Here is a 115,343-nt window from a genome sequence, read left to right on the forward strand (position 1 = left end):
TTCTTCTGGAGCTTCTGACCCGTCAGCGCGACCTTGTCGGCGTTGATGATGATGACGAAGTCGCCGGAGTCCATGTGGTTGGCGAACGTCGGCTTGTGCTTGCCACGCAGCAGCGCGGCAGCGTGCGAGGCGAGGCGGCCGAGGACGACGTCGGTTGCGTCGATGACCAGCCACTCGCGCTGGATCTCGCCAGCCTTGGGGGTGAAAGTGCGCGTCACGATAGTGCTGCTTTCTTGTGTCGAACGGAGGAGTTCGTGAATCCCACTCCGGGGTGGTTCGATTCCGTCGAGGACGTTCGAACACGCCAGTGGAGGGCTCACGTTCGCGGTGCCGGCCAGCAGGCGGCCTGCACCAAAGAGACAGCTTAGCACGTCGGGCCTGCGCGGCCCGGCGGCCACCGGGACCCTACGCGCGCGAGCGCCACCTGGCAACCCTCTCCGCCGGCGACGGCCACGCGGCTAGCGTCGGAGCATCCGATCAGGATCACCCAGGACCCGCGATGGCCCTCACTCGGCCGTCGCCAAGAGGAAGGAGAGCCCATGGCTATCGGAGATGACATGAAGCACAAGGCTGAAGAGCTCAAGGGCAAGGCCAAGGAAGGCATCGGCAAGGCGACCGACGACAAGTCGCTGGAAACCGAAGGCAACGTGGACCAGGCCAAGGCTCACGGCAAGCAGGCTGCCGACGATGTGAAGGACGCCTTCACCGACAAGTAGCAGCGCTGCGTGCACTGGTCGCCCCTGCACCGCGGGGGCGATCGGCATGTGCGGGCCGGCCGCGGGCGCCTGGGCGTCAGCCCGCCAGCGCCCCGGCGAGCGCCAGCGCGATGAACGTCGCGTTGTAGACGGCATGCACGAGCACCGCACCCCAGATGCGTCCGGTGAGCAGCACCAGCAAAGAGCAGGTGAGCCCCACGGCGCAGATCGCGACGCCGACATCGAGGGTGAGCGTGCCGCCGACTGCATGCACGAGGATGAACAGCCCTGTCGACGCCAGTGCCGCGACCAGCCCGGCCGTCGCAGCGCCGATCGGACGCCGCAACGCCGAATACACCGCGATCAGGATCACCGCGCGGAAGAAGAACTCCTCCACGACGGGCGCCACGAGCACAGCCGGCACCGCATCCGTTGCCCACCACCACTCGGGCAGCCGTCCGTCGATGGTCATCACCGTCGGAAAGCTCGGCGATTGCCCCGCCGCCGTCGCGATCGCGCCTTGACCCATGCGCAGCAGTCCGCCCAGTGCCACGCCATAGAGCAGATCGATCGGGCGCAGTCGGAGCAACCCGACCGGCCGTGAGCGACGCATCGCCACTACCACCGGCACCGCCATCGACACCCATAGGATCGCGGTGCTCGCTGCCGACGACCACGGCGCGGTCGGCCAGAACCAGACGACGGTGAAGCCGAGGACCAATCCCGCGCCGAGGCTCAACACCGCCCAGGCCAGCATCATCCCGCGCCAGCGTCGCACCGTCGATCCGCCGAGCCGCCAGTCCGTCCGCCGCTGCCGTCTCGCCCCGGCGCCCGCCGGCCCCGCGGAGCCCCGGCCTCGCGGGGCAGGGATCTCCGCCTCCGAAACCGCCGGGCCGCTGGGCCCACCACCGGCGAAGGGCTCGCCGCGGCGGTCGACGACGTCGCTAGGCTGATCGGGCACGGCCCCACGTTAGCGGGCCGTGTCCCGCCAGAAGCTCTCCCGCAATGTCGCCCTCGCCGAAGGTCGAGCCGTGTTCGAGATCATGACCATCTGCACCGGCAACATCTGCCGGTCCCCGCTCGCGGAGCTGGTGCTGCGCACGCGGCTGGTCGATCTCGGCGGGATGGTCCACAGCGCCGGCATCCGTGGACTGACCGGGGCGCCCATGACCGGCGAGGCCATCGGCCTCGCCCTCGCCCGCGGGGTGGCGGAAGCGGACGCCCGCGCGCATCGCGCGCGCTTCCTCACTGAGCAGCATCTCGTCTCCGCCGACCTCATCCTCACCATGAGTCGCGAGCACCGACGCGCGGTGGCGGAGCTCGCGCCCGGCCGCCTGCGCTCCACCTTCACGGTGCGCGAGTTCGCCCGTCTCGCGCGTGCGCTCTCGGACGAGCGGATCATCGCCGCCGCCGACTCGGCCGACGCGACCGACGCCGCGGCCCGCCTGCGCGCAGCATCCGCCGTCATCGCCGATCAACGTGGCCTGGCGCTGCCTCCGAGCGATCCGACGGTGGATGACGTCACCGACCCGTACCGAAGATCGCAACGTGAGTACGAGCTCTCTGCGGCGCAGCTCGACCCCGCGATCGACGAGGTGGTGCGCGTGGCCCGCCTTTCACGGCCGCGACACACCGCTGTGCCAGACTGAGGTCCCCGCACCACCGGCGGTCCGGGACGATGCTCCGGGAGCACCATGGAACTGAGCGACTACATCCGCGCACTTCGCAAGAACTGGGTGATCATCCTGGTCGCGACGGCGGTCGGTCTCGGCGTGGCCGCGGCGTACTCGCTGACCCGCACCCCGGTGTACGAATCCTCGAGCACGGTCTTCGTCTCGACGCAGACCAGCGGCACCGTCGCCGAGCTCCAGCAGGGCTCGAGTTTCACGCAGGCGCGCATCAACACCTACGTCGGCCTGGTCGAGACGCCGATCGTCATGAACCCGGTCATCGCCGAACTCGGCTTGGGTACGACGGCGGAAGCGCTCGGCGAGTCAGTCGACGCCAGTGCCACACTCAACTCGACGCTCATCACCATCACCGTCCGTGACACCGACGCCGTCGGCGCGGCCGCGATCGCCAATGCGCTGGCGGCCAGCCTCTCCGAGGCGGTCCCTGCCCTCGAGCCCGCCGGGGATTCGGGCGCCAGCGCGGTGAAGCTGTCGCGGGTGCGCGACGCGCAGCCGGCGCTGACCCCGTCGAGCCCCAATGTGCCTCTCAACCTCGTGCTGGGCGCCCTGGTGGGCCTCGTCCTCGGCATCGGCGTGGCGGCACTGCGCACCCTCCTCGATACCCGGGTGCGCAGCGGCCGCGACGTCGAGCAGGTCACCTCCGCCCCGTTGATCGGCGCGATCGCCTACGACCCGAAGGCCAAAGAACGCCCGCTCATCGTGCACGCCGACCCCCTCAGCCCCCGGGCCGAGTCGTTCCGAGCGCTGCGCACCAACCTGCAGTTCCTCGACATGGGAGGACGGGCGAGCTTCGTGATCACCAGCTCGGTGACGAGCGAAGGCAAATCGACCATGACGATCAACCTGGCCATCGCCCTTGCCGATGCCGGCAAACGGGTGGCCCTGCTGGACACCGACCTGCGCAAGCCGAAAGTGGCCGAGTACCTGGGCATCGAGGGCGGCGCAGGCCTGACCGACGTGCTCATCGGCCGCGCACTCGTGAGTGAGACGATGATGCCCTGGGGCGGGCGCAGCCTGTTCGTGCTGCCCGCAGGGAGGATACCCCCGAACCCGAGCGAACTGCTGGGCTCCGCCCAGATGACGCACCTGCTCGAAACGCTCGAGCGCGACTTCGACGTCGTGCTCTGCGATGCTCCGCCCCTGCTGCCGGTGACGGACGCCGCCATCCTCGCCCGAGCCACCAGCGGCGCCATCGTGGCCGTCGCCGCGGGCCGCACGACCCGCCACCAGCTCACCGCCGCCATCGAGGCGCTCCAGACGGTGGGCGCGAAGGTCGCCGGTGTGGTCCTGTCGATGGTGCCCACGCGCGGGCCCGATGCGCGCTACACCGGCTATGGCTACGGCTATGGCGGATACGGGTACGTCGAGAAGAAGACGGCCCGCGGCCGAAAGCGCAGAGCCTCGCCCCCGCCAGCGCCTGCACCCGACTCTCCGCCGGTTCCCGCGCCCGACTCTCCGACGGCGCCCCGGGCGGCGACGCTGCGCGCCGATCAGGGCCGCGGCCAGGCTCAGGATGCGATCACTCGGCAGCCCGCCGCCGAGTAACGGGCTCGCGCCGGTCGGCGGCCATGGCTGCTCCCGCCGGGCGTGATCTGGTAGTAAGGAGGCGCATATCGCCGCGAGCGCGGTATGCGACATGAGGGGGGCTCATGCGACTTTCCGTCATCGGCTGCGGATATCTGGGGGCGGTCCACGCTGCGGCGATGGTCTCGATCGGGCACGAGGTGGTCGGCGTCGATGTCGATGAGGGCAAGATCGAGTCGCTCTCCCGAGGAGAGGCGCCCTTCTTCGAACCCGGGTTGCCGGAGATCCTCACCGAGGCGATCGCGACAGGACGGTTGCGCTTCACGACCGACATCGCCGAAGCGGCGCACGCGGAGGTGCACTTCGTCGCCGTCGGCACGCCGCAGCAGAAGGACGGCTCCGCCGCCGATCTGACGTACGTGGATGCCGCAGTGGACGCACTGCTGCCGCATCTCACCGCGGGTGCCGTCGTGGCGGGCAAGTCCACCGTCCCGGTGGGGACGGCGGCGACGCTGGCCGAGCGGGTGGCGACGGCGGGGGCGACGCTGGTGTGGAATCCGGAGTTCCTGCGCGAAGGCTTCGCGGTCAAGGACACGATCGACCCTGATCGCCTCGTGGTGGGTGTGCCGTTTCACGATGGGTCCGCGACCGCCGAAGGGGAACGCGCGGCGGACATGCTGCGCGAGGTCTATCACCCGTCGGTCGCGCAGGGGACACCCTTCATCGTCACCGACCACGCCACCGCCGAACTGGTGAAGGTCGCAGCGAACGCGTTCCTGGCGACCAAGATCTCGTTCATCAACGCGATGGCCGAGATCGCTGAAGTGACCGGGGCGGATGTCACCACCCTCGCCGATGCCATCGGACACGACGTGCGCATCGGACGTCGCTTCCTGGGGGCGGGCATCGGGTTCGGCGGGGGCTGCCTCCCGAAGGACATCCGAGCGTTCTCCGCCCGCGCCGAGGAGCTCGGCCGCGGCGAGTCCGTGGCCTTCCTCCGAGAAGTGGATGCCATCAACATGCGCCGGCGCGACCGTGCCGTCGATCTCGTGGTCGCCGCGCTCGGCGGCTCGGTCTTCAAGAAGAACGTCACGGTGCTCGGCGCCGCGTTCAAGCCCTTTTCGGACGACACCAGGGACTCCCCCGCGCTCGACGTGGCGGTGCGGCTGTTCGGCCTCGGAGCGTGGGTCACCATCACCGACCCCGAGGCCATTCCCAACGCGCGCGCGCTGCATCCACAGCTCAACTACGTCGACGACAGGGATGAGGCCCTCCGCAGCGCCGATGCCGTCATCGTCGTCACCGAGTGGGACCAGTACCGACGGGAGCTGTCGCCCGAGCACGCCGGATCGCTGGTGAACAGGCGCGTCATCATCGACGGGCGCAACTGCCTCGACGCCGCGGCATGGCGTGCGGACGGCTGGGCGTACTACGGCATGGGGCGGCCGTAGCGGCACCGCATTCGTCCGGCAGCGGCCACCCGAAACACTCGGAAACGGCCGCGAAACAGGCGTCTGAAAGAGTCCCGGACATCCCCCAGGGACGCGCCGGTGCGACACGCACCGGGCGTGTGCGTCGGCAGTCCCCCTCGAAGAAGGACTCCCTCACGCATGCCTGAACCCACCTCGCGAACGCGGCCGCCCCGCGTACGCACCCGCGCCCTCGCATTCGTCACCGCCACCCTCGCGCTTCTCGGCAGCTCGATCGCGCTCGCCCCCGCCGCCGTCGCCGCCACCGGCGTCACCGTCACCGCGCCTGCGACGGTCACCGCGGGCGACCCCGTCGCCGTGACCATCACCGCCGACGCCGGCGCCGATCTGTTCGCCTACGACCTCACCGTCGGCTACGACCCGGCGCTCCTGCGGTACATCGGCGCGAGCGAGACCTACCCCGCCGGCGGTTTCGGCACCGTCGCCGAATCGCCGGGTGTGCTCGGCTTCACGCACACCCGCCTGGGCAGCTCCCCCGGGCTGACCGGCGCGCAGACGCTCGTCACCTTCTCGTTCACGGCGCTGACCTCGGGCCCGGCGACGGTCACCCTCACCGCTGCGACCTTCCTCGATTCGGCCGGTACCGCGCAGGCGCTTCCCGCCCCGGTGGCCGCCCCCGTCGAGATCGCGCCTGCCGCCACGGCACCACCCGTGGCCGCGCCGTCCCCGTCGCCGACAACCCCGGCCCCGGCCGCGGGGCCGGCATCGCCCTCGGCCGGCGATGGTGCAAGCGCCGAATCCGGCGCCGCCGGCTCGCTCGCCGCCACCGGTGCCGACGTGACGGTCTGGATCGTCACCGCGGCCGCAGCGGTCGCGCTGCTCGCCCTTGGTGTCGTGTTCGTCATCCGCCGCCGTACGGCGGTCGCGCCGTGACCGCGGGTCAGGCGTTTCGTCTCGGGCGCCCAGCGCCCTCGCTCAACGACCGGGAGATCCCCATGACCACCCCCACCCGCACCCGCCGCCGCGGCGCGATCGCCGCTGCCGCGATCTTCGGCACGGTCGCCGCCACGGCCGTCAGCCTGCCTGCCGCAGCCCTCCCGGTCGCACCGGTCGCACCGACCACTCCGCTGCTGGCGCCGTACTACACCGAGCTCGACCTCACCGGCGACGATCAGGTGACCACGGCCGATCTGGATGCCGCGGCATCCGCTCTCGGCTCGACGAGCGCCAGCCCGGGCTGGGCCGACGTCGCGGTCATCGACACCGACGCCGACGGCACCATCACCGTGGCCGACATCGCCGCCCTCGCGCAGCGCATGATCTACGACGACGGCCCGTTCGAACTGGTCGAAGCCTCGACGCTCGACATGCAGGCGGCCATGAACGCCGGCGTCACCACGTCGGTGCAGATCACGCAGGCCTACATCGACCGCATCGCCGCCTACGACGACGTGAACGTCGACCCGGCCGCGGGCGGTCGTGCGCTCAACTCGATCATCACGGTCGGCGATGCCGCTCTCGCAGCCGCGGCCGCGGCCGACGCCGAGCGCGCCGAAAACGGCATGACGAGCATGCTGCTGGGCGTGCCCGTCGCGGTGAAGGACAACTACAACACCGTCGACATGGTCACCACCGCCGGCTGCGGCTGCTGGAACGACAACCAGACCACCACCGACGCGTTCATGGTGCAGGGACTGCGCGAGGCGGGCGCCGTGATCCTCGCCAAGGCGAGCCTGGACGAGTTCGCCTACGGCTTCGCGTCGGAGTTCTCGTCGTTCCAGGCCCCGGGCTCTTCCACGCTCGTCGCCAGCCCCTACTCCACCTCCCGCTCCGCGGGCGGCTCGAGCGGCGGCACCGGCGCGGCGATCGCGGCGAACCTCGCCGGAATCGGCTTCGGCACCGACACCGGCGGGTCCATCCGCGTGCCGTCCTCGTACAACCAGCTGGTCGGGGTGCGCCCGACCGTGGGACTGGCGAGCCGTGACGGCATCGTCCCGCTCGCGCTCAGCCAGGACACCGGCGGCCCCATGACCCGCAGCGTGCTCGACGCCGCCGTGGCGCTGGATGCCGTCGTCGGCATCGACGAGGCGGATGCGGTGACCGCCCGACAGGCGGGCCTGGTTCCCGCGTCGTACACGTCGCACCTCGACGCCGGCGCGCTGGACGGCGCTCGCATCGGCTACGTCGCATCGATGATCCCGACCGACGCCACCACCGCACGACTGTGGGCCGAGACGAAGGCCACGCTCGAGTCGCTCGGCGCGACCGTCGTGGAGGTGTCCGGCTCGCCGGAGTTCACCACGGTGCTCAACGAGGGCAGCGGCAGCACCGCCGAGTTCAAGCACGACCTCGACGAGTACATCGCCACGCACCTGTCGCCCGCCGTGTCGGCGCGCAGCATCGACGCGATCCTCGAGGGCGGCAACTACGTGTCCTCGCGCAAGCGCACCTTCGAGCAGCGCAACGCCGTGACCGCCGCGGACTACGAGGCGTGGGCCGGACCCACCGGTACGCACACCACGGTGCTCGCGAACGGAAAGACGCTCGTCACCGCCATGCTCGACGCGCAGGACCTCGACGCCCTCATCTACCCGTCGGGCCGCCCCTACGGCACGCACAGCACCAACCTGCGACTGAGCCCCAACACCGGGATGCCGTCGGTCACCGTGCCGATGGGGCAGGCCACGGACGCCGAGGCGATCCCCGGGGCGAACGTCAACATCGAGTTGCTCGGTCGCGACTTCGCCGAGGGCACGCTGCTGGGCCTCGCCTACGCGTTCGAGCAGGCCACGCACCACCGCACCGCACCGGCGCTGTACCCGGCACTGGGCTGACCGCCCCGTCGCCGAATAGCAGAACCACGGGGTGGATGCAACACTCTGAGGCCGCAGACGCCGCACTTTTAGTGTGGCGTCTGCGGCCCCGGTGGATCGGGGGGTCCTGCCGGGGCCGCATCCACCACCGGCCCCCTGGTGCGGATCGAGCGATCTGGCACAATCAGACCCATCGAGAACGACCGACGGTGTTCGTTCCCGCCATCGCTAGGGGGGCATATGGCGCACATCGATTCACCACGAGCTGTCGTGATAGACGACGACGCCGACGTGCGGCATCTGCTTGCCGAGGTGCTCACCAGCGCCGGGTTCGCGGTGACCGCAGTCGACAACGGCACCGACGGCGTGGCGGCGGTGCTCGCGCACCAGCCGATCGTCACCACCGTCGACGTCAACATGCCCGGCATCGACGGGTTCGAGGTGACCCGGCGCATCCGCGCGGCCGGCAACGACACCTACATCGTGGTGATCACCGCACTGACCGACGAGGCCGACGCCGTTCTCGGGTTCGGTGTCGGCGCCGACGACGTGGTGTTCAAGCCCTTCCGCGTGCGCGAGCTGCGCGCGCGCTTCCTCGCCCTGCTCCGCCGCCCGCGCACCGACGGCGACGGCGACGGCACCCGCGCCGGCGAGCGCGCGGCATCCCCCGGCCGGCCGCCGGTGGGCGCCATGCGCATCGACGGGCTCATGCTCGACCGCGACACCCGCACGGTCTCGGTCGACGCCGCCGACGTCACCCTCACCCGCACCGAGTTCGATCTGCTGGCCACACTTCTGGAGTCCGGGCGTCGCGTGCGCAGCAAGGCCGACCTCGTGCTGACCCTCCACGACGAGACCTACCTCGACCCCGCGAAGGTCAGCGATGCCGACGAGCGGGCGATCGAGGCGCACATGACCAACCTGCGCCGCAAGCTCGGCGACAGCCCCGCGCAGCCACGATTCATCGAGACCGTGCGCGGCTCCGGGTACCGCTCCCTGGCGGGGCACTCCGACGAGCTTCCCGAAGACACCGAACCGTAGCTCCGGGGTCGATACACTGACCCCATGGCGGAGCCCCCGATCCCCGATGCGCCGCCGCGCGACCATTCGGCGCCCAGCAGGTGGGACAACCCTCGCACCCGGTCGATCTGGCAGTGGCAGCTGGTGCTGGGCGTCGCCGTCGCGGCCATCACGGTGGTCGTCGTCCTCCTGACCCCACAGGCGTTCGCGCGGCCGGTGTTCACCTCCGGCGTCGTGCTGATCCTGCTGGTCAGCTCCCTCACGCTCGTGGTGCCGTGGCACCGCCTGAGCCACGCCACGGTCGCCCTCGTCCCCGCCATCGACATCGCCGCGATCGGGCTGCTGGCCTCGGGCAGCGACGGCCTGCTCACGATCCTGTGGATCTTCCCCATCGCCTGGATCTCGACCTACTACACGTTGCCGTGGCTCATCGCCGCGCTGAGCGAGGTCGCCGTCATCCTGATGGTCGATGTGCTGCTCACCTCCCTCACCCCCTCCCGCGCGGTGCACCTCATGGTGGTGCTGCTGGCGCTGGTGTTCATCGGCGTGACCATCACCACCGGCTCCCGGCGCACGCGTGCGTTCAGTCGGCTGCTCGAACGCCAGTTCTCGCAGCTCGAGCGCACCCTCCGCCGTGTCGAGACGCAGGAGAAGCGCGCATTGGCGCTGTTCAACTCCGTCGATACGGGCCTTGCCCGCGTCGACCGACGCGGCGTCATCCGGGCGGCCAACGACGCCTACCGCCGCCTCTACTCGATCGACGACGTCTCGCACGCGCACCCCGCGGCGGCCGTGGAGTACGACGCGTACCGCGGCGAGCCGCTGGCCCCGCACGACACGATGATCACCCGCGCGGCCCGTGGCGAGATCTTCACCGACCACCGCATCTGGCTCTTCGACACGTCGGGGCAGTGGCACGCGCTGGACGTGTCGACCAGCGAAGTGGGCTCCACCCCCGATGAGCCCGACGTGACGCTGCTGACGGTGCGCGACACGACGGCGGCCGTCAAGGCGCAGGAAGAGAAGAAGACGATGACCAGCATCGTCTCCCACGAGCTGCGCAACCCCCTCACCGCCATCGTCGGCCACGTCGATCTGCTGCTGGACCGTGACGACCTGCCGCCGGATGCCATGGAGCGACTGGAGGTGGTGGAGAACGCCGGTCAGCGGATGCAGCGCCTCATCGCGTCGGTGCTGGAGACCAACAAGCCCGCCGCACCCCCCGCGAACATCGTCGACCTGCAGCGGGTCGCCGCGGCATCCGTCGACGCGTTCCGCCCCGCAGCCCAGACGGCCCAGCTCACCGTCGAAGCGGCCCTCGACGGTGAGCTGCTCGTCACCGGCGACGCCTTCCGGCTGCGCCAGGCCGTCGACAACATCCTCGGCAACGCGGTGAAGTACACCCCACGCGGCGGCCACATCAGAGTCGACGCGCGACACGTGGACGGGCAGATCCGCTTCGCCGTCTCCGACACCGGCATCGGCATCGCCGCCGCCGACGTCGACCGTGTCTTCGAGCCGTACTTCCGCGCGCAGACCGCTCGTGACAGCGGCGTGCCGGGCACGGGCCTGGGCATGGTCATCACCCGCGAGATCGTGCAGCAGCACGGCGGGCGCCTCGCACTCACCAGCGCCCTCGGCCGTGGCACGACGGTCGTCGTGCACCTCGCCGCGCACGGCCCGGAAGGAACCGGAGAATGATCAACTCGAGCATCGGCGTGGTGCTGGTCGCCCTGTCGACCGTCAACACCGCCGTCATCATCGGGCTCGGGTTCTTCCACCGTCCCAGCCGCGCCAGCGCCATCTGGGCGTTCGCCTTCACCCTCGCGATGATCACGTCCTACGGGTGGGTCGCCGCCGACGCACGGGGATCGGCCGCGCTGCGCGCCGCGTGCGCGGCGGTCATGCTGGGCTGCACGGTGTTCATCTGGGTGGGGCTGCGCGTGCGCCGCGGCGCCCCGCGGCCGTACACCTGGGTTGCGGCGGTGTTCACGATCGTGTGCGCGGTGGCTATGCCGGTGACCGCGGGCACCGCGGTGTTCCCCCTCCTCTTCCGCGTCGCTTTCGTGGTGACGGGCGTGTTCGCGGCGCTCACCATCACCGAACTGGTGCGTCTCGGGCCGCGCTGGCGCCACGAGACGCTGCCGCTGGCCGTGGCATCCGCCGGCTTCATCGTCTTCAGCGTGATCGCCATCGTCGACGGCATCCTCCAGGGCTTCCGCCCCTACGCGGACGACACCGCCGACGGGCTGGGCCTCATGCGCGACCTCAACTCGATGGCATCCATCGTGTACAGCGCCGCGGCCCTCATCACCCTGCTGCTGCTGGCCCGCGCCGACACCCCGACGTCGGGCGCCACGATCGCGCAGACCCCGTTCCGCGCCGTCGCCGAAGACCGGCTGCGCCGCGCGCAGGCCGCCGGCGACCGCTGGTGGTGCGTGCTGGACATCCGCCTCGACGACCCGGTCGACCTCCGCGAGGCGTTCAGCGCCACCGAGTTCGCGCGCATCTCCGACCGGTTCGCGCGAGACGTCAGCGCCGTGCTGCCGCCCGACGCCGACCTCGAACGGCAGGGCGACGACGCGGTGGTGGTGCTGCTGCCCCGCCCCGAAGGCGCCGTGCGCCCCCTGCTGTCGCGCCTGCTCGACCAGGTCGCCACACCCGACCCGACACAGCCCATCGCCGTACGGGTGTCCGCGAGCATCGGGTGGGCCAGCGTCGACACCGTCGGCTACGACCTCGACGAACTGCTGGATGCCGCCCGGGGCGCAGGGGTGCAGGCGCACCGCAGCGGCGGCGACCGCTGGGAGCGGGTGATGACGCCCGTAAGCTGACCCCGTGAGTGCCGCAGTGCTGCCCCGCTCCGCGCGCGTCGCGGGCATCGTCTTCGCGAGCATGCTCGGCGCCGTACTGCTGGCGTTCATCGTCGCCGGCGTCTGGGTCGGGGTGCGGGCCGCTTCGGCACAAGCGCACCTGCGCACCGCTCAGGCCACCGTGGGCGAGACGGTGGACAGTCTCCACGACCCGGCCCGGGCGGCCGGCCTCGTCGAAGAACTGTCGCGTGAGACCTCCGCCGCGCGTGAGCTGACATCCGATCCGGTGTGGCGGGCGGCCGAGCATCTGCCGTGGGCGGGGCCGCAGCTGGCTGCGGTGTCGACCATCGCGGCCGCCGCAGACGATGTCGTCGGCGGCGCCCTCACCCCGCTCGCCGAGGTCGCCACCGCCTTCTCGCTCGATTCGCTGCGCCCCAGCGGAGGCCGCATCGAGACCGCCGTGTTCGATTCCATCGCCGAGCCCGCCCGTGCCGGTGCCGATCAGGTCGCCGCCGCGGCGGCATCCGTGGGCGCCATCGACGGGGGCGCGCTGCTCGCCCCGGTGCGCGACGCCGTCGCCGAGGTCTCCGAGCTGCTGCGCGCTAGCGCCACCGCGACCGATGCCCTCGCCCGCGCCAGTGTGCTGCTGCCGCCCATGCTCGGCGCCGAGGGCGAGCGCGACTATCTGATCGTCTTCCAGAACAACGCGGAGTGGCGCTCGTTGGGCGGCATCGTCGGCGCGCTCGCCGTCGTGCACACCGTCGACGGCACCATGCAGCTGACCGCACAGGCATCCGCGACCGACTTCCCCCGCTACGAGGATGCCGTGCTGCCGTTGTCGGACGAGCTGCTCGCGCTGTACGGTCCGCGCCCCGGGCGGTGGCTGCAGAACGTCACGCAGGTGCCGGACTTCGCCGTCACGGGCCCGCTGGCCAAGGAGATGTGGCTGCGCGAAACGGGGCAGGAGGTCGATGGCGTCATCGCGATGGATCCCGTCGCGCTGTCGTACCTGCTCGAGGCCACGGGCCCTGTCATGCTGCCCACCGGCGACGAGCTCACGGCGGACAACGCAGTACAGCTGCTCCTTCAGGACGTCTACCAGCGTTACGAGCGACCCCGCGATCAGGACGCCTTCTTCGCCGCCGCCGCGGCGTCCGTCTTCGACACACTCGCTCGCGGTGCCGGCGACCCTGCCGCGATGGTCGCCGCGCTCGGCCGCGCCGGAGACGAGCGGCGGCTGTTGCTGTGGAGCGCCGTCGCGGAGGATCAGGCGGTGCTGGCAGAAACATCCCTCGCGGGCGGGCTGCCGGTGACCGACGCCGAAGCCAGCCGGTTCGGGGTGTATCTCAACGACGGCACCGGCTCGAAGATGGACTACTACGTGAGCGCCGACACCTCGCTGACCTGGGACGCCTGCGTCGCAGGCGAGGACGATCGTGCCACCGGGGGCGCGACCCTCACCCTCACCCTCACCAGTACCGCTCCGCCTGATGCCGCGACCTCGCTCCCCCGCCACGTCACCGGAGGGGGCGTCTACGGTGTGGCCGCGGGAGTGGCGAGGACAGTCGCCTACCTCTACCTGCCGGAGGGGTTCGAGCTCACCCAAGCCATTCTGTCGATCGACCGCGGCTTCGGCGGCGGCTATCACGACGGCCGCCAGGTGCTCACTTTCAGCGCCGACCTCGCACCGGGTGACTCCGTCACGGCGACGGTCTCGGTGCGCACCGTCGCGCCGTCGGCGCGCACGCTCATCGCAGAGATCACGCCCACGATCTCGGCGGATATCCCCGCGACGATTGTCTCCGACTGCGTCAGCCCCTAGAGTCTGTGCTGAGGCACCGTCTGCGACGTATCCGGGTCGCAGCACAGCCTCCGGGGATGCCGGCAGGGGAGTCGGCATGACCCGCACGGCACAGGGGGAGCCATGACGCGTCGATTGACCCAGACCATCGCGATATCCGTACTTGCGGCCGGCGCGGCGCTGGCACTTCCTGCTGCGGCGAGCGCCTCCGCCATCTACCCACCCGCCGATGCCTGCGCGGTCTCCGTCGCGACTGCGGCCGCCGGCGAGACCATCGACTTCCGGTGCGCCGACGGCACGTTCAGCGCCAACGAGACGGTCACGATCACCATCACGGGTGAGAACGGCGTGGGGTCCACATTCGGCCCCGCGTTCGTCAAGTTCGCCCTTTCCACCGGCAGCACCACGCGCACTTCGTCTGCCACGGGCGCCCTCGACCCGGTTGACATCACGTTGCCGATCGACGCCAGCGGCGTGTACAACATCGCCGCCATCTCGGCGTCCTCTCCCGGTGGCGCCGGCAGCACCACCATCCGCTCCGCCAGTGGCGCACTCCCCACCACCGGCGGCGACGCCACCCAGCTGGTCGGACTGTGGCTCGGCGGCGGTGCACTCCTGCTCGCGGGCGCCGCGATCACCGTGGCCTCCGTCGCGCGACGAGCTCGCAGCCACGACTGACCGAACGAATTGGTCCCGGTGCGCCCGCCGGGATATCGTCGCCTGTGCCCGCACCTGCCGTGAACCGTCAGCGCCGCGCCCGCGGTCCCCGGCGCCCGCTCCCCCGACGCCTCGCCGTCGCCCTCCTCGCGATCGCCGGAGTCGTCGCGCTGGCCGCGCTCATCGCGGTCGCCACGCTCATCACCCGCACGGTGCAGACGATGATGCTGCAGCCGCCCGCGGTGGACACGACCCTGGTCGTCGCCTCCGGGTCCACGGCGGCGCGCGCGGCCGCCGACACCGGCGCACCCGACGAGGCCCGCGCCGCCGCCGCCTATCTCGCCGAGCAGCCGACGGCGTACTGGCTGACGCCGGAGCGCGACCCCATAGGAGAGGTGTGGGGCCGCATCGCCCACCTCGCCGTCGAGGCGCGCGAGCAGGACGCGACCCTCGCGGTCGTCGTCTACGGCCTCCCCGGGCGTGATTGCGGCAACTTCTCCGCCGGCGGCCTCGACGAGGCCGACTACGCCACGTGGACCGGCGAGATCGGCAAGGCGCTGGACAACGCGCGCGACGTGCAGCGCATCGTGGTGCTCGAGCCCGACAGCCTCGCCCTCGCGCCCGAGTGCGGCAATCTCGCCGACCGCACCCGCCAGCTGACGACCGCCGTCGACGCGCTGTCGGGGTCGGACGCGTGGATCTACCTCGACGGCGGCCACTCCACGTGGCATGAGCCGGCCACCATGGCCGACATCATCGCCCAGACCGGACTGCTCGATCGCGTGCGCGGCTTCGCCACCAACGTCTCGAACTACAACCACGCGGCATCCGAGTTCGACTACGCCCACGCCGTGGCCGCGGCACTCGGCGGCGGCCACGCGGTCATCGACACATCGCGCAGCGGCGCGGGCGGCAACGGGGTCTGGTGCAACGCCCGCGACCGCCTCATCGGCGAGCCCGGCGGCACCTTCGGCGACGAGGTCGTCGACACCAACCTGTGGATCAAACCCCCGGGTGAGAGCGACGGTCCCTGCAACGGTGGACCGGCCGCGGGCAGCTGGTGGCCGGATGCCGCGATCGAGCTGACCCGCGCCGTGCGTTGACGTGTCTCGGGCGTGTGTAGTCTGAGGACCAGATCACCCCGTCCCCCCGAGGTTTGCGTTCACATGACTGACTCCACCAGCCCCCCGAAGACGGCGGTGATCGTCGAAGACGATCCCGATATCCGCCACCTCCTGTCCGAAGTGCTGGAGGCCATGGGATTCTCGACCGTTTCCGTCGGCAACGGCATCGACGGTGTCCAGGCGGTGCTGTCGTATCAGCCCCTCATCACGACACTCGACGTGACCATGCCCGGCATCGACGGCTTCGAAGCCGCCCGTCGTATCCGGGCCAAGAGCGACACCTACATCATCATGCTCACCGGGCTCGAGGACGAGGCCGACGTGGTGCTGGGCTTCGGCTCGGGTGCCGACGAGTACATCAACAAGCCGTTCCGGCCGCGTGAACTGCGCGCGCGCATCGAAGCGCTGCTGCGGCGCCCGCGCCTGGCATCCGCCTCCCCGGGCACGCCCCGCCAGGACCAGGTGGGCCCGTCGTTCCCGGGCGCCCGGCCCGCGACCGCTGCCATCCCCGTCACACGTCCCGCGACGGAGCCCGCACCGGCGCCGACGCCGGTCGAGTACGTCTCCGGTCCGGTCTCCCCCGCCGACGCGGGCTCGAAGACGATCGTGCTGTCGCCGTCGGCCGTCGTCCCCGCCGAGTCCCCGCTGCTGCCGCACGCCGGTCTCGGCCCGGCCGCGCTCAGCCACCGCGACCTCGAGCTCGACCCCGAGAGCCGCATCGTCGTGGCCGCGGGCGTCGAGCTGGACCTCACCCGCACCGAGTTCGACCTGCTCTCCACCCTCATGGAGTCCAAGCGGCGCGTGCGCAGCAAGGCCGACCTGACGCTCGTGCTGCGCGGCGAGTCCTACGTCACGAGCTACTTCGTCGGCGAGGCCGACAAGCGTGCCATCGAAGCGCACATGACCAACCTCCGCCGCAAGCTCGGCGACAATCCCGCCAACCCCCGCTACATCGAGACGGTGCGCGGGGTCGGCTACCGGATGACGTCCGAGGTCGCGGCCTAGTCAGACCTTGTAGCCCTGGTGGCGACGCAGCAGCTTGAACACCATCGTGAGGGTCTGCAGCACCGTCACGACGCCCACGACAGGCCAGCCGATCCAGAGGATCGTCGACTGCACCACCGGTCCGAGCATCATCCAGATGACGCTCATGGCCACGATCACCACGACCAGCAGCACGAGCGGCATCCAGTGCGCCGACCCGCCGCCGCGCTCGGCCTTGGCCTGCATCGCCCAGTTGTCGACCTTCTTGCGTGAGAGGAACCGGGTCCACGAGCGCAGGAAGTGACTGATGCGGATCCACATGAAGATCTCCGCGGGGGCCATGAGACCGGCGAACGCGATGTCGCGGCTGTTGCGGTTCTGCATCGTGTAGGCGATGCGCAGGTTCAGCAGCACCGCCACGACGGGCGGGATGAGCCACAGCGGCGAGAAGACGAACGCGCCGATCGACAGCGATCCCGCCAGCAATGTGAGGAACGCCACGCGCACGAAGAGGTTCGTGAGCATGCCGAAGTTCTCCCACCAGCGCAGGCGCAGGTTGGGGTGGAACGGCTGCCCCTTGGTGTCACCGCGCTGGCCGGGCCACATCAGCTCGATGGAGCCGTACGTCCACTTGACCTGCTGCGCGTCGTAGCCGCGGAGCGTCGTCATGCCGCCGACGTCGGCGCGCGCGTAAGGGCTGATCTTGGTGAGGTACCCGGCGCTCTTGATCTGCAGCGACAGCAGCGAGTCTTCGACCTCACTGTCCTTCACCCACGGGGTCGACTGCCGGTTCTCCTTCATCACCTCACGCAGCGCGGTGGTGGAGAAGATCGAGAACTGCCCGCCGAGCACGGCCATGTTGCGCCCGCGCAGCAGGTTCTGCAGGTTGAACGCGGCGAACTGGGTGCGCTGACCGGCGATGAGGAACTTGCCGATGAGGCCCTTGATCGGACGGTCGTCGATCGAGTAGATCGCCGAGATGCCGCCGATGCGCGAGTCCGAGACGGCTTCGATCTCGAGGTACTCCACCGCGCGCGGATCGGCGATGGTGTCACCGTCGACGCCCAGCAGGTAGTCGTAGCCCTCGACCAGCGCGTACCCGTAGTTGAGCGCGCCGACCTTCTTGTCGGGGTTCTTGCCGATGTCGTGCACGAACACCTCGGTGAACTGCTCGCCGAGGGCGGTCGTGATCTCGTGCGGCCCGCTGTACTCCGAGGCGATCTTGACGGTGGCATCCGAGGTGTTGTTGACCACCACGTGGATGACATCCGGCACGCGGGTCTGGTCGAGCAGCCCCTGGATGACGGCGCCGATCGACTCCTCCTCGTTGTAGGCGGGGATGACACAGCCGATCGTCGACCGGTGTCCGGTGGAGTTCTCGAGCACCGATGCGAAGTCGTCGGCGAACCCGGGAGCGGGGGCGAGGTCGGTGGATGCCGCGTCGTGCGGGAAGGACGAGGTCACGGTGCCTGCTCCTCGGACTCGGTGCCGGCCTCGTCGGCGTCGGCCTGCGGGAAGATGGCGATCGGCAGCTGGTGGTAGACGGTCTGCTGCCCGAACGACGCGTCGTCGTTGGCGGTGCCCTCGACCCAGATCGTCAGCTGGAACTGCAGGGTCACCCCGAACGTGTCCGGCGGCAGCTGGTGAATCGTCGTCTCGGGCACGTGCAGGCCGCCCTGGAAGCTGTTCAGCAGCAGCCCGCGCTCGGAGCGCAGCGTGTCGGTCGGCACCAGCGTGCGGGGGTCAGCGGCGAACTGGAAGGGCGTGGAGACCTGGCCGCCGGTCTGCGCGGTCTGCGAGGTGATCGCGATCTGCGAGATGTAGACGCGGCGCTTCTGCGTGAGCACGGCCTTCTCGTCCACCCGGCTGTCGTGCACGTTGACGGCGAAGCCGAAGGTCTTCTCCCCCATCGGCATCCACTCGTGGGTGCGCTTGGGGTCGGCTGCCCAGATGTCCAGGCGCACCTCGAGCCCGTCGGCGACCTCGGACGACAGCGAGACCGAGCCGTCGTAGGTGAACTGCGAGTCGAACTCCATCGCCGGTGCGGCGGTCGTCTCCACCGGCTCGGGCACACGCTCGGCGGCGCCGGCGGAGGCGCCGTTGAACGCGTCGAAGAGCTGTGCGCAACCGGTCAGGGGCAGGGTCGCAGCAGCGATGATCGCGGCACCTGCCAGCAGGCGGGCGCGACGGGACGAGCGGGAAACAGACATGGGGCTACCGGGTTTCGCGAGGAGGCGCACGAACGCGCAAACGGAATGCCGCCTCGGCCGGAGGGCGCTTCTGGGATGGCGACGCCTGAAGTCTATGAGCGCGGTACCGGGGTGAACCGGCCGATTCCGGGGGCCTTGGCGGTTCCTTGGGGGTTTCTTGCGGCGACGTTTGCGGGGCCCTCGACGCCCCGCCCCGCGCGTCGCGCAGGGCGTCAGTCGTCGGCTGCCGGGGATGCCGCGATCGCGACCACCAGGGTGTCCGTGGCGGTCTGCTTGGCGAATTCCGTGGAGGTCGGCGTCGTCTGCACGAGGAAGTCGTAGCGGAACTGCACCTCGACGAAAGTGGCCTCGGCGGGGACGGTGCCCACCGTGAAGGTCTGCGAGTAGCTGTACGGGCTCAACACGAGGTACCCGGGGCTCACCGTGGCGGCATCCGTCTGGGTCTCGAGGGGCTCGAAGGTCTCGGTGGCATTGCCGGGCACGGCGAGCATGGTGGCCTTCTGCAGATAGACCTTCTGGCCGTCGTCGGGGGTCACCGTGGTGACCATCGACATGCTGACGGGCTTCAGCGCGTCCGCGGTCCAGCGGTCCATCGACAGGTCCGACCAGTAGTCGACGGTCGCTGCCACGGCGCCCGCCTGCAGCTCGCGCTGCGTGCTGCCTCCGGAGAGGTCGTTGGAGACGGGAGGCGCCACCGGTGCCGCGCTGCTGGCCTTTGGCTCATCTTCAGCTTCGGTCCAGGGGGCGGGGCCGCAGGCGGTGAGCGCGACCAGCGCCAATGCGGCGGATGCCGTCACCGCCATCGCACGAATGCCGACTCGTCGCATGCCATTTCCTCCTGTTGCGGCTCATCGCCAGTCTAGGTGCCCGCCCCACCGTGCCCTGTCGGCGCCGTGTCGCGCGGAAACCGGTAACCGCAGTTCTCCCTCAGGTTTCGCGCAAGACGCGCAAGCGCCCGAAGGCGCCGGATTCAATGACGGAGTGGCGATTGGGGGATTGCCACACGGGGGGTAGCTGTCAGCCGGCCGTGAGCTGGGGGGTCCGGCCGGCTGCAGCACCCGATCCGCGTTCGAACCCGCGACGCCGCTCGAACGCTACGCCGCGCCCTTGGTCGCGCGCATCACCGACGGCTCCGCCGTGACGAGGATCGGCAGGTGGTCGCTCAGCCCCTGCGGGAGGGTCTTGACCCGCTCGATGTCGAAGCCGACCGACGTCGCGAAGTCGTAGTGGCCGCGGAAGAACTTGTAGCGCGTGTAGGTGCGCGCATCGCTCAGCGTCAGCTCGTACCCCTGAGCACGCACCTTCTGCCCGAGGCTCTCCTTGAACACCGGGTAGTTGTAGTCGCCGACCATCAGGATCGGCAGCCCTTCCCCGAGGTCGGCGAGCTCGGTCAGTGCGGTCTTGATCTGGTGGCGGCGGAGGGAGTTGAGCGCCGTGAGCGGGGCCGCGTGGAACGAGGCGACGATCACCTCGCGGTTGTTGTCGATGTCGCGCAGGCGCACGCCCAGCATCCGCTCCTCTGCGGGCTTGAGCACGCGGTCGTGCAGCGACTTCTTCAGCGACATCGCCCGTGCCTCCAGGGCGCGGTAGGTGTTGGCCCGGTAGTAGACCGCCAGGCCCAGCCGATTGCGATGCGTGGCGCCGGCCAGCTGCAGTCCGCCGATCTGATCGGGGATGCCGGCGGTGACGGCCTCCTGCAGGCAGAGGACATCGGCACCGTGCTTCTCGACGAGGTCGGTCAGCTCGCCGGCGGCCCGGTGCTTGCGGAGGTTGTAGGAGATCACCCTCATGGTGACTTCAGCGTATGCCCGCACCCTGGTGTCCGGGTGGAGGTTGCGCGTGCGCCCGCTGGGAGGATATGCGCCGGCGCTACTCGGCGTCGCGGCGGTTGCGGGTCTGCACGGCGCGTGCGGCGAGCAGGTCGTCGGCCGGGTAGCCGACCTCGGTCAGGGTGAGTCCGCGCGCGGCGAGCACCTTGAACTCGCTCGTGCGCACCCCCTCGTCACGCAGGTCGACGACGTCGCGGGGAGCAAGCCGCCCCTCCCCCACGGCGACGCATGCCCCCACGAGGGCGCGCACCATGCTGTGGCAGAACGCGTCGGCGCGGACGTGCGCGACGACGGTGCGCTGCGCGTCGCGCCGCCAGTCGAACTCCAGCAGCGTGCGGATGGTGGTGGCCTCGTCGCGGGGCTTGCAGTAGGCCGCGAAGTCGTGGAGTCCGATGAGCGAGCGGGCGGCGGCATCCATCGCCGCCACATCGAGGCTCGCCCGCACCGTCGTCGTGCGGTGCCGCTCGAGCGGGTCGTAGCCCGTCTCGGTGTCGGCGATGCGGTACTCGTAGCGGCGGCTCGTGGCCGAGAAGCGGGCGTCGAAGCCCTCGGGGGCGGTGCTCGTGCGGCTCACGACGACGTCGGGGTACTGCCCCAGCACGCCCGCGATACGGCCGGCGAGGGCCGCGACGGCGTCACCGGCGTCGGGGGCCGCGTCGGCGGCATCCGGTCCCGCCTCGCGGTCCCGACGACGCGGGCGGCGGGCGCGCAGCCGCGCGACCTGATCGTCGTCGAGGTCGAGGTGGGCCACCTGTCCACTCGCGTGCACACCGGCATCCGTGCGGCCTGCCACCACGAGTCGGGGCGAGCCGCCGAGGATGCGCGTGACGGCATCCTCGATCGTGCCTTGCACCGTGCGCAGACCCGGCTGACGGGCCCAGCCGCGGAAATGCGTACCGTCGTAGGCGATGTCGAGGCGGATGCGCACCCCGCAAGCCTACTCAGCCGGCCGCGGGAATCCGGGTGCGTCGGCGCGGTGTCAGCGCGTGACGACCGTGACGGTCGCGACCCGTTGCAGCACTTCGTGGCTGATCGACCCGAGCAGGAACCGCGCCACGGCATTGCGTCCGTGCGTGCCGATGACGGCGAGCTTGGCGTCGGCGGCGAGCTCGTTGATCACCGTGGAGGGGTAGCCCTTGACGGCGCGCTCGTCGATCACGAGGTCGGGGTACTGCGCGCGCAGCCCCGCCAGCGACAGGGCGAGGTTCTCCTCGGCGGTGCGCTGCATGTTCGTCAGGTACAGCTCGGGGTAGACCATCGCGGAGTTGCGGGGAGCGGTGACCGGCGTCCACACCGACACCGCGATGAGGGGCTCGCGGAGGCGATCGGCTTCGGCCGCGGCGAAGGCGATGGCGCCCTCCGAGACCGGCGACCCGTCGACGCCGACGACGACGCCGGTACGGTCGTGGATGTCGATGTCGGGCACCACGACGACGGGGCAGCCGGCGCCGGCGACGATGCGGATGCCGTGCGCGCCGCGCGCCGGACCGGAGCCGGGGCCGCGGTAGTCGCTGCCGATGACCAGCAGCGCGGCGTGCGCGGAAGCGGCCTGCAGCACCGTCACGGGGTTGCCCGCCTCGACGCGGGTGGTGACGTGCACGCCGGCATCCGAGATGCGGGCGGCTTCCTCGTCGAGCATCCGCTGGGTCTCATCCAGCACGGTCTCCATGACCGAGCCTTCACCGACGGCGCCGATGGCCCCGCCCACCACGCTCACCAGCTCGATCTGCTGGTGGCGGTGTGCCGCGCGGCTGACCGCCCAGTCGATGACCCGCCGCGTCACGGGGGCCTCGGTCACGCCGACAACGATCGTTTCGCTCATGTCATCCTCCGTCGGATCCGTGTGCTCGCCCCCAGCCTATGACGCAGAGTCGGCGCTGTGCAGGTGGCTGCCCGAACCCCGCCACCCCCACCCGTCGCCGGGCGGTGAGGGACCCCCGACGTAGACTGGACGGGTCTTGCCTCGGCGGCGCGATGCGCCCCGCGAGAGCCCCCCCGCCATACTCCTGCGAGCTTGTATTGAACGCACTGACGACGTCGCGCGCCCCGCACTATGCGGGTCTCGACGGTCTCCGCGCGATCGCGGTGACCCTCGTCGTGGTCTATCACCTGTTCCCCGCGTGGGGGCTCACGAGCGGCTTCCTGGGCGTCGACGTCTTCTTCGTCATCTCCGGCTTCCTGATCACGAGCCTGCTGCTGCGCGAGCACGCCGCCGCCGGTCGCATCCGCCTCGCCGACTTCTGGCGCCGGCGCGCCCGGCGCCTGTTGCCGGCGCTAGCGCTGGTGGTCACGGTGTGCGCGACGGCGGCCTGGCTCGTGGGGGCCGACCTGCTGGTCGGGATCGGCGGGCAGCTCGCGGGAGCGGCGACGTTCTCGTACAACTGGGTGTCGATCGCCACGGGCAGCGACTACTTCGCCACGACCGCGCCGGAACTGTTCCGCAACCTCTGGTCGCTGGCGGTGGAGGAGCAGTTCTACCTCCTGTGGCCGCTCGTGCTGCCGCTGTTCCTGCTCCCCCGCCGCCGGGCGGTGCGGGTGGCAGCCGCCCTCGCGCTCGGGGCGGCATCCGCCGGCTGGGCGGTGGCGCTGACCCTCGGCGGGGCGGATGCGACGCGGGTGTACTTCGGCACCGACACGCACGCGTTCGGCCTGCTGCTGGGCGTCGCGCTCGCCTTCGCCGCGCGCGGGGCGGCGCCCCGGTGGCTGACCCGTGGGTCGACGCCTACGGCGACGGGAGTCGTGGGCGCGGTGGCGGTGGCGGGCATCGTCGGATTGGCGTTCCTGCCCCCACTGGCGGGCGCGCTGACGTATCCCGGCGTGCTCGTGGCGGCCTCCCTGCTCACCGTGACGGCGATCGCCTGCGGCATCCGCACCGGCTCGTGGTTCGGGCGCGCGCTCGACGTCGCGCCGCTGCGCTGGGTGGGCGTGCGCTCGTACGGCATCTACCTGTGGCATTGGCCGGTCATGGTGCTGCTCACGCAGGCCGCCACCGGGGGTGCTCCGGATGCCGCGACGCCGCTGTGGCTCGGCGCGCTCACCCTCGTGCTGTCGCTCGTCGCGGCCGCCGCGTCGTACCGCTGGGTGGAGATGCCGATCCGCCGCCACGGATTCGGCGGATCACTGCGGGCGCTGCGCGCGCGACTGTCGGGTTCGCCCCAGCGCCGGTTCGGCGCGGTGACGGCCGTGGTGCTGGGCGTACTGATGCTGGGTGGCACGACGGCTGCGGTGGCATCCGCGCCCGCCGAGACAGCCGCTGAGGCCGCGGTCGAAGCCGGGCAGGCGGCGCTGGAGGCCGCGGCGGCGACCCCCACGCCGACCCCCGCACCCGCGTCGGAATCGGCGGACGGCGCCGCGGGCGAGGCCGCGGAGGTCGCTGACGACGGCCCGCCGCCCATCACGGGCGATCAGATCACGGCGGTGGGCGACTCGGTCATGCTCGCTTCGGCGCCCGCGCTGCTGGCGCGCTACCCCGGCATCGCGATCGACGCGGCCGTGTCGCGCTCGATGTGGTCGGCACCGGACATCCTGCGCGACCTCGCCGAGCACGATTCGCTGCGATCGGTCGTGGTCATCGGCCTCGGTACCAACGGCGCGATCTCGCGGGAGTCGCTGCGGGAGATCACCGGCATCGTCGGCTCCAAGCGGCAGCTGGTGCTCGTGGATGCCCACGCGCCGCGGGACTGGATCGACGACGTCAACGGCGACCTGCGCGACTTCGCCCGCGGGCGCGGAAACGTCGCCGTCGCCGACTGGAGCGGCGCGATCGCCGGGCGCACCGACCTGCTCGCCGGCGACGGCGTGCACCCGGGGCCGACCGCCGCGGAGGTGTATGCCGACGCCGTCGCCGAGACCGTCGATGAGCTCAACGCGGGCCACGACGCGCACCGCGAGCGTGTCGCCACGCGCGAGCACGCCCCCGGCCCGCGCCAGTTCATGTCGCCCGAGTAGCCCGCGCGCGCCGGCCCCGCCGCGCGGTATCCCCGCCCCGGCATCCCATGGCCGAGAAACCACTTTTCGGCCGAGACACCACGCGGTGCGCGGTTTCTCCGCCGGAAAGTGGTTTCTCACGCGATCTGGATGCCACCCGGCGCGGATGCCACGCGGGCACGGATGCCGCGGTGTCAGTACCGGCGCACGAGCGCGCGGTCGCGCTCGGTCGCGACGAAACCGAGCCGCTCGTACAGCGAGTTCGCGCCGGTCGGGCTCTCGGTGTCCACGTCCAGCACGGCGCGCTCGAGACCCGCGTCCGCCATGCGGCCGAGCGAGCGCGAGACGACGAGCGGAGCCAGTCCCCGCCCACGGTGCGAGCGCACGACCCCGATGAGGTCGATGTAGGCATGGGAGGCCCCGAGCGTGGCCCAGTCGTCCTCGTTCACCGAGGCCAGGCAGAATGCCACGATCTCGTCGCCGTCGAGCGCGAGGGTCGACAGATCGGGACGCAGGAACGGCCCGCCGACGAGCTTCTCCCACCGCTCCGGTGTGCTCGGCAGGCTCCCCCAGTGGTCGCGGAAGGCGTCGTTGCGGGCAGCCAGGGAATCCGACGCGCGGTCGGCGGAGTACGGCACCAGGGTGATCCCCTCGGGTGTCGCGCGCTCGGGGACGGGCGCGGCGAGGTCGCGTTCCATCGACGCGAACCACCGGTCCACGTGGAAGCCGCGGCGCTCGGCGATGGCGACGGCGTCGTCCTCGTGCTCACCGGCGTGCAGGCGCACTTCGCCCGGCAGGGCCGATCCCGACTCCGCGAGCTGCTGCAGCGCGCGGGCGTGCTGCCATGCCAGCAGGGCGCTGCCGATGCCGCGGCGGCGCCAGTGCGGGTGGACGCCACCCTGCAGGTCGATCTGGATGCGCACCTCCTGTGACGGGTGCACGAAGGAGCTCCCGACCGCGACCGGCGTCCCGTCTGCCGCGAAGCCCAGCACGGTGTCGCGCGCGTGGTCGATGTGGGACAGCTCGAACGTGTCCGCCACGTCCTGGCGGGGCGTCGTCCACGACGGGTGGTCGACGAGGTCGGCGGCGACGAGGACCGCATGGATCGCGTCGATGTCGTCCGCCGACGCGGGGCGCCAGGTCACGGCATCCGGGTGCTGCGGCAGCTGGGGCTCGGGCGCGTGGCCGATGCGTTCGGCGAGGGTCGTCTGGCTCACCGGTCCACCCTATGCGTGCCCGCTGCGACGCAGCGAGGCGCCCCCGCGACGCAGCGAGGCCCGCCCCCGGCGAACCGGGTGCGGGCCTCGATGTGCGTGTCGAGCGGACTCGACGAAGCGATTACTCCGACTTGGCCTCGGCGGGCGCCTCGACGGCGACCTCGGCTGCTGCCTCGGCGGCGGCGCCCTCTTCCGGCGACTCGGCGCCGGCGTCGGCGGCCTCGTCGGCGGCGGGGGTCTCCTCGACCTCGGCCTCGGCGGTGGGCTCCTCGGCGGGAGCGGCAGCAGGAGCGGCCGCGGCCGACTTCTTCGCCGACTTCGCCTTCGGGGTCACGGGCTCGAGGACGAGCTCGATGACGGCCATGGGGGCGTTGTCGCCCTTGCGGTTGCCGATCTTCGTGATGCGGGTGTAGCCGCCCTCACGCTCAGCGACCTGGGGAGCGATCTCGGTGAAGAGGGTGTGGACGACCGACTTGTCACCGATGACCGACAGCACGCGACGGCGCGCGTGCAGGTCGCCGCGCTTGGCGAAGGTGATGAGGCGCTCGGCCAGCGGGCGAACGCGCTTGGCCTTTGTCACGGTGGTCGTGATCGAGCCGTGCGTGAACAGGGCGGCAGCGAGGTTCGCGAGAAGCAGGCGCTCGTGGGCGGGGCCGCCTCCGAGGCGGGGACCCTTGGTGGGCTTGGGCATGTCTATAACTCCAGTTGAAAAGAAGAACGGTGCGGATGCCGCGACCGGGCGTTACGCCGTGGTCGCGGCATCCGGTGAATCAGATGTTCTCGTCGTCGTATCCGCCGTAGAAGTGCGCACCGTCGAACCCGGGGACCGAGTCCTTCAGCGACAGGCCGAGGGAGACGAGCTTGTCGCGCACCTCGTCGACCGACTTCTGACCGAAGTTGCGGATGTTCATCAGCTGCGTCTCCGACAGGGCGACGAGCTCCGAGACGGTGTTGATGCCCTCGCGCTTGAGGCAGTTGTACGAACGCACCGACAGGTCGAGGTCCTCGATCGGCATCGACAGCTCGTTGGACAGCACGGTCTCGACCGGCGCGGGGCCGATCTCGATGCCCTCGGCCTCGACGTTCAGCTCGCGGGCGAGACCGAACAGCTCGGTGAGGGTGCGGCCGGCCGAAGCGACGGCGTCGCGCGGCAGCATCGAAGCCTTGGTCTCGACGTCCAGCACGAGCTTGTCGAAGTCGGTGCGCTCACCGGCGCGCGTCGCGTCGACGCGGTAGCTGACCTTGAGCACCGGCGAGTAGATCGAGTCGATGGGGACGACCCCGGCCTCGGCGTACTCGTTGCGGTTCTGGGTCGCCGAGACGTAGCCGCGGCCACGCTCGATCGTCAGCTCCAGCTCGAACTTGGCGGTGTCGTTGAGCGTCGCGATGACCAGCTCGGGGTTGTGCACCTCGACACCGGCCGGAGCCGAGATGTCCGCTGCCGTGACCTCGCCGGCACCCGTCTTGCGCAGGTACGCCGTGATGGGCTCATCGCGCTCGCTCGAAACGACGAGCTGCTTGATGTTGAGGATGATCTCGGTGACATCCTCCTTGACACCGGGGATGGTGCTGAACTCGTGCAGCACGCCGTCGATACGGATGCTGGTGACGGCCGCTCCGGGGATCGACGACAGCAGGCTGCGACGCAGCGCGTTGCCGATCGTGTATCCGAAACCGGGCTCCAGCGGCTCGATGATGAACCGGCTGCGGAACTCGCCGATCTTCTCCTCGGTCAGAGTGGGACGCTGTGCAATGAGCACGATGTGTTCCTTTCGATCACGTGACCGCTATATGACACGTGGGTGTGGTGAGGTGTTGAGTTGTATCGACGGATGCCACGCCTCGCGGCATCCGGGAAGCGTGCGCTCGTGGGCGCCGAGACCGGGCCGCGCGTGATGGCGAGGCCCGGTCTCGTGAGCCTGACGGAGCTCAGACGCGGCGGCGCTTGGGCGGACGGCAGCCGTTGTGCGCCTGCGGGGTGACGTCCTGGATGGACCCCACCTCGAGGCCGGCGGCCGTCAGCGAGCGGATCGCGGTCTCGCGGCCCGAACCCGGACCCTTCACGAAGACGTCGACCTTCTTGACGCCGTGCTCCTGAGCCTGGCGTGCAGCCGACTCCGCCGCCATGCCTGCGGCATAGGGGGTCGACTTGCGCGAGCCCTTGAAGCCCACACCACCGGACGAGGCCCAGCTGATGACGGCGCCGGACGGGTCGGTGATCGAGACGATCGTGTTGTTGAACGTCGACTTGATGTGGGCGTGGCCCAGTGCGATGTTCTTCTTTTCCTTGCGACGCGGCTTGCGCGCGGCGCTCTTGGCCTGTGCCATGTTCTGCGTTCTCCCTAAATCCTGGGGCGCCGGCGGAGGCCTAGCGCGCCTTCTTCTTGCCGGCGACCGTGCGCTTGGGACCCTTGCGGGTACGCGCGTTGGTCTTCGTGCGCTGGCCGCGCACCGGGAGGCCGCGGCGGTGACGCACGCCCTCGTACGAGCCGATCTCGATCTTGCGGCGGATGTCGGCGGCCACCTCGCGGCGGAGGTCACCCTCCACCTTGTAGTTGCCCTCGATGTGATCGCGGAGCGTGACGAGCTGGTCGTCGGTGAGGTCCTTGACGCGGATGTCCCCGTCGATGCCGGTGGCGGCGAGGATTTCGTTCGAACGGGTACGGCCAACGCCGTAGATGTAGGTCAGGGCGATGATCACGCGCTTATCGCGCGGGATGTCGACGCCGGCAAGACGTGCCATGCGACTCTCCTAGGAGTGAGTGGAGGTGTGGAACAGGATCGGTGCCCGGGCCTCCGCCCCGAGGTGTCCCCTCTCGCGAGGTTCTGATCCTGCCGTGTGAATTGTTCAGTTGTAGGTCTGGCGAACGGGATGCCGTGGCATCCCGCCGATCAACCCTGGCGCTGCTTGTGGCGCGGGTTGGACTTGCAGATGACCATCACGCGCCCGTGGCGACGGATCACCTTGCAGTGATCGCAGATGGGCTTGACGGAGGGGTTGACCTTCATGATTCTTCCTGTTCGCTGTCTTCACCGGGCAGGATGCGTCGGCATCCCGGGGTGTTACTTCTCGAGCGGTCGTGCGGGAGCGGGTCTAGCGGTAGCGGTAGACAATGCGGCCGCGCGTGAGGTCGTAGGGGCTGAGCTCCACGACAACGCGGTCCTCGGGGATGATACGGATGTAGTTCTGCCGCATCTTGCCCGAGATCGTCGCGAGCACCTTGTGTCCGTTGCTGAGCTCAACGCGGAACATCGCGTTGGGAAGAGCTTCCGACACGACGCCCTCGATCTCGATGACACCGTCTTTTTTCGCCATAGCCTCGCTTACGCTTCTGCTGACCGGTCGGTCTGCGGTGGGTGGATTCGGTGCGGCGACACGCCAAAACAGGCGCAACGCACCAAAGAACAAGCATACGTGGTAGGTCGCCGTGCGGCAACTCGGGCGTGTCGGCGCGCCCCGCCGCCCCCGTCCTCGCCGCCCGGTTGCCGTCATGCCGGGAAGATCTGGAACCGCGCGAGCCGCTCGCCGAGCATCTCAGCCGACGCGAGGTGCGCGTGCCCGGCACGGGCCAACGGGCGTCGGGTGGTCGCGCGGATCCAGTCCTCGCGCTCTTTCTCCGCCAGCAGCACCTGCGGGAGGTCGAGCCGTCCGCGCATCGCCGGGTCGGTGTACTTCCCGGCGCCGTCGAACTCGAACCACGCCGGCACCCCCTCCAGGCCGAGATCCAGCCAGAACCAGCCGCCCTGAGGCGCGGGGACGGGGACCTGGGGAACCAGTCGCGTGAACCCGAGCTCACGCAGGAACAGCCGACACAGGGTCTCGGCGGGCGACTCGGCCCGCCCGTCGGCGAATGCGAGCACACGCCGCGCCTGTCGCACGCCACGGGCGCGCGGGAAGCGCGCGAGATGGGTGGCGACATCGACGCGGAACGCCGCGTCGGCCTCCGCGTCGTAGGTGCGGGTCTTGCCATCCCAGGCCACCAGCCGCAGTGCGGCGTCTGCGACGGCGAGGGCTGCCGGCTCAGGCGCGAGCCGGACGACGTCCGCTACCGTCCGCGAGAGTGAGGTGCAGGGGATGCCGTCGATCACCACCCGATCGCGCTCTGGCACTTCGACCTCGTGGCGGGCCACGAAACGGTCACCGCTGGCCACGAGCCCGTTCGTTCGGGCGCCGCTGAGATGCACGCGCTGCGGGCGCAGCCGGAGCAGCGGTAGCCCGTGAAGCACCGCGGCGGACACGAACGCGAAGACCGCCTCCGTCCCGCGCTGGCGTTCGTGCGTCACGACGACGCGCATGAGGTGCCGCGCCTCGGTGTAGGCCGTGCGCCACACCGCGTCAGGCACGTACCAGCCACGGTGCACACGCTGCAACGTACCGTCCGCGACCGCCGCGGAAAGCTGCCGCGGCGACAGTCCCGAGCGTTCCAGCTGAGCACGCGTGAGCAGATGGCTGCGGGCCTCAGACACGTTCATGCGAACACGGTGACGCATCCTGCGCCGTCTCGGGGCTGCATCCACCGCCATCGGGGACAGCCTGCCCTCCCCGCGTCGTGTGGAGGAGTCGCTGCGCCTCGCCCCTCCCCCGTCACGCCGCCACCTCGCGACACCGCTACCCCGCCACCCCGCCACGCTGCCAACCCACACTCCCGCGCCGAACCCACACACCCCGCGCGCGCAGGTCGTGTGGTCCCGCACGAAAGATGTGGGCTCGCCCCCCCGCGCGCCCCCGCGCGCCCCCGCGCGCCCCGCGCGCCCACTCACGGCACGAGCCCACACTCACGGCACGAGCCCACACTCACGGCACGAGCCCACACAACCCGCGCGTGCGGGTGATGTGGGCTCGTGAGGGATGTGTGGGCTCGCGGACGCCGCGGGGCGGCGATCGCGGACGGCCGCGGGGCGGCGAGCCGCGAGGTTACTGGCCCAGGCGCGAGGTCAGATCGGCGGTGACGTCACCGGTGATCGGGACGATCTCGCCGTTGACCACCAGCGTCGGCGTCCCGGCGGAGCCGTCGGCGTTCTGCGGCAGCTCCTGCGCCTGCGCGAGCACGAAGTCGGCGTAGGTCTCGTCGGCGATGCATTCGGCCGCCTCGGGCGCACCGGCATCCGCCGCGAACTCCGCGAGCTCGTCGTTGGTCAGGCCCTGGCCGGTGGGGTGCGTCGCGAACACCGCCGTCATGAAGTCGTACGCGGCGTCGCCGCTCTCCTCGGCCACGCAGTACATCGCGCTGGCGGAGCGCTCCGAGAACCGCGTTCCGGATGCCGCGTTCAGCGATGCCAGCGCGACCGGCTGCACCCGCAGCGTGATGGCGTCGGACTCGACCAGTTCGGTGATCGTCGGGCCGTAGAGGTCCTCGAAGTCCTGGCAGTGGGGGCAGTAGAAGTCCAGCCACAGCTCGACCTCGTCCGCGCCGTCACCGACGACGATCGCGCCGGTCTCGGCTTCGACGGACGAGCCGGTGGGGGCTGCACCCGGGGACGTGGCGGCGCTGTTCATCCACCACACCAGCGCTCCGACGCCGACGAGTACGACGACGACCGCCGCGCTCACCCACACCGCGAACCAGTTGGTCTTGTTCCCTGCCGCTGCCACGACCTGTCCCCTATCCGATCTCGCGCGGGACGACACCGTACGGTGCCAGTCCCGCAGCTCCGCCATCGGGTGCCGTGAGCACCCAGATACCACCATCATGCATCGCGACGCTGTGCTCCCAGTGAGAGCCCACCGAGCCGTCGACGGTCGAGACGGTCCAGTCGTCGTCCTCCACGAACGTCTCTTCGCTGCCGGCGACCACCATGGGCTCGATCGCCAGGCAGAGGCCCGGCTTCACTTCGGGTCCGAGGTCGGCGACGCGGTAGTTGAACACCGACGGCGACTCGTGCATCTTGCGGCCGATGCCGTGACCGACGTAGTCGCGGAGGATGCCGTAGCCCTCCCCCGACGCCTCGATGTGGCTCTGCACGGCGTCACCGATCTCAGCGATGTGCTTGGCGTTCGCGAGCGCCGCGATCCCCGCCCACAGCGACCCCTCGGTCACCCGCGACAGGCGCTCCCGCGCCGCGACGATGTCGGGCCGCGACGGGTCGGGCACGACGATCGTGATCGCCGAGTCGCCGTTCCAGCCCTGGTACTGCGCGCCGGCATCGATGGACACGATGTCGCCGGGCTGGAGCGCGCGGTCGCTCGGGATGCCGTGCACCACCTGCTCGTTCACCGACGTGCACACCGTGTGGCGGTAGCCGCGGACGAGCTGGAAGTTCGACACGGCCCCGCGCGAGCGAATGACCTCGGAGGCGGCGGCATCCAGTTCGAGCGTCGTCACCCCGGGGGCGACGAGGGCCCGCACGGCATCGAGCGCGGCCGCGGTGATGCGACCGGGTTCGACCATGGCCCGCAGCTGTGCGGGGGTTTTGTAGATCGAGCGGCGCAGCACGGTCTCAGGCGCCGACGAGGTCGCGCGCGGCCAGCGCCGCGCCGATGCGCTCGGCGATCTCGTCCAGCGTGCCCACGCCGTCGATCGTGTCGACGATGCCGCGTTCGCGGTACACGTCGAGGATCGGAGCGGTCTCGCTCTCGTAGATCGCGAGGCGGCGGGCGATCGCCTCTTCGGTGTCGTCGGTGCGCCCCTGCTGCTGTGCGCGCAGCGTCAGGCGCGACATGCTCTCCTCGCGGGGCACGCTCAGCTCGATGACGCCGGTGAGCTCTTCGCCACGGCCGGCCAGGAACTCATCGAGGTCGGCGACCTGACCGAGGTTGCGGGGGTAGCCGTCGAGCAGGAACCCGCCGGCGGCGTCCTCCTGCGCGAGGCGCTCGCGCACGACGGCGCTGGTCAGCTCGTCGGGCACCAGGTGACCGGCCTCGATGAGCGACTGCACCTTCTTGCCGAGCTCCGTGCCGTCCTTGACGGCGGCGCGGAACACGTCGCCGGTGGAGACGGCGGGGATGCCGAGCGACTCGGCGATGCGCACGCCCTGCGTGCCCTTGCCGGAGCCCTGGGGGCCGACGATGAGGAGACGAGCGGTGGTCATCGGAGGAGTCCTTCGTAGTGGCGCTGCTGCAGCTGGGCGTCGATCTGCTTGACCGTCTCGAGACCGACACCGACGATGATCAGGATCGACGCGCCACCGAACGGGAAGTTCTGGTTGGCGCCGACCGTGGCCAGGGCGATGAGCGGGATGAGCGCGATGAGGCCGAGGTAGATGGAACCGGGCAGCGTGATGCGGGTCAGCACGTAGTCGAGGTATTCGGCGGTGGGGCGACCGGCGCGGATGCCGGGGATGAACCCGCCGTACTTCTTCATGTTGTCGGCGACGTCGACCGGGTTGAAGGTGATCGCGACGTAGAAGTACGTGAAGCCGACGATGAGCAGGAAGTAGACCGCCATGTAGACGGGGCTGTCACCGGTGGTGAAGTACTGCTGGATCCACGACACCCAGCCGGGGACGTTGCCCTCGGCATCGGGCGTCTGGTTGAACTGCGCGATGAGGGCGGGGATGTACAGCAGCGACGAGGCGAAGATCACCGGCACGACGCCGGCCATGTTCACCTTGATCGGGATGTAGGTGTTGGTGCCGCCGTAGGTGCGGCGTCCGACCATGCGCTTGGCGTACTGCACCGGGATGCGGCGCTGCGACTGCTCGACGAAGACGACGAGCGCGACGGTCAGGATGCCGACGGCGAGCACCAGCAGGAAGATCTCGAAGCCACGGGCCTGCCAGATCGACCACATGGCCGAGGGGAAGGTCGCCGCGATCGAGGTGAAGATCAGGATCGACATGCCGTTGCCGACGCCACGCTCGGTGACGAGCTCGGCGAACCACATGATGAGGCCGGTGCCGGCGGTCATCGTGATGATCATCAGCAGCTGCGCCCACCAGGCGTCGTTGGTCAGCAGCTGCTCGCAGTCGGCGATGCCGGTGATGCCGAAGAGCTGACCGCTGCGGGCCACGGTGATGAGGGTGGTCGACTGCAGCAGCGCCAGCGCGATGGTGAGGTAGCGCGTGTACTGCGTGAGCTTGCCCTGGCCCGCCTGGCCCTCCTTGTAGAGGGTCTCGAAGTGCGGGATCACCACGCGCAGCAGCTGCACGATGATGGTGGCCGTGATGTACGGCATCACGCCCAGCGCGAAGATCGACAGCTGCAGCAGCGCGCCACCTGAGAACAGGTTGACCAGCGACAGCAGACCTTCGGTGCTGCCGGACTGCGCGAGGCAGGACTGCACGTTCGGGAAATCGACGAAGGGCGTCGGCACGTGCGCGCCGAGGCGATAGATGGCGATGATCGCGAGCGTGAAGCCGATCTTCCGCCGCAAGTCGGGTGTGCGGAAGACCCGCGCAATAGCGCTGAACAAGTCGGATTCCTCCCAGGGATGGCCGGGACCCTGCGGGCGCGGCATCAACCAGCGTACGGCACAGGGGCCGGAGCCTGGCTCCGACCCCTGTGACGTGATTACTTGACTGTGCCGCCTGCGGCGACGATCTTCTGCTCGGCGGAACCCGAGACCTTGTCGACGGTCACGGTGAGCTTGACCGAGATGTCGCCGGTGCCGAGCACCTTGACCTTCTCGTTCTTGCGCACGGCACCCTTGGCGACGAGGTCGCCCACGGTGACGTCGCCACCCTGCGGGTACAGCTCGGCGAGCTTGTCGAGGTTGACCACCTGGTACTCGACGCGGAACGGGTTCTTGAACCCGCGCAGCTTCGGCGTACGCATGTGCAGCGGCATCTGACCGCCCTCGAAGCCTGCCTTGACCTGGTAGCGGGCCTTCTGGCCCTTGGTGCCACGGCCGGCGGTCTTACCCTTCGAGCCCTCACCACGGCCGACGCGAGTCTTGGCGGTGTTGGATCCGGGGACCGGGCGCAGGTGGTGCACCTTGAGCACGCCGGGGCGGGCCGCCGGAGCGGCCTGCTTCGGGGCAGCCTTGGTCGCAGCCGGCTTCTTGGCTGCGGTCTTCTTGGGCGCGGCCTTGACGGCCTCGTCCTTCTTCTCGGCCTTGTCAGCCATTAGTCGATCTCCTCAACCTTCACGAGGTGGGCGACGGTCTTGACGTAGCCGCGCGTCTGCGCGTCGTCCGGACGGACGACCGAGTCGCCGATCCGCTTGAGACCGAGGCTGCGCAGCGTGTCACGCTGGTTCTGCTTCTCGCTCACCTTGGACTTCACCTGCGTGACCTTCAGACGGGCAGCCATCAGGCACCTACCTTCTTCGCCGCAGCGGCCTTCGCCTCGTTGCGGATGATGATCGCCGGAACGACCGCGTCGTAGTCAAGACCACGACGGGCGGCGACGGCACGCGGCTCCTCGAGGCTCTTCAGAGCCGCGACCGTCGCGTGCACGATGTTGATCGTGTTCGACGAGCCGAGCGACTTCGAGAGCACATCGTGGATGCCGGCGCACTCGAGCACGGCGCGCACGGGACCACCGGCGATGACACCGGTACCGGCGGCAGCCGGACGCAGCAGCACGACACCGGCAGCGGCCTCACCCTGCACGGGGTGCGGGATGGTCGAGCCGACGCGGGGCACGCGGAAGAAGTTGCGCTTGGCCTCTTCGACACCCTTCGAGATGGCCAGGGGCACCTCGCGGGCCTTGCCGTAGCCGACGCCCACGAGACCGTTGCCGTCGCCGACCACCACGAGGGCGGTGAAGCTGAAGCGGCGGCCACCCTTGACGACCTTCGACACGCGGTTGATCGTGACGACGCGCTCGAGGAACTGGCTGTCGTTGCGGTCGCGCGAGTTGCGGTCGCGTGTCTGGCTGCGCTCGCGACCACCGCGGCGGGGCTCGCGCTCCGCCGCTGCCGTCTCGGGCGCGGCCTCGGCCGCAGCCGGAGCGGTTTCGGTCACTTCGTTCTCCTTGTTCTCGCTCACAGGTTCAGGCCTCCCTCGCGGGCGCCATCGGCGATCGCGGCGACACGGCCCGCGTAGCGGTTGCCACCACGGTCGAACACGACGTCGACGACACCGGCGGCCTTGGCACGCTCGGCGACGAGCTCGCCGACCTTGCGGGCCTTGGCGGTCTTGTCACCGTCGAAGGTGCGCAGGTCGGTCTCGAGCGTCGAAGCCGACGCCACGGTGTGACCCTTGCTGTCGTCGACCAGCTGGACGAAGACGTGACGGGCCGAACGGGTCACGACGAGGCGCGGACGCGCCTCGGTGCCGACGACCTTCTTGCGCAGACGCGCGTGACGACGCGCGCGTGCGACGGACTTGGAAGTCACAGCCATGGTTACTTACCAGCCTTTCCGGCCTTGCGCCGAACGACCTCGCCGGCGTATCGCACGCCCTTGCCCTTGTACGGCTCGGGCTTGCGGATCTTGCGGATGTTGGCGGCTGCCTCACCGACGGCCTGCTTGTCGATGCCGCTCACGGTGAGCTTGTTGTTGCCCTCGACCGTGAACGTGATTCCTGCCGGCGGGTCGACCAGCACGGGGTGCGAGAAGCCCAGGGCGAACTCGACCGAGCTGCCCTTCTGAGCAACGCGGTAACCGGTGCCGACGACCTCAAGGCCCTTGGTGTAGCCCTGGGTGACGCCGATGATGTTGTTGTGGATGAGCGTGCGGGTCAGGCCGTGAAGCGACCGCGACTCGCGCTCGTCGTCGGGACGGGAGACCAGAACCTGGCCCTCCTGGACGGCGATCTCGATGGGGCGCGAAACGGTGAGCTTGAGCTCGCCCTTGGGGCCCTTGACGGAGACATCCTGGCCGGAGACCTCAACGGTCACGTCGGCGGGGATGTCGATGGGAAGTCGACCGATGCGGGACATTCAGATCACCACACGTAGGCGAGGACTTCCCCGCCAACGCCCTTCGACTCGGCCTGGCGGTCCGTGAGGAGGCCAGAGGAGGTGGACAGGATCGCGACGCCGAGGCCGCCGAGCACCGTGGGGATCTCGGTGGAGCGTGCGTAGACGCGGAGACCCGGCTTCGACACGCGCTTGATGCCGGCGATCGACCGCTCGCGGTTCGGGCCGTACTTGAGCGTCAGCGTGAGGGTCTGGCCGACACGGGCGTCGGAGACCTCCCAACCGGCGATGTAGCCCTCCTGCTGGAGGATCTCGGCGATGTGAGTCTTGAGCTTGGAGCTCGGCATCGACACGGAGTCGTGGTGGGCCGAGTTCGCGTTGCGCAGACGGGTCAGCATGTCTGCGACCGGGTCTGTCATTGTCATGTGTTTGTTCCTTCGTTCACGAGGTTTCCGCAGCCGTTACGCGACAGCGGACCTGCGATGATTCGCAGTATTCAGTTGTACGGGCGTTTGGTCCCGGACCGCAGGGTCCAGGACCAAACGCCCAACTCTATCCGATTACGCCTGGGCGTCGTCGGTACGGAACGGGAAGCCCAGCTGACGCAGCAGCGAACGACCCTCCGCATCGGTGGTGGCCGTGGTGACCACCGTGATGTCGAAGCCGCGAACGCGGTCGATCTTGTCCTGGTTGATCTCGTGGAACACCGACTGCTCCTGGAGACCGAAGGTGTAGTTGCCGTGACCGTCGAACTGCTTGGGCGACAGACCGCGGAAGTCGCGGATGCGCGGCAGGGCGAGGTTCACGAGGCGGTCCAGGAACTCCCACGCACGATCCCCACGGAGGGTGACGTGCGCACCGATGGCCTGACCCTCACGCAGCTTGAACTGCGCGATGGACTTGCGGGCCTTGGTGACAACCGGCTTCTGGCCGGTGATCTTGGTGAGGTCGTCGACCGCACCATCGATCACCTTGCTGTCACGCGCAGCCTCACCGACACCGGTGTTGACGACGACCTTGACGATCCCGGGGATCTGCATGACGTTCGCGTAACCGAACTCTTCCTGCAGAGCCTTCTGGATCTCGTTCTTGTACTTCTGCTTCAGGCGCGGCTGGATCTTGCCAGCCACCGCGGCAGGTGCAGTGCTCATTTTCAGAGGTCCTTGCCTGACTTCTTCGCGTAGCGCACGCGGACCGTGCGCTTGACGCCATCCTTGGTCTGCTCCTCGACGCGGCGGCCGACACGGGTCGGCTTCTTCGTCTCGGGGTCGACCAGGGCGACGTTCGAGATGTGGATGGGGGCTTCGATGGTCTCGATGCCGCCCGTCTTGGTGCCGCGCTGGGTCTGGCCCACGCGGGTGTGCTTCGTGACGTAGTTCACGCCCTCGACGATGACGCGGTTCTGCTCGACGAGGACCTCGAGGACCTTGCCCTGCTTGCCACGGTCGCCGCCACGCTCGGCCTTGGCGCCCGAGATGACCTGAACCAGGTCACCCTTTTTGATCTTCGCCATGATCAGATAACCTCCGGGGCCAGCGAGACGATCTTCATGAACTTCTTGTCACGAAGCTCACGACCGACGGGTCCGAAGATGCGGGTGCCGCGGGGCTCCCCGTCGTTCTTCAGGATCACGGCGGCGTTCTCGTCGAACTTGATGTACGAGCCGTCGGGACGACGGGTCGACTTGACGGTGCGCACGATGACGGCCTTGACGACATCGCCCTTCTTGACGTTGCCGCCAGGAATGGCATCCTTCACCGTCGCCACGATGATGTCGCCCACACCGGCGTACCGGCGGGCGGAACCGCCGAGCACGCGGATGGTGAGCAACTCCTTGGCGCCGGTGTTGTCGGCGACCTTGAGTCGGGATTCGTTCTGAATCACTTCTTACTCTCCTTGGATTCCAAGTAGGCCGAGGCCTTACTTGGCCTTCTCGAGGATCTCGACCAGACGCCAGCGCTTGGTGGCGCTCAGCGGACGGGTCTCGTTGATGAGCACGAGGTCGCCGATGCCGGCAGTGTTGCCCTCGTCGTGCGCCTTGACCTTGGAGGTGCGACGGATGACCTTGCCGTAGAGGGGGTGCTTAACGCGGTCCTCGACCTCGACGACGATCGTCTTGTCCATCTTGTCGCTGACCACGTAGCCACGGCGGGACTTGCGGTACCCGCGGGCGTCCACATCGCGGACATCGTGCGCAGACGACTCGTGGCCCTTGGCCTCGACCACGGGGGTCTCGGCTGCGGCGGCCGCCTTCTTGGCAGGAGCCTTCTTCTGAGTGGTCTCAGCCATTACTCGGCCTCTTCCTTCACGGCCTCGTCAGCGGCATCCGCCTTCTTGGCCTTGGTCTTCTTCGCCTTCGTCGCGGTCTCGACGGGCGCGGGCGTGGCACGGATGCCGAGCTCGCGCTCACGGATCACGGTGTACAGCCGCGCGATGTCGCGCTTGACCGCACGGATGCGGCCGTGGCTGTCGAGCTGGCCGGTGGCCGACTGGAAGCGCAGGTTGAACAGCTCTTCCTTGGCCTTGCGCAGCTCCTCCACGAGGCGCTGGTCTTCGAATGTATCGAGCTCGCTGGGTGCGAGCGTCTTGGTGCCGACAGCCATTACGCGTCGCCCTCCTCGCGCTTGATGATGCGTGCCTTCAGGGGCAGCTTGTGAATGGCACGTGTCAGTGCCTCCCGAGCGAGCTGCTCGTTGACGCCGGCGACCTCGAAGAGGACGCGACCCGGCTTGACGTTGGCGACCCACCACTCGGGCGAACCCTTACCGGAACCCATGCGGGTTTCGGCGGGCTTCTTGGTCAGCGGGCGGTCGGGGTAGATGTTGATCCACACCTTTCCACCACGCTTGATGTGACGGGTCATCGCGATACGAGCGGACTCGATCTGACGGTTCGTCACGTAAGCCGGAGTCAGCGCCTGGATGCCGAACTCGCCGAAGGAGACCTTCGTGCCACCGGTGGCCTGGCCAGAGCGGCCCGGGTGGTGCTGCTTGCGGTACTTGACCTTACGGGGGATAAGCATTACGCCGATGCTCCTTCTGCGACGGGTGCCTCGTTGCGCGGGCCACGACGACGGTCGCCACCACGGTCGTCACGACCGCGGGACTTGGGCGCGTTGGCCTGCTCGCGAGCGAGCTCCTTGTTGGTGAGGTCGCCCTTGTAGATCCAGACCTTCACGCCGATGCGGCCGAAGGTGGTCTTGGCCTCGTAGAAGCCGTAGTCGATGTTCGCGCGGAGCGTGTGCAGGGGCACACGGCCTTCGCGGTAGAACTCCGAACGGCTCATCTCGGCACCGCCGAGGCGGCCGGAGACCTGGATGCGGATGCCCTTGGCACCGGCGCGCTGAGCGCCCTGCAGACCCTTGCGCATCGCGCGGCGGAACGCCACGCGAGCCGAGAGCTGCTCGGCGATGCCCTGCGCCACCAGCTGAGCGTCGGCCTCGGGGTTCTTGACCTCGAGGATGTTCAGCTGGATCTGCTTGCCGGTGAGCTTTTCGAGGTCGGAGCGGATGCGCTCCGCCTCGGCGCCGCGGCGGCCGATCACGATGCCCGGGCGGGCGGTGTGGATGTCGACACGCACACGGTCACGGGTGCGCTCGATCTCGATGTTGCTCACGCCGGCGCGGTCGAGCTGCGTCTGCAGGAGCTTGCGGATCTTGATGTCCTCCGCGACGTAGTCGGCGTAACGCTGACCGGGCTTCGTCGAGTCGGAGAACCAGCGCGACACGTGGTCGGTGGTGATGCCGAGGCGGAAGCCGTACGGGTGAACTTTCTGGCCCATTACTTGCTCGCCTTCTTGCTCGTGGTGGCCGGGGCAGCGGTCTCGACCTCAGGGGTCGCCAGCTCCACCGTGATGTGGCTGGTCCGCTTCTTGATCTGGAAGGCACGACCCTGCGCGCGGGGGCGGAAACGCTTGAGCGTCGTGCCCTCGTCGACGTACGCGTTCTTCACGTACAGGTCCTTGTCATCCAGGAACTCGCCGTCCTTGTCGGCGGCGACGCGAGCGTTCGCCATCGCCGAAGCGACGAGCTTGTAGATCGGCTCGGAAGCACTCTGCGGCGCGAACTTCAGGATGGCCAAGGCCTCCTGAGCCTGCTTGCCCTTGATGAGAGCGACGACACGACGAGCCTTCTGAGGGGTCACGCGGATGTGTCGCACGCGGGCGATGGAATCCACCATCTCTCTCTCCTCTCTGCGCCACCGCGTCAGCGGCGGCGGCCCTTCTTGTCGTCCTTCTCGTGGCCGCGGAAGGTGCGGGTGGGCGCGAACTCGCCCAGCTTGTGGCCGACCATGGTTTCGGTCACGAACACAGGGATGTGCTTGCGACCGTCGTGCACGGCGATGGTGTGACCCAGCATTGCCGGGATGATCATCGAACGGCGCGACCAGGTCTTGATGACGTTCTTGGAACCGGCTTCGTTCTGCGAGACGACCTTGCGAAGCAGGTGCTCGTCGACGAAGGGGCCCTTCTTAAGGCTGCGAGGCATCTTCCTCTACTCCTACTTACGCTTCTTGCCGGCGTTGCGACGACGGACGATGTACTTGTCGCTTTCCTTGTTGGCGTGGCGGGTGCGACCCTCAGCCTGGCCCCAGGGGCTGACCGGGTGACGACCACCGGAGGTCTTACCCTCACCACCACCGTGCGGGTGGTCGACGGGGTTCATCGCGACACCGCGGACGGTCGGGCGGATGCCCTTCCAGCGGTTACGACCGGCCTTGCCCCAGTTGATGTTCGACTGCTCGGCGTTGCCGACCTCGCCGATGGTCGCGCGGCAGCGCGCATCGACGTTGCGGATCTCACCCGAGGGCAGACGAAGCTGCGCGTACGGGCCGTCCTTGGCGACCAGACGCACCGAGGTGCCGGCCGAGCGGGCGAGCTTGGCGCCGCCGCCGGGACGGAGCTCGATCGCGTGGATGACGGTACCGGTGGGGATGTTGCGCAGGGGCAGGTTGTTGCCCGGCTTGATGTCTGCGCCGGCACCCGACTCGACGATGTCACCCTGCTGCAGCTTGTTCGGCGCGATGATGTATCGCTTCTCGCCGTCGAAGTAGTGCAGCAGCGCGATGCGTGCGGTGCGGTTGGGGTCGTACTCGATGTGAGCGACCTTGGCGTTCACGCCGTCCTTGTCGTTACGACGGAAGTCGATGACGCGGTACTGACGCTTGTGGCCACCACCGATGTGACGGGTGGTGATGCGGCCCTGGTTGTTACGGCCACCGGTCTTGGAGAGCGGGCGGAGGAGCGACTTCTCCGGCGTCGATCGGGTGATCTCGGCGAAGTCGGCCACCGACGAGCCGCGGCGACCCGGGGTCGTGGGCTTGTACTTGCGAATAGCCATGTTCTCTAGTCCTCTGTCCCGACCGTCAGCCGACTGCCGTGAAGATGTCGATGGTGCCCGACTTGAGCGTCACGATGGCGCGCTTGGTGTCCTTGCGCTTGCCCATCCCGAAGCGGGTGCGACGTGCCTTGCCGGGGCGGTTGAGCGTGTTCACCGACGCGACCTTGACACCGAAGATCTTCTCGATGGCGAGCTTGATCTCGGTCTTCGAGGCGCGCGGGTCCACGAGGAAGGTGTACTTGCCCTCGTCGATGAGCCCGTAGCTCTTCTCGGAGACGACCGGCTTCAGGATGACGTCGCGCGGGTCCTTGTTCACTGCGATGTTCGCGGTGGTCATGCCGAGACCTCCTCGGTGGCGGCCTTCTTCGACGCGACGAACGCGTCGTAGGCGGCCTTGGTGAAGACGATGTCGTCGGAGACGAGCACGTCGTAGGCGTTGAGCTGGTCGAAGGTCAGCACGTGGACGTACGCGAGGTTGCGGACGCTCTTGACGGTGACCTCGTCGACGCGGTCGATGACCACGAGGACGTTCTTGGTCGCGTTGAACCCGGCGAGCACCGCGGCAGCGGCCTTCGTCGAGGGCGCACCGTCGATCCCGAAGGACTCGACGACGTGCAGACGCTCCCCGCGGGCGCGGTCGCTGAGCGCGCCCAGCAGGGCGGCGGCGACCATCTTCTTGGGGGTGCGCTGCGAGTAGTCGCGCGGCTTCGGACCGTGGACGATGCCACCGCCCTTCATCTGAGGCGCACGGATCGAGCCCTGACGGGCGTTACCCGTGCCCTTCTGCTTGAAGGGCTTGCGGCCGGCACCGGAGACCTCACCACGACGCTTGGTCGAGTGGGTGCCCTGGCGGGCAGCGGCGAGCTGCGCGACGACGACCTGGTGGATCAGCGGGATGTTCGTCTTGACGTCGAACAGTGCGGCGGGCAGCTCCACGGAGCCGGCCTTCTTGCCGTCAGCGGTGCGAACGTCGAGCGCGAGAGTCGAGTCAGCCATGGTCAGGCACCCTTCACTGCGTTGCGGACGTAGACGATGCGGCCACGTGCACCGGGGACGGCGCCCTTGACGAGCAGCAGACCCTTCTCGGCGTCGATGGCGTGCACCTTGAGGTTGAGGACGGTCACGCGCTCGCCACCCATGCGGCCGGCCATGCGCATGCCCTTGAAGACGCGGCTGGGCGTCGAGGAGGCACCGATGGAACCGGGCTTGCGGTGGTTGCGGTGCGCACCGTGGGAAGCGGAGACGCCCTTGAAGTTGTGACGCTTCATGACACCCGCGGTGCCCTTGCCCTTGCTGGTGCCGACGACGTCGACCAGCTGGCCGGCCTCGAAGGTGGCATCCACCGTGAGCTCCTGGCCGAGTGAGTAGTCAGCAGCGTCGGCGGTGCGCACCTCGGTGAGGTGGCGGCGGGGGGTCACGCCTGCGGCCTCGAAGTGGGCCGTGAGGGGCTGGTTGACCTTGCGGGGGTCGATCTGGCCGTACGCGATCTGCACGGCTTTGTAGCCGTCCTTCTCGGGGGTACGAACCTGCGTCACCACGTTGGGTGCGACCTCGATGACGGTGACGGGAACGAGCTTGCCGTTCTCGTCCCAAACCTGGGTCATGCCGAGCTTGGTGCCCAGGAGACCCTTCGAAACCTTGTTGTTGATGTCAGCCATGTCGAACCTCAGAGCTTGATCTCGATGTTGACGTCGGCCGGCAGGTCGAGACGCATCAGCGAGTCGACGGCCTTGGGCGTCGGGTCGATGATGTCGATCAAGCGCTTGTGGGTGCGCATCTCGAAGTGCTCGCGGCTGTCCTTGTACTTGTGGGGCGACCGGATGACGCACACGACGTTCTTCTCGGTCGGCAGGGGCACGGGGCCCACGACCGTCGCGCCCGCACGGGTCACGGTGTCGACGATCTTCCGCGCCGACGTGTCGATGACCTCGTGGTCATACGACTTCAGGCGAATGCGGATCTTCTGTCCCGCCATTGTCTGCTCACTCTCTTTCTCGCGTCTTACGTCTCACCGGTTGTGAGCGCATTGGACGCACGGTGGCGCTTTTGCGCCTGGCACTTCTCCACCGCCGGGGCGGGGGATGCTGCACCGCTGTTCTCATGTCAAACCGCACGCTGCTGCATGCGGCTCCCCCACGCCCCGTGCGCATGACTGCGACCCGTTGCCGGGTTCGGGTGTGTGGGATGTGGTGTTCTGCTGCCCGCGGCCTAGGACCCTGCGCGTTCGCGCCGCCTATGCACTGCCGTGACAGTGATCCGGGGCACGCAGAGCGACCACCGGAATGTGGAACCTCACTAGTGTACGTGCCGCCCGGGCGTGTCGCAAACTCGGGCGTGTCGCGGATCCCGCTCGCGCGCTCAGGCCCGATGGCGTCTGCGGCGAAGGATCATCAGCAGCAGGATGCCGCTGACCAGTGCCGTGCCACCCAGCCAGCCGGCCGCGATGGACGGGGTGCCGCCGGTGCCGGCGAGGCCCGGCACGGGTGCCGGTGCGGGACGGATGACGGGCACCGCACAGCCGCTGTCGGTGACCGCACCGCTGGGTTGCGTGGCGGTGGCGGTGTTGAAGAATCCGCCGCCGTCGGCGGTGCACTCCCGTGCCGTCGCCGGGAGCGGGTTCTGCGACGAAGTGGCATCCACCCGGTAGGTGTATGTGTCCACCCCGCCAGGCGCGATCACGACGTCGGCGACCGGCGGCGATCCCACCCACCCCTGCGCCACGATGGCGAACGCGGTGTCGAGCTGCGGCGCGTCGGTGAGCGTGTACGTCGTCGGGAGCAGACCCGGGTTGGTGACCGTGACCAGGTAATCGATGCGCCACTGCCCCTCGCCGAGGAGCGTCACCGTGCCATCGGACTTCTCCAGCACCACCGGGACCACGACGAGCTCGCTGCAGTCCGTGGCGACGGAATCGGTCACGCCGTTCTCCACCCTGGCGAGGTTCCACACGCCGCCGCCGGTGTCGGGCGAATCACCGCAGACCAGATCGTCGGCAGCCGCATCCACGGCGCTGACCTGCGCGCTCACGGTGTAGGTGTGCACCGCGCCGTCCGGGAGGAGGCCCGTCGCGACCTGCGGTTGCCCACTGCCGTCCCAGCCGGGGGTGAGGGCCGCGGAGCCCGCGCCGGCCGGATCGATCTGTGGCCCGGTCACCGTCCACGCCGTCACGAGCGTGATCGCGCCGGCGAGCGGCTCGGGGACGTCGTCCAGCGTGTACGCGACGGTGACGCCGCTGGTGTTGGACACCAGCACGGCATACGAGACGTTCCAGACTCCACCGCCGAGCGGCGTGGCGGGCTGGGCGATCTTGTCCACGGTCGGCCCGCCTGGTTCGGCGCAGCCATCGTCCTCTGCGGTGCCGCCGGGGAAGGCGACCGTGGCGGTGTTGAAGAATGCTCCGCCCTCACCGGGTTCGCACACCAGCGACGGGTCGTCCGCGGCGTCGACGGTCGCCACGATGCGGTAGGTGTACTCGGCGGTCCCTCCTGCCGCGAGAGGGCTGTTCGGCGCGGGGGCGGTTCCCACCCAACCGCCCGACTCGAGGACGATGCCCTCGCCCATGTCGGGGGCGTCGGTGAGGGTGTAGACCGTCGCGACGGTGTCGCTGGTATTGGCGACCGTCACGACGTAGTCGATCTGCCACCGGCCGTCGGGCAGCTGCTGCGCCGCGCCGTCGCTCTTGTCGACGGTCACCGGGGCGGTCTCCACGCTCACGCAGCCCTCGGCATCCACCAGGATCTCGCCGGAGGTGACACCTGCGGTGTTGACGATTCCGCCGCCGGTGGTGGCGCACGGGCCCGGGTCTGTCGCCTCGACGGTCGGACGCAGCACGCCGCTGACGGTGTACGACAGGGATGCCGCAGGCTGCACCTGCCCGGTCCAGACCTCCGCGGTCTCCCCGGGGCCGGCGGTGGTGGCGGTCGGGGCCGGCGCCTCGCCGACGGGGGCGATGGTCCACGCGCCCCCGACGAGCTCCCAACCGTCCGGAACATCCGGGAGTGTGTCGGTCAGTGCCGCCTGCACCGCCACCGCGCCGGAGTTGCTCAGCGTCAGCGTGTACGAGACGTTCCATGAGGCGTCGGGGTTCTGGGTGGCCGGGTCGACGCCCGTCTTCACCAGTGCCGGGAACGCCGGCTCTCCGCAGCCGAACACGGTCTGGTCGTCTTCGCCGGTCGCCGACAGTGTCGCCGCATTGAGGAAGCCGCCCGCGTCGGGCTCGCCGGGCGACACGTCGCACCGCCAGGTGTCGCCATCCTGGGTTCCGTCCGCGATCGTCGCCGTCACGGTGACGGTATAGGTGTGAGTCGCCCGCGCCCCGGGATCACCGCTGGTCGGCAGTGAGGCATTCGTGGCGAGGGTGGCGGTGCCGGCCGGCAGCGTGAACGTGCCCGAGGTGCCGTTCGGACCGGTCCAGGTGGCCGCGGTCGGCGTGATCCCCTCGCCGTACTGCAGGGCGTCGGCGAGGCTGTAGATGTACGTCGAGGTGTCGGAGTTGTTGGTGACGATGATGTCGTAGGAGATGGTCCACGTGCCGTCGGCGTTCTGCACCGGCGACCCGTCCGTCACCTGCTTGTCGATCGTCCCCTCCGCCCGGATCGCCGTGTTGACGATCTCGCAGGTGACGTCGACGCCGAGGCTGAGCCGCACCACTCCGGCCGAGACGAGCGGATACTCCGCGCCGCCGTCGGTCTCGACGCACGCCCAGTCGCCGGCGGTGTATCCGGAGGGCCCGAACGTCTCCGACAGTGCGTAGTCGACGTCGGCGGCCACCTGGCCGGACACCGCGGCGGTGGTCGCCCCGGTGCGCGTGCCTTCACCTGTGAGCACCGGATCGCTCTCGCCCGCGACGGCGTTGAGGGTCCATTGCTCCGGCGTGGCCGTACCGACGCCGCCCAGGTTGTCGACGTTCTTCACGAGCGTGAGCGTCGGAGCGATCGCCGCGTTGGTGAACGTGCACGTGACGGACTGGCCGTTGGCGACCGTCACGACGGGAGCGTCGCGGGTGACGCCGCCGGTGTCGCACGACAGCGCGGTCCAGGCGTAGTCGGCGATCTGGTCTACCTCGGCCAGCGTGTAGCTGCCGGCGGGCACCGACTGGGTCTGGGCGTGGTCGAAGACGAGCGCCTCGCCCGTGGCGGACTGGGCCGTCAGTCGCTGGTTCCAGTCGGCCGGTACCGCGCTGCCGCCCAGGGTGTTGTCGACGTCCTTCACGAGGGTGAGCGACCCCGGCACGTCGGTGTTGCCGAACGTGCAGGTGACGTCCTCGGCCAGCCCCAGGGTGAGCGACGGGGCCTCGGGCGAGACGGCGGCGCCGTTGTCGCAGACCAGCGAGGTCCACTCGTATCCGGTCGGACCGCCGGATTCGGCGAGGGTGTACTCCGCGCCGGCCGGGACGGCAACGGCGGTGACGGTGGGCGTGCCGGTAACGCCGCTGAGTGCGGGTCCGCCGGGGGTGCTCGCCGCGAGCGTCCACTCGGTGGGCTCCGCAGTGCCGCCGTTGGCGTTGGTGACGGTCTTCACCAGCGTCAGGGTGGGTGCGACGTCGTCGTTGGTGAAGGAGCAGGTGACCGCTTCGCCGTTGGCGACGGTGACGGTGGGCGATTCCAGCGTCGTCGACCCGGTGCTGCAGGTCAGTGCCGTCCACTCGTAGCCTTCCGGGCCACCGGACTCGGCGAGGGTGTACTCACCGGCGGTGACCTGCTGAGACACGTCGTGGTCGAAGGCGATGGCCGTCCCCCCGGCGGGCTGCGCCGTGAGGGCCTGGTTCCAGTCCGCCGGCACGGCGGTGCCGCCGTCGTCGTTGACGACCTGCTTGAGCAGGGTGAGGGTTCCCGGCACGTCGTCGTTGACGAACGTGCAGGTGACGTCCTCGTCCAGCGCCAGGGTCACCGTCGGGTCGGCCACCGAGGCGTCGGCGCCGTTGTCGCACGCGAGCGACGACCAGTCGTAGCCGTCCGGTCCGGTCTCGGCGAGCGTGTACTCGCTGTTGGCCGGGACGGTGACCGCGGTGACGGCGGTCGCGCCGCTTGCACCCGACAGGTCGGGTCCGCCCGGGGTCGTCGCCGACAACGTCCAGTCGGTCGCGGCCGCGGTGCCGCCATTGTCGTTCACGACGGTCTTGACGAGGGTGAGCGTGGGCGCGATGTCGTCGTTGACGAAGGTGCAGGTGACGTTGTCCCCGTTGGGCACCGTGACCGTCGGGGAAGTCAGGGAGGTCTGGCCCGTGGTGCAGGACAGGCCGGTCAACTCGTAGCCCGCGAGCTGGTCGATCTCGGCGAGGGTGTAGGTTCCGCCCGGCACGCCGATCGTCTCGCTGTGGTCGAAGACCAGGGTGTCGCCGGTGGCGGGCTGCGCGGTGAGCCGCTGATTCCAGTCTTCCGGCACGGCTGTGCCCCCGTTGTCGTTGACGATCTCCTTGACCAGGGTGAGACTGCCGGCGAGGTCGGTGTTGCTGAAGGTGCACGTGACGTCCGCGGCGAGCCCGAGGGTCAACGTCGGGCTCTCCGGAGAGATCTCCGCCCCGTTGTCGCACGAGAGCGCAACCCAGTCGTAGCCCGACGGCCCGCCGCTCTCGGCGAGTGTGTAGGTGGCCTCCGCCGTCACGGTCACACCCGTCACGGCGGGCGCTCCGGAGACTCCGGTGAGGTCGGGACCACCGGGAGTCGTGGCAGACAGGGTCCAGTCCGTGGGTCCAGCGGTGCCGCCCTGCGCGTTGGTGACCTCCTTGACCAGGGTGAGGGTCGGGGCGATGTCGTCGTTGCCGAAGGTGCAGGTGACGTCGTCGCCCACCTCCAAGGTCAGCGTCGGGCTCGCCGGCGACACGCTCGCGCCGTTGTCGCACGTGAGCGATGACCAGGTGTAGCCCTCGGGCCCCGTCTCGGCCAGGGTGTACGGCACCCCGCCGAACACGGGAACGGACGTCACGGTTTCGCTGCCCGTCACTCCGTTCAGCCCCGGCTCGCCCGGGCTGGTCGCCGACAGCGTCCAGTCGGTGGGCGCAGCCGTGCCGCCGTTGTCGTTCGTCACCGTCTTGACCAGCGTCAGTTGCGGGGCGATGTCGACGTTGACGAAGCGGTACACGTTCCTGCCGAGCGCCGGCACGCTCACGGTCGGGTCGACCGCTGTCCACACCCCGCCGATCAACTGCTCGAGGGTGAACTGCCGATACCCGGGTCCGCCGCCCGCCTCGGTCAGGGTGTAGTCCTGACCTGGCCGCACTGAGAAGGTGTTCTCGGTCGTCGCACTGGGCGCCCCCGGCACCGTTGTCGGGGTCAGGCCGAATTCCGTCTCGCCCGGATCCGCGGTGAGCTCCCAGGCATCGGCGGTGAGGGTTCCGCCCTCATCGTTGACGACTTCCTTGAGGAGCACGATCGTGGCGGTCTGGTTGACCGCGGTGCACACCGCCTCCTGCCCGAGCGACAGCGTGACGCCACCGTCGGCGCCGTCGAAGTCGGTTCCGTCGGCGACGCAGTCCCAGCTGCCGGTGGCGCCCTCGATGAGGGTGGCGCCTTCTTCGACCGTCTGGACATAGGTTCCGGGCCCGGTCTCCGCCAGGAGGTAGCGCACGCCGGGGGTGACAGGGGCCGACACACCGCTCACACCTGTGGGGCCGGCTAGACCGGTCCCACCGATCGGCGAGGACGTGAGGGTGAACTCGTCCACTGCAGCGTCGCCGTTGGCGACGGTCTTGACCAGTGTCAGCGTGCTCGTGCAGGTGACGGTGTTGGTGACGACCACGACGTCCGGGTCGTCGGCGGTCACGACGTGGTCGCCCGCACCGCTGGACGTACTGGTGCAGCCCGACGGAAGGTCGGTGAGGGTCTCACCGATCACGACGGTCTCCCCCACCGTGTACTGCGGGTAGGCGGTGCCGAAGTTGCGCGGTTCGCCGTCCAGCAGCAGCTCCGCCGTGCCCACCGGCTGCTCGCCGTCGGCATAGGTCACCCCATCGATGACCCACTGTTTGTCCACTCGCAGCGAGACGGTCGGTTCCGGCGCCCGGTTGTAGACGGTGCAACTGACGATGGCGCCCTGGATCGCGTTCGTGGTGAACCCCAGCTCCCCACTGTCGGTGACGGGCACGGCGGCTCCGGTGTTGTCCTGACACACGGCGTTCGCGCCGCCCTGCGGGACCAACTCGAATCCCTCCTGCTGGGTCTCGGTGACCGTCACCGAAGCCGCGCCTCCGGCGGCGATACCGCTGGCGGCGAAGCTGACGCCACCGGTCTCGTTCGTCTGACCGGATGCCGGCTCGACGGTGACACCGGCGGTGTCGGTCGTCGCGTCGAAGGTCCAGCCGGGCGAGGGCTGGGCGTCGGCGATCTCGCCCTCCGCGGGGATCACCAGCTTGGTGACGTTGACCGTGCCCGCGCACTCGCCCAACGCGCGCTCCTCGAGGAACTGCTGCAGCGCCGCATAGTCCTCGACGAGGAAGTAGTCCTCTCCCTCCGTGGGGCCCGAGATCGCCTGCAGGTTCTGCTCCTCCCCCGCGGAGGCCGGGCCGATTCCCACACCCACGACGGTCGTGCCGCGTTCGACCTTGAGTGCGTTGGCGGAGAAGACGGCGTTCTCCATCTCGACGAAGCGAGTGGTGCTGCCGGGTCCCGCGGGTGCGCCGCCGCCGGCCACTCCGGGAGGCCCGTAGTAGGTGGGGCTGCCGTCGGTGAGCACCAGCAGCACGTCCAGCGTGTCAGCGGAACTCTCCTGGCTCACCTGCCACAGTCCCTGATCCCAGTTCGTGCCCTGCTGCCAGTCACCGGTGTTCACCACGGTGAGCCCGCTGACCTTGTCACGGACGGTCGCCGCGCTGGCCGCGGTCGATACCGGGGTGAGTGGAAGGTTGGTGTTGGCGGCGCCGGCCGCGGGTGCCCCGCCGGCGAAGGTCCACACCCCGATCGACGACGGCGTACCCTCGAGCACGTCGACGAACCCCACCGCGGCGTCGCGCAGGTCCTGCTGGGAGCTGGCGAGCGAGTTGGACAGGTCCACGAGCACGCCCACCCGCAGACCGCACGTCTGCGCGAGCGTCGGGTTGATCGCGGCGTTCGCCCACTGCCCGCCGCGCGCCTGAAGGTTGTTGTTCCCGCCTGTCTGCTGCGGGTAGGTCACATTCTCCCCGGCCGCGATCACGCCGGTGCGCAGTCGATACGGCTGTTGCGTCACGGTACCGCCTCCCACATCGAAGCTCTCGATGATGCGATAGCCGGGCGCCGGAGCCGTCTCGATGACCCAATACTGCGCGCCGGGGGGCACCGTCACGCTGCACAAGCCGTCGGCCTCGGTGACGCAGGTGCCGACGAGATTCGCAGGGCTGGTGTCGGGCGTCGTGGCCGTCCCGCCGCTGTAGACCGAGAAGGTCGCGCCGGCAAGCGGACCCACGCTCTGCTCGCCCGTGCGCTCTCCGCCCTTGCTCAGGGTGAGGGTGCCGGGGGCCGTCGAGGTGTGCGTGAACGTGCAGGATGCCACCAGCGACACCGAGCCGGTGCCGATGTACTGCAGCAGCGCATCGGCGGCGGAGAACTGCAGACGGTTGGCGCCGGTGGTGTCGTTGAGGAAGCAGCTGAGGGTCGTCGTGTAGTCGTCGGTGACGCCGGGAGTGCCCGTGGCGGTGAGCGTGTACGAGGCGGGCTTCGTGACGCGACGGGACTGCCCGCTGGCGAAGTCGTACCAGTCGTCGGATCCGACGATGTCGGCGCGCAGCGCCCAGTCGGCGGGGGTCGCCGACCCGCCCTGTACGACGTTGACGATGCTCAAGGTGCCGCAGACGGCGTTCCCGCCGACGCAGTTCTCCACGTTCGCCAAGGGGGTGATGATCCCCGGCTCCTCCACGGCGGCGTCGGGCTCCGCGGGCGGAGCCGGTGCCGGGTCGACGGGTGCCGGGTCGACCGGTGCCGGGTCGACGGGCGCCGGGTCTGTGGGCGCCGGGTCTGTGGGCGCCGGGTCTGTGGGCGCGGCCGGGGCTTCGGAAGGGGAAGCCGGATCCTGCGGGCGGGGTGTGTCGACCGCAGGATCCGGTGGTGCGGGTGGGGACGCGGGGTCGACGGGCGCAACATCCGTCGTGGCATCGGTAGGGGCGGCGACGGCGGGCGGATCGACGGGCGGGGCAGTGGCGGCGACGGCGGGCAGACCGCCCGCGAGCGTCAGGACGGCGGCCAGCAGGGCAGCGAGCACGGCACCCGATCGCCGGATCCCATGCGCCGTCTCCGCGCCTCCGCGCGAAGGCCGAGCAAGCCGTCGTCCTGAATTGCGCGCACGCCGATCACCGATCATGTCCACACCCTCGTCGCACCGTGTACGTCCGGATAACCCGAGCGGGCTTCCAAGTCGCGTGTGTCCTCTGCGGGCGTGTGGCCCCCCAGGACCGCTCACAGCACGTGCTCATCGACAAGTTATAAAGCGCATGTAGGACCGTCAAGGGGGGTGGCGCGCACCTTCGGTGAACGCTAGACGCCCCCGGAGCGGACTCCGGGGGCGTCGTGACGACGGCTCAGGCGCTGCCGCCCGCAGGCGGCGCGGCATCCTTCCCTTCGGCAGGCGCTGCGGTCTCAGCGGGCGTCGCCGCTGATCCGTCGGATGCCGTTTTCGCCCCACCGGCCGACTCCGTGCCGACGGCGCCGTCGACCTTGTCGCGCACCTCGTCGACTTTCGCGTCGGCCGAGTCGGGGGTGATCTTCTTGACGAACTCGGCCGCAGCTCCGAGCACCTTGTCGCTGACTTCCTCGGCCTTGTCGGAGCGGAGCGTCTGCTCGATCTTCTCCTTGTTCTGCTCCAGGAATTCCTTGCTCTTGTTCACCACGTCATCGATACCCATGTCGGCCTTCCCCTCACGTGCACGGACGATCCGCTGGGACCAGCATGACTGCACCGAGGCTCGATGTCAGCGACGCAGGGCCTCGTGGCGCGCGATGACCTTGTCGTCTCGCACGGCGACGATCGCGCGGACCGTCACGGCGAGCAGCACGCCCAGCGTCGAACCGATGGCGTTCGCGACGATGTCGGAGATGGTGGAGTAACGCTCCGACAGCAACAGGTGCTGCGCCACCTCGATCGCGCCGGAGAGCGCAGGGCCGAGAAGCAGAGCGACCACCGTCCAGCGCAGTGGCACGATGAGCCCGAGCACGATGCCGACGGGAACGAACAGCGCCACATTCGCGGTGAACTCGATGAAGGTGTAATTGACGAATGCCGGCACTCCGCGTTCGTGGAGCTCGGCGATCACCCGCTCGAGCATGGCGGCGACCGGACGGTCGATGGGGCTGGGCCAGAAGACGACGAGCGCGAGGAAGATGCCGTAGCCGATCGCGAGCACGGCGACGATCGCGTGGCGCGGACCGCTCGTCGAGGGCAGACGGCTGGGAGCAGTCGTGCGTGCGTGATCAGTAGGCACTGGCACCCGGAGCGACGACCGCTCTGACCGTGCGGAACAGGATCTGAATATCCTGCGTGAACGACCAGTTCTCGACGTAGTAGAGGTCGAGCCGGATCGCGTCGTCCCACGACAGCGCCGACCGGCCACTGACCTGCCAGAGGCCGCTCATGCCGGGCTTGACCAGCAGGCGCCGCTGGGCGGCCTCGTCGTACAACGCCACCTCCGCCTCGCGCTGCGGCCGCGGCCCGACGAGACTCATGGTCCCGAGCAGCACATTGAACAGCTGCGGGAGCTCGTCGATGGAGTACTTGCGGATGACTCGTCCGACGCGCGTGATGCGGGGATCGTCGATGACCTTGTGCAGCGGACGGTCGCTCGTGCCCTGCAGGTCGAGGAGGCTGGCCAGCTGATCGTCCGCGTCGGCGATCATCGACCGGAACTTGAGCATGCCGAACCGCTCACCGCGTCGGCCGATGCGCGTCTGCCGGTAGAGGACGGGGCCTGGGCTCTCCAGCCGCACGGCCATCGCCGTCGCGAGGAGCACGGGCGAGGTGACCACGATGAGCAGCAGAGAACCCACGATGTCGAACGAACGCTTCACGAAGCGCTTCTGGCCCTCCAACGTCGGGAACTCCACGTTCACCAGCGGGAGACCTGCCAGCGGACGGGTGTGGATACGGGGGCCCGCGACGTCGGTGAGGGCAGGAGCGACCACGAGGGACTTGTCCTGATCGGCGATCGCCCAGCCGATGCGGCGCATCGTCGTCGGCTCGAGCGCGTCGGCGCCGGCGATGATCAGCGTGTCGATGTCGGCGCTGTCCATGAGCTGTTCGATGGCGTCATAGTCACCGAGGACGGGTACGCCTTCGATGGCGCCTGATGCGCCCCGCGACGTGACGACCCCCACGATGTCCAGCCCGGTGCCTTCGGTTCGCTGAATGGAACTGATGACGTGCTGTGCCTTGTACGGCTCGCCGGCGACGATGGTGCGGTAGACGTATGTGCGCTTGATCTGCCGCCTGCGAAGCCATTGGCGCCAAAGCCAACGCGAGAACACGAGCAAAGCCATCCCAGTGGGAAGCGCCACGGCGAAGAAAGATCGAGGGAAGTCCATCCGCATGAAGAACGCCGCAGCCACGAGCAGCGCGAAAACGGCCAGCGTCGCATTCACCAGGCGCCGATACTCGACAACTCCGTTTCCGACCACGTGCCGATCGCGCGTATCGAACACCGCGAGCCCGATAAGCCACGTCAGCGCGAATATCGACAGCAAGAGCCAGTACGGCGCAGTGCGCTCGTCGCCCCAGGCGATGTCCAGCCGGACATCCTCGACGGCGATGAAGAAATAGGCGACGATGGTCGCGACGATGACGAGCAGGTCGCTGTAGAAGAGCCTGCTGGCGTACTTCTCAGCCCAGTCGGGGCGGCCCTCGCGAGTACGGACGGTCACCCGTTCACGCGAACGCGATGGGCGACCTCGAGCTCGACGTACGGCGCTCGGTCGCCGTACCCCCCCTGCACTATTCATACCTGTTTCCCCCCAGGTCCCCTCACTTGCGCACTCAGCTATGAGAATGCTTAGAGCCTGCACAGATTATATGCGCCGACAACTTATTGACCACATCTCGCGCTCGTCGTGACAGCCGTCTCCCTGATCATCGGGGTGGTGCGCACATCAAGCGGCCCGAATTCCCCGTCCCCGGAAAAGGTCGCCGTCACTGTCTCAGTTGCTCCGGGCGCAATGTACATCTCGAAGGAGATGACGGGCCGACCCAAATCACGAATGTCGCTGCGAAGCGGGTTCACCGCGACACCGTCGGCTGCCAGACCGGTGGCCACCGTACCCACCGGCCCGTACACGAAGACCTCGGTGCGGAACCGCTCGGAGCCGGCCGTGCCGCTCTTGACGTAAGGGGGGAGGGCGTCGGCATCGGCCTGTGTGATGTCGAGATTGAGCGTCGCAGTCGCTGTGAAAGAAGTGGTGCCCGCTTCGCATGACTGTGAGACGTCGACGGCGGAGTTCATGTAGAAATCGATCTTCGATGCGGAGGTGTTCCTGAAGAAGACGCCGACTGTCGCATGTTCGGCGTCGTCCGCAGGCAGCGCCCCGGAAAGGCGCTCCCCTTCGGTCAGCCCGGCGACGTGGGGATCCTCGCTCCAGAGCATGATGTTGCCGCGCTGGATACTCTCACTCACGGCCCACGCCATGTCTTTCAGGTCGAACTCCCCTGTGGAGAGTTTCGCGAACACCGTTTGGGCGACTCCTGCGAAGAACGCATCCGATGCAGCGGCCTCTGCCACGCTCGCGTAGGGATTCCACCACTCATAGGCGTCGCTGAGGAGCACTTGCAGCGCGTTGTCGCTGGAGATCTCCACGTTGCTCACCGTGATCGGTCCCGTCGCGAGCAGTACCCGGCCGAGCGCGATGGGGTCGATGGAAACCACTCCATCGATGGGCGTGGGGTCGATGTCCCGATTCCAGAACGCGCGCAGGATCTTCGCAGCCGTGGGAAAGTCCGGACGACTCGTGGAGGTGTTCACATGGTCGACCAGATAGCTGCTGTAGAGATCGAGCGCGCTCTGATCGACGGCGACATCGACAGGAACACCGGGAGTGAACGATGCGCTGCTGGCCTGCGCGGTGATGGCGAGGTTGCCACTGTCAGCCGAGACGAGCGTCTGGGATGCGGCACTCCCCCCCAGCGGCAGTGCTTCGGCGTTGTTCTGGAACACAAGGAGGTAGGACTTCGGCGCCTCGACACCCAGCAGCGAGGGGAGTGCACGCACCAGCGGCGCCGCCATCGTGGTCACGCTGCCGACCTGCTCGATTCCGGAGCGCACGGGCCCGATCAGCGTCGTTGCCGACAGCAGGGTGTCCATGTCCGTCGCCAGCCGGTCCAGCGCGGGGGCGTTCGTCTCGAGGATCGGCAGAATCGCCGGGAGCAGCGACGCGGTACTCGGATCGTCCTTGACCGACAGCACCGGCATCGCGATGTCATTCACGATGAGGTCGAGGGCCTCGCTCGCCAGCCGCACGGCCCGGAGATTCTCTCCCGCAACGGGCACGCTCTCAGCCGCAGCCCACAGCGGGTCGTTGGCTGCCCGGACCGCCTGGACCGCGTGGTCACCGACGAGCGACAGCCGCGCGTCCAGCTCCAGCCCGTCGTCCAGATTCGCGATGAGGCTCTTGGCGGCCTCCAGTTCGTTCTTCACCGTGAGCGCTTTGATAGCGAGCCATGTGAGCGCGCTCAGCACGATGATCGTCAGCACGCCGACGGCTATCCACACGCGGGCCCGTCGGCGATGCCGACGTTGCACTTCCGCGCGGGACCGTTGAGTGCGCGCGGCGCGTCGGGACTCGGCTTGCATTAGTTGATTCTAGAGGCGGGCGGGCGACGCCTCTTGTCGCTGGTCGGCCGTCCTCTGAGTCGACGCATTCCTGTCTTGATTCGCGACCGCAGTGCATCCGGCAGGAGAAAACTCGCGCCACCCATCCGGGCCGACCGCGGCGCAGCGGAGAGAAGGCGCACCCTTGCGGCGAATGGAAGATATGGCGCGTCGCGCAACTGCGCCTGCCACACCGGCTCGGAGAGCCCGGAGGCGATCTGGAACCGCACCAGCTCATCGGTGATCCACGACATCGTTGCACGGTCGTTCGCTATCGGAGCCACCGCGTGCGCCTCCGGCGCACCTGCCGCGGCCCGCGGGATCTCATCGAGCAGGCTTGCGACGCGGCGGCTCCATGCGGGCGGCACGTGATCGTGGGCCACCGCAGCACGTCGGGCGGCACCGACCTGTTCGCGGTGGTCAGCCCGGGTGATCAGCTCTTCGAGTTCCCGCAGGTACGGTTCCGGCTCTGCGAACTGCACGCCAGACCCCGCCAAGGAGATATCGTCCGAGCTCAGCACGGTGTGGGTGATCCGCCCTGTCAGCGCGAGGACCGGGAGGCCCCTGAGCGCGGCATCCAGCAAGGACGTCAACGACGCGAACGGCATCGAGTCGATGTAGATGTCCGCCGCCGCGTAAAGGTCGTCCACGTCTGCGATCACGCCCAGCGCCCTCACACGACCGTCTGACTCCGCTGCGAGCTCGGCCCACCTGCCGGTGTCGGTTGGCCCGGCGACCACGATGTGCAGGTTCGGATGCCGGCGTACAACCTCTCGATGCACGTCGACGAAGTGCCGCCCCTCCGGCGCGCCGAACTTGTACGCGGAGGCGATGGAAGTCAGCACGACGGCATCGTCGGGAATCCCGAGCTTGGTCCGCGCCGCAGCCCGCGACGACGCTGGAGGAGGCGTGAGCGGCAGCGGCAGGACCGTCGTCTGCTCCGGCCGCACGCCCCGAGCGGCGAGAGAGAGCCGTTGGCCGGCGGGGCGGATGTCCGCAACCAGGTCGGCCACATCGAAACCGAGGCTGAACACATGATCCGCGTGGTTGAGGAGCACGGTCGGCGGCGCAGCATCCTGCAGTGCGATCGACGGCACGACGTCGTAGGGATGGATGTGCAGCACGATGGCCTGTGGCGCGGATTCGGCAAGCCCACGAAGCTGTCGGGCTCTTTCCATCAGGTCACTCGACCCTCCCAGGTCGATGACGCGGCCGCCGGATGCCGCGACCGCCTCGCTGAGTTCATCCGGCACGGGGACGCCCTGCTGTCCGGTGAGGACGAGCGAGTGCGTGCGAGCGGGGTCGCTCGTCATCCAACGATGGATGAGCCTCGTATGGCCGCCCTGCCGATATGCCTGCGTGGCCACATGAACCAGATGGCCCGCGACGTCGTATGAGGCGCGCCGGCCCGGGGCGAGCGTCGATCCCAGCGCAGCAGTCAGTCTCTCCATGCGCTCGTCCCTGAAGACACCGGGGTGGCTGTACCACGCGTAGCGGGCGGCCGACTGCACCCGCGCGGCCGCCGACCGCAGCCTGCCACGGGAGAGGTCGGCTTCCGCCAGATCGATGAGCTGGTCGACTTCCTGTCGGTGCTGCGCGATCAGCTCCTGTGCGCGCGTGTCCAAGCGTCGCCCTTTCATCCGAGTCGGTCGGCTGTCGACGGCGAGCGTGGTTCCTCGAGCTGAGACTGCTCCTCGCGGCGCTCAGCGACGCGCATCAGCTGCAGCAGACACAGAGCGACAACCGTGCCGACAGCGGCGAGTGCCGTTGCGACGTACACGCCGACGATCGAACCCGTCTCCATCGCCCACGCCGCGCCGAGCGCGAAGACCAGCACCATAGCCAGAAGCAAGGAAGTCCGCACGCTCACACGGAAGCGCGTCTCGCGGAAGGCCAACACCAGGAGTACCGCCACGTAGACGCCGTAGGCGCATCCGTACGCGATTCCGAGTCGGCTGAGCCCTTCCCCCGGGAGCGCGACGACCCCCACCAGGTAGGTCGCATTGAAGACCATCTCGCCGATGAAGAAAGACACGCGCGCCTTACGCGCGAGCAGCAGGAACGCGACCGCCCAACCGACGATCTTCAACACATCGCCCACCAACTGCCACCGGAGAAGTCCCGCGGCGAGGTCGAATTCCGCCGAGTACAACAGTTCCAGGACGAACCGCGCGAGGACGATCAGCCACAGCAGTACCGGCCAGGCGAGAAGCAGTGCGACCCGAACCTGGACATCGACGCTCCTGTTCAGCCGCCGGGTCTCGGTGGCTTCGGCGCTGATACGAGGGAAGTACTCGGCGGCGAGAGCTGACAGCACGAAGCCCATGTAGAGCGTCGTGATGGTCCACACGGCTTGGAACTGGCCGGCTGCCGCGATGCCCTGGCGGTCTTCGATCCACAATCGCACCCCGAGTTGCGTGGCACTGGTGACGATCAGGCCGAGCATCACCATGCCCCCGACGGAGGCCATGCCCCGGAACTCCGGCATCCACATCCGCATGAGCACGCGCTGCGACCGGTCACGGAGACGCAACACGAACCAGGAACTGCAGACAGCGGTGGCCAGTGGTGCCACCGCGAGCGCCGCGACGATCCCCGCCTGGCCGGAGAACTGCAGGGCGGCGATGGTCGCCGCGGTGCCCACGACCGCCCCGACGCTGTTGCACACCGCCAACAGTCCCACCCGGCCCATGCCGTTGAGCAGCGCCAGCTGCGCACCGCTGAGCACCATCGAGGACAAGGTGATCCCGAGCGCGACGGCGATCACCGGATCGAACGCCCCGCCGGGCTGCGCCGCGCTCCACACCAGACCACCCGCGACAGCGAGGATGCCACCGAGGGTCGCAAGCCACATCGACCCACGCAGGAGGCCCGCCCGCACGCGCGCCAGCGCGTCTGGGTCCCGCGCTGCCGCGGCCACCGACTGAACGCCGCTGGTGTTCAGCCCCACGCTGAACAGCACGACGCCGAGGTTCGCCGTCGATGCCAGGATGCCGAGTGCGCCCACGCCTTCGGCACCCACCCCCAGGGCGATGAACTTGTGCCGAAGCGCCCCGAGGGCGACTACGACGAGGGAACTCGTCCCGACGACCAGAGCCGCACGAAGGATGCGTTTCATGAGGTCCAGGGCGACGGCGCCGGAGCTGCCGCGCTCACCTCGCCGCCGATCCCGCCAGCGCCTCGGTCTCCCGCTTCTGCTCGACGATCCGCTTGAACTCGGAGTACACACGGATGTAGTCGGCGTCGTCGTACGGCAGGGACGCGAAGACGGCGAGCACGGCATCCGGGGAGTAAGCGTACTGCGTGCCCCAGGTCAGCGCGGGCATGTGGAGCCCTCTGGTCGGGCCGTCGAGAAGATACTCGGTGCGCGTCTGCCCGTCGTCGACGATCGCTCGCACGGATCCCTGCAGGCAGACGAGAAACTGTTCGCATTCATAGTGCGCGTGCTCACCTCTGACGTCACGGGAAGGAACGTCGAACACGGTGAAGAATCGCTGCGGAGTGAAGGGGATGTCGGAGCGGAACTCCGTCACCATGAGGGATCCCCGCATGTCGCTGACGTTTCGCAACGGGGTGAGTCCTGCGGGCGTCGGGTGGCCTGCTGCGGACTCGGCGACGTCGTCGGCCTGTCCACGGGTGTCGGCATAGCCGACAATGCGCGCCGGGTTTCCGACGACGATCGCGTACGGCGGAACGTCACGCGTCACGACGGCTCCCGCACCCACCATGGCGCTCTCGCCGACCTTGATGCCGGGCAAGATGACGGCGCCGCCACCGATCGACGCCCTGCGCTCCACGATGGTGCGCGCGAACCGCTCCGGCCACTGCTTGCTCCGGGGGAAGGGATCGTTGGTGAAGGTGGCATTCGGCCCGACGAACACGTCGTCCTGCAACTCGATGCCATCCCACAGCTGGACGCCGGACTTCACGGTCACGCGGTCTCCGACCACGACGTCGTTCTCGATGAAGACATGATCATTGATGTTCGCGTCGCGGCCGATGACAGCCCCCGGCAGCACATGCGCGAACGCCCAGATGGTGGTTCCCGCACCGACCGACTCCGTCTCGCAGATCCCCTGCGGATGTACGAATGCATCAGTCATGAGAGCTGGCCTGCCTGTCGAAGTAACGGGACGATGGACGGAGGGCACTCAACGCAGTGCCTTGATCGCATCGCACACCTGCTGGATCTCGTCGTCGCGCAACTCCGGGAAGCACGGCAACGAGAAGATCTGGCCCGCAACGGCATGAGTCGTGGGCAGGCGCGCCTGCGCAGAGCCCAACCCCGGCTGGGCGTAGTCCGGCACGGGGAAATGGACGTCGGTGTGCACGCCGCCTGCTTCCAGACGCGCCCGCACGTCGTCACGGTCGCTCGCCAACGCGACGGCGAGATGCGCGACATGGTGTTCGCCGTCCGCTGCGAGCACGCGCAGCGGCCCATCGGAAGCCGCGACCCTGTAGCGTTCCACGATCTCCCGACGGCGCTGATTGAACCCGTCGAGCAGCGGAAGCCGGGCGAGGAGGATGGCGGCCTGGATCTCGTCGAGGCGCGAGTTGACGCCGCCGGGGATGGCGATGCTGTATTTGGACGACCAACCGTACTGGCGCAACTGCGCCACCTCGCGCGCGATCTGCTCGTCCGACGTGACCACGGCCCCACCGTCACCGATCGCACCCAGGTTCTTGGTCGGATAGAAACTGATCGCGGCGACGTCACCGAACGAACCCGCCGAACGGCCGTCGAGCCGAGCCCCGATCGCCTGAGCGCAATCCTCGACGACCCGCACTCCGCGAGCGTGGCAGTGCTCTACGAGGCCGCGGATATCGGTGAGTCGCCCGTAGAGGTGCGTGATCACCACCACACCAACCTCGCTGTCGAGCGCCGCTTCGAGCGTGTCGAGACTGATGCAGAGCGTCTCAGCGTCGACGTCCGCATACCGGACGTCGAACCCCGCGCGACGCGCCGCCACCGAGGTGTACCCGCCGGCGTTGGCGGCGGTGAGCACGACGGACTTGCCCGCAGGCATCACCGTCTTGATCGCGAGTTCAAGCGCATCGGTGCCGGAAGCCACACCGAGAGCGTGTTCGACCCCCAGGTATTCCGCCAGGGCACCTTCGAACGCTTTGTGACGTGGGCCCATGACCACATAACCCGAGTCGAGGACGTCTCTTATCGATTCCTCCAGCAACAATCGGTCGCGGGAAATCCCCCTTGAGAGATCGTTCATCGGAATCATGCGCACCCCAGCATCATCAATCAGAGACGCCATCGCGAGGACGCCTGCCATCGCCTGATCCTACCGGCTGCGCCGTCACCGACTCGCGGCGGCGTCGTCGGCGACCGGCGAATCGTCGCAAGCGAGGTTCGACGCTAATGGTCGCGCACGCCCCCAGTAGCACATACCACAACGGACTCATGGAATCCCAGCCGTGAAGCGCGATGATGAATCCGAGCGACGTGAGAACGAGTGCCGACAGTCCGAGCGAGTAGTCGCGGCGAAGTGTGGAAATGGAAAGGAGCAGGGCCCCGATGAAGAAAGCGAGCCCCACCCATCCGAGCCCGAAGACCGCGAAGACGATCTCCGAGTCGAGCGAACGCACGATGTCGAAATCTCCGTGCAGCTCGGATCCCACTATCCACCGACCCGGGGGCGGCGACGCGAGCAGATAGCCGAGCGGGTGTTCCCACAGCACCTGAGGCACGAGGGCGTACAGCGCGGACCGATAGTTCGAGCTGTAATCGACCCCTGTAGCCCCGGGAATGTATGTGCTCCACAGGAACACCGAAGCGTATGCGAGGCCTAGGATCACCGCACCGGCGAGGATGTAGACCCAGAGGATGAAACGCTGCACGAGCGAGCGCACCAACGGGATGAACTGCACGATCGCAACGCCCGTCGCGATGATCGCGGGCGCGCGACTGCCGGAGGCCCACACCCCCGCGATGAGGAGGGCGGTCAGGAGGGCCCTTGACCAGACCGGTCGAAGCTTCAGCGTCAGCGGCACGAGCGCAGCGAGAGTCACGCCCAGCACGAGTGGGTTGTCGGACCCGACCAGCGCGCGAGTGGGCCCTTCCCGCTGACTCGTGAGGAACTCGTACTCTCGACCCAGCAGCGACAGCCCCAGCACCGATTCGAGCACGGCGAGGACAGCGACGACGGATGCGACGGCCATCAGCACGCGCAGATAGATGCGCGCAGCAGCCGAGCGATAGACGGTTGTCCCGAGTGCCGCGAACAATGGCAGCATCACGAACAGATGCTGCGCGTTCACGGCGAACATCCGATCCTGCAGCATGCGGGAGATGAGCTCCGTCAGCACCACCACGACGCCGATATAGCCGGCAGTGCCGACCGCAAGAACGAGCTTCCGCCTCGGAGCATGCGCACTGAGCAGCACTTCGAGCAGGAAGGCGACGAAGCCTGCGGCCACGACGAACAGTCGCAGCCCGCCGATCTCGTCGAAGATGCTCGGAAGGAAAAGACCGACCGAGACAAGAGCGGCCGCCGCTGCTCTGAGCCACACGTGCGTCGCGGACATGGTCATCCGCGTGCTGCGCTCTCGCTGGGGTAGGGGTGGCGTGGCGCGCGCCCTGTGACGAGTCGCTCCGCGTCCCACCAGCCGGCGACGATCTGTCGGGCGTCGGACCATCGTCCGCGCCGCGCCAACAGCACGCGAGCCTGCGACCTGGCCGCTTCGTAGAGCACGGCGCAGCGTCCACGTCGGCGGGAGAAGAGCTTGCTGTGGAACAGGAAGAGATTGCGCCCGAGCAGGCGCGGCGGGATGCCACTGGATGTCTGCGACACTGTGGCCGCGGGGACCCATACGACCCGCTTCCCCGCTGCACGCATGCGCGTGTGGAGGTCGGTCTCTTCGAAGTAGAGGAAGTAGAGCTCGTCGAGCGTATGCGCACGCAACTCCGCTGTCCGGTAGAGCGTGAACGCACCGTCCAGCCAATCACGGTCCCGCACGCGACCACTCGCGTCGTCGGCGAGATGGTGTCTGGGCAGTTTGAGCCATGGTGAAAGGTAGCCACCGGTCGACCACGTCCGGTCGGTCTGTCCGGCGACCACCAGCGTCGGACCCGCCACTGCGATCGCGTCGTCGGAGCGCATCGCTGCGAGCAACTCGCTCACCGCAGTCTGCTCCGCGAGGGATTCGTGCGTAGCCACCAGCGTGTACTCGCGTATCCCAGACGAACGATCCAGCGCAGCCAGCCCGTCGTTGATGGCCGCGGCATACCCCCGGTTTCGCGTCTGCAGAAGCCCGATGCCTCGAGGACGCAACTCCGTGGCCAGCGTTGCTTCCGCGCTGTTGTCCACCACGAGGATGCGCTCCGCCACCACACCGGAGTGGATCAGCGCATCAACGGTCGCGAGCAGCGTCTGCGGACTGCGGTGGTGCACGACGATGCAGGCGAGGTCTTCCAGCGGCGGATGCATCAGACCTCGCTTTCCGCTGGGTGCCGTCGCGCCCGCCAGCGCACGCCCACCGGGTAGCCGGCCATCTTGGCGATGTCACCTGCGACGACGATCACCGGGGCGAGACCGAGTGCGAGCGGTGTGAGCGCGCCGAATTGGTCCCGCCGGGCGAACACCCGACGTACGAACTTCGACGTGTAGGCCGCGAAGCCCACCACCAGGGGCACGAGCACCCACGGCTGGGCGAAGCTCGCGCCCGTCAGCGCGAGGCCCGTCGCGTAGGCGGCGTAGCGCACCGCATGACGCTTCGGCCACAGGCCGGCCTTGCCGTCGCCGCGGGCGTATCGGTAATACTGCTTCATGAAGCCGGGCAGGCTCGATCTGGCGGACCAGGTGACGACGGCGTCTGGGACGAAGGCGAAGGTGTTCCCACGTTCCTTCAGCCGCAGGTCGAAAACGAGATCCTCGCAGTAGTCCAGCCATTCGGGGTACCCGCCGGCGCTCTCCCATGCGTTCTTCGTGAAGGCGAACGACCTGCTCGAAGGGAGGAACGTCGCCTCCGAGACCTCCTCGCGCCGCGGCGTGCCGGTGCACGCGATGGCGCGCTCCATGAAGGCCGCTCCGACGGGCCGGAAGAACCCACCCACCACGGTCGGCTCGGTTTCCCGGTCGAACGCCGCCCGCATGCGTTCCACCCAACGCGGCTCCAGCACGGTGCCGCCATCCGTGACGAGCACGATGTCATGGGCCGCTGCGCGAACGGCGCGGTTTCTGCCCTCCGATATGCCCGCGCCGGGGGCACTCACGACCGACATCGTGCAGCCGCCAGGCGGCGTCCACTTGCGCAGAATCGCCACGGTGTCGTCTGTCGATCCGCCGTCCACGACGACGATCTCCGTGGGAACACTGGTCTGCTCTCTCACACTCGCCAGAAAGCTCGGGATCGTGCGCGCTTCGTTCAGCACGGTGAGGACGAGAGACACCGGCGGGGGCGGGGTCATGATGCTCCCTCGTAGACCCGCCGGTGCACGTCCCCGTGCTTCCGCGCGGCGAGACGGCGGGGGCCGAGGAACTCCGGGTAGCGGGCGTAGAACTTGGCCATGGAGGCCAGTTCACGCAGCCACGGTGTCGCTCTCCACGTCGCGGTCTCCCGCGCCCACCCGTGGACCCATCTGGCGTCTGGCACCAGCGCCACGGGTATCCCCGCACGCCAGGCGCGAAGGCAGAAGTCTTTGTCCTCGTAGTAGAGGAAGAAGTGCGGATCCCACGCGCCGAACGCTTCGATGTCCGCTCTATTGCCGAACACCGCGGCTCCCATCAGCCAGCAGACGTGCCGTGGTTCCTCGGCATCCGCGTACAGGAGGTAGCGGCCCGCGAGCTTGGACTCTTGTCCCAGCCTGTTGCGGATCTTGTCCGCCAGGAAGGGGAAGCCACGGCCGTTCGGTTGGACAGTGCCGTCGGCGTTCAGCAGCTGCGGTGCCACGACCGCCTGTTCCCGCGTGGCGACTTCCGCGAGACGGGCGAGGTCGTCGAAGTCGACGCGGATGTCGGGATTGACGAAACCGATGAATCCGCCTCGCGCCACGGTCAGCCCTTGATTGTTCGCTGCGCCGAAGCCGCGGTTGTCGCTGAGGCGGATGACGCGCGTCGCCCCCGCGCGTTCGGCGATCTCAGGGCTGCCGTCGGTGGACCCGTTGTCCACCACGATCCACTCCACACCGGGTGGAATCGACGCGCCGCGCCCCCAGAATTCCTCCAACGCGCGTGCGCTGTTGTACGTCACGGTTATCAGCGAACACCACGGTGTTTCAGGTTGTATGTCTGGCACCACGATTACTTTGCTCCACCCCACGCGACCGGGCACGTTACCGTTCGCGCATCCCAGCGTACTTGCACGGAAGGCGCATTCCGTACGCGGCGTCCCCTCGCCACCCATGTGGGGGTCGATTCCTCAATCACCGAGAGCGACCGAGGCCTCCCCAGTGAGGAAGACCGGCTCGTCGGTGAGGACGACCGGCCGTTCCCCCGCCACCGACGTCTCGCCACCGAGCGGCGCCCCCGTCATGCTGACAAGCGCCACCTGCTCGCCGACGATGCGAATCGGCGTCGGCGCAGCGGTCGACCACGCGATGCGGACGGTCGAGGCGCCGTCGCCGTACACCACCGAGTGCACCCCGGGACCGAGGTCCTCGACGTGCGAGAAGCGGCGGTCGCCGATGAGCCGTTCGTATGTCGCCAGCGCCAGCGCAACGGGCTTGGGGGCATTCGCATTCGGCAACGCGGAGGACGCGTGTTCGTACAGTCCGAAGTTCGATTCGGTGATGGTGTCGGAACGCCCGCTGTCGGCCGCCTCGTACCAGTAGATGCGCTCGACCCCGCGCGCGATCGCCAACGCCGCGAACCTGAGCGTGTAGGCAGCCTGCTGCCGATCCGTCACCCACGTGGGGATGGTCGCCCACCCCATCTCCGAGATCCAGATATCGCGGGTCTGCCCCTCCGGCAGTCGCGCGGAGATCATCGACGAGAGCGTCTCGAGATCCGCCATCAGAGACTCGGGTTCCTCCGGATTCACGTACGGATGGGCGCTCACCGCGTCGATGTGCTCCAGACCGCCGAGGTCGAAGAACCTCTCGAGCCAGTCCAGATGGAATCCCATCCCCGCGTTACCCGGAGCCACGATACGGGCATCGGGCGATACGCCCCGGATGGCCGGAGCGGTAGCTCGCAGCATGTCCATGTAGCAGTCCGGAGTCGGCCCGCAGGCACTCGTGCCGAGATGCTCGAACTCGTTGTAGACCTCGACGTCACTGTGGGCGTCGTCGAACTCGGACAGGATGTCGGCGGTGTACTCCGCGTACGCGGCGAGACCCGCGGGCGTGCTCGGCGTCCGCCCGTCGTCGTACAGCCGGTTGGAGTAGACCGGCACATGCAGGGCCGAGAGACCGAGATCCGCGTAGTGCGCCATGGCGTCCCTGATCTCACGGTCGTACACGTACGTGCCGTCTTCGCGCTCGCTCCACCACCAGGGCACGTCGGCGCGCACATGTCCGATACCCAGAGTGGTGAACGACTCGATCAGAGCAGAGGTGCGAGCAGTGCCGTCTTCATAGTGCAGATGGACGCCGAACGCCATGGTGGACGGATCCCGGCGGCTCGGGCCGTCGGCGAGTATCCCCACGTTCGACACGAGGGTGCGGGACTGCCCCTCGAGGTCGGCGTCGAGCGTCAAGCTGTGAAGCCCCGGCGCCGTGCCGCGCAGGTCGATCTCCCCCAGACCGTCGGTAATCCGCACCACCCCCTCGCCGGACACCATCCCTGCCTCGTCTACGAGCGCCCATTCGGCATCGCCGTCCCAGCCAAGTCGCGATGCGAGATCGACGTAGGCGTCCTCCGTGTCCATCAGGAGTGACTGGTTGGTGATCGCGAGGGGTGCCGACGTGTCGAGGAAGCCGCCGTTCGCTAGGACGGGCACGATGCCGGTGGGCCCGGTGACCGTGAGGTCGTCTATGACCACCTCACCCTCTCGCGGGACGTGGATGCGGACCCCGAAGCGAGTGTCGGGACCCGGCGTCGAGTAGGTCAGAGAGTACGAAGTCCACCCCGCGTCGAGTCGACCGATGCTCAGCTCACTGGAACTGCCCCGCTGGCCTTCGGGCATCATCATGTCGATCGGGTTACCGATGATGACGTCTGCGGGGGCATGGGTGTCCGGGTCGACGGCTCGCGCCACGAAGGACACCTCGTACACCCCTTCAGCGGGCAACGAGGCGATCTGCTTCAGCGAGGGACCCGCGTCTCCTCCCGCGCGCTCGCTGGTGATGTGCAGGCTCCAGTCGTGGGCCTCATCGACCTGCGTGGCGCGGAATGATACCTCATCCACGGGGTCAACCTCGCGCCAGCCGTCGAACGCATCAGACAGCGGCAGATCCGCGGGCTGGCGTACATCGACTGCGCCACTCGACTCGTCCTCGGCCGCATCAGGCAGCGCCGAACACGATGCGAGCAGTAGTCCCGAGATGAGCAGTACGGCGATGGCACGTCGAGCAAACGGGCGCCTCTGTCGTGCACGCAAGTGGGCCTCCCCCGGATCGAGCCACACCCTGATCGCGCGCAGCCTTCCCACACTACCGAGGCGCCGCGACGTCCCACGCACCCCGAACGCACGAAACCCCCCGGATCGCTCCGGGGGGTTTCGTGAAGGAACTCGAGAGAGTTACTTGATGATCTTGGTCACCGTGCCGGCGCCGACGGTGCGGCCACCCTCACGGATTGCAAAGCCGAGGCCCTCTTCCATGGCGATCGGCTGGATCAGCTCGACCGTCATGTCCGTGGTGTCGCCGGGCATGACCATCTCGGTGCCCTCGGGCAGCGAGATGACGCCGGTGACGTCCGTGGTGCGGAAGTAGAACTGCGGGCGGTAGTTCGTGTAGAAGGGGTTGTGACGGCCACCCTCCTCCTTGGACAGGATGTACGCCGTGCCCTCGAAGTTGGTGTGGGGCGTAACCGAACCCGGCTTCACGATGACCTGGCCACGCTCGACGTCGTCACGCTTGGTGCCGCGCAGGAGCAGACCGCAGTTCTCGCCGGCCCAGGCCTCGTCGAGCTGCTTGTGGAACATCTCGATACCGGTGACGATCGTCTTCTGCGTCGGGCGCAGACCCACGATCTCGACCTCGGAGTTGATGGCCAGCGTGCCGCGCTCGGCGCGACCCGTGACGACCGTGCCACGGCCGGTGATGGTGAAGACGTCCTCGACGGGCATGAGGAACGGCTTGTCCTTGTCACGCACCGGGTCGGGGATCGACTCGTCGACGGCTTCCATGAGCTCGACGATCGACTGAACCCACTTCTCGTCGCCCTCGAGAGCCTTCAGGCCCGAGACGCGAACGACGGGGGCGTTGTCGCCATCGAAGTCCTGCGAGGAGAGAAGCTCGCGCACCTCGAGCTCGACGAGCTCCAGGATCTCCTCGTCGTCGACCATGTCCGACTTGTTCAGCGCGACCAGCAGGTACGGCACGCCGACCTGCTTGGCGAGCAGCACGTGCTCACGCGTCTGAGCCATCGGGCCGTCGGTGGCGGCGACCACGAGGATCGCGCCGTCCATCTGAGCGGCACCGGTGATCATGTTCTTGATGTAGTCAGCGTGACCGGGCGCATCGACGTGCGCGTAGTGACGCTTGGGGGTCTCGTACTCGACGTGCGAGATGTTGATCGTGATGCCGCGCTGACGCTCCTCGGGAGCCGAGTCGATCGACGCGAAGTCGCGCTGCACGTTGGTGGCAGACGGGTACTTGTCGGCGAGCACCTTGGAGATCGCCGCGGTGAGCGTGGTCTTGCCGTGGTCAACGTGACCGATGGTTCCGATGTTGACGTGCGGCTTGGTCCGCTCGAACTTGGCCTTAGCCACTGGGTCCTCCTCAGGACAGTCGTGTAGTGCACGGGCGCTGGATTGCGACCGGGGCGCTACGGGGATTGGTTCAGTCTAGTAGACAGGTCGGTATTCAGTTGGGTGGATGCCGGGAGCTCACCGCGAAGGTGAGGCGAGCCCCCGGCACCAGGGTTATTCGCCCTTGTTCTTCTGGACGATCTCGTCGGCAACCGCGCGAGGAACCTCGGCGTAGCTGTCGAACTCCATCGAGTAGACGGCCCGGCCCGAGGTCTTCGAGCGCAGGTCGCCGATGTAGCCGAACATCTCGGACAGCGGCACCAGGGCACGCACGACCTTGACGCCCGCGGCATCCTCCATGGACTGGATCTGACCGCGACGCGAGTTCAGGTCACCGATGACGTCACCCATGTACTCCTCGGGCGTACGCACCTCGACGGACATGAGCGGCTCGAGGATGACCGGACCGGCCTTGCGCAGGGCTTCCTTGAAGCCCATGGAACCGGCGATCTTGAACGCCATCTCCGAGGAGTCGACGTCGTGCGACGCACCGTCGAGCAGGGTCGCCTTGACACCCACGATGGGGTAGCCGGCGAGCACGCCGACGTTCATCGCGTCCTGGAAGCCCTGGTTGGTCGGCTCGATGTACTCGCGCGGGATACGGCCACCGGTGACCTTGTTCTCGAACTCGTACGTCTTGTCGGCCGTGACCTCGAGCGGCTCGATCGCGAACTGGATCTTCGCGAACTGACCCGAACCACCGGTCTGCTTCTTGTGGGTGTAGTCGTGACGCTCGACGGCCTTCTTGATCGTCTCGCGGTACGCCACCTGGGGCTTGCCGACGTTCGCCTCGACGCGGAACTCGCGCTTCATGCGGTCGACGAGGATGTCCAGGTGCAGCTCGCCCATGCCCTTGATGACCGTCTGGCCGGTCTCGGGGTTGAGCTCGGTGCGGAAGGTCGGGTCCTCTTCGGCGAGCTTCTGGATCGCGAGACCCAGCTTCTCCTGGTCGGCCTTGGTCTTGGGCTCGATCGCGACCTCGATGACGGGCTCGGGGAACGTCATCGACTCGAGCACGACGGGCGCTGCCGGGTCGGCGAGGGTGTCACCGGTGGTGGTGTCCTTCAGGCCGATGACGGCGTAGATGTTGCCCGCGGTGACCGAATCGACCGGGTTCTCCTTGTTGGCGTGCATCTGGAAGATCTTCCCGATGCGCTCCTTCTTGCCCTTGGTGGAGTTGACCACCTGCGCGCCGGAGTCGAGGTGACCCGAGTAGACGCGGATGTAGGTCAGGCGACCGAAGAACGGGTGGACGGCGACCTTGAAGGCCAGCGCCGCGAACGGGTCGTTCGCGTCGGGGTGGCGCTCGATGATCTTCTCTTCGTCCTTGGGGTCGTGGGCCTCGATGGCCGGCACGTCCAGGGGCGAGGGCAGGTAGTCCACGACCGCGTCGAGCATGGGCTGCACGCCGCGGTTCTTGAACGCCGAGCCACACAGCACGGGGTAGAGGTCACCGTTGACGGTGAGCTTGCGGATCGCACCCTTGATCTCGGCGAGCGTGAGCTCCTCGCCGGCGAAGTACTTCTCCAGCAGGGCCTCGTCGGTCTCGGCGACGGTCTCGAGCAGCTTCTCGCGGTACTCGGCGGCACGGTCGGCGAGGTCGGCGGGAATCTCCTGCACCTCGTACTTGGCGCCCATGGTCACGTCACCCTTGGAGTCACCGGGCCACACGAGTGCGCGCATCTCGACCAGGTCGATGACGCCGACGAAGTCGTTCTCGGCACCGATCGGCAGCTGCAGCACGAGGGGCTTGGCGCCCAGGCGCTTGATGATGGTGTCGACCGTGAAGTAGAAGTCGGCGCCCAGCTTGTCCATCTTGTTGACGAAGCAGATGCGGGGGACGTCGTACTTGTCGGCCTGACGCCACACGGTCTCGGACTGGGGCTCGACGCCCTCCTTGCCGTCGAAGACGGCGACCGCGCCATCGAGCACGCGCAGCGAACGCTCGACCTCGACCGTGAAGTCGACGTGGCCGGGGGTGTCGATGATGTTGATCTGGTTCTTGTTCCAGAAGCAGGTCACGGCGGCAGACGTGATCGTGATGCCGCGCTCCTTCTCCTGTTCCATCCAGTCGGTGGTCGAGGCGCCATCGTGCGTCTCGCCGAGCTTGTGGTTGACGCCCGTGTAGAAGAGGATGCGCTCGGTCGTCGTCGTCTTGCCGGCATCGATGTGCGCCATGATGCCGATATTGCGGACCTTGTTGAGGTCGGTGAGCACGTCTTGTGCCACGGGGAAGTCCTTACGTGTAGTGACGGATGTCGCGGGGATGGTGACCCGCCGACGCGGGTCGGGGACCGGACCAGGTGGGCCGGTCCCCGAGCCGGTCAGGGGTTACCAGCGGTAGTGGGCGAAGGCGCGGTTCGACTCGGCCATCTTGTGGGTGTCTTCACGGCGCTTGACCGCGGCACCCAGGCCGTTCGAGGCATCCAGGATCTCGTTCTGGAGGCGCTCGGTCATCGTCTTCTCACGACGACCCTTCGCGTAGCTGACGAGCCAGCGGAGGGCGAGCGTGTTGGCGCGGTGAGGCTTGACCTCGACCGGCACCTGGTAGGTCGAGCCACCGACGCGGCGGCTCTTGACCTCGAGGGTCGGGCGCACGTTGTCGAGCGCCTTCTTGAGGGTCGCAACGGCGTCCTGGCCATTCTTGGCCTCCACGCCGCGCAGAGCGGTGTAGACGATCGATTCGGCGATGGACTTCTTGCCATCGACGAGGATCTTGTTGACCAGCTGGCTGACGATCGGTGCGCCGTAGACCGGGTCGTTGACGACGGGGCGCTTCGGGGCGGGTCCCTTGCGAGGCATCTAGCTCAACCCTTCTTTGCGCCGTAGCGGCTGCGAGCCTGCTTACGGTTCTTGACGGCCTGGGTGTCCAGGGCGCCGCGGACGATCTTGTAACGCACACCCGGCAGGTCCTTGACACGACCGCCGCGCACGAGCACCAGCGAGTGCTCCTGCAGGTTGTGACCCTCGCCGGGGATGTAGGCGGTGACCTCGGTGCCGTTGCGGAGCTTGACACGAGCGACCTTGCGCATGGCCGAGTTCGGCTTCTTGGGCGTGGTCGTGTAGACGCGGGTGCAGACCCCGGCCTGCTGCGGGTTCGCCTTGAGCGCGGGTGCCTTGGTCTTGGTGACCTTCGGCGAGCGCCCCTTGCGAACCAACTGCTGAATGGTTGGCACGTTCTCTCCTTGTTGTGCTGCACGGTGACAGCGTCGTGGTTTCACCACAGATCCACCGGCGCGGCACGAGGCGGCCGAGCGCGTTTGTGAGTGGATATGCCGTGGGGGTGGCCTGTTCACAGGCCCAGTCCCTCAGATGTGGCGCCTTCCCCACCCCGTCCGTGCCATGGCACGACTCAGGGCGCGCAATGCGCACACCCGGTCCATGATACGCGCGAGCGTGGGGCCGGTCAAACGAGGGCGGGTCAGCCGTCGGTGCGCACGAGCCGGAACGCGGCATCTCCCAGCAGGAACCGCTCCCCCGGGGCGAGCTCAGCGCCCGCATCGGCCTCGATCTCGGTGCCCATGAGGGTCGGCAGCATGACGCCGTTGGTGGAGCCGAGGTCGGTGATGATCCAGCGGTCGCCGCGCAGTTCGAGGCGGGCGTGGGTCTTGCTGACCGTGCGGGTGTCGTCGACGACGGCGACGAGCTGGGCCGTGCGGTACGCGGGGTCGGCGGCCGGCTGCCGCCCGACGATGACGACGTCCGAGCGCAGGTCGATGGCGGAGCCGGATGCCGGCTGCAGCATCCACGGCACGCGCCGGCGTCGCGCGACGACGGTGTGGTCGGGGAAGACGTCGTCGTCGGCGGGCGCGTCGGCTCCCGCGACGGAATCGAGCGCGGAGCGCGGCGCACCGGCGACGGGGGCGCCGGCAACGGCCGAGACCTCGTCGGCGGTGTCGAGGGGGAACTCCGGATCGAGCGGCGACGCGGTGCGCGGCGGACCGGCGGGCGCCCGGGTGACCGACGGGAACGCGGGGTCGATGTCGACGGGGGCGGTGCGCAGCGGCGGCGCCGTCGGGGACTGCGGCGGGTCGGCGGGGGCCGCGGCACGCGGGGCGGCATCGTCGCCGACGCGCCCGCGCTCCGGTCCGGCGGCGCCGTCGTCAGCGAGAGCGGGCAGGCCCGTGGCCACCGGGCGAGCGGCGACGGGGTCGCCCTGCGGCGGCTGCGAGATCGCCGAGACCTCGTCGATGCCACTGGGCCAGCGCTGGTCGAAGTCGTGATCGGCGCGCGCCGACACCGCCGCGTCGGCGACGGGGGTCCAGGGGACGGGCTGCGCGGGCGAGGGCTCGCCCGCGGGCGGCGCGAACTGCTCGTCGGCGGCAGTGGTCGGGACGGGGGCTGTGGGGGTCGCGGGAGGCGGGGGCGGCGGGGGCGCCCACGCCGAGCCGGCACTCGAGCGCGCCGCGGGACGCAGCACATCCGCGCCGGCGTCGGGAGCGGCGCGGTCGAGGCGCGCGGCGGCCGGATCGGTCGTCGCCGCGGCCACCGGCGCAGCCTCGGGAGTCGTCGACTGGGCGAACTCCGCGACCGGGGATCCGGCACGGTCGCCGGGCAGGGGCGGCGGGGCGTAGGCGGGAGCGGGCAGCGGCGGGGGCGGCGGCACCGGGACACCGTCACCCGCGGGCACGGCACCCAGCTGCGGGTCGATGACGCGCACCTGCTCGGTGCGGGCGTAGGCGGGAGCGGCGGCGGCGGCATCCGTACCCCGCCAGCGGGCGATGCCGAACCCGACGACGCTCGCCCACACCGGGAAGAGCAGCGCAGCCAGCGCCGTCATGCCGCCGCCCAGGCCGAAGCCGCGGTTGATGCGGTGGACGGCCACGATCGTCACGACCCAGAACGCGAGCGCGCCGAACCCGGGGATCAGGATCAGCAGGAAGAACCAGCCCGACAGCCCGCCGACCATGACGAGGGTGATCTGGTTGACGATCGGGACCCAGGCGCGCCAGGGCTCCTGGCCGATCTTGCCGAACACCGCCGACAGCGCCAGCGCGGTCCAGACGTAGACGGCGACGGTGGGGATGACGGCGATGAGCAGGATCAGCACGAGGTGCGCGGAGGAGAAGCTATCGGACACGATGACGATGGGCGCCGGTCGGCGCCTCACCCTCCTCCCCGACGAGCCGTGCGGTCGACACCGCGATGCAAGATGCCTCCACCCTAGGGCCACCGGCGCCAGCGCTGCGCGCCGCGCCCCTCATGCGGGGTCCGCGCCGTCGAGGCCGGGGCCGAACGGAGCGTCGAGCGAGCGGGTCAGCTCGTCGAGCATCGCGGCGATCTGCGGCTCGACGTAGCGGGTCACGCCCTCCTGGATGCGCAGCCGGTGGCGCAGCAGGAGGGCGCAGATCTCGCGCCCGATCATGTTGGCGTAGTCGTCGGCGAGCCCGACCTCCTGACGCAGCGCCGCCTTGGCCTCGGGACCGAGCGGCGGCAGGTCGGGGACCACGGCATCGGCCTCCTGCGCCATACCGGCGATCGTGAACAGGAACGGCGCACCGGGAACGGGGTCGGGATCCAGCGGCAACCCCTCGAACTCCGGCTCGAGGTTCTCCGCCGGCCGGTAGGTGCGGGCGCGGTTGCGTTCGGCCTGCTGGTCGAGTTCGGCCTGCAGCATGGGGAGGTTCTGGGCGGTGTAGACGGCGACCGCGTGATCGACGATCGTCTTGATGCGGGTGGAGAGGCCGTGCTGCACCCCGTGCGGCACGTCGGACCCGAGCCCGGCGGCCGAGAGCACCGGGGAGCCGAAGCAGCGACGGCACGGGGCGATGCGGCCACGGTGCGTCGCCGGCTCCCATCGCGGCAACCAGCGCAGCCAGGCATCGACGGCCTGGCTGACCTGGGTCTCGAGCGAGCGCTCCACGCTCACATTCTCGCCTGCCGAGGCCCCCGCAGCACAGTCCGCCCCGCCGCGTCGATGCGGATCACTCGTCCTCGTCGCTCTCCCACGGCCAGCGGGGGCGCGCGGAGCGCGTGCGCACGAGCGCCACGGCAACCCATCCGGCCACCGCGCCCGCCCCCGCGAGCACCACGGCGAACCACGACAGCACGAAGCTGCCGACCGCCGCGCCGAGCAGCGCCGCGTCGATGCCGGCGAACACGGCCCCGATGCACAGCCCCACGACGTAGCCGAGGAACGCCGCGACGGCCGCCACGAGCGCCGCGAGATACGAGGGGTGTGCGGCGCGCAGCATGATCCACAGCGCGACGCCGACCAGCACGACCGAGGTCGCCATGCCGACGATGCCGGGGACCTGACCCGCCCCGGGCGCGTCGACCACCTCACGGCCGGTGACGAGGCTCGTGATGCCCAGCGCGCAGATCGCGAGGGCCAGATAGCCGATGAGCGCGAAGGCGAGGGCCGCTGCCGGCCGGACTCCTTCGCGCTCACCCATCACTGGCGGTACAGCTGCGGGCCGGCTTCGAGGGTGCGCTCGTACTCGCGCTGCGCCTCGTTGTTGAGCTCGGTCACACGCTTGCCGCGTGCGGCCACCCAGGCACCGAACCAGATCGTCAGCTCGCGGCCGAGGATGAACGCGGTGGCTGCCAGCGGCACCAGCAGCTGGCTCTCGACGAGCGCGGCGGCCTCACTGGGGGCGAGATTCCAGAACGGCGCCTGGAAGAGCTGGCCGAGCAGGTGTCCGCCGTAGGAGGCGACACCCACGAGCAGGCCGAAGATCACCCAGTGGGCCCATCCGGCCCGGTTGATGATGGCACCCAGCAGCCAGAACGCGAGGAAGAACACCACGACCGGCACCCACAGCGCCCACGTGGTGAGCGCGGCGAGGGCGACATCGGCGACGTTGTCGACATCCACCTCGCCGGCGAGGGCGCCGAAGCCCAGCCAGGCGCCGAGGTAGAGCACGGCGAAGGCGAGGGCGGCGAGCAGGCCGATGGCGCCGGCGGCACCGCGGTTGCCGCGCGGGCGGGGGGCTTCGGGGGCCTGCACGAAGATCGGCTGCGGGCTCGAGGAGCCCACCGGCTCGCTGGGTGCGACGACGGGCGTGTCATAGGCGGATGCCGCGGGAGCGGCGTACGCGGTGGTCTCGGGCGCCTCGTCCGCGGTGGTCACCGGGGCGTCGTCGCGCGTGTCGGACACGGCGTAGGCCGGGCTCGACGACGCGTCGTACCCGGACACGCTCGCCGGAGCGGCATCGGTCATGTCGCGCACGGGGGCGGTGGGCTCCGCCGGGTCGTACCCCGCGGCGGCGTAATCGTCGTCGGAGGGCTCGTAGTCCGGCGACAGCGGGTCGCTGGTTCTGGCGGGCGCGGCGGGCTCGGCGACGGCGTCGGCCGTCGCGGGGTCGGTCGGGTAGCCTTCGGCCACCGCGTCGCGTCCTGCGGCCTCGGCATCGGCCAGACCCTCGTGGGCGCGGCCGACCACGTCGTCCACCGATGTGGGTTCTTCCACCGGTTCGCCGTACGGCTTGGGGTCGGTCATGGGATGCACTCCTCCCGCGGGGCACACGCCACCGCAGTGCCGAGGGTAACGCGCCCCGGCGGCGCTCCCCCGCAGGCGTGCCGTCGTGTGTCGCACTCGGCGCGCGACGCGCCGACGCCTATCGTGGCGGCATGGACACCCGACCGCTCCGCCTCCCGGCGTCTCGGCTGCTGATCGCGCTGACGATCGGCGCCGCCGCCGCCCTCCTCGGCGGCTGTGCGGGCGAGACGGCCCCCGCGGCATCCACCGTCACCGCCACGCCGCCCGCGAGCGACACCCCCACCCCGACGGCGACTCCGCTGCCGGGCGCAGCCGACCTGCCGCGCGATTGCCGTGCGATCGTGTCCGGACCGGTCCTGGCCCAGCTCGGCGACATCCCGCTGAACGATCCGGCCTTCGGCCCGTCGGGTACCCAGTCCGACGGCTCGCTCGTGTGCGTGTGGGGGGCCGCGGATGCCGTGACGACGAACCTCCGCACGATCGTCAGCGCGGTCGAGGAGAATCCGACGATGGACGCCCTCAACGCCCTGGTCGCCGACGACGGCTTCGAGTGCTACCGGCCCGACGGCGGCGTGCGGTGCGAGAAGACGTGGCCCAACGAGGAGTTCCCGGTGACCGACGGCCGCACGCTCTACTACCGCTCCGGCGTGCTCATCGACACCACGTACTCCAACCTCGCGCCCACCGGCTTCACAGCAGCGGTGGTCGACGCGGTGTTCGGCTGAGTCAGCCGTTCCAGACGGCGTCGGCCACGCGCGGAGCGTAGCGCTCGGGATGCCACGTCGTCTCGACAGTCGACAGCCACAGGCCGTCGGCGAACTCGAGCGTCTCCAGCACCTCTTCCGCCGACCTCGTGCAGCGCACCCTGGTCTCGGCGACGACGCCGCACCCGAATCCGACTTCCGGCAGCGCCGCCTGCGCGATGGCGCCCGCGTCGGAGCCGACGTCGGCCAGGGTCGTGACGATGGTGCCGGTCTCCGACGTCCACGTGCACGTGAACCGCACCTTCGGGGCGAGGGAGTCCACGAGCACCGTCGCGGAGGTCGGCGGCATCGAGTCGTCCTGATCGAGCTGCGAGCCCGGCGCCCACGACAGCCCTGCCCACAGCGCGTCGGTGTAGAGCCGGCGGCACTCGGCGGGCGTCCCGCTCTGCGGGGCATCCGTCTCGGACGCCCGGGACCCGCCCAGCGAATCGCCGGCCAGCCCGACGACGGCGGGGAAGCCCGGCAGGGCGAGCCACACGAGTCCGGCCACGACGCCCGCGCTCAGGATGCCGACAGCCCATGACAGCCACGTGCTGCGCTCACCGATCCTGGACATCCGCCACCTCCTCCCCCACGGTAGGTCGTCGCGGGCCGCGGCGCACGGAAGGCACGCGGGCGGGAACGCCGAAGGCCCCCGGCGGATGCCGGGGGCCTTCGGGTGGAGCGCTTCGACCTAGTTGTAGGTACCGGGCGTGAAGTCGTCCGTCGAGAAGCTGTCGAAATCGACGTAGCTCAGGTCGGCGTCGCTGTAGCCGCCGTCCGAGGCGAAGATGCGGTTGGGGTACCGCTCGCTCTTGGCCTCTTCCGTCGCCTCGACCACGACGTTGCGGTACTTCGCAAGTCCGGTTCCGGCGGGGATGAGCTTTCCGATGATGACGTTCTCCTTGAGGCCGACCAGCGGGTCGCTGCGACCCTCCATCGCGGCCTGCGTGAGGACGCGCGTCGTCTCCTGGAAGGACGCCGCCGACAGCCACGATTCGGTCGCGAGCGACGCCTTCGTGATACCCATCAGCTCGGGACGACCCGACGCGGGGCGCTTGCCCTCGGCGACCGCCTCGCGGTTGATGTTCTGGTAGCGCTTGAAGTCCACCAGCTCACCCGGGAGCAGCGTCGTGTCGGCGTGGTCGACCACGGTGACCTTGCGCAGCATCTGGCGCACGATGACCTCGATGTGCTTGTCGTGGATCGGCACACCCTGCGAGCGGTACACGCCCTGGACGCCGTTGACGAGGTACTTCTGCACCTCGCGGGCACCCATGACACGCATGACCTCCTTGGGGTCGAGCGTGCCGACCTGCAGGGGCTGGCCGACCGTGACGTGCTGGCCGTCCTCGACCAGCAGCGTCGCGCGCTTGAGCACGGGGTAGACGTGCGGCTCGTCGCCGTTGTCGGGCGTCAGGATGACCTTCTTGGCCTTGTCCGTCTCGTCGATCGTGATGCGTCCAGCGGACTCCGCGATCGGCGAGGCACCCTTCGGGGTGCGCGCCTCGAACAGCTCCTGCACACGGGGCAGACCCTGCGTGATGTCGTCCGCCGAAGCCGAACCACCGGTGTGGAACGTACGCATCGTCAGCTGGGTGCCGGGCTCACCGATCGACTGGGCCGCGATGATGCCGACGGCCTCGCCGATGTCGACGATCTTGCCGGTGGCCAGCGAACGGCCGTAGCACTTCGCGCAGACGCCGACGGCCGAGTCACAGGTGAGCACGGAGCGCACCTTGATGGTCTCGATGCCGTCGCCGACGAGCTTGTCGATGAGCACGTCGCCCACGTCTTCGCCCGCAGCGGCCACCACAGTGCCCTGCGCGTCGACCACGTCGGCGGCGAGGGTACGGGCGAACACCGAGTTCTCCACGTTGTCGTCGCGGCGCAGTGCCCCGTCGGCTCCGGGAGCGGCGATGGTGAACTCCAGGCCCTTGCCGGTGCCGCAGTCCTCCTCGCGGATGATGACATCCTGCGAGACGTCCACGAGACGGCGGGTCAGGTAACCCGAGTCGGCGGTACGCAGAGCGGTGTCGGCCAGACCCTTACGTGCACCGTGCGTCGCGATGAAGTACTCGGCGACGCTCAGCCCCTCGCGGTACGAGGAGATGATCGGGCGAGGGATGATCTCACCCTTCGGGTTGTTCACCAGGCCTCGCATACCCGCGATGTTGCGGATCTGCAGCCAGTTACCACGTGCACCGGAGCTCACCATGCGGTTGATGGTGTTGTCCTCGGGGAAGTTGTCCCGCATGGCCTTCTGGACCTCGTCCGTGGCCTCGGTCCAGATCTTGATGAGCTCCTGACGACGCTCGGCGTCGGTCGTGAGGCCCTTCTCGAACTGGCCCTGCACCTTGGCGGCCTGCTTCTCGTAGCCGGCGACGATCTCGGCCTTGTTCGGCGGCGTGAGCACGTCGCTGAGAGCGACGGTCACACCGGAACGGGTGGCCCAGTAGAAACCGGCATCCTTGATGCGGTCCAGCGACGCGGCGACCTCGACCTTGGGGTACTCCTCGGCCAGCTTGTTGACGATCTGCGACAGCTTGCCCTTGTCCGCCTGCTCGCGCACGAACGGGTAGCCCTTGGGAAGGGTGTCGTTGAAGATCGCCTGACCCAGCGACGCGTCCACGAGACCGTGGCGCTCGTAGCCCTCGGGGGCTTCACCCTCGAGGAAGGACAGGCCCGGGATGCGGATGCGGACCTTGGCCTGCAGGTCGAGGGTGCCCTCGTCCTTGGCCAGGATCGCCTCGCCGACCGAGCCGAACACGCGACCCTCACCGGTCGCCCCCGCCTTGACCGTGGTCAGGTGGTGGAGGCCGATGATCATGTCCTGCGAAGGCAGGGTGACCGGGCGGCCGTCCGAGGGCTTGAGGATGTTGTTCGACGCCAGCATGAGGATGCGGGCCTCGGCCTGCGCCTCGACCGACAGCGGCAGGTGCACAGCCATCTGGTCACCGTCGAAGTCGGCGTTGAAGGCGGCACACACGAGCGGGTGCAGCTGGATGGCCTTGCCCTCCACGAGCTGCGGCTCGAACGCCTGGATGCCGAGGCGGTGGAGCGTCGGCGCACGGTTGAGCAGCACGGGGCGCTCGCGGATGATCTCCTCGAGCACGTCCCAGACCTCGGGACGCGTGCGCTCGACGGCGCGCTTGGCGGCCTTGATGTTCTGCGAGTGACCGAGGTCGATCAGGCGCTTGATGACGAACGGCTTGAACAGCTCCAGCGCCATCTGCTTGGGCAGACCGCACTGGTGCAGCTTCAGCTGGGGTCCGACGATGATGACCGAACGGCCCGAGTAGTCCACGCGCTTGCCGAGCAGGTTCTGACGGAACCGGCCCTGCTTGCCCTTGAGCATGTCGGACAGCGACTTCAGCGCACGGTTGCCGGTACCGGTGACGGGACGACCGCGGCGGCCGTTGTCGAACAGTGCGTCGACGGCCTCCTGCAGCATGCGCTTCTCGTTGTTCACGATGATCTCGGGAGCACCGAGATCCAGCAGACGCCGGAGGCGGTTGTTGCGGTTGATCACGCGGCGGTACAGGTCGTTCAGGTCGCTGGTGGCGAAACGGCCACCGTCGAGCTGGACCATCGGGCGCAGCTCCGGCGGGATCACCGGAACGACGTCGAGCACCATGGCGGCCGGGCTCATGCCCGTCGACAGGAACGAGTTGACGACCTTCAGGCGCTTGATCGCGCGGATCTTGCGCTGACCCTTGCCCTCGGAGATCTGCAGGTGCAGGTTCTCCGCCTCGGCAGCCAGGTCGAACGCCTGCAGGCGACGCTGGATCGACTCCGCGCCCATGTAGGCCTCGAAGTACTGTCCGAACCGGTCCTGGAGCTCGTGGAAGACGTCGTCCTCCTGCTTCAGGTTGCCGACCTCGAGGTTGCGGAACTCTTCCCACACGCGCTCGAGCTTGGAGATCTGCTCGTCGAAGTTCTTGCGGATCGACGCCATGTCCTTCTCGGCGGCGTCCTTGACCTTCTTCTTCTGGTCGGCCTTGGCGCCTTCCTCTTCGAGCGCGGCGAGCTCCTCTTCCAGCTTCGCCAGGCGGGCGGCGACGCGGGCGTCGCGGCGGTCGCCGAGGTTCTTCATCTCCAGGCGCAGGTTCGACTCGTGCGTCGGGAGGTCGCGGTGACGCGCCTCGTCGTCGACCGAGATCACCATGTAGGCGGCGAAGTAGATGACCTTCTCGAGGTCCTTCGGCGCCATGTCCAGCAGGTACCCGAGGCGCGAGGGCACGCCCTTGAAGTACCAGATGTGGGTCACGGGAGCGGCGAGCTCGATGTGCCCCATGCGCTCACGACGGACGGAGCTCTTGGTGACCTCCACGCCGCAGCGCTCACAGACGATGCCCTTGAAGCGGACACGCTTGTACTTGCCACAAGCGCACTCCCAGTCGCGGGAGGGTCCGAAGATCTGCTCGCCGAAGAGGCCGTCCTTCTCGGGCTTGAGCGTGCGGTAGTTGATGGTTTCGGGCTTCTTGACCTCACCGAACGACCAACGACGGATGTCGTCGGCAGTGGCCAGGCCGATGCGAAGCTGATCGAAAGTTGTTGATTCGAGCACTATTTCTCAGTTCTCCTGTGTCGGATATCTGTCGTTGCCTGGCCGGGTCAGATCTCGTCGATCGACGTCGACTCGAACCGGGTGGAGATGTTGATTCCGAGTTCCTCCGCGGCGCGGAACGCCTCGTCCTCGCCGTCGCGGAGATTGACCGCGGTGCCGTCGGCCGAGAGGACCTCGACGTTCAGGCAGAGCGACTGCATCTCCTTCATCAGCACCTTGAAGGACTCGGGGATGCCGGGCTCCTGGATGTTCTCGCCCTTGACGATCGCCTCGTAGACCTTCACGCGGCCCACGATGTCGTCGGACTTGATCGTGAGGAGCTCCTGCAGTGCGTAGGCGGCGCCATAGGCCTCGAGGGCCCACACCTCCATCTCACCGAATCGCTGACCACCGAACTGCGCCTTACCACCCAGCGGCTGCTGCGTGATCATCGAGTACGGACCCGTCGAGCGCGCGTGGATCTTGTCGTCCACGAGGTGGTGCAGCTTCAGGATGTACATGTAACCGACCGAGATCGGAGCGGGGAACGGCTCACCGGAGCGGCCGTCGAACAGCAGCGTCTTTCCGGTGGAGTCGATCAGACGCTCGCCGTCGCGGTTCTTCAGGGTCGAATCCAGCAGACCCGCGATCTCCTCCTCGAACGCACCGTCGAACACCGGCGTGGCGACCTTGGTGCCGGGAGCGGCCTCGAGAGCCTCGGCGGGCAGGTTGGCCGCCCACTCCGGGGTGCCTTCGACCTTCCAGCCGCGCTGCGCGATCCATCCGAGGTGAAGCTCCAGCACCTGGCCGAAGTTCATTCGACCCGGGATGCCGAGCGGGTTGAGGATGACGTCGACCGGCGTGCCGTCGGCGAGGAAGGGCATGTCCTCGATCGGGAGGATCTTGGCGATGACACCCTTGTTGCCGTGGCGGCCGGCGAGCTTGTCGCCCTCGGTGATCTTGCGCTTCTGGGCGATGTAGACCACGACCCGGCGGTTGACGCCCGAGCCGAGCTCGTCGTCGCCGTCCTCGGCGTTGAACTCCTTGACCGCGATGATCGTGCCCTGCTCACCGTGGGGCACCTTCAGCGACGTGTCGCGGACCTCGCGGCTCTTCTCGTTGAAGATCGCGCGGAGCAGGCGCTCCTCGGCGGACAGCTCGGTCTCACCCTTGGGCGTGACCTTGCCGACGAGGATGTCGCCGGGGCGCACCTCGGCACCGATGCGGACGATGCCGCGCTCGTCGAGGTCCTTCAGCAGCTCGGGGCTGACGTTGGGGAGATCACGGGTGATCTCCTCCTTGCCCAGCTTCGTGTCACGGGCATCCACCTCGTACTCCTCGATGTGGATCGAGGAGAGGGTGTCGTCCTTCACGAGGTTCTGGCTGAGGATGATCGCGTCCTCGAAGTTGTGGCCCTCCCACGTCATGAAGGCGACGAGGAGGTTCTTGCCGAGCGCGAGCTCGCCGTTCTCCGTGGCGGGACCGTCGGCGATGACCTCGCCGACCTCGACGCGGTCGCCTGCGGAGACGATGACGCGCTGGTTGTAGCTCGTGCCCTGGTTGGAGCGGTCGAACTTGCGCAGGAAGTAGTCCTGCGTGCCGCCCTCGTCCAGCTGCACGGTCACGACGTCAGCCGAGACCTCCATGACGACGCCGGCCTTCTCGGCGGTGACGACGTCACCGGCGTCGATCGCGGCGTAGCCCTCCATACCGGTGCCGACGACGGGCGACTCGCTGCGCAGCAGCGGGACGGCCTGACGCTGCATGTTCGCACCCATGAGGGCGCGGTTCGCATCGTCGTGCTCGAGGAACGGGATGAGCGAGGTCGCCACCGACACCATCTGGCGCGGGGAGACGTCCATGTAGCCGATCTCCTCGGCGTGGAAGAGGTCGACCTCGCCGCCCTGACCGCGACGGGCGAGCACGCGGTCGTTGACGAACGTGCCGTCGGCCTTCAGCTCGACACCGGCCTGAGCGACGATGTAGTCGCTCTCCTCGGATGCCGTGAGGTAGTCGATCTGGTCGGTCACCCGGCCGTCGACGACCTTGCGGTACGGCGTCTCGATGAAGCCGAACGCGTTGATGCGGGCGAACGATGCGAGCGAGCCGATCAGACCGATGTTCGGGCCTTCCGGCGTCTCGATCGGGCACATGCGGCCGTAGTGCGAGGGGTGGACGTCTCGCACCTCGACGCCGGCACGCTCACGCGACAGACCACCGGGGCCCAGCGCCGAGAGGCGACGCTTGTGGGTCAGGCCCGCGAGCGGGTTGTTCTGGTCCATGAACTGCGACAGCTGCGACGTGCCGAAGAACTCCTTGATCGCGGCGACGACGGGGCGCACGTTGATCAGGGTCTGCGGGGTGATCGCTTCGATGTCCTGCGTGGTCATGCGCTCGCGGACGACGCGCTCCATGCGCGACAGACCGGTGCGGACCTGGTTCTGGATGAGCTCGCCGACCGCGCGGATGCGACGGTTGCCGAAGTTGTCGATGTCGTCGATGTCCAGGCGGATCTCGGCGGGCTGGCCGTTCCGGATGCCATCGAACGACGTGTCACCGCGGTGCAGGCGCACGAGGTACTTGATGGTCGCGACGATGTCCTCGACCGTCAGCACCGAGTCGCTCAGCGGCTTGTCCAGGCCCAGCTTCTGGTTGATCTTGTAGCGACCCACCTTCGCCAGGTCGTAGCGCTTGGAGTTGAAGTAGAAGTTGTCCAGCAGCGCGCGGGCGGCCTCGGCGGCGACCTGCTCGCCCGGACGGAGCTTGCGGTAGATGTCGCGGAGGGCGTCTTCCTTGGTGAGGATCGTGTCCTTGGACAGCGTCTCCTCGATCGAGTCGAAGCCGGCGAACTCCGCCATGATGTCTTCGCTGGACAGGCCGAGGGCCTTGAGGAACACGGTGACCGACTGCTTGCGCTTGCGGTCGATGCGCACGCCCACCTGGTCGCGCTTGTCGATCTCGAACTCGAGCCAGGCGCCGCGGCTGGGGATGACGCGGGCCGAGACGATGTCCTTGTCACTGGTCTTGTCGGGCGTGCGGTCGAAGTACACGCCGGGCGAACGCACCAGCTGCGAGACGACGACGCGCTCGGTGCCGTTGATGATGAACGTGCCCTTGCCGGTCTGCAGGGGGAAGTCGCCCATGAAGACGGTCTGGGTCTTGATCTCACCGGTGAGGTGGTTCATGAACTCGGCTTCGACGTACAGCGGAGCGGCGTACGTCTTGCCGCGCTCCTTGCACTCCTCGATCGAGTACTTCTCCGGCTCGAGGTAGGGGTTCGTGAACGAGAGCTGCATCGTCTCGCCGAGGTCCTCGATGGGGGAGATCTCCTCGAAGATCTCCTCGAGGCCGCTGATCTCGGGAACGTCGGTGCGGCCCTGGGCCTGTGCCTGGGCGACACGGGCCTTCCAGGCGTCGTTGCCGACGAGCCAGTCGAAGGACTCGGTCTGCAGCGCCAGGAGGTCGGGGACCTCCAGGGTGTCCGAGATCTTCGCGAACGAAAGACGGGAAGCTCCGCGTCCGTTCTTGAGGTTGGTGGTGGTGGGGTTGGATGCGTTGCGCGCAGCAGCCAAGGGGATTACCTCCGTGGGCCCGGGCGGGGCTCGTTTTCCTTGTCGTCAGGTGGAGTGCTCCCTTTCATCCCCGAAGCCTGACGACCGCACGCCGCTGTGAAGCGGGGGAACGCAGGCACCGCCGACCACCATATGAGGGCAAGGGGAAGGGAGCGCAAAGAACAACTATATGTCTTGCGACGCGCCATGTCCAGCTGGATTCTTGACGACGTACGGATGCTGAGGTATATGCGCCCGCGGCATCTGGTGCGGCCTCCCCTGAGAGGCCATGATGTGCACATGATCGGGGGGACACCCGTGATCCGCACGCCCGACCAGCGGATCCGTGTTTTCGTCAGTTCCACCCTCCGCGAGCTCGCTGAGGAGCGCGCGGCGGCCCGGCGTGCGATCGAGGCGCTGCGTCTTGCGCCGGTGCTGTTCGAGCTGGGCGCCCGGCCCCATCCGCCGCGGGCACTGTACCGCTCGTACCTCGAGCAGAGCGACGTGTTCGTCGGGATCTACGCGGACAGTTACGGCTGGGTCGCGCCGGAGGAGGAGGTGTCGGGGCTCGAGGACGAGTACAACCTCGCCCCGGCATCCATGCCCAAGCTCATCTACATCAAGGCCAGCGACGCCCGCGATGAGCGGCTCGCCGCGCTCATCGGCCGCATCCAGTCCGACGACACCGCCGCCTACCTGCCGTTCCACACCGCCGACGAGCTGGAGGCACGCCTCGGCGACGATCTGGCGACCCTCATGGCCGAACGGTTCGAGCAGTCCCGCTCCCCCGGTGGTGACGGGGACGACGAGCCGCACGCCGGAGCTCTCGTCTCGCGCGTGCCGGTGCCGTACACGACCACGATCGGCCGGCAGGGCGACGTCGCGGCGGTCGTGCAGATGCTCACGCACGGCGGAGATCGCCTGGTGAGCCTCATCGGTCCCGGCGGCATCGGCAAGAGCCGCCTGGCGATCGAGGTGGCCCTCGCCGCCGCGCACGAGTTCCCCGACGGGGTGTACTTCGTCGCGCTCGAGAACGTGCTGGAACCGGCGCTGCTGCTGCCGACGATCGCGTACAGCCTCGGCATCCGCGACAACGGGGAAGCCGCCATCGAGGAGCGCATCTCCCGCGCCCTGGAAGGGCGGCGCGTGCTGATTGCGCTAGACAACTTCGAGCAGATCGTGGAGGCGGCCCCCGTGCTCGTGCGGCTGTACACCGTCGCGCCGCTGGCGAGCTTCCTCGTGACGAGCCGGGTGGTGCTGCGCATCCGCGGCGAGCGCGTGTACGACGTGCAGGCTCTCACGACCCCCGCCGACGGCGCCCCCGCGACCCTCGAGCGGGCCGAGCGCTCGAGCGCCTGCGCACTGTTCGTCGACCGCGCCCAGGCCGCCGCCCCCGCCTTCGCGCTCACCGAGGCCAACGCCGGCGCGGTGATGGACATCTGCCGCCGACTGCAGGGGCTGCCGCTGGCGATCGAGCTGGCCGCGGCGAAGGTGCGGATGCTGTCGCCGCACGCGATCGCGGAGCGCCTGGAACGCAGCCTGCCGCTGCTGACGGCGGCGGTGCGGGACATGCCCGAGCGGCATCGCACGATGCGCGCGACGCTGGAGTGGAGCGTGAGCCTGCTGCCGCCGGCGCACCGGGCGCTGCTGGAGGACCTGGGGGTGTTCGCGGAGCGGTTCACGCTCGAGGGCGTCGAGGCGCTGGAGCCGGGGCGCGCGTGGGAGGGCGGCGCGATCGAGGGGCTCGCGGCCCTCGTGGACAGCTCACTGGTGACGCAGACCGATCTCGACGGGCGCAGTGTGCTGTCGCTGCTGGCGATCGTGCGGGAGTACGCGCTCGGGCGGCTGAAGGAGCGCGGCGAGGCCGACCTCGTGCGGGCCGCGCACGCCGACTACTACCGCGATCTCGTCGTGCGCCTGGCCCCGCAGCTGCGCGGTCCCGGCCAGGCGCAGGCGGTGGCCGAGCTCGGACTGCAGCTGGCGAATCTGCGGGCCGCCGTGCGGCACCTCGTGCACATCGACCGGCTCGACGACGCCGGAGACTTCGCGTGGGCGCTGCTCATCTACTGGTGGATCATGGGCCTGTTCGCGGGCGTGCGGGTGTGGATGCTGGAGCTGCTCGGCAAGGAGCAGCCCATCACGCAGCACACCCGCGCGGTGGCCTGGTTCTTCTCGCTGTGGGGGCAGCTGTGGCAGCGTCCGGCGCAGGAGGTGGTCGCGGGGCTCGGGGAAGTGACCCGGCTGTTCTCCGAGAGCGGCGACGAGGATGCCGCGGCGATGGCATTCGCGGCGCGCGCCACGGCACGGGTGCAGCTGCCCGATCCCGACATCGACCGCGCCGAGAGCGAGCTGAACGAGGCGGTGGAGCGCCTGCACGCCGTCGGCAACCCGTGGGGCGAGGCGATCACGCGGGTCTCGCTGGGGCGGGTGGCGTGGCTGCGCGGCTCGATCGACGACGCACTGGCGCATCTGGAGCGCGCCACCGCCATCGCGCAGGAGGGCGGCGACCTGTTCACCCGGTCGATCGCCGGCAACCAGAAGGGGCGGCTGCTGATCGTGCAGGGGTCGATCGACGAGGCCGAGCGGGTGTTCGTGCGCACGCTGCTGGACTCGCTGCGGCTGCGCCACGAGGAGGGCGCCGCCTACGGGCTCGAGGGCCTGTGCGCCGTCGCGGGCGCCCGCGGGGAGCCGCGGCTGGCCGGCGCCCTGTCGGCTGCGGCGACGGCCATCCGCCACCGGGTCGGGGTGTTCGATGTGGAGGCGTTCACGGTGCATTCGCTGTCGCTGGATGCGGCGCGGGCCACCGCGCCGCAGCTGGTGGCCGAGGGTGAGGCGCTCGGCGAGGGGCTCACCCTCGCCGAGGCGGTGGCGCTGGCCCTCCCGGAGCCGGAACGCACGCGCGCCGCGGAGGTGCTCGCGCACTGGTGACGGGGCGGGCGACGCCGGGCGCGGCATCCCGAGCACAGGGGAACTCCCCACGACAGGACGATCCGCGCGGGAAACGTCCTGTTCCCGAGAGATCTCCTGTGGCGGGGATGCCGGGGGCTCAGGGGCGGGCGTGACGCAACCGCACCCGCATGCCCGGGCGCGCCTGCGCAAGCGCGTCGAGCGCGGCATCCGTCGCCACCGCGATGACGGGATAGCCGCCGGTGACCGGTCCGTCGGCGCACAGGATCGTGGGGCGCCCGCTCGGCGGCACCTGGAGAGCGCCGGGGACCATGCCTTCGCTGGGCAGCTCCCCCTCGCGCACACGCGGCAGCGGCGGGCCGTCGAGCCGCACGCCGACGCGATCGGCGTCGGGGGTGACCGTCCAGGTGGCGGTGAAGAGGGTGTCCAGCGCGGATGCCGCGAACCAGTCGGCCCGCGGCCCGGGCGAGAGCGCGAGGGCGAGCTCGTCGTGGGGCGGTGGTCCCCACGGGTGCAGATCGAGGGAGGGCACGTCGCCCGCCGTGTCCTCGGCGAGCGCGAGCGTCTCGTCCGCGGCGAGCGGCCCGCGGCCGAGCCCCGCCAGCACGTCGGTCGCGCGGGAGCCGGCGACGACGGGGGCGTCGAATCCGCCGCGCACCGCGAGGTAGGCCCGCACCCCGTCGGCGAACGGGTGCAGATGCAGCTCCGCGCCGGCGGGCCACGCGAACGCGGTGTACGGGTCGACGGGCCGCCCGTCGACGGAGATCGCGCCCCACGCCCCGGTCACCACGGCGACGAGGTCGCGCCGCGCGCGCAGGCGGCATCCACCCATCGTCACCTCGAGACCCGCGGCGTGCGGCGCGTTGCCGACCAGGCGGTTCGCCGTGGCGAGCGCGGCGCGGTCCAGCGCCCCCGAGCGCGCGATGCCCTCCGCCGCGTGGCCCGCGCGTCCGAGGTCCTGCACGGTCGCCAGCGGCCCCGGTTCGATGACCACGACCGCCGGCGCGCCGCCGATCCCCGCGCCCGCCGCCGCGCCGACCCCCGCCCGCCCGTGAGACGGGGGCGCGGCGGGGACGAAGCGCACGCGGGTTCCGGGGGCGAGGAGGGCCGGCGAGGATGCCGCGGGGTCGAACAGCACGGCGTCGGTGCGGCCGATCAGCCGCCACCCGCCCGGGGTCGCCCGCGGGTAGGCGCCGGAGAAGCCACCCGCGAGCCCGACGCTGCCGGCGGGCACCCGGGTGCGGGCGGCATCCAGCCGCGGCACGTCGTACGGCCAGTCCTCGCTCACGAGGTACCCGAACCCGGGCGCGAATCCGGTGAAGGCGACCGTCCACACCGCCTCGCGATGCCGCCGCACCAGCTCGTCGACGCCGACGCCGAGCACCGCCGCGGTGTCGGCGAGGTCCGGCCCGTCGTAGGTGATCGGCAGCTCCACCTCCCGCACGGCGGATGCCGCGGGGGGAGCCGGCGGGGCGTGCGCGATCCAGGCGCGCGCCGCCGCCACCGGCAGCACGCCGGGGTCGACCCGCACGAGCACCGTGCGCGCCGCCGGCACGAGGTCGACCACGCCCGCGGGCCGCGACGACTGCAGTCGGGCGTGCAGCTCCGCGACGGCGGCGAGGGAATCCACCTCGACCAGCAGCGCCGATGCGCCGAACGGCAGGATCCGCGGTGCACCGCCGGCGGCGCTCACCATGGCGCCCGCACCGCCACGCCCTCCGCCTCCAGCGCGGCACGCACGGCACGGGCCATGGCCACCGCGCCGGGCGAGTCGCCGTGCACGCACAGCGACGCGGCATCCGATCGCACGAGCTCTCCGCCCACCGCCACGACGACACCCTCCACCGCGAGCCGCACGGCACGGTCGGCGACCTCGTGCGCGTCGTGGAGGAGCGCGCCGTGCTCGCCGCGGGCGACGAGGGTGCCGTCGGCGCGGTAGCCGCGATCGAGGAAGGCCTCCCGCACGAACCGCAGCCCGGCATCCGTCGCCGCCGCCGCGATCTCGCCCTCGAGCCCCAGCACCGGCACCGATCGCCCGAGTCGCGAGGACAGGTCGGCGACGGATGCCGCCACCGCCCGGGCCGCGCCCGCGTCGGCGGACACCGCGTGGTAGAGCGCGCCGTGGGGCTTGACGTAGCGGATGTCGGCACCGGCGGCGGCGAGCGCCGCGAGCTGCGCGGTGACCTGGGCGCGCAGCAGCGCCGGGTCGACGCTCATGTGCACACGGCCGAAGTTGGCGGGGTCGGCGAAGGACGGGTGGGCGCCGACCGCCACGGCACCGGCCGCGGCCGCCGCGACGGCCGCGCGCATCGAGACGGCGTCGCCGGCGTGGCCCCCGCACGCGACGCTGGCACTGGAGACCACCGCGAACAGGGCCGCGTCATCGGCCGTCGGGACGCCCTCGACCGTCTCACCGAGGTCGGCGTTGAGGTCGATCGTGCGCATGCGACCACGGTAGCCCGCGCGCTGCGCCCGATCGCCGTCGGAATTCAGGCTGTGGGGGCCGATCCGGCCGCCGAATCGGCCGCCGAAGCCGCCCAGCCTGAATTCCGACAGACGGTCCCGCGTTACGAACGAGTAAAGGCTGTCGCCCGACTCGTGCGCCCGGCTCGGCGGCACGGCAGGATGGAGCGCATGCTTCAGGATGCCGCGCCGCTGCTGCAGGTCCGCGATCTCGCCGTCGAGTTCGGAACGATGGACGGCTCCGTGCGCGCCGTCGAGAAGATCGGCTTCGACCTCGCCGCCGGAGAGACCCTCGCCATCGTCGGGGAATCGGGGTCGGGCAAGTCGACGACCGCGATGGCCGTGATCGGCCTGCTCGCCGGCAACGGCCGCATCGCGGAGGGCAGCATCACCCTCGACGGGCAGGAGCTGGTGGGCGCGCCCGAGTCGGTGATGCGCAAGATCCGCGGCCGGTCGATCGGCCTCGTGCCGCAGGACCCGATGTCCAACCTCAACCCGGTGTCGCGCATCGGCACGCAGATCGCCGAGACCCTGCTCGCCCACGGCATGGCCACCCGCTCCAACGTCGACAAGAAGGTCGTCGAGACGCTCGCCGCCGCCGGTCTCCCCGACGCCGAGAAGCGCGCCAAGCAGTACCCGCACGAGTTCTCCGGCGGCATGCGCCAGCGCGCGCTCATCGCCATCGGGCTGGCGTGCAACCCGCGCCTGCTCATCGCCGACGAGCCCACCAGCGCCCTGGACGTCACGGTGCAGAAGACGATCCTCGACCAGCTCGGCCGCATGACCGGCGAGCTCGGCACCGCCGTGATGCTCATCACCCACGACCTGGGTCTCGCCGCCGAGCGCGCCTCCCGGGTGATCGTCATGCACCGCGGCCGCATCGTGGAGCAGGGCCCCGCGCGCCAGATCCTCGAGGACCCGCAGGCCGAGTACACCAAGGCCCTCGTCGCCGCGGCCCCGTCGGTGGCCGCCGTGCGGCTGCGGCCGGAGGTGTTCCGCGGGACCGCGACGACGACGACGGATGCCGTCTCCCCCGCTCCCCTCGCCGCAGCCGCCGAGCCCGCACCCGCCACCACCGCGCCGCGCACGCCCGAGGCGTCGTCCGTGGCATCCCCCGTCGACAACATCCTCGAGGTGGATGGGCTCACCAAGCTCTACAAGGTGCGCGGCAGCAAAGAGGACTTCGCCGCCGTCAAGGACGTGTCGTTCGCGATCCCGCGCGGCGAGACGGTGGCCATCGTGGGCGAGTCGGGGTCGGGCAAGACCACGACGGCGCGCATGATCCTCAAGGCCGTCGATCCGACCGCCGGGGCGATCCGCTTCGAGGGTCAGGACGTCGCGTCGTTGAAGGGACGCGACCTGCGCACCTTCCGTCAGAAGGTGCAGCCGATCTTCCAGGACCCGTATTCGTCGTTGAACCCGATGTTCACGATCGAGCGGATCATCGAGGAGCCGCTGGTGTTCTACCGCCGCGGCTCGGCGAAGGAGCGCGCGGCGCGCGTGCGGCAGCTGATGGACGACGTGGCCCTGCCGCAGTCGATGCTGCGCCGCTACCCCGCGGAGCTCTCCGGTGGCCAGCGCCAGCGCGTGGCCATCGCGCGGGCGCTCGCCCTCTCCCCCGACCTCATCGTGTGCGACGAGCCGGTGTCGGCGCTGGACGTGCTGGTACAGGCGCAGATCCTGCGGCTGCTGGGCGACCTGCAGCGCGAGTACGGCCAGAGCTACCTGTTCATCTCGCACGACCTGGCCGTGGTGCGCCTCATCAGCGACTACGTCTGCGTCATGAAGAACGGGGAGCTGGTGGAGGCGGCGACCTCCGAGGAGATCTTCACCAACGCCCGCGACCCGTACACCCGCAAGCTGCTGGCATCCATCCCCGGCAACGAGCTCGACATCGCCGTCTGAGGCACCCGGCCGCGATCGGCCTCAGCGCCCGCGCGTGCGGGGGTCCATCGCCTCGCGCAGCGCCTCGCCCAGCAGGGTGAAGCCGAGCGCGGTGACGGCGATGCAGATGCCGGGGAGGAAGGCCAGCCACGGCGCGATGGCGAGCTCCGCCTGTGCGTAGGTGAGCATGCGGCCCCACTCGGCCGTCTCGGGGCGACCGCCGCCGAGGCCGAGGAACGACAGCGCCGCGGCGTCGATGACCGCCGTCGCGAGGGTGAGCGTTCCCTGCACGATGACCGGGCCGATGCTGTTGGGCAGCACGTGGCTCATCGTGATGCGCCCGCGGCCGAGGCCGAGGGTCTGCGCCGAGAGCACGTAGTCGGCCGAGCGCTGCTGCAGCATCGACGCGCGCAGCAGACGCGCGAAGATCGGCACCTGCGAGGCCCCCACGGCGATCATCACCGACAGCTGCGACTGGCCGAGCACCGCGGCGATCGACACCGCCAGCAGCAGGCTCGGCACCGACAGCAGGATGTCGACGACACGCATCACGGCGTTGTCGACCCAGCCGCCGAAGGTGCCGGCGAGGAGCCCCAGCACGGCGCCGCCGGCCAGGCCGAAGACCGTGGAGACCACACCGATCATGAGCGACGCCTGCGCGCCCCAGATGAGCTTGGAGAGCACGTCGCCGCCGAAGCGGTCAAGACCCAGCGGGAACTGCGGCAGTTCGCCGGGACCGGGGATGTAGGTGGGGGTGATGTACTTCGCCCCCGGCAGCGCCATCTCGGGGTACGGCGCCAGCCAGGGCGCGAACACGGCGATCAGCACGAAGATCGCCACGATCACGGCGCCGGCCCAGGCGGCGGGGTTGCGGCGCAGGCGCCGGAAGACGTCACGCCAGAATCCACCCTGGGTCTTGGCGGACAGCAGTTCGCGGTCGACGATGGCGGTGTCGTCGACGGGGCCGCCGCTCGGGGCGGGAGGCAGGATGCTGGAGCTCACGAGACCCTCACTCTCGGGTCGATGACGCTGTACGACACATCCACCAGCAGGTTGATGAGCGCGTAGACGATGGCGATGAAGATGATGAAGCCCTGCAGCACCGGGAAGTCGCGGTTGAAGATGGCGCCGGCCAGGAACGAGCCGATGCCCGGGAAGGCGAACACCGTCTCGGTGAGGATCGCCCCCGACAGCAGCAGGCCCGCCTGCAGGCCCACCGTCGTGATCACCGGCAGCATGGCGTTGCGCAGGATGAAGCGGTCGCGCAGCGTGGCGCGCGAGATGCCCTTCGCGGCGCCGGTGCGCACGTAGTCGGCGTTCTGCACCTCGAGCACCGAGGCGCGCGTGATGCGCACGATGATCGCGAGGGGGATGGTCCCGAGCGCGATGGCCGGCAGCAGCAGATGCAGGAACGCATCCCATGCGGCATCCCACTCTCCCGTGAGGATGCCGTCGAGCACGTAGAAGCCGGTGTAGTGCGTCGCATCGATGCGGGGGTTCTGCCTGCCGTCGCTGGGGAGCCAGCCCAGCTGCACGGCGAAGATGTACTTGAGGATGAAGGCCAGGAAGAACACCGGGATCGTGATGCCGACGAGGCTCAGCACGACCGACGCGTGATCGGTGAACTTGCCGTGTCGGCGGGCCGCCCAGTAGCCGAGCGGAATGCCGATGCCGACCGCGAGGATGAGTGCCAGCAGCGACAGCTCGATCGTCGCGGGGAAGCGGCGCAAGAACTCCTCGGTCACCGGTCGCCCGGTCTGCAGCGAGACGCCGAAATCACCGGAGAGCAGCTGCCCCATCCAGGTGAAGTACTGCTGCACGATCGGCTCGTTGAAGCCGTACAGCTCGTTGATGCGGGCCACCGCCTCGGGCGTGGCCCGCTCGCCCAGGAGGGCGACGGCCGGTCCACCGGGCAGCGCCCGGACCCAGAAGAACAGCAGCAGGCTCAACCCGAACAGGGTGGGGATCAGAAGCAGCAGCCTCTTACCGATGGTGCGCAGCAATGCGTGAGTCTCTCGTCGTCGTCGGCGTGGGAGTGCGGTGCGGGAGGAGGGCGGACCTCATCCCGCACCGCACATTACGGCACGGGCCGCGCTTACTCGGTCAGCACGATCTGGTTGAAGACCTCGTCGTTGACCGGGCTCGCCGGGTAGCTCTCGACCCGCGGGTCGAAGGCCAGCGTCGGCGCCGGGTGGGCCAGCGGCACACCCGGGATGAAGGTCGCGACCATCTCGTTGATGTCCTCGTACAGCGCCGACTGCTCCTCGAGGTTCGGGATGCCACGGGCCTCCTGCAGCGCCTGGAACAGTGCCGGGTTGTCGAAGCCCCACTCGTTCGACTGCGCTCCGAAGAACACGCCGACGAAGTTGTCGGTGTCGTTGTAGTCGCCGGTCCAGCCGAGCAGGTGGATGCCGTGGTCGGTGCTGCCGCTGGTGAGATCGAGGTAGTCGCCCCACTCGTTGGAGACCGGGTTGGTGACGACGCCCACTTCACCCAGCTGAGCCGAGAGCACCGTGAAGATCTGCTCCGGGTCGGGCATGTAGGGGCGCGACACGTTGACGGGGTAGTTGAACGTCAGCGTCAGCGGGTTGGCCTCGTCGTAGCCGGCCTCCGCGAGCAGCTCCTGCGCCTTGGCGGGGTCGTACTCGTAGGTCGTGACGTCGTCGTTGTACCCGTTGACCGTGTCGGGCATGAACTGGGTCGCCTTCTCGGTGCCTTCGGGCAGCACCTGCGTGATGAGGGCGTCCTTGTCGATCGCGTACGACAGGGCTTCGCGCACGAGCGGGTCCTGCAGCTCGGGAACGGCCTGGTTGAACGCGAGGTAGAGGATCGTGAACGGCGGACGAGACACCATGGTGAAGCCGTCCTCTTCGAGGGCGGCGGTGTCGGCGGGACCGACGAGGTCGTAGCCGTCGATCGAGCCGGACTCGAGCGCCTGGCGGCGCGCGGTCGGGTCGTCGATGGTGCGGAAGATGATCTCGTCGATCTGCCCGGTGTCGCCCCAGTAGTCCTCGTTGGCGACGAGGGTGACCTGCTCACCCGGTGCCCACTCCTCGAAGACGTACGGGCCGGTGCCGGAGGGGTGCGCCGTGGCGTACTCCGACAGCGTCGGCGCCTCGGCCGTGCCGCCGACCTCGTCGGCGGAGAACTCCGCCATCGCGGTGGGGCTCTGCATCGAGAACGCGGGCAGCGACAGCGCCGGGATGAAGCCGGCGAACGGCTGGTTCAGCGTGACGGTCGCCGTCGTGGCGTCGTCGGCCGAGCACGAGGCGTACACCGCCGATGACGGGTCGGACGCGTAGCCGCGGAAGAGCTTGGTGTAGTAGTAGGCCAGTGCCTCGCTGGCGGCCAGGCCCTCCCAGTTGTACCAACGGTCGAAGTTGGCGCACACCGCTTCGGCGTTGAACTCGGTGCCGTCGTGGAAGGTCACGCCCTCCTTGAGCGAGAAGGTGTGGGTCAGGCCGTCCTCGGAGGACTCCCATGACTCCGCCAGCAGCGGCGCCGGGTCGGCGGTGCCGGGCTCGGTGCCGACGAGGCCCTCGAAGATCTGGCGTGCGACGCGGAACGTCTCGCCGTCCTGCGCGAAGGCGGGGTCGAGGCCCGCGGGATCGGACGAGGCGGCGAAGACGAAGGTTCCGTCGACATCGGCGTCGCCGGTTTCGTCGCCGGTGCCGGCGTCGCGTTGACTCGAGCAGCCCGACAGCACGAGCGCGGCCATGGCCACGCTCGCGGCGGCCAGCAGGGCGCCGCGTCGTTTACGTGAATGGAGCATGGGTCGTGCACCTTCCGATGAGAGGACAGCCGCCCTGGCCAGTCAGACCCCCGGCGGCACGTGTTGATCCTCGACGCTACCGGTGCCCGGCGAGCTGGTTGATTACACCTTTGTCTCGATCCTGTTTCGGCTCGGCCGGTAGCCTGGAGGCCATGGCGCGAGCGAGCATCGAAGAACCGCCCCCGCAGGCGCGCCTGTCGGACGGCACGATCGCGCGCATCGTGCCGTCGCGCTACGTGTCGGGGTTCGAGCTCGACGTCGCCGGCACCCCGCAGTCGCACGTCGACCTCGACGACCCGACACACCTGCATTTCGAGTACGTCGCCCGCATGGGCGCGGTGATCGACCGCCTGCGGATGCCGGGGCAGCCGCTGTCGGCGGTGCACCTGGGAGCGGGCGCACTGACCATCCCCCGCTACGTCGAAGCCACCCGACCCGGCTCCCGCCAGCAGGTGATCGAGCTGGAGCAGGCCCTCGTCGACCTCGTGCGCGAGAACCTGCCGCTGCCGCGCGGCGCGCAGGTGCGCATGCGCATCGGGGACGCGCGGGCGGGCCTGGACCGTCTGCCGCCTGCCCTCATCGGGCAGGCCGACCTGCTCGTGTCCGATGTGTTCGCCGGCGCGCAGACCCCCGCCCACCTCACGACGGTGGAGTTCTACCGGGCCGCGGCGCGCGTGCTGGCATCCGACGGCGTGCTGCTGGTGAACGTCGCCGATGGCTCGGGGCTCGCGTTCGCGCGGCGCCAGGTGGCGACCGTGCGGGAGGTGTTCGCGCACGTCATCGTGCTCGCCGAGGTGCAGCTGTTCAAGGGACGCCGCTTCGGCAACCTCGTCATCGTGGCATCCGATTCGCCCCTGCCGACCGAGTGGCTGCCGCGCCTCATGGCGGCGGGCCCCCACCCGGCGAAGGTCGCGCAGGGCGCCGAGCTGGACGATTTCGTGCGCGGCGCCCGCGTCGCCACCGACGCCGACGCCACCCCCTCGCCGAAGCCGTCGCAGTCCGTCTTCGACCGCTGACGCGCGGGGGCTGGGCGCGGGCGGGCGTGCTCGGGACCGAGAAACCACTTTCTCGCCGGATGAGCGGATGCCGGGGCGGGCGGACGCCGGGGCGGGCGGATGCGGGAGGCGGGCGGATGCCGGGCCAAGCGGGGCGCGCGGGAGCCCGTACGTCCGTCGAGGGTCCCCCGCAGCTGAGAAACCACTTCTCGGCTGAGACACCACGCGGTGCGTGGTTTCCGAGCCGGAAAGTGGTTTCTCGGCGGAAGAGCGGATGCCGGAGGCGGGCGGATGCCGGGGGCGGGCGGATGCCGGGAGGCGGGCGAACGCCGGGGCAAGCGGATGCCGGGGCAAGCGGATGCCGGGGCGGGCGGATGCCCGACGGGCGGCGGATGCCGGGGGCGGGGTTCCGGCGACGCGGCGTGCCCTCGGGCACCCGGCGGCGGGTCGGGTGAGACTGGACAGGCGAGCCGCGTACGAAGGGAGTCGATCGTGAGTTTCATCCTCGGGTACGACCGGGACACCCTGCGCGAGCAGGTCGACCTGGACGCCTGCCAGGAGCGTCTGGACGAGATCGGCGAGCAGCGCAGCCTCGCGGCCCTGCTGGAGCGCGTGTGGCTGCTGAAGGTGCTCGATCGCCTCGACGACGCCCTCGTGATCTCGGAGCAGTCGGTGCGGCTGGCCCGCATGGCCGGGACCCGCAAGGACCTGCTGCGCGCCCGCGTGCTGCACGCGACGATTCTGCAGTTCCGCGGCGCGTACGCCGCCGCCGAGCAGGAGCTGACGACCTGCGCGGAAGAGGCCGAGGGCCAGGGTTGGGCGGCGCTGGGCGCGTTCGCCTACCAGCACCGCGGCAAGGTGCACTACGACGCGGGTGACTTCGTGTCGGCACGCGCGGACTTCAAGCGCGCACTGTTCCTGCGGCAGGAGGCAGGCGCCCCCGAAGACCAGCTGGAGTCGACTCTGCTCGCCATCGATGCCGCCGAGCGGCGCCGCGGCCGCGTACTGACGGCCTGAGTGTCGTAGGTACGTTCTACTCTTCCCTCATGTCGGACCCGCAAGACGTGCGCCTGATGGCGCAGCAGCTCCTCGCCGAACACCTCGACGATTCGTGGTCGTTCGCCTTCGACCACGCCAAGCGGCGTGCCGGCCTGTGCAACTACCGCGATAAACGCATCAGCGTGTCGCGCTACCTCGCGGCCCGCTACGACGACGAGACCAATCGGCAGACGCTGCTGCACGAGGTCGCCCACGCGCTGGCCGGAGCCTCGGCCGGGCACGGCGCCGCGTGGCGACGCACCGCGCGGCAGATCGGCTACACCGGCGGCGTCACCCACCACGGCGAGCCGGCCAACGACCTGGCGCCATGGGTCGGTGAGTGTCCCGCGGGGCATGTCGCCTACCGGCACCGCCGCGTGACGCGGGCGACGTCGTGTGCCAGGTGCGCGCCGACGTTCGACGAACGGTTCCTGTTCCGCTGGCACCGCCGGGAGATCACACCGGCGACCCGGCTGGCGGCGCAGTCGCCGCGCTGAGCGGCATCCACCGCCGGTTCAGTACCGCTCGAACCCGTCGCCGCGCAGCACCGGCACCGCGTCGACCGCATCGATCACGGCGGCGGCGCGCACGTCGTCCGCTCGCCCCTGCTCGATGAGCTCCTGGCCCGATCCTGCGGCGGTCAGCAGGTGCCGCACCGCCGCGCGCAGGCCCCGCAGCGACTCGCATACGGCGGCGGCCTCGGGCGAGGAGTGGTCGATGCCGCGGGCGGCGAGCGCGTCGATCACGGCACCGGCGCCGAGGTCGTCCTCCACCGCGACGCGCAGGCGCGCACCGGGCTCCCGCCCCTCGAGCTCACCCGCGGCGATGACCGCGATGCTCGTGCGGGCACCGCGGCGGTGCTGCTCGGCGAGCACGGCGTCGGCCACCGCCGACGCATTGCGCAGGCACCCGAGCAACACGACGGCACCGGAGGCGGCCGCCCGCGCCGCAAGGGCGGCACCGTTGATCGACACCGCGTGCGCGGCGTCGTCGAGGGGGAACCGGGCGCCGGATGCCACGGCGTCGGTCACCGTCGTCGAGAACCGCAGGACGTCGACCACCACGACGACGTCGGCGGGCGCGAGGCGATCAAGGCCCTCCGCGCCGCGCTCGAAGCGCACCTGGTAGCGGGACTGGTGAAACGGACCGGGCATCGTTCCAGGCTACGCGCCGGCTCGGTCCGCGAGCACCGGCGCCAGGGCCAGCGCGAGGCCCAGCACGTTGCGCGCGCCGCGCTGCAGCTCGCCGATCGTGAGGCCGTCGGCACGCGCGAGCGACTGCAGGATCGTGTCGTCGGCGTACGCCTGCGGGCCGTCGGCGGTTTTCACGCCGCCCGGCATGAGCACGTCCACCTGCGCGCGCACGCGGTAGGCGTTGTCGGTGAGGTCGGGGAAGTCGGGGTCGTCGGCATCCTCCATCCACCAGTCGGTGATGACGCATCCGGTGTAGCCCCACTCGCCGCGCAGGATCGTGGTCACGAGGTCGTGGTGGTAATGCGCCCACACGCCGTTGATCTGGTTGTAGGAGGTCATGATGGTGCGCGGCTGCGCCTCGGCGACGCACAGCTCGAAGCCGCGCAGGTAGATCTCCCGCAGCGCCCGCTCCGAGACGCGGGAATCGTTGCGGGTGCGGTTGGTCTCCTGGTTGTTCGCGGCGAAGTGCTTGGGGCACGCCGAGACGCCGGCCGACTGCACGCCCTGCACGATGGCGGCGCCGAAGCGCCCGGTGACCAGGGGGTCCTCGGAGAAGTACTCGAAATTGCGGCCGCACAGCGGGTCGCGGTGGATGTTCATCCCCGGACTGAGCAGCACATCCGAGCCCTTGCGGAGCATCTCCTGGCCGTGAAGCGCCGCCAGCTCCCGCACGAGTGCGGGGTTCCAGGTCGACGCGAGCGCGGTGCCGGACGGCAACAGCGAGGCGTATGCCGACAGACGCAGTCCGCTGGGCCCGTCGGTCGTCGTGATCGGGGGCACGCCCTTGGCGCGGAGCTCCGGCGAGACCCCGCCGAGCACGCCGGCGTTGCCGGGTGCGCCCAGGGGGCTGTGCATGGTGACGTCGCCGCGGGCCAGCAGCGCCAGCTCCTCCGGCGTGAGCTGGGCGATGAATGCGTCCAGCGTCGCGCGGCCGGCGGCGACGGCATCCAGGCTGATCCCCTGGTCGCCGGTGAACGCGATCGCGTCCGGCAGCCCCGAGAGGATGCGCTCGCGGCGGTCCACGGTCGCCTGCGGTGCGTCCTCCCACGCGACCACGGCCGCGCCGGAGTCGTCGCGGGCCAGCGTCATCCGCGCGAAGGGCGTCTGCGCCGCCGCGGCCTCGGCGACCTGCCGGACGACCCGCAGCTCGTCGACGGGCACGGTCAGCGCCAGGGATGCCGAGCGCACGTCGGTGCCGACGAGGATGGCGTACTCCCCCGGCTCGAGCACGAACGCGCTGCGGTGCCCGGTGACACCGGAGTCGTCGTAGGACGCGAGGTCGGCGAGGCGGAACTGCAGCGTCAGTCGCTCGGTCTCGCCCGGTGCGAGGAGCCCGGTCTTCGCGAAGGCGGCGAGCGCGCGGGCGGGTTTGCCGAGCCGGCCGTCGGGCGCAGCGAGGTACACCTGCACCGTCTCCTTGCCGCTATGGACGGCGTCGGTGTTGCGCACATCGACGGTCACGGTGACGCGGGCCGATGCGGCATCGGCGGCATCCGTCGTCGCTTCCACCACGGTGACGTCGAACGAGGCGTACCCGAGGCCGAAGCCGAACGGGAACTGCACCCGGTCCTGCGCGAACGTCTCGAAGTAGCGGTAGCCGACGAAGACGTCCTCGGCGTAGACGTTAAAATCGGCGCCGCCGAAGTTCGTCGCGCTGGGGTAGTCGGCGTAGGTGTGCGCGATCGTATCGGTGAGCTTGCCGCTGGGGGCGATCTCGCCGGCGAGCACGGCGGCCACGGCGCGCGCGCCCTCCATGCCGCCCTGCCACGCGTAGAGCACCGCGCCGATGCGGTCGCCGTAGTCGCCGAGCCACGACAGATCCATGACGTTGCCGGCGTCGAGGATCACGACGGTGCGCGCGAACGCGGTGGTGACGCGGTCAAGCAGCATCCGTTCGTCGTCGGTGAGGTAGAAGCTGCCCGGCTCGAGCACGCTCTCCCGCGCCTCCCCGGCGGCGCGGCCGATGACCACGACGGCGGTCTCGGCGCGCGTGGCGGCGGCCGTGACGACGGCGGGGTCCAGCAGCATCTCGGGGAAGTGGTGGGGCCACTGCCCCCAGGTGCCTTCGTACGACGGGCGGTTGTCGGCCGCCCACGCGGTGTAGAGCTCGGCGACCTCTTCGTCCACGCGCACGCCGGCGTCGCGGAGCCCCGCGAGCAGGTTCCACACGTAGGGCACCTTCACGTCGCCGCCGGAGCCGTACCCGACCGCGAACCAGTCGATCTGCACCCTGCCGAAAACCGCGACCGGGCGCTCGATGCCCAGCGGCAGCGTGCCGTCGTTGCGCAGCAGCACGGCGCCCTCGGCCGCGGCCTGCCGCGCCGTGCGGGCCAGTTCCGGATCGAGCGTCGGATCGGTGTCCAACAGCAGGGCGGAAATCTGCGCGACGGACTCGACGGGCGGGCGCACGTGCGAGCGGTCCCCGGACTCGGTGGCGGGGTTCGTGGTCATGAGGGTCCTCGGGGTGGTGACGCGATATGGGAGCGCTCCCAAACTAGCGGATGGGAGACTGCTCGCATGCGGATTCTGCTGAAGTTGGTTCTGGACTGCGACGCGGATGCCGCGTGGCGTGCCCTGCACTCCCCGCGCGCGGTGGCCGAGCTCTACGGACCACTGCTCGAGATGGTGCCGATGGATGCCGCCGGACTGCCGACCAGGCTGGAGCCGGGGGCCGACATCCCGGTGGAGCTGCGTTCGGCCGGGCTGACGCTCGGACAGCAGCTCATCCATGTGAGCGACCGTCGGGTGGCGTCGTCGGAGGGCGACGTGCGGGTGATGCGAGACAGCGGCATCCCACTGACGGGGCCGCTGTCCGTGCTCGACGTGTGGGACCACCAGATGGCGGTGTCGCCGGCGCCCGGGGACCCGACCCGCACGCTGTGGCGCGAGCGGCTCGTGATCGGCGGGGCGGCGGCCCCGACGCTGTGGCCGATGCTGTGGGGAGTGTGGCAGTGGCGCGGCGCGCGCCTGCGGACCCTCGCCCGCACCTGGGCGTTCGATCCCGCCCCCACCCCCTGACCCCGCGCCGCCCCCCGCGCGCCACCCCCGAGCCGCTCGAGTGTCGCTTATGGCGGATGCCACGGGCCGCGACTGTGCGCGAGCGACACCGGAGCGGCTCGTGGCTTGGCGCGGCCGGGCTACTCGGCGAGCGCCGCGACCGGGGCCACGCGGGTCGCGAGCCGGGTGGGAACCACGGCGGCCACGAGCGTGAGCACGGTCGTCGCGGCGACGACCACGAGCACCGCGAGCCACGGCACCGCAGGGGCGACGAAGGTCGGCGAGATCCAGTCGGGCGGCGTCCGCACCGCCCCCAGCAGCGACTGCGCTGCGGCCCACCCGTACGTGACCCCGAGCACGAGCCCGAACGCCAGCGCCGTCAGCGTCACGTGCACCGCCTCCAGCAGCACCATGCGGCGCACTTGGCCGCCGGTCAGGCCGAGCGCCCGCAGCAGCCCGAGCTCCCGGCGCCGCTGCACCACTCCGATCGTCAGCAGGTTGACCAGTCCGACGGCGGCGATCACGGCGCTCACCCCGACCAGCACCATCATCACGGCGGCGAACGAATCCAGCGTCTGCGCGATGGTCACGTGCACCTCCCCGCCGGACGATCGCGCCAGCAGCGCCTTCACCGACTCCGTCGCGACGGCGAACATCGTCACCAGCGCGACGCCCATGACGACGCCGATGGCCATCCGGCTCGAACGCTCCGGGTATCGCAGGGCGTTCTCGGCCGCGAGCCGCGCCGGAGCGGATCCGCCGAACGCGCGTCCGGTCAGCCGCAGCAGCGGCGGCATGACCAGCGGCGCGGCGAGGGTCAGCCCGGTGAAGGAGAACAGCCCGCCGAGGAAGGCGACCACGACGCCGAACGGCGTGAGCAGCCCCACCACGATGCCGCCGCCCAGCAGCAGCACCCCCAGCGCGACGAGTGCAACAGCCCAGCCGTTGCGCTTCGGCCGCCCGGCGACCTCTTCCCGCGTCGCCTCGACCGAGCCGCCCAGCGCCTGCAGCGGCGTCACCGACAGCACCCGGCGAGACCCCGCCCATGCCGCCGCCCAGGTGGTCAGCGCGACGGCGACCGCCGGCACGAGCAGCAGCGGACCGGCCACGACGTAGCCGGTGTCCACGCCGGTGATGCGGTCGAGCGTCGGCATCACGGCGATGCAGACGACCGTGGCGCCGACCAGGCCCAGGAACGCGCCGATCGCACCGACGGCCAGTCCCTGCCCCGCCACCTGCGCGCGCTGCGCCCGAGCCGATGCCCCGATCAGCCGCATCAGCGCGATCTGGCGGGTGCGCCCGGCGACGATCGTGGCGAACGTGTTGGCCGTGACGATCGCGCCCACGTACACGGCCACCGCCACCAGCAGCACGCTCAGGATGCCGACCACGAGCGTGAGGGTGCCGGAGTCGCCGTAGAGCGGATCGGCGCGCAGCACCGCGCCGATGTATCCGGTGGCCGTCAGCAGGGCCACCCCGAAGCCGGCGGAGATCGCCGAGACCAGCACGGTCGCACCCATTCCCCGCTCGCGCAGCCACGCGAGGCGAGAGGATGCCGCCGGCCGCGGCTCCGCGACAGCGACCGCTGCGGCGGTCACGCCGGCACCTCGTCGATGCCGAGCTCTGCGACGCCGAGTTCGGCGGCGAGCATGAACGCCGAGATCTCCTCGGCACTCTGGCGCGGTTTGTCGGCGACGACACGGCCGTCGGCGAGGTAGATCACCCGGTCGGCGTGGGCGGCGGCCACCGGATCGTGCGTGACCATCGCGATCGACTGGCCGCGATCACGGGATGCCGACGCCAGCAGGCTCAGCACCTCCCGGCCGCTGCGGGAATCCAGGTTGCCGGTCGGTTCGTCGGCGAACACGAGGTCGGGGCCCGTCGCCAGGGCGCGTGCGATGGCCACGCGCTGCTGCTGTCCACCGGACAGCTCGTGCGGGCGGTGTCCGAGTCTCGCGCCGAGCCCGAGCGTCTCGATGAGACCGTCGATGCGGGCCCGCTCGTTCGCGCTGGGGCGGCGACCGTCCAGGTCGAACGGCAGCAGGATGTTGGCCATCGCGTCCAGCGTCGGGACGAGGTTGAACGCCTGGAACACGAACCCGACGCGGCGGCGACGCAACACGGTGAGCTCGAGGTCCGACAGGTCGGTGATGTCGGTGTCGCCGATCCAGGCGCGGCCGCTCGTGGCGGCATCCAACCCCGCCATCACGTGCATCAGGGTGGACTTGCCCGAACCCGACGGCCCCATGATCGCGGTGAACTCGCCACGGCGGATGCCGACGCTCACCCCGTCGAGCGCACGCACGGCATTGCCGCCCGTGCCGTACGTCTTGGTCAGGTTCTGCACGCGTGCCGCGAGCCCCAGCTCGGTCGAAGTGATCTCCATGACAACGACCGTACGAGCGGGCGGGGGGCGGCCGCATCGGCCCGCGGTGGCATCCGTGTACATCGCAAGGATGATCCCCGCAGCCGCGGCCGCCCCCGAGGCGACGCCCCGCGCTCAGCGGGGGGGAACATCGACAGCGGGGATCAGGCCAGCCCGTGTTCGAAGGCGAACACCACCAGCTGCACGCGGTCGCGCAGCGCCAGCTTCGTGAGGATGCGACTGATGTGGGTCTTCACCGTCGCCTCGGACAAGAACTCGCGCGCGGCGATCTCGGCGTTGCTGAGTCCCCGCGCGGCGAGGGCGAAGATCTCCTTCTCGCGGTCGGTGAGCGCGCCGAACTGCGCCGGCACGGGGCGGGCCGGCTCGGCGAACTGCGCGAACAGCGCCCGCGTCGCGGCCGCGGCGATGACGGCGGACCCGGCGTGCACCGTGCGGATGGCGGCGAGGAGGAACTCCGGCTCGGCATCCTTGAGGAGGAACCCGCTCGCGCCCTGGCGGATGGCCCGGGCGGCCGCCTCGTCGAGGTCGAAGGTGGTGAGCATCACGATGCGCGGCGGGGCACCGTCGAGCACGGGATCGGTCAGCAGCTCCGCGGTGGCGGTGAGGCCGTCCATGACCGGCATCCGGATGTCCATCAGCACGACGTCGGGGCGGGTGGCGCGCACGACGCCGATCGCCTCGCGCCCGTCGGAGGCCTCGCCCACGACGGTGAGGTCGGGCTGCGAATCGACCAGCATGCGGATGCCGGCGCGGAACAGTGCCTGGTCGTCGACGAGGACGACGCGGATCGGGGAGGCGCTCATGCGGTCACCGCCGCCCCGACGGGGATCGCGGCGCGCACGACGAAGGTCTCGCCGTCCACGCCGGCATCCAGCCATCCACCGGCGAGCTGCGCGCGCTCGCGCATGCCGATGAGGCCGTGGCCGCGCCCGGAGTGCTCCGCCGGTGCCGTCGCAGCGCGGGCGTTGGCGACCGACAGCGTCACGTGGTCGGGTCGCCACGACAGCCACACGTGCACCGGACCCGGACCGCCGTGACGCAGCGCGTTGGTGAGCGCCTCCTGCAGGATGCGGTAGACCGCCAGCTGCACGGCGGCCGGCGGCTCGCCCGGCGGGGTCGGATCCACCGACACCCGCAGGTCGACGCCCGCGGCGCGCACCTGCGCGTACAGCTCCTCGAGGTCGGCGATGGTGGGCTGCGGCCCCTCGCCCTGGCTGTGGCGCAGCTGGGTGAGCAGCAGCCGCACGTCGGACAGTGCGGCTCGCGCGGTGGATGAGATCGTGCCGAGCGCGGCGGTGGCGGCGGCGGGGTCCGCCGCGGCGGCATACCGCGCGCCATCGGCCTGCGCGATGACGACGGCCAGCGAGTGCGCGACGACGTCGTGCATGTCGCGGGCGATGCGCACGCGTTCCTGCTCGGCGACCGTGTCGGCCTCGGCGGCCACCTGCGCGCGACGGTTCTCGCGCGCCCGGATGCCGGTGCGCACGAGGGCGCCCGTGGTCCACGCCAGGCCCAGGCCGAACAGCGCCGCGATGAGGATGGCGACGGCGGTGGTGATCCCGGAGCGGCCGAGCGGGTGAACGGAGGGGGCGAAGAGGTACGTCGCGATGGTGATCGCGCCGACGATGACCGAAGCGAAGCCGGCCCAGAACACCCGTCGCGTTCCGTAGGCGGCGGTCGTGTAGAGCACCGCGAAGATCGCGACGTCGGTGGGGCTGGGTTGGCGCTCGAACACCATCTGCAGGATCGCGCCGCACCAGGCCAGTCCCAGGGCGAGGCCCGGCGACAGCCGGCGAACGGCCAGTGCGGCGGCCATCGCGACGGCCAGCAGCGCCGCCGCCACGGCGTTGTAGGGCAGGTCCCGCCCCAGCTCGAGTTCCAGGTAGAACGCGAGGAGCCCGAACAGCCCGGCGCCGCCGACGTCGACGACGATCTGGTAGGTCTTGAGCTGGCGGAACACCCTTCGACGCTACGGGACGGCGGTGGCCGCGGCATCCATCGCGCGATGTATTGCCGCGCGCCGCGTGGCCCGCGCCCCGGCGGCTGCGCGGCGCCCTCGGGCTGCTCGAGTGTCACGAATGGCGGGTCCCGCGCGCCCCGACTGTGCGCAAGCGACACCGGAACAGCGCGGGTGACCGGCGCCCGCGTGCCGAGCGGCCGCGCGGCGTCCCCGGGCGGCTCGAATGTCACGAATGGCGGATGCCGCGCGCCCCGACTGTGCGCAAGCGACACCGGAACGGCGCGGACGACCGGCGCCCGCGTGCCGAGCGGCTCGAGTGTCACCAATGGCGGATGCCGCGCGCCAAGACTGTGCGCAAGTGACACCGGAGCAGCGCGGACGGACGGCGCGGGACGGCGCGGGAAGGCGACCGCGCGGGAAGGCGACGGCGCGGAAGGGGCGGAGCGACGGGGAAGGCTCGGGTCAGCCGCGACCGGCGCGGGCGGCGGCGGCGAGGTCGCGGGCGACGGCGGACACGTCGCCCGCGACCACCCCGGCGGTCACGCGCACATGCGCGGGACCGCCGTCGATGACGAACGGGGTGCCGGCGGCCACGGCGATGCCCGCGGCCGCCAGATGCACGGTGGCCGCCCGCTCGTCGGCCACCGGCACCCACAGGTTCAGTCCGTCGTGGCCGGGAACGGCCACACCTTCGCGGCGCAGCGCCGTGACCAGCGCTTCGCCGCGATCACGGTACACGTGCCGGGCGGCGCCCACGGCGGCGAGCGCCTCGGGATCGGTCAGCATGTCCAGCAGTACCGTCTGCAGCAGGCGCGAGGTCCACCCGGGCCCCAGCATCCGCCGCGCGACGAGCCGTTCCACCAGCCGAGCCGGCCCACCCAGCGCCGCGATGCGCAGGTCGGGGCCGTGCGACTTCGAGAAGCTGCGCACGTGCACGACCTGGTCGGGCAGCCAGAGCCCGAGCGACACGGCCGGCGCCATGGAGATGAGCCCGGAGTGATCGTCCTCGATCACGACCACCCGCGACCCGTCGCGCGCCGCACCGATGACCGCCGCCAGCCGCCGCGCGCGCTCGGCCGACATCGACGCCCCCGTCGGGTTGTGCGCCCGCGGCTGCAGGATCACCGCGGTGGGGCGCTCGACGAGCGCATCGGCGAGCGATTGCGGCCGCACGCCCTCGTCGTCGAGCGACAGCGGCACGGCCTCCGCGCCCAGGGCCTCGACGAGGTCGAAGAAGTAGGGGAACCCGGGCGATTCCACCGCCACCCTGTCGCCGAAGCGCACCACCTGCTCGAGCGTGCGGGAGATGCCGTCCAGTGCGCCGTCGACGACGGTGATCGCCTGCGCGCGCCACGGCCAGTCCCGCTCGAGCACGGCCGCGAGCTCGGGCAGCACCGGCAGGTCGTGATAGCGGCCGGTGTCGGCGCGCAGCGTCACGTGCGAGAACGCCGCCGCCAGCGACGGCAGCAGCGCCGGGTCGGGGGTGCCGAGCGACAGGTCGAGCCGCCAGTCCCCCTCGCGCGCCGACAGCCCCTGCACGCGGCGGGTCAGCCAGTCGCGCCGCACGCCGCGGACGAACGTGCCGGCCCGTCCCCGCGAGACGATCGTGCCGGTGCGGGCGAGGGCCTGCCAGGCGGCGCTGACCGTCGCGGGGCTCACCGACAGGTCGGCGGCGACCTCGCGCACGGTGGGCAGCCGGTCGCCGGGAGCGAGCACCCCGTCGGTCACGAGTCGCGCGATCACGCCCGCGATCCCCTGCGGCGAACGGTCGGGGAAGTCCACCGGCAGCACCACGCGATCTCCCTCTACCACATTCGCGGGCCAGCATTTACGCTCGCGTCACAGGACGAAACCGAAGAGAAATGTTCAACCCGAAAGATAACAGAACGGGGACGACCCGCTGACGCACCCGCGGCATCCGCAGCGTCGACGGTCCGCCATACCCGACGGTCCAGCCAGGAGGCGACGATGACGACGGTACGCGCAGCGATCACCCAGACCACGTGGACGGGCGACAAGGCGTCGATGCTCGACAAGCACGAGGACTTCGCCCGGGATGCCGCCGCGCAGGGCGCGCAGGTGCTCTGCTTCCAGGAGCTGTTCTACGGCCCCTACTTCGGCATCACCCAGGACAAGAAGTACTACCGCTACGCCGAGCCCGTCGACGGGCCCGTCGTGCAGCGGTTCGCCGCGGTGGCCAAGGAGCTGGGCGTCGTGATGGTGCTGCCCATCTACGAGGAGCAGCAGACGGGGGTGTACTACAACACCTCGGTGCTGGTGGATGCCGACGGCTCGACCCGCGGCATCTACCGCAAGAACCACATCCCCCACGTCGAGAAGTTCTGGGAGAAGTTCTACTTCCGTCCCGGCAACCTCGGCTACCCCGTGTTCGACAGCGCCGTCGGACGCATCGGCATGTACATCTGCTACGACCGGCACTTCCCGGAGGGGTGGCGGGCACTGGGGCTCAACGGCGCGCACATGGTCTTCAACCCCAACGCCACCAAGCCCGGGCTCTCGAACCGACTGTGGGAGATCGAGCAGCCCGCCGCGGCGGTCGCCAACGGCTACTTCGTGCTCGCCCCCAACCGCGTGGGCCGCGAGGACAACGAGTACGGCGACGAGGCGGTGACCTTCTACGGCACCAGCCAGGTCGTCGACCCGCGCGGCAACTACGTGGGCACCCTCGGCTCGGCCCACGCCGAGGAGATCCTCGTGCGCGACCTCGACATGGATCTCGTGCAGGAGATGCGCGACGACTGGCAGTTCTACCGGGACCGCCGGCCCGACACCTACACGAACCTGACGGCGCCGTGAGCACCAGACGAACGAGAGGCTGACATGGTCACGACACTGATCACCGGCGGCACGGTCGTCTCGGCCACCGGCCGTGCCCCCGCCGACGTGCTCATCGACGGCGAGACCATCGCCGCGGTGCTGGCACCGGGGTCCACCCTGCTCGGCAGCGATGTCGCGGCATCCGTGGACACCGTCATCGATGCCACCGGCAAGTACGTCATCCCCGGCGGCATCGACGCGCACACCCACATGCAGCTGCCGTTCGGCGGCACCGCCGCCAGCGACACGTTCGAGACCGGCACCCGCGCCGCCGCGTGGGGCGGGACGACGACCATCGTCGACTTCGCCGTGCAGCGCACCGGCGAGCGCATCGAAGACGGCCTCGCCCACTGGCACGAGCTCGCCGCCGGCCAGTGCGCGATCGACTACGGCTTCCACCAGATCGTCGGCGGGGTCGACGAGCAGTCGCTGCGGGCACTGCCGAAGCTCGTCGACGAGGGCATCACGAGCTTCAAGCTCTTCATGGCGTACCCCGGGGTGTTCTACTCCGACGACGCGCAGATCCTCAAGGCCATGCAGACCTCCGCCGCCACCGGCATGCTCACGATGATGCACGCCGAGAACGGCCCGGTCATCGACGTGCTCGCCGAGCAGCTGGTCGCCCGTGGGGAGACCGACCCGTACTTCCACGGCGTCGCCCGCGCGTGGCAGGCGGAGGAGGAGGCGACGCACCGCGCGATCATGCTCGCCGACCTCACCGGCGCCCCGCTGTACGTCGTGCACGTGAGCGCCAAGCAGGCCGTGCAGCAGCTGGCCTGGGCGCGCGACAACGGCAAGAACGTGTTCGGCGAGACGTGCCCGCAGTACCTCTACCTCTCGCTCGAGGAGCAGCTGGGCGCCTCCAGCGAGCAGTGGGGGGCGTTCGAGGGGGCCAAGTGGGTGTGCTCCACCCCGTTGCGCTCCCGCGCCGAGGGGCATCAGCACCACATGTGGCAGGCGCTGCGCACCAACGACCTGCAGATGGTCTCCACCGACCACTGCCCCTTCTGCATGACCGACCAGAAGGAGCTGGGGCGGGGCGACTTCCGCGCGATCCCCAATGGCATCGGATCGATCGAGCACCGCATGGACCTCATGTACCAGGGGGTCGTCACGGGCGAGATCTCGCTGGAGCGGTGGGTGGAGCTGACCAGCACCACCCCCGCGCGCATGTTCGGCATGTACGGCCGCAAGGGCGTCATCCAGCCCGGTGCCGACGGCGACATCGTGGTCTACGACCCCGCCGGCCACACGTCCATCGGCTACGGCAAGACGCACCACATGAACATGGACCACTCCGCCTGGGAGGGCTTCGAGATCGACGGACACGTCGACACCGTGCTCTCCCGCGGCAAGGTCATCGTCGACGACGGCCAGTACCTCGGTCGCAAGGGCGACGGCCGGTTCGTGCGGCGCGGCCTCAGCCAGTACCTCATCTAGGAGCGCCCATGGACTTCGGTGTCGTCCTGCAGACCAACCCGCCCGCCGCCCGCACGGTGCAGCTGGCCCAGCTCGCCGAAGCCCACGGCTTCAGCCACGTGTGGACCTTCGACTCGCATCTGCTGTGGGAAGAGCCCTACGTCGTGCACTCCGCGATCCTCGCCGCCACCCGGCGCGTCATGGTCGGCCCCTTCGTCACCAACCCCGCGACCCGCGACTGGACGGTGACGGCGTCGGTGTTCGCGACCCTCAACGAGATGTACGGCAACCGCACCATCTGCGGCATCGGCCGCGGCGACTCGGCGGTGCGGGTGACCGGCGGCAAGCCGACCACCCTGGCCGAGCTGCGCGAATCGATCCACGTGATCCGGGAGCTCGCGAACTCCCGCCCGGTGGACTACCGCGGCGCGACGCTGCAGTTCCCTTGGAGCCGCGGGTCGCAGCTGGACGTCTGGGTCGCCGCCTACGGCCCACTCGCCCTGAAGCTCACCGGCGAGGTCGGCGACGGATTCATCCTGCAGCTGGCCGACGTGGACATCGCTGCGTGGATGATCAAGACGGTCAAGGATGCCGCAGCGTCCGCCGGCCGCGACCCCGACTCCATCGCGTTCTGCGTCGCGGCCCCCATGTACATCGGCGAGGATGCCGCGCACATGCGCGATCAGTGCCGGTGGTTCGGCGGCATGGTCGGCAACCACGTCGCCGACATCGTGACGAAGTACGGTCACCACGGCGACGTGCCCGACGCCCTCACCGACTACATCACCGGCCGCGCCGGGTACGACTACAACTCCCACGGCCGCGCCGGCAACGACCACGTCGATTTCGTCCCCGACGAGATCGTCGACCGGTTCTGCATCCTCGGCACCGCCGAGGAGCACATCGCCCGTCTCGAGCACCTGCGCGCCATCGGCGTCACCCAGTTCGCCGGGTACCTGCAGCACGACAACAAGGAAGAGACGCTGCGGGTCTACGGCGAAACGGTCATCCCCGCGCTGTCCGCGCACATCACGGCGAAGCGATGACCCGGCGCACGCGGGCGCTCGTCTGGGGCGTCGTCGGCGTGCTCGCCGTGGCGGCGCTGTGGGAGCTGTACAAATTCGCGGGCCCCGCCGAAGGGCTCATCGTCGGCGCCGTCGCGGGCGAGCCGGGCTCGGGGGTCATGATCCTCCCCCGCACCCACGACCGCGCCATGCCGCACATCTGGGAGATGTTCGCCCGGCTCGGCCAGTCGGCCAGCGGCGGGGCCACGCCGCCCCTGATCGTCCCGGTGATCACCGCCGCTCTCACGACCCTCGGCATCGCCGCCGCCGGCTGGGCGATCGGGGTCGTCGTGGGGGCAGCCCTCGGTCTCGTGATGCAGCGCTGGCGGCTGGCCGAGTGGGGCATGCTCCCGTGGATCGTGCTCAGCCAGACCGTGCCGCTCATCGCGTTCGCCCCCGTCATCAGCAGCATCGGCACGCAGATCGACCGGTCCGGAACCCCCTGGCCGCAGTGGTTCTCGGTCGCGATCATCGCGTCGTACCTGGCGTTCTTCCCCGTCGCGATCGGGGCGCTGCAGGGCCTGCGCTCCCCCGAGCGTGCCCACGTCGACCTCATGCGCAGCTACGCCGCCGGCTACTGGCCGACGCTCGTGCGCCTGCGGCTGCCCGCCGCGGTGCCCTACCTGCTCCCGGCGCTGCGTCTCGCGGCCGCCAACGCGGTGCTGGGCGCGGTGGTCGCCGAAGTGTCGATCGGCATGCGCGGCGGCATCGGGCGCATGCTCATCCAGCTCGCGGGCCAGGCCTCCAGCGATCCCGCCGCGCCGTGGGGTCCGACGTTCGGGGCGATCGCGCTCGGGCTGATCGCCGCAGGGTCGATCGCGATCATGGGGCTCGGGCTTTCGAACTACCGGAGAGGCGAGGCGACGGCATGACGCTACGACAGGCGCACGAACCCGATCGGCAGACGGCCGCCGCCGACACCGCGACCGCGGTGCGCGCGACCGGCGTCGGCAAGACGTTCCCCACGAAGGCGGGAGAAGTGGTCGCCCTCACCGCGGTCGACCTCACGGTCGCCGCGGGCGAATTCGTCTCCCTCATCGGCCCCTCCGGGTGCGGCAAGTCCACGCTGCTGCGTCTCATCGCAGACCTGGATGCCGCGTCCACCGGAACGCTGGAGATCTTCGGCAAGCCGGCACCGCGCGCCCGCATCGACCAGGACTACGGCATCGCGTTCCAGCAGGCGGGCCTGCTCCCCTGGCGCACGGTGGCGGCCAACATCTCCCTGCCGCTGGAGCTGCACCGCGTCGCCCGCGGCGAGCGCCGGGACCGCGTGAGCGAGCTGGCCGAGCTCGTGGGCCTCGCCGACTTCGTCGACCGCTACCCCGACCAGCTCTCCGGCGGCATGCAGCAGCGGGTCGCGATCGCCCGGGCCCTGGCCGCACGCCCGCGGCTACTCCTCATGGACGAGCCGTTCGGGGCGCTGGATGAGATGACCCGCGAGTACCTGCAGTCCGAGCTCGTGCGCATCGCCGCCGAGACGGGCGCCGCGGTGGTGTTCGTCACCCACTCCATCCCCGAGGCGGTGTTCCTCTCCGACCGGGTCGTCGTGATGAGCCCTCGGCCAGGCCGCATCACGACCGTCGTGCCCACCTCGCTCGGGGTGCGCGACGAGGCGCTGCGGGAGTCCCCGGCGTACTTCGAACGGGTCACCGCGGTGCGCGAGGCCCTCCACGGCGCACCGCGCACGAGGGCGGACGAACGATGACCCAGACCCAGACCCTTCGCCGCGCGCGTACCGCGCCCGAGTACGGCACGTGGATGCCGCCGGCGTGGCTGCGGGTGGGGGCGCCCATCATCGTCGGCATCCTGGGGCTCGCGCTCTGGGTGCTGTGGGTGGACATGCTGGGCACCGCGCCGCGCATGCTGCCCGGGCCCGTCGCGATCGCCACGGAACTCGTGGCGCGGTGGGGGATCATCGCCGAGGACATGGCGGTCACCGCCACCAACGCCCTCGTGGGTCTCGTCGTCGGCTCGGTGCTCGCCGTCGTGGTGGCCGGGCTCGCCGCCGCGTCCCGTCCGGTCGACGGCATGGTGGCGCCGCTGGTCGCGGCCATCGCGGTCGTGCCGATCGTCGCGCTCACCCCGATCCTCAACACCATGTTCGGTGCGTCCAGTCAGTTCGGCCGGCAGGCGGTGGCGGGCCTGGCCGCCTTCGTCCCGGTGTTCGTCAACGTGCTGCGGGGTCTGCGCCAGACCCGTCCCGTGCACCGCGACGTGCTGCGGGCGTCGGCGGCGACCGGCGGGCAGACCTTCCGCACGCTGACCCTGCCGACCGCGCTCCCCTACCTCATGACGGGACTGCGCATCGCAAGCTCGCTCGCCGTCATCGCCGCCCTCGTGGCGGAGTACTTCGGCGGACCCGCCGACGGCATCGGCACGGCGATCGCGACCTACGCCAAATCGGGCCGTGCGGCGCTGGCGTGGGCGTACGTCGCCGGCGGCATCCTCATCGGTCTGTCGTTCTTCCTCGTCACTGCGCTGCTCGAGCGGATCGTGGCGAGGCGGTCGCCGGGGTGACCGGCATCCTGCACCACCCGAACGAAAGGAACAGCATGAGACACAGCAACCATCGCGGCGCCGCCGCGCTCACCGCCGTCGTCGTCGCGGGCCTCGCGCTCGCCGGGTGCTCCGGCGGAGGCGGCACCGACGACGCCGACGGCGGCTCCGACGCCGAGTTCGAACCGCTCACCTCGGTCTCGCTGCAG

General features: G+C 69.8%; 105 protein-coding genes (2 of these 105 running past the window's edge). 28 read left to right on the forward strand and 77 right to left on the reverse strand.

The genetic code is table 11. The features are described 5' to 3' along the window. Positions 1 to 218 carry the 5' portion of a 50S ribosomal protein L13 gene (gene rplM, locus ACFVR6_RS10470; protein ID WP_386962366.1) on the reverse strand. 229 nt of this gene lie to the left of the window's left edge, so the window shows 218 of its 447 coding nt (coding positions 1-218); the start codon lies at positions 216 to 218; its stop codon lies off the left edge, out of view. 321 nt (positions 219 to 539) lie between these two features. Between rplM and ACFVR6_RS10475 the strand changes: the two genes are divergently transcribed. Then, positions 540 to 716: a CsbD family protein gene (locus ACFVR6_RS10475; RefSeq protein WP_386962369.1), complete on the forward strand. Its 177-nt coding sequence runs from the start codon at positions 540 to 542 to the stop codon at positions 714 to 716. A gap of 76 nt (positions 717 to 792) precedes the next feature. Here ACFVR6_RS10475 and ACFVR6_RS10480 read toward each other — a convergent pair whose 3' ends face one another. Further along, positions 793 to 1,656: a CPBP family intramembrane glutamic endopeptidase gene (locus tag ACFVR6_RS10480; RefSeq protein ID WP_386962371.1), complete on the reverse strand. Its 864-nt coding sequence runs from the start codon at positions 1,654 to 1,656 to the stop codon at positions 793 to 795. Between the two features lie 19 nt (positions 1,657 to 1,675). Between ACFVR6_RS10480 and ACFVR6_RS10485 the strand changes: the two genes are divergently transcribed. The 12 genes from ACFVR6_RS10485 to ACFVR6_RS10540 all read left to right on the forward strand — a co-directional run bounded on the left by ACFVR6_RS10485 (position 1,676) and on the right by ACFVR6_RS10540 (position 16,573). Next, positions 1,676 to 2,344 carry an arsenate reductase/protein-tyrosine-phosphatase family protein gene (locus ACFVR6_RS10485; RefSeq protein WP_386962374.1) on the forward strand — a complete coding sequence of 223 codons (669 nt, stop codon included), beginning with the start codon at positions 1,676 to 1,678 and terminating at the stop codon, positions 2,342 to 2,344. Between the two features lie 45 nt (positions 2,345 to 2,389). Continuing rightward, positions 2,390 to 3,931, forward strand: a complete 1,542-nt coding sequence (locus tag ACFVR6_RS10490; protein ID WP_386962377.1) for a polysaccharide biosynthesis tyrosine autokinase — start codon at positions 2,390 to 2,392, stop codon at positions 3,929 to 3,931. A 104-nt stretch (positions 3,932 to 4,035) separates the two neighbouring features. After that, positions 4,036 to 5,361 (forward strand): UDP-glucose dehydrogenase family protein, encoded by a 1,326-nt coding sequence (locus ACFVR6_RS10495; protein ID WP_386962380.1) that lies wholly within the window; start codon positions 4,036 to 4,038, stop codon positions 5,359 to 5,361. A gap of 159 nt (positions 5,362 to 5,520) precedes the next feature. Continuing rightward, a complete protein-coding gene (locus ACFVR6_RS10500; protein WP_386962383.1) occupies positions 5,521 to 6,273 on the forward strand; it encodes a cohesin domain-containing protein in 753 nt (250 codons plus the stop codon). 62 nt (positions 6,274 to 6,335) lie between these two features. After that, entirely contained in the window at positions 6,336 to 8,174 is a 1,839-nt protein-coding gene (locus ACFVR6_RS10505; protein ID WP_386962386.1) for an amidase family protein, read from the forward strand. Between the two features lie 249 nt (positions 8,175 to 8,423). Beyond that, complete coding sequence (locus ACFVR6_RS10510) at positions 8,424 to 9,194, forward strand: response regulator transcription factor (protein WP_386962389.1); 771 nt, start codon at positions 8,424 to 8,426, stop codon at positions 9,192 to 9,194. 24 nt (positions 9,195 to 9,218) lie between these two features. Then, complete coding sequence (locus ACFVR6_RS10515; protein WP_386962392.1) at positions 9,219 to 10,874, forward strand: sensor histidine kinase; 1,656 nt, start codon at positions 9,219 to 9,221, stop codon at positions 10,872 to 10,874. Then, the gene (locus ACFVR6_RS10520) at positions 10,871 to 12,007 is read left to right on the forward strand and encodes a hypothetical protein (protein ID WP_386962395.1); all 1,137 of its coding nucleotides are present in this window, start codon (positions 10,871 to 10,873) and stop codon (positions 12,005 to 12,007) included. The genes ACFVR6_RS10515 and ACFVR6_RS10520 overlap by 4 nt, the downstream gene beginning before the upstream one ends. 4 nt (positions 12,008 to 12,011) lie before the next feature. After that, positions 12,012 to 13,808: a DUF4012 domain-containing protein gene (locus ACFVR6_RS10525; RefSeq protein WP_386962397.1), complete on the forward strand. Its 1,797-nt coding sequence runs from the start codon at positions 12,012 to 12,014 to the stop codon at positions 13,806 to 13,808. Between the two features lie 102 nt (positions 13,809 to 13,910). Then, positions 13,911 to 14,465 (forward strand): cell wall protein, encoded by a 555-nt coding sequence (locus ACFVR6_RS10530; protein WP_386962400.1) that lies wholly within the window; start codon positions 13,911 to 13,913, stop codon positions 14,463 to 14,465. A gap of 44 nt (positions 14,466 to 14,509) precedes the next feature. After that, positions 14,510 to 15,547: a glycoside hydrolase family 6 protein gene (locus ACFVR6_RS10535; protein ID WP_386962403.1), complete on the forward strand. Its 1,038-nt coding sequence runs from the start codon at positions 14,510 to 14,512 to the stop codon at positions 15,545 to 15,547. A 63-nt stretch (positions 15,548 to 15,610) separates the two neighbouring features. Then, positions 15,611 to 16,573: a response regulator transcription factor gene (locus ACFVR6_RS10540; protein ID WP_386962406.1), complete on the forward strand. Its 963-nt coding sequence runs from the start codon at positions 15,611 to 15,613 to the stop codon at positions 16,571 to 16,573. Here the strand turns inward: ACFVR6_RS10540 and ACFVR6_RS10545 are convergent, their stop codons facing one another. The 6 genes from ACFVR6_RS10545 to ACFVR6_RS10570 form a co-directional block, all read right to left on the reverse strand. Then, positions 16,574 to 18,016, reverse strand: coding sequence for a glycosyltransferase family 2 protein (locus ACFVR6_RS10545; protein ID WP_386962409.1), 1,443 nt, complete (start codon positions 18,014 to 18,016; stop codon positions 16,574 to 16,576). It lies immediately after the preceding gene. Then, positions 18,013 to 18,762: a fructose 1,6-bisphosphatase gene (locus tag ACFVR6_RS10550; RefSeq protein ID WP_386962412.1), complete on the reverse strand. Its 750-nt coding sequence runs from the start codon at positions 18,760 to 18,762 to the stop codon at positions 18,013 to 18,015. Before ACFVR6_RS10550 ends, ACFVR6_RS10545 begins: the two co-directional genes overlap by 4 nt. 212 nt (positions 18,763 to 18,974) lie before the next feature. After that, positions 18,975 to 19,589, reverse strand: a complete 615-nt coding sequence (locus ACFVR6_RS10555) for a hypothetical protein (RefSeq protein WP_386962414.1) — start codon at positions 19,587 to 19,589, stop codon at positions 18,975 to 18,977. A gap of 267 nt (positions 19,590 to 19,856) precedes the next feature. Then, on the reverse strand, positions 19,857 to 20,552 hold the full coding sequence (locus tag ACFVR6_RS10560; protein ID WP_386962416.1) for an endonuclease/exonuclease/phosphatase family protein: 696 nt from the start codon (positions 20,550 to 20,552) through the stop codon (positions 19,857 to 19,859). 79 nt (positions 20,553 to 20,631) lie between these two features. Further along, a complete protein-coding gene (gene truA, locus ACFVR6_RS10565; protein ID WP_386962419.1) occupies positions 20,632 to 21,519 on the reverse strand; it encodes a tRNA pseudouridine(38-40) synthase TruA in 888 nt (295 codons plus the stop codon). A 51-nt stretch (positions 21,520 to 21,570) separates the two neighbouring features. Then, positions 21,571 to 22,413, reverse strand: a complete 843-nt coding sequence (locus tag ACFVR6_RS10570) for a universal stress protein (protein WP_386962422.1) — start codon at positions 22,411 to 22,413, stop codon at positions 21,571 to 21,573. Positions 22,414 to 22,610: 197 nt separating this feature from the next. Between ACFVR6_RS10570 and ACFVR6_RS10575 the strand changes: the two genes are divergently transcribed. After that, positions 22,611 to 24,539 (forward strand): acyltransferase family protein, encoded by a 1,929-nt coding sequence (locus tag ACFVR6_RS10575; protein WP_386962424.1) that lies wholly within the window; start codon positions 22,611 to 22,613, stop codon positions 24,537 to 24,539. A gap of 173 nt (positions 24,540 to 24,712) precedes the next feature. On the opposite strand, the gene ACFVR6_RS10580 is transcribed toward ACFVR6_RS10575, so the two are convergent. The 54 genes from ACFVR6_RS10580 to ACFVR6_RS10845 all read right to left on the reverse strand — a co-directional run bounded on the left by ACFVR6_RS10580 (position 24,713) and on the right by ACFVR6_RS10845 (position 76,879). Further along, a complete protein-coding gene (locus ACFVR6_RS10580; protein WP_386962427.1) occupies positions 24,713 to 25,735 on the reverse strand; it encodes a GNAT family N-acetyltransferase in 1,023 nt (340 codons plus the stop codon). 121 nt (positions 25,736 to 25,856) lie between these two features. Beyond that, complete coding sequence (rplQ, locus tag ACFVR6_RS10585; RefSeq protein ID WP_386962430.1) at positions 25,857 to 26,426, reverse strand: 50S ribosomal protein L17; 570 nt, start codon at positions 26,424 to 26,426, stop codon at positions 25,857 to 25,859. A 79-nt stretch (positions 26,427 to 26,505) separates the two neighbouring features. Next, positions 26,506 to 27,495: a DNA-directed RNA polymerase subunit alpha gene (locus ACFVR6_RS10590; RefSeq protein WP_386962433.1), complete on the reverse strand. Its 990-nt coding sequence runs from the start codon at positions 27,493 to 27,495 to the stop codon at positions 26,506 to 26,508. Between the two features lie 169 nt (positions 27,496 to 27,664). After that, complete coding sequence (gene rpsK, locus ACFVR6_RS10595; RefSeq protein WP_023954078.1) at positions 27,665 to 28,063, reverse strand: 30S ribosomal protein S11; 399 nt, start codon at positions 28,061 to 28,063, stop codon at positions 27,665 to 27,667. Between the two features lie 40 nt (positions 28,064 to 28,103). Beyond that, complete coding sequence (gene rpsM, locus ACFVR6_RS10600; RefSeq protein WP_386962438.1) at positions 28,104 to 28,478, reverse strand: 30S ribosomal protein S13; 375 nt, start codon at positions 28,476 to 28,478, stop codon at positions 28,104 to 28,106. 149 nt (positions 28,479 to 28,627) lie between these two features. Next, positions 28,628 to 28,744 (reverse strand): 50S ribosomal protein L36, encoded by a 117-nt coding sequence (gene rpmJ, locus ACFVR6_RS10605; protein WP_005050492.1) that lies wholly within the window; start codon positions 28,742 to 28,744, stop codon positions 28,628 to 28,630. A gap of 85 nt (positions 28,745 to 28,829) precedes the next feature. Then, complete coding sequence (infA, locus tag ACFVR6_RS10610; RefSeq protein WP_018171468.1) at positions 28,830 to 29,051, reverse strand: translation initiation factor IF-1; 222 nt, start codon at positions 29,049 to 29,051, stop codon at positions 28,830 to 28,832. A 173-nt stretch (positions 29,052 to 29,224) separates the two neighbouring features. Continuing rightward, on the reverse strand, positions 29,225 to 30,208 hold the full coding sequence (locus ACFVR6_RS10615) for a type IV toxin-antitoxin system AbiEi family antitoxin domain-containing protein (RefSeq protein ID WP_386962443.1): 984 nt from the start codon (positions 30,206 to 30,208) through the stop codon (positions 29,225 to 29,227). A 442-nt stretch (positions 30,209 to 30,650) separates the two neighbouring features. After that, on the reverse strand, positions 30,651 to 31,328 hold the full coding sequence (locus tag ACFVR6_RS10620; RefSeq protein WP_386962447.1) for a DsbA family protein: 678 nt from the start codon (positions 31,326 to 31,328) through the stop codon (positions 30,651 to 30,653). A gap of 10 nt (positions 31,329 to 31,338) precedes the next feature. Beyond that, positions 31,339 to 32,169 (reverse strand): type I methionyl aminopeptidase, encoded by an 831-nt coding sequence (map, locus tag ACFVR6_RS10625; RefSeq protein WP_386962450.1) that lies wholly within the window; start codon positions 32,167 to 32,169, stop codon positions 31,339 to 31,341. Between the two features lie 4 nt (positions 32,170 to 32,173). Then, a complete protein-coding gene (locus tag ACFVR6_RS10630) occupies positions 32,174 to 32,764 on the reverse strand; it encodes an adenylate kinase (RefSeq protein WP_386962453.1) in 591 nt (196 codons plus the stop codon). After that, positions 32,761 to 34,086, reverse strand: a complete 1,326-nt coding sequence (gene secY / locus ACFVR6_RS10635; RefSeq protein ID WP_386962456.1) for a preprotein translocase subunit SecY — start codon at positions 34,084 to 34,086, stop codon at positions 32,761 to 32,763. The genes ACFVR6_RS10630 and secY overlap by 4 nt, the downstream gene beginning before the upstream one ends. Before the next feature lie 98 nt (positions 34,087 to 34,184). Continuing rightward, positions 34,185 to 34,739 carry a 50S ribosomal protein L15 gene (gene rplO / locus ACFVR6_RS10640; protein WP_386962459.1) on the reverse strand — a complete coding sequence of 185 codons (555 nt, stop codon included), beginning with the start codon at positions 34,737 to 34,739 and terminating at the stop codon, positions 34,185 to 34,187. Then, complete coding sequence (rpmD, locus tag ACFVR6_RS10645; RefSeq protein WP_023954062.1) at positions 34,739 to 34,924, reverse strand: 50S ribosomal protein L30; 186 nt, start codon at positions 34,922 to 34,924, stop codon at positions 34,739 to 34,741. Before rpmD ends, rplO begins: the two co-directional genes overlap by 1 nt. Further along, positions 34,924 to 35,604, reverse strand: a complete 681-nt coding sequence (gene rpsE, locus ACFVR6_RS10650) for a 30S ribosomal protein S5 (RefSeq protein ID WP_386962464.1) — start codon at positions 35,602 to 35,604, stop codon at positions 34,924 to 34,926. Before rpsE ends, rpmD begins: the two co-directional genes overlap by 1 nt. Beyond that, on the reverse strand, positions 35,601 to 35,960 hold the full coding sequence (gene rplR / locus ACFVR6_RS10655; protein WP_386962466.1) for a 50S ribosomal protein L18: 360 nt from the start codon (positions 35,958 to 35,960) through the stop codon (positions 35,601 to 35,603). The genes rpsE and rplR overlap by 4 nt, the downstream gene beginning before the upstream one ends. Before the next feature lie 2 nt (positions 35,961 to 35,962). Further along, complete coding sequence (gene rplF, locus ACFVR6_RS10660; protein ID WP_386962469.1) at positions 35,963 to 36,499, reverse strand: 50S ribosomal protein L6; 537 nt, start codon at positions 36,497 to 36,499, stop codon at positions 35,963 to 35,965. A gap of 5 nt (positions 36,500 to 36,504) precedes the next feature. After that, positions 36,505 to 36,903 carry a 30S ribosomal protein S8 gene (gene rpsH / locus ACFVR6_RS10665; protein WP_386962472.1) on the reverse strand — a complete coding sequence of 133 codons (399 nt, stop codon included), beginning with the start codon at positions 36,901 to 36,903 and terminating at the stop codon, positions 36,505 to 36,507. Between the two features lie 135 nt (positions 36,904 to 37,038). Further along, positions 37,039 to 37,629: a 50S ribosomal protein L5 gene (gene rplE / locus ACFVR6_RS10670; protein WP_386962475.1), complete on the reverse strand. Its 591-nt coding sequence runs from the start codon at positions 37,627 to 37,629 to the stop codon at positions 37,039 to 37,041. A gap of 2 nt (positions 37,630 to 37,631) precedes the next feature. Beyond that, entirely contained in the window at positions 37,632 to 37,991 is a 360-nt protein-coding gene (gene rplX, locus ACFVR6_RS10675) for a 50S ribosomal protein L24 (protein WP_386962478.1), read from the reverse strand. 2 nt (positions 37,992 to 37,993) lie between these two features. Next, positions 37,994 to 38,362 (reverse strand): 50S ribosomal protein L14, encoded by a 369-nt coding sequence (rplN, locus tag ACFVR6_RS10680; protein WP_191719471.1) that lies wholly within the window; start codon positions 38,360 to 38,362, stop codon positions 37,994 to 37,996. Positions 38,363 to 38,398: 36 nt separating this feature from the next. Further along, positions 38,399 to 38,767, reverse strand: coding sequence for a 30S ribosomal protein S17 (rpsQ, locus tag ACFVR6_RS10685; protein WP_386962482.1), 369 nt, complete (start codon positions 38,765 to 38,767; stop codon positions 38,399 to 38,401). Beyond that, positions 38,767 to 39,081, reverse strand: coding sequence for a 50S ribosomal protein L29 (gene rpmC, locus ACFVR6_RS10690; protein ID WP_257495802.1), 315 nt, complete (start codon positions 39,079 to 39,081; stop codon positions 38,767 to 38,769). The genes rpsQ and rpmC overlap by 1 nt, the downstream gene beginning before the upstream one ends. Beyond that, positions 39,081 to 39,500, reverse strand: a complete 420-nt coding sequence (rplP, locus tag ACFVR6_RS10695) for a 50S ribosomal protein L16 (RefSeq protein ID WP_029145865.1) — start codon at positions 39,498 to 39,500, stop codon at positions 39,081 to 39,083. Before rplP ends, rpmC begins: the two co-directional genes overlap by 1 nt. Further along, positions 39,500 to 40,258 carry a 30S ribosomal protein S3 gene (rpsC, locus tag ACFVR6_RS10700; protein WP_386962487.1) on the reverse strand — a complete coding sequence of 253 codons (759 nt, stop codon included), beginning with the start codon at positions 40,256 to 40,258 and terminating at the stop codon, positions 39,500 to 39,502. The genes rplP and rpsC overlap by 1 nt, the downstream gene beginning before the upstream one ends. Continuing rightward, complete coding sequence (rplV, locus tag ACFVR6_RS10705) at positions 40,258 to 40,656, reverse strand: 50S ribosomal protein L22 (RefSeq protein ID WP_386962490.1); 399 nt, start codon at positions 40,654 to 40,656, stop codon at positions 40,258 to 40,260. The genes rpsC and rplV overlap by 1 nt, the downstream gene beginning before the upstream one ends. Positions 40,657 to 40,682: 26 nt before the next feature. Then, positions 40,683 to 40,964, reverse strand: coding sequence for a 30S ribosomal protein S19 (gene rpsS / locus ACFVR6_RS10710; protein WP_045246805.1), 282 nt, complete (start codon positions 40,962 to 40,964; stop codon positions 40,683 to 40,685). A gap of 12 nt (positions 40,965 to 40,976) precedes the next feature. After that, positions 40,977 to 41,816 (reverse strand): 50S ribosomal protein L2, encoded by an 840-nt coding sequence (gene rplB, locus ACFVR6_RS10715; RefSeq protein ID WP_386962493.1) that lies wholly within the window; start codon positions 41,814 to 41,816, stop codon positions 40,977 to 40,979. 25 nt (positions 41,817 to 41,841) lie between these two features. Beyond that, on the reverse strand, positions 41,842 to 42,153 hold the full coding sequence (gene rplW / locus ACFVR6_RS10720) for a 50S ribosomal protein L23 (RefSeq protein WP_386962496.1): 312 nt from the start codon (positions 42,151 to 42,153) through the stop codon (positions 41,842 to 41,844). After that, complete coding sequence (gene rplD / locus ACFVR6_RS10725) at positions 42,150 to 42,812, reverse strand: 50S ribosomal protein L4 (RefSeq protein ID WP_386962498.1); 663 nt, start codon at positions 42,810 to 42,812, stop codon at positions 42,150 to 42,152. Before rplD ends, rplW begins: the two co-directional genes overlap by 4 nt. A gap of 2 nt (positions 42,813 to 42,814) precedes the next feature. Continuing rightward, positions 42,815 to 43,474, reverse strand: coding sequence for a 50S ribosomal protein L3 (gene rplC / locus ACFVR6_RS10730; RefSeq protein WP_386962501.1), 660 nt, complete (start codon positions 43,472 to 43,474; stop codon positions 42,815 to 42,817). 8 nt (positions 43,475 to 43,482) lie between these two features. Next, positions 43,483 to 43,791 carry a 30S ribosomal protein S10 gene (gene rpsJ, locus ACFVR6_RS10735; protein ID WP_005050520.1) on the reverse strand — a complete coding sequence of 103 codons (309 nt, stop codon included), beginning with the start codon at positions 43,789 to 43,791 and terminating at the stop codon, positions 43,483 to 43,485. Between the two features lie 383 nt (positions 43,792 to 44,174). Next, positions 44,175 to 51,986, reverse strand: coding sequence for a prealbumin-like fold domain-containing protein (locus ACFVR6_RS10740; RefSeq protein WP_386962505.1), 7,812 nt, complete (start codon positions 51,984 to 51,986; stop codon positions 44,175 to 44,177). 316 nt (positions 51,987 to 52,302) lie between these two features. Then, complete coding sequence (locus tag ACFVR6_RS10745) at positions 52,303 to 52,626, reverse strand: hypothetical protein (protein WP_386962508.1); 324 nt, start codon at positions 52,624 to 52,626, stop codon at positions 52,303 to 52,305. Positions 52,627 to 52,692: 66 nt separating this feature from the next. Continuing rightward, a complete protein-coding gene (locus ACFVR6_RS10750) occupies positions 52,693 to 53,202 on the reverse strand; it encodes a VanZ family protein (protein ID WP_386962511.1) in 510 nt (169 codons plus the stop codon). Next, positions 53,192 to 54,634, reverse strand: coding sequence for a sugar transferase (locus ACFVR6_RS10755; protein ID WP_386962514.1), 1,443 nt, complete (start codon positions 54,632 to 54,634; stop codon positions 53,192 to 53,194). Before ACFVR6_RS10755 ends, ACFVR6_RS10750 begins: the two co-directional genes overlap by 11 nt. A gap of 161 nt (positions 54,635 to 54,795) precedes the next feature. Next, positions 54,796 to 56,553 carry a DUF4012 domain-containing protein gene (locus tag ACFVR6_RS10760; protein ID WP_386962517.1) on the reverse strand — a complete coding sequence of 586 codons (1,758 nt, stop codon included), beginning with the start codon at positions 56,551 to 56,553 and terminating at the stop codon, positions 54,796 to 54,798. Further along, complete coding sequence (locus tag ACFVR6_RS10765; protein WP_386962520.1) at positions 56,553 to 58,196, reverse strand: glycosyltransferase family 4 protein; 1,644 nt, start codon at positions 58,194 to 58,196, stop codon at positions 56,553 to 56,555. The genes ACFVR6_RS10760 and ACFVR6_RS10765 overlap by 1 nt, the downstream gene beginning before the upstream one ends. Positions 58,197 to 58,207: 11 nt before the next feature. Continuing rightward, the gene (locus ACFVR6_RS10770) at positions 58,208 to 59,689 is read right to left on the reverse strand and encodes an oligosaccharide flippase family protein (RefSeq protein WP_386962523.1); all 1,482 of its coding nucleotides are present in this window, start codon (positions 59,687 to 59,689) and stop codon (positions 58,208 to 58,210) included. Between the two features lie 34 nt (positions 59,690 to 59,723). Beyond that, positions 59,724 to 60,674: a WxcM-like domain-containing protein gene (locus tag ACFVR6_RS10775; protein ID WP_386962526.1), complete on the reverse strand. Its 951-nt coding sequence runs from the start codon at positions 60,672 to 60,674 to the stop codon at positions 59,724 to 59,726. A gap of 48 nt (positions 60,675 to 60,722) precedes the next feature. Then, positions 60,723 to 61,859: a DegT/DnrJ/EryC1/StrS family aminotransferase gene (locus ACFVR6_RS10780; protein WP_386962529.1), complete on the reverse strand. Its 1,137-nt coding sequence runs from the start codon at positions 61,857 to 61,859 to the stop codon at positions 60,723 to 60,725. Next, a complete protein-coding gene (locus tag ACFVR6_RS10785; RefSeq protein WP_386962532.1) occupies positions 61,825 to 63,111 on the reverse strand; it encodes an O-antigen ligase family protein in 1,287 nt (428 codons plus the stop codon). Before ACFVR6_RS10785 ends, ACFVR6_RS10780 begins: the two co-directional genes overlap by 35 nt. Positions 63,112 to 63,113: 2 nt before the next feature. Then, a complete protein-coding gene (locus tag ACFVR6_RS10790; protein WP_386962535.1) occupies positions 63,114 to 64,013 on the reverse strand; it encodes a glycosyltransferase in 900 nt (299 codons plus the stop codon). Beyond that, entirely contained in the window at positions 64,013 to 64,993 is a 981-nt protein-coding gene (locus tag ACFVR6_RS10795) for a glycosyltransferase (protein ID WP_386962538.1), read from the reverse strand. The genes ACFVR6_RS10790 and ACFVR6_RS10795 overlap by 1 nt, the downstream gene beginning before the upstream one ends. Then, on the reverse strand, positions 64,990 to 65,775 hold the full coding sequence (locus ACFVR6_RS10800) for a glycosyltransferase (protein WP_386962541.1): 786 nt from the start codon (positions 65,773 to 65,775) through the stop codon (positions 64,990 to 64,992). The genes ACFVR6_RS10795 and ACFVR6_RS10800 overlap by 4 nt, the downstream gene beginning before the upstream one ends. A 168-nt stretch (positions 65,776 to 65,943) precedes the next feature. Then, a complete protein-coding gene (locus ACFVR6_RS10805) occupies positions 65,944 to 68,115 on the reverse strand; it encodes a hypothetical protein (protein WP_386962544.1) in 2,172 nt (723 codons plus the stop codon). 90 nt (positions 68,116 to 68,205) lie between these two features. Further along, positions 68,206 to 69,399: an elongation factor Tu gene (gene tuf, locus ACFVR6_RS10810; RefSeq protein WP_386962547.1), complete on the reverse strand. Its 1,194-nt coding sequence runs from the start codon at positions 69,397 to 69,399 to the stop codon at positions 68,206 to 68,208. 153 nt (positions 69,400 to 69,552) lie between these two features. Beyond that, positions 69,553 to 71,667, reverse strand: coding sequence for an elongation factor G (gene fusA / locus ACFVR6_RS10815; RefSeq protein ID WP_386962550.1), 2,115 nt, complete (start codon positions 71,665 to 71,667; stop codon positions 69,553 to 69,555). Between the two features lie 102 nt (positions 71,668 to 71,769). Continuing rightward, positions 71,770 to 72,240, reverse strand: a complete 471-nt coding sequence (gene rpsG, locus ACFVR6_RS10820; protein WP_257495791.1) for a 30S ribosomal protein S7 — start codon at positions 72,238 to 72,240, stop codon at positions 71,770 to 71,772. A gap of 5 nt (positions 72,241 to 72,245) precedes the next feature. After that, entirely contained in the window at positions 72,246 to 72,614 is a 369-nt protein-coding gene (gene rpsL / locus ACFVR6_RS10825; protein ID WP_018187369.1) for a 30S ribosomal protein S12, read from the reverse strand. Between the two features lie 245 nt (positions 72,615 to 72,859). Continuing rightward, positions 72,860 to 74,518 carry a DUF5684 domain-containing protein gene (locus ACFVR6_RS10830; RefSeq protein WP_386962555.1) on the reverse strand — a complete coding sequence of 553 codons (1,659 nt, stop codon included), beginning with the start codon at positions 74,516 to 74,518 and terminating at the stop codon, positions 72,860 to 72,862. Positions 74,519 to 74,638: 120 nt separating this feature from the next. Continuing rightward, positions 74,639 to 75,301 carry a spermidine/putrescine ABC transporter substrate-binding protein gene (locus tag ACFVR6_RS10835; protein ID WP_386962558.1) on the reverse strand — a complete coding sequence of 221 codons (663 nt, stop codon included), beginning with the start codon at positions 75,299 to 75,301 and terminating at the stop codon, positions 74,639 to 74,641. 61 nt (positions 75,302 to 75,362) lie between these two features. Continuing rightward, on the reverse strand, positions 75,363 to 75,833 hold the full coding sequence (locus ACFVR6_RS10840; protein WP_386962561.1) for a hypothetical protein: 471 nt from the start codon (positions 75,831 to 75,833) through the stop codon (positions 75,363 to 75,365). Beyond that, positions 75,833 to 76,879 (reverse strand): ABC transporter, encoded by a 1,047-nt coding sequence (locus tag ACFVR6_RS10845; RefSeq protein WP_386962563.1) that lies wholly within the window; start codon positions 76,877 to 76,879, stop codon positions 75,833 to 75,835. Before ACFVR6_RS10845 ends, ACFVR6_RS10840 begins: the two co-directional genes overlap by 1 nt. Before the next feature lie 131 nt (positions 76,880 to 77,010). Here ACFVR6_RS10845 and ACFVR6_RS10850 point away from each other — a divergent pair, with 131 nt between their 5' ends. Next, complete coding sequence (locus ACFVR6_RS10850) at positions 77,011 to 77,604, forward strand: hypothetical protein (protein WP_386962566.1); 594 nt, start codon at positions 77,011 to 77,013, stop codon at positions 77,602 to 77,604. Position 77,605: 1 nt separating this feature from the next. Here ACFVR6_RS10850 and ACFVR6_RS10855 read toward each other — a convergent pair whose 3' ends face one another. From ACFVR6_RS10855 to ACFVR6_RS10865, 3 genes are all read right to left on the reverse strand, one after another. Continuing rightward, positions 77,606 to 78,199, reverse strand: a complete 594-nt coding sequence (locus ACFVR6_RS10855; RefSeq protein ID WP_386962569.1) for a hypothetical protein — start codon at positions 78,197 to 78,199, stop codon at positions 77,606 to 77,608. Positions 78,200 to 78,316: 117 nt separating this feature from the next. Next, positions 78,317 to 82,192, reverse strand: a complete 3,876-nt coding sequence (locus ACFVR6_RS10860) for a DNA-directed RNA polymerase subunit beta' (protein ID WP_386962571.1) — start codon at positions 82,190 to 82,192, stop codon at positions 78,317 to 78,319. A 47-nt stretch (positions 82,193 to 82,239) separates the two neighbouring features. After that, a complete protein-coding gene (locus ACFVR6_RS10865; protein WP_386962574.1) occupies positions 82,240 to 85,743 on the reverse strand; it encodes a DNA-directed RNA polymerase subunit beta in 3,504 nt (1,167 codons plus the stop codon). A gap of 279 nt (positions 85,744 to 86,022) precedes the next feature. Between ACFVR6_RS10865 and ACFVR6_RS10870 the strand changes: the two genes are divergently transcribed. Next, positions 86,023 to 88,650, forward strand: coding sequence for a DUF4062 domain-containing protein (locus tag ACFVR6_RS10870; protein ID WP_386962578.1), 2,628 nt, complete (start codon positions 86,023 to 86,025; stop codon positions 88,648 to 88,650). 118 nt (positions 88,651 to 88,768) lie between these two features. Here the strand turns inward: ACFVR6_RS10870 and ACFVR6_RS10875 are convergent, their stop codons facing one another. Beyond that, complete coding sequence (locus ACFVR6_RS10875) at positions 88,769 to 90,325, reverse strand: 5-oxoprolinase subunit B/C family protein (RefSeq protein ID WP_386962580.1); 1,557 nt, start codon at positions 90,323 to 90,325, stop codon at positions 88,769 to 88,771. Beyond that, positions 90,319 to 91,074 (reverse strand): 5-oxoprolinase subunit PxpA, encoded by a 756-nt coding sequence (gene pxpA, locus ACFVR6_RS10880; protein WP_386962583.1) that lies wholly within the window; start codon positions 91,072 to 91,074, stop codon positions 90,319 to 90,321. The genes ACFVR6_RS10875 and pxpA overlap by 7 nt, the downstream gene beginning before the upstream one ends. A 189-nt stretch (positions 91,075 to 91,263) precedes the next feature. Here pxpA and ACFVR6_RS10885 point away from each other — a divergent pair, with 189 nt between their 5' ends. After that, positions 91,264 to 92,997 carry a dipeptide ABC transporter ATP-binding protein gene (locus ACFVR6_RS10885; RefSeq protein ID WP_386962585.1) on the forward strand — a complete coding sequence of 578 codons (1,734 nt, stop codon included), beginning with the start codon at positions 91,264 to 91,266 and terminating at the stop codon, positions 92,995 to 92,997. A gap of 21 nt (positions 92,998 to 93,018) precedes the next feature. Here the strand turns inward: ACFVR6_RS10885 and ACFVR6_RS10890 are convergent, their stop codons facing one another. The 3 genes from ACFVR6_RS10890 to ACFVR6_RS10900 form a co-directional block, all read right to left on the reverse strand. After that, entirely contained in the window at positions 93,019 to 93,921 is a 903-nt protein-coding gene (locus tag ACFVR6_RS10890; RefSeq protein ID WP_386962867.1) for an ABC transporter permease, read from the reverse strand. Between the two features lie 53 nt (positions 93,922 to 93,974). Beyond that, positions 93,975 to 94,979 (reverse strand): ABC transporter permease, encoded by a 1,005-nt coding sequence (locus ACFVR6_RS10895; protein WP_386962589.1) that lies wholly within the window; start codon positions 94,977 to 94,979, stop codon positions 93,975 to 93,977. Between the two features lie 92 nt (positions 94,980 to 95,071). Beyond that, positions 95,072 to 96,748, reverse strand: a complete 1,677-nt coding sequence (locus tag ACFVR6_RS10900; protein ID WP_386962592.1) for an ABC transporter substrate-binding protein — start codon at positions 96,746 to 96,748, stop codon at positions 95,072 to 95,074. Positions 96,749 to 96,900: 152 nt separating this feature from the next. Here ACFVR6_RS10900 and ACFVR6_RS10905 point away from each other — a divergent pair, with 152 nt between their 5' ends. From ACFVR6_RS10905 to ACFVR6_RS10915, 3 genes are all read left to right on the forward strand, one after another. After that, positions 96,901 to 97,764 (forward strand): spermidine synthase, encoded by an 864-nt coding sequence (locus ACFVR6_RS10905; protein ID WP_386962595.1) that lies wholly within the window; start codon positions 96,901 to 96,903, stop codon positions 97,762 to 97,764. Between the two features lie 471 nt (positions 97,765 to 98,235). After that, positions 98,236 to 98,760, forward strand: coding sequence for a hypothetical protein (locus tag ACFVR6_RS10910; RefSeq protein ID WP_386962598.1), 525 nt, complete (start codon positions 98,236 to 98,238; stop codon positions 98,758 to 98,760). Positions 98,761 to 98,789: 29 nt separating this feature from the next. After that, positions 98,790 to 99,278, forward strand: a complete 489-nt coding sequence (locus ACFVR6_RS10915; protein WP_386962601.1) for a SprT-like domain-containing protein — start codon at positions 98,790 to 98,792, stop codon at positions 99,276 to 99,278. Positions 99,279 to 99,296: 18 nt separating this feature from the next. On the opposite strand, the gene ACFVR6_RS10920 is transcribed toward ACFVR6_RS10915, so the two are convergent. Both ACFVR6_RS10920 and ACFVR6_RS10925 read right to left on the reverse strand, forming a co-directional pair. Beyond that, entirely contained in the window at positions 99,297 to 99,935 is a 639-nt protein-coding gene (locus ACFVR6_RS10920; protein WP_386962604.1) for a 2-phosphosulfolactate phosphatase, read from the reverse strand. A gap of 9 nt (positions 99,936 to 99,944) precedes the next feature. Continuing rightward, a complete protein-coding gene (locus tag ACFVR6_RS10925; RefSeq protein WP_386962607.1) occupies positions 99,945 to 102,425 on the reverse strand; it encodes a glycoside hydrolase family 3 protein in 2,481 nt (826 codons plus the stop codon). 66 nt (positions 102,426 to 102,491) lie between these two features. On the opposite strand from ACFVR6_RS10925, the gene ACFVR6_RS10930 reads away from it, so the two are divergent. Continuing rightward, a complete protein-coding gene (locus tag ACFVR6_RS10930) occupies positions 102,492 to 102,992 on the forward strand; it encodes a hypothetical protein (RefSeq protein ID WP_386962610.1) in 501 nt (166 codons plus the stop codon). Positions 102,993 to 103,111: 119 nt separating this feature from the next. Here the strand turns inward: ACFVR6_RS10930 and ACFVR6_RS10935 are convergent, their stop codons facing one another. From ACFVR6_RS10935 to ACFVR6_RS10955, 5 genes are all read right to left on the reverse strand, one after another. After that, positions 103,112 to 104,491 (reverse strand): ABC transporter permease, encoded by a 1,380-nt coding sequence (locus ACFVR6_RS10935; RefSeq protein ID WP_386962870.1) that lies wholly within the window; start codon positions 104,489 to 104,491, stop codon positions 103,112 to 103,114. A 74-nt stretch (positions 104,492 to 104,565) separates the two neighbouring features. Then, complete coding sequence (locus ACFVR6_RS10940) at positions 104,566 to 105,357, reverse strand: ABC transporter ATP-binding protein (RefSeq protein WP_386962613.1); 792 nt, start codon at positions 105,355 to 105,357, stop codon at positions 104,566 to 104,568. A gap of 143 nt (positions 105,358 to 105,500) precedes the next feature. After that, complete coding sequence (locus ACFVR6_RS10945; protein WP_386962616.1) at positions 105,501 to 106,160, reverse strand: response regulator; 660 nt, start codon at positions 106,158 to 106,160, stop codon at positions 105,501 to 105,503. Beyond that, positions 106,157 to 107,317, reverse strand: a complete 1,161-nt coding sequence (locus ACFVR6_RS10950; RefSeq protein ID WP_386962619.1) for a sensor histidine kinase — start codon at positions 107,315 to 107,317, stop codon at positions 106,157 to 106,159. The genes ACFVR6_RS10945 and ACFVR6_RS10950 overlap by 4 nt, the downstream gene beginning before the upstream one ends. A gap of 462 nt (positions 107,318 to 107,779) precedes the next feature. Next, the gene (locus ACFVR6_RS10955; protein ID WP_386962622.1) at positions 107,780 to 109,111 is read right to left on the reverse strand and encodes an aminotransferase class I/II-fold pyridoxal phosphate-dependent enzyme; all 1,332 of its coding nucleotides are present in this window, start codon (positions 109,109 to 109,111) and stop codon (positions 107,780 to 107,782) included. Between the two features lie 174 nt (positions 109,112 to 109,285). Here ACFVR6_RS10955 and ACFVR6_RS10960 point away from each other — a divergent pair, with 174 nt between their 5' ends. The 7 genes in view from ACFVR6_RS10960 to ACFVR6_RS10990 are tightly spaced (at most 35 nt apart) and all read left to right on the forward strand, a layout consistent with a single transcriptional unit that may run on beyond the window. Next, on the forward strand, positions 109,286 to 110,134 hold the full coding sequence (locus tag ACFVR6_RS10960) for a nitrilase-related carbon-nitrogen hydrolase (RefSeq protein WP_386962625.1): 849 nt from the start codon (positions 109,286 to 109,288) through the stop codon (positions 110,132 to 110,134). Positions 110,135 to 110,158: 24 nt separating this feature from the next. Continuing rightward, positions 110,159 to 111,595: a dihydropyrimidinase gene (hydA, locus tag ACFVR6_RS10965; protein WP_386962628.1), complete on the forward strand. Its 1,437-nt coding sequence runs from the start codon at positions 110,159 to 110,161 to the stop codon at positions 111,593 to 111,595. Between the two features lie 8 nt (positions 111,596 to 111,603). Further along, positions 111,604 to 112,620 carry a TIGR03842 family LLM class F420-dependent oxidoreductase gene (locus tag ACFVR6_RS10970; RefSeq protein WP_386962631.1) on the forward strand — a complete coding sequence of 339 codons (1,017 nt, stop codon included), beginning with the start codon at positions 111,604 to 111,606 and terminating at the stop codon, positions 112,618 to 112,620. Further along, positions 112,617 to 113,510 carry an ABC transporter permease gene (locus ACFVR6_RS10975; RefSeq protein ID WP_386962634.1) on the forward strand — a complete coding sequence of 298 codons (894 nt, stop codon included), beginning with the start codon at positions 112,617 to 112,619 and terminating at the stop codon, positions 113,508 to 113,510. Before ACFVR6_RS10970 ends, ACFVR6_RS10975 begins: the two co-directional genes overlap by 4 nt. Beyond that, positions 113,507 to 114,343, forward strand: coding sequence for an ABC transporter ATP-binding protein (locus tag ACFVR6_RS10980; RefSeq protein ID WP_386962637.1), 837 nt, complete (start codon positions 113,507 to 113,509; stop codon positions 114,341 to 114,343). Before ACFVR6_RS10975 ends, ACFVR6_RS10980 begins: the two co-directional genes overlap by 4 nt. Beyond that, positions 114,340 to 115,155: an ABC transporter permease gene (locus ACFVR6_RS10985; protein WP_386962640.1), complete on the forward strand. Its 816-nt coding sequence runs from the start codon at positions 114,340 to 114,342 to the stop codon at positions 115,153 to 115,155. Before ACFVR6_RS10980 ends, ACFVR6_RS10985 begins: the two co-directional genes overlap by 4 nt. A gap of 35 nt (positions 115,156 to 115,190) precedes the next feature. Further along, positions 115,191 to 115,343: the start of an ABC transporter substrate-binding protein gene (locus ACFVR6_RS10990; protein WP_386962643.1), read on the forward strand. It continues 1,026 nt past the right edge of the window; 153 of the gene's 1,179 nt are visible here — the first part of the coding sequence; its start codon is at positions 115,191 to 115,193; its stop codon lies beyond the right edge, outside the window.

This window comes from Microbacterium sp. NPDC058021 (genome assembly GCF_042885955.1).
GTDB lineage: Bacteria > Actinomycetota > Actinomycetes > Actinomycetales > Microbacteriaceae > Microbacterium.

Bases quoted from the DNA above. Each gene is read 5' to 3' on its own strand.
- ACFVR6_RS10925 (WP_386962607.1), bottom strand. From the start codon at position 102,425: ATGACCACGAACCCCGCCACCGAGTCCGGGGACCGCTCGCACGTGCGC.
- ACFVR6_RS10500 (WP_386962383.1), top strand. From the start codon at position 5,521: ATGCCTGAACCCACCTCGCGAACGCGGCCGCCCCGCGTACGCACCCGC.
- ACFVR6_RS10795 (WP_386962538.1), bottom strand. From the start codon at position 64,993: ATGACCCCGCCCCCGCCGGTGTCTCTCGTCCTCACCGTGCTGAACGAA.
- ACFVR6_RS10930 (WP_386962610.1), top strand. From the start codon at position 102,492: ATGCGGATTCTGCTGAAGTTGGTTCTGGACTGCGACGCGGATGCCGCG.
- ACFVR6_RS10870 (WP_386962578.1), top strand. From the start codon at position 86,023: ATGATCGGGGGGACACCCGTGATCCGCACGCCCGACCAGCGGATCCGT.
- rplW (WP_386962496.1), bottom strand. From the start codon at position 42,153: ATGACCACCGCGAACATCGCAGTGAACAAGGACCCGCGCGACGTCATC.
- ACFVR6_RS10780 (WP_386962529.1), bottom strand. From the start codon at position 61,859: ATGGCAGGCGTCCTCGCGATGGCGTCTCTGATTGATGATGCTGGGGTG.
- ACFVR6_RS10935 (WP_386962870.1), bottom strand. From the start codon at position 104,491: ATGGGTGCGACCGTGCTGGTCTCGGCGATCTCCGCCGGCTTCGGGGTG.
- infA (WP_018171468.1), bottom strand. From the start codon at position 29,051: ATGGCGAAAAAAGACGGTGTCATCGAGATCGAGGGCGTCGTGTCGGAA.
- ACFVR6_RS10905 (WP_386962595.1), top strand. From the start codon at position 96,901: ATGGCGCGAGCGAGCATCGAAGAACCGCCCCCGCAGGCGCGCCTGTCG.
- ACFVR6_RS10785 (WP_386962532.1), bottom strand. From the start codon at position 63,111: ATGTCCGCGACGCACGTGTGGCTCAGAGCAGCGGCGGCCGCTCTTGTC.
- ACFVR6_RS10855 (WP_386962569.1), bottom strand. From the start codon at position 78,199: ATGTCCAGGATCGGTGAGCGCAGCACGTGGCTGTCATGGGCTGTCGGC.
- ACFVR6_RS10980 (WP_386962637.1), top strand. From the start codon at position 113,507: ATGACGCTACGACAGGCGCACGAACCCGATCGGCAGACGGCCGCCGCC.
- ACFVR6_RS10760 (WP_386962517.1), bottom strand. From the start codon at position 56,553: ATGCAAGCCGAGTCCCGACGCGCCGCGCGCACTCAACGGTCCCGCGCG.
- rpsG (WP_257495791.1), bottom strand. From the start codon at position 72,240: ATGCCTCGCAAGGGACCCGCCCCGAAGCGCCCCGTCGTCAACGACCCG.
- ACFVR6_RS10790 (WP_386962535.1), bottom strand. From the start codon at position 64,013: ATGCATCCGCCGCTGGAAGACCTCGCCTGCATCGTCGTGCACCACCGC.
- rpsM (WP_386962438.1), bottom strand. From the start codon at position 28,478: ATGGCACGTCTTGCCGGCGTCGACATCCCGCGCGATAAGCGCGTGATC.
- rplQ (WP_386962430.1), bottom strand. From the start codon at position 26,426: ATGCCCAAGCCCACCAAGGGTCCCCGCCTCGGAGGCGGCCCCGCCCAC.
- ACFVR6_RS10630 (WP_386962453.1), bottom strand. From the start codon at position 32,764: ATGACCACCGCTCGTCTCCTCATCGTCGGCCCCCAGGGCTCCGGCAAG.
- ACFVR6_RS10515 (WP_386962392.1), top strand. From the start codon at position 9,219: ATGGCGGAGCCCCCGATCCCCGATGCGCCGCCGCGCGACCATTCGGCG.
- ACFVR6_RS10985 (WP_386962640.1), top strand. From the start codon at position 114,340: ATGACCCAGACCCAGACCCTTCGCCGCGCGCGTACCGCGCCCGAGTAC.
- rpsQ (WP_386962482.1), bottom strand. From the start codon at position 38,767: ATGGCTGAGACCACTCAGAAGAAGGCTCCTGCCAAGAAGGCGGCCGCC.
- rplC (WP_386962501.1), bottom strand. From the start codon at position 43,474: ATGGCTGACATCAACAACAAGGTTTCGAAGGGTCTCCTGGGCACCAAG.
- ACFVR6_RS10570 (WP_386962422.1), bottom strand. From the start codon at position 22,413: ATGAGCGAAACGATCGTTGTCGGCGTGACCGAGGCCCCCGTGACGCGG.
- ACFVR6_RS10875 (WP_386962580.1), bottom strand. From the start codon at position 90,325: ATGGTGAGCGCCGCCGGCGGTGCACCGCGGATCCTGCCGTTCGGCGCA.
- ACFVR6_RS10550 (WP_386962412.1), bottom strand. From the start codon at position 18,762: ATGTCTGTTTCCCGCTCGTCCCGTCGCGCCCGCCTGCTGGCAGGTGCC.
- rpsH (WP_386962472.1), bottom strand. From the start codon at position 36,903: ATGACAATGACAGACCCGGTCGCAGACATGCTGACCCGTCTGCGCAAC.
- rpmD (WP_023954062.1), bottom strand. From the start codon at position 34,924: ATGGCTGCCCGTCTGAAGGTCACGCAGGTGAAGTCCAAGGTGAGCGAG.
- ACFVR6_RS10615 (WP_386962443.1), bottom strand. From the start codon at position 30,208: ATGAACGTGTCTGAGGCCCGCAGCCATCTGCTCACGCGTGCTCAGCTG.
- ACFVR6_RS10495 (WP_386962380.1), top strand. From the start codon at position 4,036: ATGCGACTTTCCGTCATCGGCTGCGGATATCTGGGGGCGGTCCACGCT.
- rpmC (WP_257495802.1), bottom strand. From the start codon at position 39,081: ATGGCTGTCGGCACCAAGACGCTCGCACCCAGCGAGCTCGATACATTC.
- ACFVR6_RS10775 (WP_386962526.1), bottom strand. From the start codon at position 60,674: ATGACTGATGCATTCGTACATCCGCAGGGGATCTGCGAGACGGAGTCG.
- rplF (WP_386962469.1), bottom strand. From the start codon at position 36,499: ATGTCCCGCATCGGTCGACTTCCCATCGACATCCCCGCCGACGTGACC.
- ACFVR6_RS10560 (WP_386962416.1), bottom strand. From the start codon at position 20,552: ATGAGGGTGATCTCCTACAACCTCCGCAAGCACCGGGCCGCCGGCGAG.
- ACFVR6_RS10840 (WP_386962561.1), bottom strand. From the start codon at position 75,833: ATGGGTGAGCGCGAAGGAGTCCGGCCGGCAGCGGCCCTCGCCTTCGCG.
- rplR (WP_386962466.1), bottom strand. From the start codon at position 35,960: ATGGCTGTGACTTCCAAGTCCGTCGCACGCGCGCGTCGTCACGCGCGT.
- rpsJ (WP_005050520.1), bottom strand. From the start codon at position 43,791: ATGGCGGGACAGAAGATCCGCATTCGCCTGAAGTCGTATGACCACGAG.
- ACFVR6_RS10540 (WP_386962406.1), top strand. From the start codon at position 15,611: ATGACTGACTCCACCAGCCCCCCGAAGACGGCGGTGATCGTCGAAGAC.
- pxpA (WP_386962583.1), bottom strand. From the start codon at position 91,074: ATGCGCACGATCGACCTCAACGCCGACCTCGGTGAGACGGTCGAGGGC.
- ACFVR6_RS10530 (WP_386962400.1), top strand. From the start codon at position 13,911: ATGACGCGTCGATTGACCCAGACCATCGCGATATCCGTACTTGCGGCC.
- ACFVR6_RS10490 (WP_386962377.1), top strand. From the start codon at position 2,390: ATGGAACTGAGCGACTACATCCGCGCACTTCGCAAGAACTGGGTGATC.
- ACFVR6_RS10850 (WP_386962566.1), top strand. From the start codon at position 77,011: ATGGACACCCGACCGCTCCGCCTCCCGGCGTCTCGGCTGCTGATCGCG.
- ACFVR6_RS10900 (WP_386962592.1), bottom strand. From the start codon at position 96,748: ATGCTCCATTCACGTAAACGACGCGGCGCCCTGCTGGCCGCCGCGAGC.
- rpsK (WP_023954078.1), bottom strand. From the start codon at position 28,063: ATGGCACAGGCCAAGAGCGCCGCGCGCAAGCCGCGTCGCAAGGAAAAG.
- rplE (WP_386962475.1), bottom strand. From the start codon at position 37,629: ATGAGCACTGCACCTGCCGCGGTGGCTGGCAAGATCCAGCCGCGCCTG.
- rplV (WP_386962490.1), bottom strand. From the start codon at position 40,656: ATGGTGGATTCCATCGCCCGCGTGCGACACATCCGCGTGACCCCTCAG.
- rplB (WP_386962493.1), bottom strand. From the start codon at position 41,816: ATGGCTATTCGCAAGTACAAGCCCACGACCCCGGGTCGCCGCGGCTCG.
- hydA (WP_386962628.1), top strand. From the start codon at position 110,159: ATGGTCACGACACTGATCACCGGCGGCACGGTCGTCTCGGCCACCGGC.
- rpsS (WP_045246805.1), bottom strand. From the start codon at position 40,964: ATGCCTCGCAGCCTTAAGAAGGGCCCCTTCGTCGACGAGCACCTGCTT.
- ACFVR6_RS10945 (WP_386962616.1), bottom strand. From the start codon at position 106,160: ATGAGCGCCTCCCCGATCCGCGTCGTCCTCGTCGACGACCAGGCACTG.
- ACFVR6_RS10505 (WP_386962386.1), top strand. From the start codon at position 6,336: ATGACCACCCCCACCCGCACCCGCCGCCGCGGCGCGATCGCCGCTGCC.
- ACFVR6_RS10920 (WP_386962604.1), bottom strand. From the start codon at position 99,935: ATGCCCGGTCCGTTTCACCAGTCCCGCTACCAGGTGCGCTTCGAGCGC.
- ACFVR6_RS10940 (WP_386962613.1), bottom strand. From the start codon at position 105,357: ATGGAGATCACTTCGACCGAGCTGGGGCTCGCGGCACGCGTGCAGAAC.
- rplO (WP_386962459.1), bottom strand. From the start codon at position 34,739: ATGGCTGACAAGGCCGAGAAGAAGGACGAGGCCGTCAAGGCCGCGCCC.
- rplP (WP_029145865.1), bottom strand. From the start codon at position 39,500: ATGCTTATCCCCCGTAAGGTCAAGTACCGCAAGCAGCACCACCCGGGC.
- ACFVR6_RS10845 (WP_386962563.1), bottom strand. From the start codon at position 76,879: ATGACCGACCCCAAGCCGTACGGCGAACCGGTGGAAGAACCCACATCG.
- ACFVR6_RS10520 (WP_386962395.1), top strand. From the start codon at position 10,871: ATGATCAACTCGAGCATCGGCGTGGTGCTGGTCGCCCTGTCGACCGTC.
- ACFVR6_RS10770 (WP_386962523.1), bottom strand. From the start codon at position 59,689: ATGAAACGCATCCTTCGTGCGGCTCTGGTCGTCGGGACGAGTTCCCTC.
- ACFVR6_RS10885 (WP_386962585.1), top strand. From the start codon at position 91,264: ATGCTTCAGGATGCCGCGCCGCTGCTGCAGGTCCGCGATCTCGCCGTC.
- ACFVR6_RS10970 (WP_386962631.1), top strand. From the start codon at position 111,604: ATGGACTTCGGTGTCGTCCTGCAGACCAACCCGCCCGCCGCCCGCACG.
- rpmJ (WP_005050492.1), bottom strand. From the start codon at position 28,744: ATGAAGGTCAACCCCTCCGTCAAGCCCATCTGCGATCACTGCAAGGTG.
- rpsC (WP_386962487.1), bottom strand. From the start codon at position 40,258: ATGGGCCAGAAAGTTCACCCGTACGGCTTCCGCCTCGGCATCACCACC.
- ACFVR6_RS10475 (WP_386962369.1), top strand. From the start codon at position 540: ATGGCTATCGGAGATGACATGAAGCACAAGGCTGAAGAGCTCAAGGGC.
- rplX (WP_386962478.1), bottom strand. From the start codon at position 37,991: ATGGCGAAGATCAAAAAGGGTGACCTGGTTCAGGTCATCTCGGGCGCC.
- ACFVR6_RS10975 (WP_386962634.1), top strand. From the start codon at position 112,617: ATGACCCGGCGCACGCGGGCGCTCGTCTGGGGCGTCGTCGGCGTGCTC.
- ACFVR6_RS10745 (WP_386962508.1), bottom strand. From the start codon at position 52,626: ATGGGTATCGATGACGTGGTGAACAAGAGCAAGGAATTCCTGGAGCAG.
- rplD (WP_386962498.1), bottom strand. From the start codon at position 42,812: ATGGCTGACTCGACTCTCGCGCTCGACGTTCGCACCGCTGACGGCAAG.
- ACFVR6_RS10555 (WP_386962414.1), bottom strand. From the start codon at position 19,589: ATGCGACGAGTCGGCATTCGTGCGATGGCGGTGACGGCATCCGCCGCA.
- ACFVR6_RS10915 (WP_386962601.1), top strand. From the start codon at position 98,790: ATGTCGGACCCGCAAGACGTGCGCCTGATGGCGCAGCAGCTCCTCGCC.
- ACFVR6_RS10960 (WP_386962625.1), top strand. From the start codon at position 109,286: ATGACGACGGTACGCGCAGCGATCACCCAGACCACGTGGACGGGCGAC.